The 115,343-nt window shown below is 50.3% G+C and carries 106 protein-coding genes, 1 other RNA gene and 2 pseudogenes (2 of these 109 cut by a window edge); 38 read left to right on the top strand and 71 right to left on the bottom strand.

Translation table 11 applies throughout. From position 1 onward, the window contains the following. The 3 genes in view from sdhA to sdhC are tightly spaced (each overlapping or abutting the next) and all read right to left on the bottom strand, a layout consistent with a single transcriptional unit that may run on beyond the window. Positions 1 to 1,538: the 5' portion of a succinate dehydrogenase flavoprotein subunit gene (gene sdhA / locus EL216_RS00795; RefSeq protein ID WP_085389637.1), read on the bottom strand. It extends 226 nt beyond the left edge of the window; only the first 1,538 of its 1,764 coding nucleotides appear in the window; the start codon lies at positions 1,536 to 1,538; its stop codon lies off the left edge, out of view. Continuing rightward, on the bottom strand, positions 1,535 to 1,882 hold the full coding sequence (gene sdhD, locus EL216_RS00790) for a succinate dehydrogenase, hydrophobic membrane anchor protein (protein ID WP_085389636.1): 348 nt from the start codon (positions 1,880 to 1,882) through the stop codon (positions 1,535 to 1,537). The genes sdhA and sdhD overlap by 4 nt, the downstream gene beginning before the upstream one ends. After that, positions 1,876 to 2,253 carry a succinate dehydrogenase, cytochrome b556 subunit gene (sdhC, locus tag EL216_RS00785; protein WP_085389635.1) on the bottom strand — a complete coding sequence of 126 codons (378 nt, stop codon included), beginning with the start codon at positions 2,251 to 2,253 and terminating at the stop codon, positions 1,876 to 1,878. Before sdhC ends, sdhD begins: the two co-directional genes overlap by 7 nt. A gap of 601 nt (positions 2,254 to 2,854) precedes the next feature. Here sdhC and EL216_RS00780 point away from each other — a divergent pair. The 8 genes and pseudogenes from EL216_RS00780 to EL216_RS00745 all read left to right on the top strand — a co-directional run. Further along, entirely contained in the window at positions 2,855 to 3,832 is a 978-nt protein-coding gene (locus EL216_RS00780) for a malate dehydrogenase (RefSeq protein ID WP_085389633.1), read from the top strand. A gap of 369 nt (positions 3,833 to 4,201) precedes the next feature. Beyond that, positions 4,202 to 4,567 carry a YkvA family protein gene (locus EL216_RS00775; RefSeq protein WP_085389632.1) on the top strand — a complete coding sequence of 122 codons (366 nt, stop codon included), beginning with the start codon at positions 4,202 to 4,204 and terminating at the stop codon, positions 4,565 to 4,567. 104 nt (positions 4,568 to 4,671) lie between these two features. Beyond that, positions 4,672 to 4,834, top strand: a pseudogene (locus EL216_RS11490) (IS5/IS1182 family transposase); the annotation flags it as partial. Between the two features lie 14 nt (positions 4,835 to 4,848). After that, positions 4,849 to 5,007 (top strand): hypothetical protein, encoded by a 159-nt coding sequence (locus EL216_RS00765; protein WP_408633977.1) that lies wholly within the window; start codon positions 4,849 to 4,851, stop codon positions 5,005 to 5,007. Between the two features lie 628 nt (positions 5,008 to 5,635). After that, the gene (locus tag EL216_RS00760) at positions 5,636 to 7,684 is read left to right on the top strand and encodes a transferrin-binding protein-like solute binding protein (protein WP_197720437.1); all 2,049 of its coding nucleotides are present in this window, start codon (positions 5,636 to 5,638) and stop codon (positions 7,682 to 7,684) included. Between the two features lie 125 nt (positions 7,685 to 7,809). After that, positions 7,810 to 10,590, top strand: coding sequence for a lactoferrin/transferrin family TonB-dependent receptor (locus EL216_RS00755; protein ID WP_085389629.1), 2,781 nt, complete (start codon positions 7,810 to 7,812; stop codon positions 10,588 to 10,590). A gap of 132 nt (positions 10,591 to 10,722) precedes the next feature. Next, positions 10,723 to 12,213, top strand: coding sequence for a surface lipoprotein assembly modifier (locus tag EL216_RS00750; protein ID WP_085389628.1), 1,491 nt, complete (start codon positions 10,723 to 10,725; stop codon positions 12,211 to 12,213). A gap of 185 nt (positions 12,214 to 12,398) precedes the next feature. Further along, positions 12,399 to 12,546, top strand: a pseudogene (locus EL216_RS00745) (IS5/IS1182 family transposase); the annotation flags it as partial. Positions 12,547 to 12,828: 282 nt separating this feature from the next. On the opposite strand, the gene EL216_RS00740 reads toward EL216_RS00745, so the two are convergent. The 13 genes from EL216_RS00740 to ffs form a co-directional block, all read right to left on the bottom strand. After that, positions 12,829 to 14,016, bottom strand: coding sequence for an acetylornithine/succinyldiaminopimelate transaminase (locus tag EL216_RS00740; RefSeq protein ID WP_085389627.1), 1,188 nt, complete (start codon positions 14,014 to 14,016; stop codon positions 12,829 to 12,831). Between the two features lie 160 nt (positions 14,017 to 14,176). Then, positions 14,177 to 15,163, bottom strand: a complete 987-nt coding sequence (lepB, locus tag EL216_RS00735) for a signal peptidase I (protein WP_085389626.1) — start codon at positions 15,161 to 15,163, stop codon at positions 14,177 to 14,179. Beyond that, positions 15,163 to 16,956 (bottom strand): translation elongation factor 4, encoded by a 1,794-nt coding sequence (lepA, locus tag EL216_RS00730; RefSeq protein ID WP_085389625.1) that lies wholly within the window; start codon positions 16,954 to 16,956, stop codon positions 15,163 to 15,165. Before lepA ends, lepB begins: the two co-directional genes overlap by 1 nt. 213 nt (positions 16,957 to 17,169) lie before the next feature. Next, positions 17,170 to 17,688 (bottom strand): PqiC family protein, encoded by a 519-nt coding sequence (locus EL216_RS00725; RefSeq protein WP_085389624.1) that lies wholly within the window; start codon positions 17,686 to 17,688, stop codon positions 17,170 to 17,172. Further along, positions 17,688 to 19,334: an intermembrane transport protein PqiB gene (gene pqiB, locus EL216_RS00720; protein ID WP_085389623.1), complete on the bottom strand. Its 1,647-nt coding sequence runs from the start codon at positions 19,332 to 19,334 to the stop codon at positions 17,688 to 17,690. Before pqiB ends, EL216_RS00725 begins: the two co-directional genes overlap by 1 nt. Then, on the bottom strand, positions 19,327 to 20,658 hold the full coding sequence (locus EL216_RS00715) for a paraquat-inducible protein A (RefSeq protein WP_085389622.1): 1,332 nt from the start codon (positions 20,656 to 20,658) through the stop codon (positions 19,327 to 19,329). Before EL216_RS00715 ends, pqiB begins: the two co-directional genes overlap by 8 nt. A gap of 154 nt (positions 20,659 to 20,812) precedes the next feature. After that, positions 20,813 to 21,553, bottom strand: a complete 741-nt coding sequence (locus EL216_RS00710) for a toxin-antitoxin system YwqK family antitoxin (protein ID WP_085389621.1) — start codon at positions 21,551 to 21,553, stop codon at positions 20,813 to 20,815. 7 nt (positions 21,554 to 21,560) lie between these two features. Beyond that, on the bottom strand, positions 21,561 to 22,916 hold the full coding sequence (locus tag EL216_RS00705) for an aldehyde dehydrogenase family protein (protein WP_408633976.1): 1,356 nt from the start codon (positions 22,914 to 22,916) through the stop codon (positions 21,561 to 21,563). Positions 22,917 to 23,166: 250 nt separating this feature from the next. Then, complete coding sequence (htpX, locus tag EL216_RS00700; protein ID WP_085389620.1) at positions 23,167 to 24,009, bottom strand: protease HtpX; 843 nt, start codon at positions 24,007 to 24,009, stop codon at positions 23,167 to 23,169. A gap of 385 nt (positions 24,010 to 24,394) precedes the next feature. Beyond that, complete coding sequence (locus EL216_RS00695; RefSeq protein ID WP_085389619.1) at positions 24,395 to 25,654, bottom strand: glutamate-5-semialdehyde dehydrogenase; 1,260 nt, start codon at positions 25,652 to 25,654, stop codon at positions 24,395 to 24,397. A gap of 133 nt (positions 25,655 to 25,787) precedes the next feature. Continuing rightward, entirely contained in the window at positions 25,788 to 26,798 is a 1,011-nt protein-coding gene (gene waaF / locus EL216_RS00690) for a lipopolysaccharide heptosyltransferase II (RefSeq protein ID WP_085389618.1), read from the bottom strand. A gap of 221 nt (positions 26,799 to 27,019) precedes the next feature. Continuing rightward, positions 27,020 to 27,835 carry a squalene synthase HpnC gene (gene hpnC, locus EL216_RS00685; protein ID WP_085389617.1) on the bottom strand — a complete coding sequence of 272 codons (816 nt, stop codon included), beginning with the start codon at positions 27,833 to 27,835 and terminating at the stop codon, positions 27,020 to 27,022. A gap of 146 nt (positions 27,836 to 27,981) precedes the next feature. After that, an RNA gene (ffs, locus tag EL216_RS00680) (signal recognition particle sRNA small type) lies at positions 27,982 to 28,078 on the bottom strand. A 492-nt stretch (positions 28,079 to 28,570) separates the two neighbouring features. Between ffs and EL216_RS00675 the strand changes: the two genes are divergently transcribed. After that, entirely contained in the window at positions 28,571 to 32,401 is a 3,831-nt protein-coding gene (locus EL216_RS00675; protein WP_085389616.1) for a DUF3683 domain-containing protein, read from the top strand. Positions 32,402 to 32,474: 73 nt separating this feature from the next. Here EL216_RS00675 and lpdA read toward each other — a convergent pair whose 3' ends face one another. The 5 genes from lpdA to EL216_RS00650 all read right to left on the bottom strand — a co-directional run bounded on the left by lpdA (position 32,475) and on the right by EL216_RS00650 (position 40,851). Beyond that, positions 32,475 to 34,256 carry a dihydrolipoyl dehydrogenase gene (lpdA, locus tag EL216_RS00670; RefSeq protein WP_085389615.1) on the bottom strand — a complete coding sequence of 594 codons (1,782 nt, stop codon included), beginning with the start codon at positions 34,254 to 34,256 and terminating at the stop codon, positions 32,475 to 32,477. A gap of 96 nt (positions 34,257 to 34,352) precedes the next feature. After that, the gene (gene aceF / locus EL216_RS00665) at positions 34,353 to 36,002 is read right to left on the bottom strand and encodes a dihydrolipoyllysine-residue acetyltransferase (protein WP_085389614.1); all 1,650 of its coding nucleotides are present in this window, start codon (positions 36,000 to 36,002) and stop codon (positions 34,353 to 34,355) included. A gap of 133 nt (positions 36,003 to 36,135) precedes the next feature. Further along, positions 36,136 to 38,805, bottom strand: coding sequence for a pyruvate dehydrogenase (acetyl-transferring), homodimeric type (gene aceE / locus EL216_RS00660; RefSeq protein WP_085389613.1), 2,670 nt, complete (start codon positions 38,803 to 38,805; stop codon positions 36,136 to 36,138). Positions 38,806 to 39,478: 673 nt separating this feature from the next. Continuing rightward, positions 39,479 to 40,093 (bottom strand): Smr/MutS family protein, encoded by a 615-nt coding sequence (locus EL216_RS00655; RefSeq protein ID WP_085389612.1) that lies wholly within the window; start codon positions 40,091 to 40,093, stop codon positions 39,479 to 39,481. A 32-nt stretch (positions 40,094 to 40,125) separates the two neighbouring features. After that, entirely contained in the window at positions 40,126 to 40,851 is a 726-nt protein-coding gene (locus EL216_RS00650; RefSeq protein ID WP_085389611.1) for an SDR family NAD(P)-dependent oxidoreductase, read from the bottom strand. A 201-nt stretch (positions 40,852 to 41,052) separates the two neighbouring features. On the opposite strand from EL216_RS00650, the gene EL216_RS00645 reads away from it, so the two are divergent. Then, complete coding sequence (locus EL216_RS00645) at positions 41,053 to 41,457, top strand: hypothetical protein (RefSeq protein WP_085389610.1); 405 nt, start codon at positions 41,053 to 41,055, stop codon at positions 41,455 to 41,457. A 68-nt stretch (positions 41,458 to 41,525) separates the two neighbouring features. On the opposite strand, the gene EL216_RS00640 is transcribed toward EL216_RS00645, so the two are convergent. After that, positions 41,526 to 42,596: an AI-2E family transporter gene (locus tag EL216_RS00640; protein WP_085389909.1), complete on the bottom strand. Its 1,071-nt coding sequence runs from the start codon at positions 42,594 to 42,596 to the stop codon at positions 41,526 to 41,528. A 189-nt stretch (positions 42,597 to 42,785) separates the two neighbouring features. Here EL216_RS00640 and purM point away from each other — a divergent pair, with 189 nt between their 5' ends. Then, entirely contained in the window at positions 42,786 to 43,820 is a 1,035-nt protein-coding gene (purM, locus tag EL216_RS00635) for a phosphoribosylformylglycinamidine cyclo-ligase (protein WP_085389609.1), read from the top strand. A gap of 84 nt (positions 43,821 to 43,904) precedes the next feature. Further along, the gene (locus EL216_RS00630) at positions 43,905 to 44,141 is read left to right on the top strand and encodes a hypothetical protein (RefSeq protein WP_085389608.1); all 237 of its coding nucleotides are present in this window, start codon (positions 43,905 to 43,907) and stop codon (positions 44,139 to 44,141) included. Between the two features lie 86 nt (positions 44,142 to 44,227). Here EL216_RS00630 and EL216_RS00625 read toward each other — a convergent pair whose 3' ends face one another. Then, positions 44,228 to 45,067, bottom strand: coding sequence for a class I SAM-dependent methyltransferase (locus EL216_RS00625; protein WP_085389607.1), 840 nt, complete (start codon positions 45,065 to 45,067; stop codon positions 44,228 to 44,230). Between the two features lie 236 nt (positions 45,068 to 45,303). On the opposite strand from EL216_RS00625, the gene EL216_RS00620 reads away from it, so the two are divergent. Further along, positions 45,304 to 46,857 carry a BCCT family transporter gene (locus EL216_RS00620; RefSeq protein WP_085389606.1) on the top strand — a complete coding sequence of 518 codons (1,554 nt, stop codon included), beginning with the start codon at positions 45,304 to 45,306 and terminating at the stop codon, positions 46,855 to 46,857. A gap of 3 nt (positions 46,858 to 46,860) precedes the next feature. Next, positions 46,861 to 46,989 (top strand): hypothetical protein, encoded by a 129-nt coding sequence (locus EL216_RS11390; RefSeq protein WP_267894247.1) that lies wholly within the window; start codon positions 46,861 to 46,863, stop codon positions 46,987 to 46,989. A gap of 79 nt (positions 46,990 to 47,068) precedes the next feature. Here EL216_RS11390 and EL216_RS11225 read toward each other — a convergent pair whose 3' ends face one another. The 4 genes from EL216_RS11225 to EL216_RS00600 form a co-directional block, all read right to left on the bottom strand. Then, entirely contained in the window at positions 47,069 to 48,397 is a 1,329-nt protein-coding gene (locus EL216_RS11225) for a hypothetical protein (RefSeq protein ID WP_232005252.1), read from the bottom strand. Positions 48,398 to 48,454: 57 nt separating this feature from the next. Next, complete coding sequence (locus EL216_RS00610; RefSeq protein ID WP_085390919.1) at positions 48,455 to 49,330, bottom strand: DMT family transporter; 876 nt, start codon at positions 49,328 to 49,330, stop codon at positions 48,455 to 48,457. 94 nt (positions 49,331 to 49,424) lie between these two features. Beyond that, positions 49,425 to 49,787: a DUF4870 family protein gene (locus EL216_RS00605; RefSeq protein WP_085390918.1), complete on the bottom strand. Its 363-nt coding sequence runs from the start codon at positions 49,785 to 49,787 to the stop codon at positions 49,425 to 49,427. 29 nt (positions 49,788 to 49,816) lie between these two features. Next, the gene (locus EL216_RS00600; protein ID WP_085390917.1) at positions 49,817 to 50,302 is read right to left on the bottom strand and encodes an aminoacyl-tRNA deacylase; all 486 of its coding nucleotides are present in this window, start codon (positions 50,300 to 50,302) and stop codon (positions 49,817 to 49,819) included. Between the two features lie 140 nt (positions 50,303 to 50,442). Here EL216_RS00600 and EL216_RS00595 point away from each other — a divergent pair, with 140 nt between their 5' ends. Together EL216_RS00595 and recN are read left to right on the top strand one after the other, a co-directional pair. After that, positions 50,443 to 50,799 carry a RidA family protein gene (locus EL216_RS00595; RefSeq protein WP_085390916.1) on the top strand — a complete coding sequence of 119 codons (357 nt, stop codon included), beginning with the start codon at positions 50,443 to 50,445 and terminating at the stop codon, positions 50,797 to 50,799. 183 nt (positions 50,800 to 50,982) lie between these two features. After that, a complete protein-coding gene (recN, locus tag EL216_RS00590; RefSeq protein WP_085390915.1) occupies positions 50,983 to 52,647 on the top strand; it encodes a DNA repair protein RecN in 1,665 nt (554 codons plus the stop codon). Positions 52,648 to 52,761: 114 nt separating this feature from the next. Here recN and tpx read toward each other — a convergent pair whose 3' ends face one another. Beyond that, positions 52,762 to 53,256 carry a thiol peroxidase gene (gene tpx / locus EL216_RS00585; protein ID WP_085390914.1) on the bottom strand — a complete coding sequence of 165 codons (495 nt, stop codon included), beginning with the start codon at positions 53,254 to 53,256 and terminating at the stop codon, positions 52,762 to 52,764. Between the two features lie 73 nt (positions 53,257 to 53,329). Next, positions 53,330 to 53,944, bottom strand: a complete 615-nt coding sequence (locus tag EL216_RS00580) for a DUF4230 domain-containing protein (RefSeq protein ID WP_085390913.1) — start codon at positions 53,942 to 53,944, stop codon at positions 53,330 to 53,332. Positions 53,945 to 54,301: 357 nt separating this feature from the next. Here EL216_RS00580 and ribBA point away from each other — a divergent pair, with 357 nt between their 5' ends. From ribBA to nusB, 5 genes are all read left to right on the top strand, one after another. After that, entirely contained in the window at positions 54,302 to 55,663 is a 1,362-nt protein-coding gene (gene ribBA, locus EL216_RS00570) for a bifunctional 3,4-dihydroxy-2-butanone-4-phosphate synthase/GTP cyclohydrolase II (protein ID WP_085390912.1), read from the top strand. A 98-nt stretch (positions 55,664 to 55,761) separates the two neighbouring features. Further along, entirely contained in the window at positions 55,762 to 56,646 is an 885-nt protein-coding gene (locus EL216_RS00565) for a DMT family transporter (RefSeq protein WP_408633988.1), read from the top strand. Positions 56,647 to 56,716: 70 nt separating this feature from the next. Continuing rightward, positions 56,717 to 57,040 (top strand): DUF2185 domain-containing protein, encoded by a 324-nt coding sequence (locus EL216_RS00560; RefSeq protein ID WP_085390910.1) that lies wholly within the window; start codon positions 56,717 to 56,719, stop codon positions 57,038 to 57,040. 95 nt (positions 57,041 to 57,135) lie between these two features. After that, positions 57,136 to 57,621, top strand: coding sequence for a 6,7-dimethyl-8-ribityllumazine synthase (gene ribH / locus EL216_RS00555; RefSeq protein WP_085390909.1), 486 nt, complete (start codon positions 57,136 to 57,138; stop codon positions 57,619 to 57,621). Between the two features lie 67 nt (positions 57,622 to 57,688). Next, the gene (gene nusB, locus EL216_RS00550) at positions 57,689 to 58,114 is read left to right on the top strand and encodes a transcription antitermination factor NusB (RefSeq protein ID WP_085390908.1); all 426 of its coding nucleotides are present in this window, start codon (positions 57,689 to 57,691) and stop codon (positions 58,112 to 58,114) included. Between the two features lie 67 nt (positions 58,115 to 58,181). Here nusB and pyrC read toward each other — a convergent pair whose 3' ends face one another. From pyrC to EL216_RS00535, 3 genes are all read right to left on the bottom strand, one after another. Beyond that, positions 58,182 to 59,219 carry a dihydroorotase gene (pyrC, locus tag EL216_RS00545; RefSeq protein ID WP_085390907.1) on the bottom strand — a complete coding sequence of 346 codons (1,038 nt, stop codon included), beginning with the start codon at positions 59,217 to 59,219 and terminating at the stop codon, positions 58,182 to 58,184. An 87-nt stretch (positions 59,220 to 59,306) separates the two neighbouring features. Next, the gene (locus EL216_RS00540) at positions 59,307 to 59,870 is read right to left on the bottom strand and encodes an NMCC_0638 family (lipo)protein (protein WP_085390906.1); all 564 of its coding nucleotides are present in this window, start codon (positions 59,868 to 59,870) and stop codon (positions 59,307 to 59,309) included. Between the two features lie 12 nt (positions 59,871 to 59,882). After that, positions 59,883 to 60,110: a sulfurtransferase TusA family protein gene (locus tag EL216_RS00535; RefSeq protein WP_085390905.1), complete on the bottom strand. Its 228-nt coding sequence runs from the start codon at positions 60,108 to 60,110 to the stop codon at positions 59,883 to 59,885. Positions 60,111 to 60,307: 197 nt separating this feature from the next. Between EL216_RS00535 and EL216_RS00530 the strand changes: the two genes are divergently transcribed. After that, on the top strand, positions 60,308 to 60,913 hold the full coding sequence (locus tag EL216_RS00530; RefSeq protein ID WP_085390904.1) for a CNP1-like family protein: 606 nt from the start codon (positions 60,308 to 60,310) through the stop codon (positions 60,911 to 60,913). Positions 60,914 to 61,058: 145 nt separating this feature from the next. Next, the gene (locus tag EL216_RS00525; RefSeq protein WP_085390926.1) at positions 61,059 to 61,832 is read left to right on the top strand and encodes a sulfite exporter TauE/SafE family protein; all 774 of its coding nucleotides are present in this window, start codon (positions 61,059 to 61,061) and stop codon (positions 61,830 to 61,832) included. Positions 61,833 to 61,903: 71 nt separating this feature from the next. On the opposite strand, the gene EL216_RS00520 is transcribed toward EL216_RS00525, so the two are convergent. From EL216_RS00520 to EL216_RS00495, 6 genes are all read right to left on the bottom strand, one after another. Continuing rightward, positions 61,904 to 62,185 carry a hypothetical protein gene (locus EL216_RS00520; protein WP_085390903.1) on the bottom strand — a complete coding sequence of 94 codons (282 nt, stop codon included), beginning with the start codon at positions 62,183 to 62,185 and terminating at the stop codon, positions 61,904 to 61,906. Beyond that, the gene (locus EL216_RS00515) at positions 62,169 to 62,585 is read right to left on the bottom strand and encodes a phage holin family protein (RefSeq protein WP_085390902.1); all 417 of its coding nucleotides are present in this window, start codon (positions 62,583 to 62,585) and stop codon (positions 62,169 to 62,171) included. Before EL216_RS00515 ends, EL216_RS00520 begins: the two co-directional genes overlap by 17 nt. A gap of 128 nt (positions 62,586 to 62,713) precedes the next feature. Next, the gene (locus EL216_RS00510; RefSeq protein ID WP_085390901.1) at positions 62,714 to 63,025 is read right to left on the bottom strand and encodes a DUF883 family protein; all 312 of its coding nucleotides are present in this window, start codon (positions 63,023 to 63,025) and stop codon (positions 62,714 to 62,716) included. Positions 63,026 to 63,220: 195 nt separating this feature from the next. Further along, a complete protein-coding gene (locus EL216_RS00505) occupies positions 63,221 to 63,415 on the bottom strand; it encodes a hypothetical protein (RefSeq protein ID WP_085390900.1) in 195 nt (64 codons plus the stop codon). Positions 63,416 to 63,688: 273 nt separating this feature from the next. Further along, positions 63,689 to 64,597, bottom strand: a complete 909-nt coding sequence (locus EL216_RS00500; protein WP_085390899.1) for a c-type cytochrome — start codon at positions 64,595 to 64,597, stop codon at positions 63,689 to 63,691. Continuing rightward, positions 64,590 to 65,942: a cytochrome c gene (locus tag EL216_RS00495; protein ID WP_085390898.1), complete on the bottom strand. Its 1,353-nt coding sequence runs from the start codon at positions 65,940 to 65,942 to the stop codon at positions 64,590 to 64,592. The genes EL216_RS00500 and EL216_RS00495 overlap by 8 nt, the downstream gene beginning before the upstream one ends. Before the next feature lie 313 nt (positions 65,943 to 66,255). Between EL216_RS00495 and EL216_RS00490 the strand changes: the two genes are divergently transcribed. The 3 genes from EL216_RS00490 (at position 66,256) to EL216_RS00480 (ending at position 68,278) form a co-directional block, all read left to right on the top strand. Next, complete coding sequence (locus tag EL216_RS00490; RefSeq protein ID WP_232005251.1) at positions 66,256 to 66,756, top strand: thioredoxin family protein; 501 nt, start codon at positions 66,256 to 66,258, stop codon at positions 66,754 to 66,756. A gap of 9 nt (positions 66,757 to 66,765) precedes the next feature. Next, positions 66,766 to 67,494, top strand: coding sequence for a cytochrome c biogenesis CcdA family protein (locus EL216_RS00485; RefSeq protein WP_085390897.1), 729 nt, complete (start codon positions 66,766 to 66,768; stop codon positions 67,492 to 67,494). Positions 67,495 to 67,711: 217 nt separating this feature from the next. Further along, a complete protein-coding gene (locus EL216_RS00480; protein ID WP_085390896.1) occupies positions 67,712 to 68,278 on the top strand; it encodes a peptidylprolyl isomerase in 567 nt (188 codons plus the stop codon). A gap of 69 nt (positions 68,279 to 68,347) precedes the next feature. On the opposite strand, the gene pth is transcribed toward EL216_RS00480, so the two are convergent. The 7 genes from pth to EL216_RS00445 form a co-directional block, all read right to left on the bottom strand. Then, positions 68,348 to 68,926 (bottom strand): aminoacyl-tRNA hydrolase, encoded by a 579-nt coding sequence (gene pth, locus EL216_RS00475; protein ID WP_085390895.1) that lies wholly within the window; start codon positions 68,924 to 68,926, stop codon positions 68,348 to 68,350. A gap of 65 nt (positions 68,927 to 68,991) precedes the next feature. Continuing rightward, positions 68,992 to 69,276: an RnfH family protein gene (locus EL216_RS00470; protein ID WP_085390894.1), complete on the bottom strand. Its 285-nt coding sequence runs from the start codon at positions 69,274 to 69,276 to the stop codon at positions 68,992 to 68,994. Next, positions 69,269 to 69,700, bottom strand: coding sequence for a type II toxin-antitoxin system RatA family toxin (locus EL216_RS00465; RefSeq protein WP_085390924.1), 432 nt, complete (start codon positions 69,698 to 69,700; stop codon positions 69,269 to 69,271). The genes EL216_RS00470 and EL216_RS00465 overlap by 8 nt, the downstream gene beginning before the upstream one ends. Positions 69,701 to 69,883: 183 nt before the next feature. Continuing rightward, positions 69,884 to 70,303, bottom strand: a complete 420-nt coding sequence (locus EL216_RS00460; RefSeq protein WP_085390893.1) for a LapA family protein — start codon at positions 70,301 to 70,303, stop codon at positions 69,884 to 69,886. A 164-nt stretch (positions 70,304 to 70,467) separates the two neighbouring features. Beyond that, positions 70,468 to 71,469, bottom strand: coding sequence for a DNA polymerase III subunit delta (holA, locus tag EL216_RS00455; RefSeq protein ID WP_085390892.1), 1,002 nt, complete (start codon positions 71,467 to 71,469; stop codon positions 70,468 to 70,470). Continuing rightward, a complete protein-coding gene (locus EL216_RS00450; RefSeq protein ID WP_085390891.1) occupies positions 71,469 to 71,939 on the bottom strand; it encodes an LPS-assembly lipoprotein LptE in 471 nt (156 codons plus the stop codon). The genes holA and EL216_RS00450 overlap by 1 nt, the downstream gene beginning before the upstream one ends. A gap of 175 nt (positions 71,940 to 72,114) precedes the next feature. Continuing rightward, complete coding sequence (locus EL216_RS00445) at positions 72,115 to 73,572, bottom strand: efflux transporter outer membrane subunit (protein ID WP_085390890.1); 1,458 nt, start codon at positions 73,570 to 73,572, stop codon at positions 72,115 to 72,117. 270 nt (positions 73,573 to 73,842) lie between these two features. Here EL216_RS00445 and EL216_RS00440 point away from each other — a divergent pair, with 270 nt between their 5' ends. Continuing rightward, entirely contained in the window at positions 73,843 to 74,406 is a 564-nt protein-coding gene (locus EL216_RS00440) for a YagU family protein (RefSeq protein ID WP_085355448.1), read from the top strand. An 89-nt stretch (positions 74,407 to 74,495) separates the two neighbouring features. On the opposite strand, the gene EL216_RS00435 is transcribed toward EL216_RS00440, so the two are convergent. From EL216_RS00435 to EL216_RS00415, 5 genes are all read right to left on the bottom strand, one after another. After that, positions 74,496 to 74,840, bottom strand: a complete 345-nt coding sequence (locus EL216_RS00435; RefSeq protein WP_085390889.1) for a VOC family protein — start codon at positions 74,838 to 74,840, stop codon at positions 74,496 to 74,498. A gap of 37 nt (positions 74,841 to 74,877) precedes the next feature. After that, the gene (locus tag EL216_RS11385) at positions 74,878 to 75,630 is read right to left on the bottom strand and encodes a methylated-DNA--[protein]-cysteine S-methyltransferase (RefSeq protein WP_085390888.1); all 753 of its coding nucleotides are present in this window, start codon (positions 75,628 to 75,630) and stop codon (positions 74,878 to 74,880) included. 36 nt (positions 75,631 to 75,666) lie between these two features. After that, positions 75,667 to 76,788, bottom strand: coding sequence for an ABC-2 transporter permease (locus EL216_RS00425; protein ID WP_085390887.1), 1,122 nt, complete (start codon positions 76,786 to 76,788; stop codon positions 75,667 to 75,669). Between the two features lie 29 nt (positions 76,789 to 76,817). Beyond that, the gene (locus EL216_RS00420; RefSeq protein WP_085390886.1) at positions 76,818 to 79,952 is read right to left on the bottom strand and encodes an ATP-binding cassette domain-containing protein; all 3,135 of its coding nucleotides are present in this window, start codon (positions 79,950 to 79,952) and stop codon (positions 76,818 to 76,820) included. Positions 79,953 to 80,014: 62 nt separating this feature from the next. Next, positions 80,015 to 80,563, bottom strand: coding sequence for a TetR/AcrR family transcriptional regulator (locus tag EL216_RS00415; protein ID WP_085390885.1), 549 nt, complete (start codon positions 80,561 to 80,563; stop codon positions 80,015 to 80,017). A gap of 85 nt (positions 80,564 to 80,648) precedes the next feature. Here EL216_RS00415 and EL216_RS00410 point away from each other — a divergent pair, with 85 nt between their 5' ends. Next, a complete protein-coding gene (locus EL216_RS00410) occupies positions 80,649 to 81,155 on the top strand; it encodes an HPP family protein (RefSeq protein ID WP_085390884.1) in 507 nt (168 codons plus the stop codon). 73 nt (positions 81,156 to 81,228) lie between these two features. Here the strand turns inward: EL216_RS00410 and EL216_RS00405 are convergent, their stop codons facing one another. After that, positions 81,229 to 82,074 (bottom strand): CPBP family intramembrane glutamic endopeptidase, encoded by an 846-nt coding sequence (locus EL216_RS00405; RefSeq protein ID WP_085390883.1) that lies wholly within the window; start codon positions 82,072 to 82,074, stop codon positions 81,229 to 81,231. Positions 82,075 to 82,354: 280 nt separating this feature from the next. On the opposite strand from EL216_RS00405, the gene EL216_RS00400 reads away from it, so the two are divergent. Continuing rightward, complete coding sequence (locus EL216_RS00400) at positions 82,355 to 82,606, top strand: hypothetical protein (RefSeq protein WP_085358990.1); 252 nt, start codon at positions 82,355 to 82,357, stop codon at positions 82,604 to 82,606. 96 nt (positions 82,607 to 82,702) lie between these two features. Here the strand turns inward: EL216_RS00400 and EL216_RS00395 are convergent, their stop codons facing one another. After that, positions 82,703 to 83,845 (bottom strand): NADH-dependent flavin oxidoreductase, encoded by a 1,143-nt coding sequence (locus EL216_RS00395; RefSeq protein WP_085390882.1) that lies wholly within the window; start codon positions 83,843 to 83,845, stop codon positions 82,703 to 82,705. 231 nt (positions 83,846 to 84,076) lie between these two features. Beyond that, a complete protein-coding gene (gene hchA / locus EL216_RS00390) occupies positions 84,077 to 84,943 on the bottom strand; it encodes a glyoxalase III HchA (RefSeq protein WP_085390881.1) in 867 nt (288 codons plus the stop codon). A gap of 162 nt (positions 84,944 to 85,105) precedes the next feature. On the opposite strand from hchA, the gene EL216_RS00385 reads away from it, so the two are divergent. Further along, positions 85,106 to 85,534 carry a MerR family transcriptional regulator gene (locus EL216_RS00385; RefSeq protein WP_085390880.1) on the top strand — a complete coding sequence of 143 codons (429 nt, stop codon included), beginning with the start codon at positions 85,106 to 85,108 and terminating at the stop codon, positions 85,532 to 85,534. Between the two features lie 73 nt (positions 85,535 to 85,607). Continuing rightward, positions 85,608 to 85,964 carry a DUF4377 domain-containing protein gene (locus EL216_RS00380; protein WP_085390879.1) on the top strand — a complete coding sequence of 119 codons (357 nt, stop codon included), beginning with the start codon at positions 85,608 to 85,610 and terminating at the stop codon, positions 85,962 to 85,964. A 228-nt stretch (positions 85,965 to 86,192) separates the two neighbouring features. On the opposite strand, the gene EL216_RS00375 is transcribed toward EL216_RS00380, so the two are convergent. The 3 genes from EL216_RS00375 to EL216_RS00365 all read right to left on the bottom strand — a co-directional run bounded on the left by EL216_RS00375 (position 86,193) and on the right by EL216_RS00365 (position 88,255). Then, positions 86,193 to 86,858 (bottom strand): glutathione S-transferase, encoded by a 666-nt coding sequence (locus EL216_RS00375; protein WP_085390878.1) that lies wholly within the window; start codon positions 86,856 to 86,858, stop codon positions 86,193 to 86,195. A 32-nt stretch (positions 86,859 to 86,890) separates the two neighbouring features. After that, on the bottom strand, positions 86,891 to 87,208 hold the full coding sequence (locus EL216_RS00370; RefSeq protein ID WP_085390877.1) for a TfoX/Sxy family protein: 318 nt from the start codon (positions 87,206 to 87,208) through the stop codon (positions 86,891 to 86,893). Positions 87,209 to 87,361: 153 nt separating this feature from the next. Then, positions 87,362 to 88,255: a LysR family transcriptional regulator gene (locus tag EL216_RS00365; RefSeq protein WP_197720435.1), complete on the bottom strand. Its 894-nt coding sequence runs from the start codon at positions 88,253 to 88,255 to the stop codon at positions 87,362 to 87,364. A 114-nt stretch (positions 88,256 to 88,369) separates the two neighbouring features. Here EL216_RS00365 and EL216_RS00360 point away from each other — a divergent pair, with 114 nt between their 5' ends. After that, the gene (locus tag EL216_RS00360; protein WP_085390875.1) at positions 88,370 to 89,230 is read left to right on the top strand and encodes an MBL fold metallo-hydrolase; all 861 of its coding nucleotides are present in this window, start codon (positions 88,370 to 88,372) and stop codon (positions 89,228 to 89,230) included. A gap of 134 nt (positions 89,231 to 89,364) precedes the next feature. Here EL216_RS00360 and EL216_RS00355 read toward each other — a convergent pair whose 3' ends face one another. The 9 genes from EL216_RS00355 to EL216_RS00320 all read right to left on the bottom strand — a co-directional run bounded on the left by EL216_RS00355 (position 89,365) and on the right by EL216_RS00320 (position 100,097). Beyond that, entirely contained in the window at positions 89,365 to 90,231 is an 867-nt protein-coding gene (locus EL216_RS00355; protein WP_085390874.1) for an ABC transporter six-transmembrane domain-containing protein, read from the bottom strand. Positions 90,232 to 90,347: 116 nt separating this feature from the next. Continuing rightward, positions 90,348 to 92,114 carry an ABC transporter ATP-binding protein/permease gene (locus EL216_RS00350; protein WP_085390873.1) on the bottom strand — a complete coding sequence of 589 codons (1,767 nt, stop codon included), beginning with the start codon at positions 92,112 to 92,114 and terminating at the stop codon, positions 90,348 to 90,350. 150 nt (positions 92,115 to 92,264) lie between these two features. Then, positions 92,265 to 94,484 (bottom strand): TonB-dependent siderophore receptor, encoded by a 2,220-nt coding sequence (locus tag EL216_RS00345; protein WP_085390872.1) that lies wholly within the window; start codon positions 94,482 to 94,484, stop codon positions 92,265 to 92,267. A 180-nt stretch (positions 94,485 to 94,664) separates the two neighbouring features. Beyond that, positions 94,665 to 95,009: a DUF4298 domain-containing protein gene (locus EL216_RS00340; protein ID WP_085390871.1), complete on the bottom strand. Its 345-nt coding sequence runs from the start codon at positions 95,007 to 95,009 to the stop codon at positions 94,665 to 94,667. Between the two features lie 68 nt (positions 95,010 to 95,077). After that, on the bottom strand, positions 95,078 to 96,049 hold the full coding sequence (locus EL216_RS00335; RefSeq protein WP_085390870.1) for an HlyD family secretion protein: 972 nt from the start codon (positions 96,047 to 96,049) through the stop codon (positions 95,078 to 95,080). Positions 96,050 to 96,096: 47 nt separating this feature from the next. Next, the gene (locus EL216_RS11020) at positions 96,097 to 96,243 is read right to left on the bottom strand and encodes a hypothetical protein (RefSeq protein ID WP_158087733.1); all 147 of its coding nucleotides are present in this window, start codon (positions 96,241 to 96,243) and stop codon (positions 96,097 to 96,099) included. A gap of 553 nt (positions 96,244 to 96,796) precedes the next feature. Further along, on the bottom strand, positions 96,797 to 98,626 hold the full coding sequence (locus EL216_RS00330; RefSeq protein WP_085390868.1) for a M48 family metalloprotease: 1,830 nt from the start codon (positions 98,624 to 98,626) through the stop codon (positions 96,797 to 96,799). A gap of 12 nt (positions 98,627 to 98,638) precedes the next feature. Next, positions 98,639 to 99,226 carry a LemA family protein gene (locus EL216_RS00325; protein WP_085390867.1) on the bottom strand — a complete coding sequence of 196 codons (588 nt, stop codon included), beginning with the start codon at positions 99,224 to 99,226 and terminating at the stop codon, positions 98,639 to 98,641. A gap of 220 nt (positions 99,227 to 99,446) precedes the next feature. After that, positions 99,447 to 100,097, bottom strand: a complete 651-nt coding sequence (locus tag EL216_RS00320) for a fumarylacetoacetate hydrolase family protein (RefSeq protein WP_085390866.1) — start codon at positions 100,095 to 100,097, stop codon at positions 99,447 to 99,449. A gap of 533 nt (positions 100,098 to 100,630) precedes the next feature. Between EL216_RS00320 and EL216_RS00315 the strand changes: the two genes are divergently transcribed. Further along, positions 100,631 to 101,284: a YceI family protein gene (locus EL216_RS00315; protein ID WP_085390865.1), complete on the top strand. Its 654-nt coding sequence runs from the start codon at positions 100,631 to 100,633 to the stop codon at positions 101,282 to 101,284. Between the two features lie 521 nt (positions 101,285 to 101,805). On the opposite strand, the gene EL216_RS00310 is transcribed toward EL216_RS00315, so the two are convergent. Next, positions 101,806 to 103,518 (bottom strand): proline--tRNA ligase, encoded by a 1,713-nt coding sequence (locus EL216_RS00310; protein ID WP_085390923.1) that lies wholly within the window; start codon positions 103,516 to 103,518, stop codon positions 101,806 to 101,808. Positions 103,519 to 103,989: 471 nt separating this feature from the next. Here EL216_RS00310 and fghA point away from each other — a divergent pair, with 471 nt between their 5' ends. The 4 genes from fghA to coaBC all read left to right on the top strand — a co-directional run bounded on the left by fghA (position 103,990) and on the right by coaBC (position 109,162). Continuing rightward, a complete protein-coding gene (gene fghA / locus EL216_RS00305) occupies positions 103,990 to 104,832 on the top strand; it encodes an S-formylglutathione hydrolase (protein ID WP_085390864.1) in 843 nt (280 codons plus the stop codon). Positions 104,833 to 104,936: 104 nt separating this feature from the next. After that, the gene (locus tag EL216_RS00300; protein WP_085390863.1) at positions 104,937 to 106,319 is read left to right on the top strand and encodes a phosphomannomutase/phosphoglucomutase; all 1,383 of its coding nucleotides are present in this window, start codon (positions 104,937 to 104,939) and stop codon (positions 106,317 to 106,319) included. Positions 106,320 to 106,533: 214 nt separating this feature from the next. Beyond that, on the top strand, positions 106,534 to 107,886 hold the full coding sequence (locus EL216_RS00295) for an MFS transporter (RefSeq protein ID WP_085390922.1): 1,353 nt from the start codon (positions 106,534 to 106,536) through the stop codon (positions 107,884 to 107,886). Positions 107,887 to 107,980: 94 nt separating this feature from the next. Next, positions 107,981 to 109,162: a bifunctional phosphopantothenoylcysteine decarboxylase/phosphopantothenate--cysteine ligase CoaBC gene (gene coaBC, locus EL216_RS00290; protein WP_085390862.1), complete on the top strand. Its 1,182-nt coding sequence runs from the start codon at positions 107,981 to 107,983 to the stop codon at positions 109,160 to 109,162. Positions 109,163 to 109,235: 73 nt separating this feature from the next. Here the strand turns inward: coaBC and aspS are convergent, their stop codons facing one another. The 4 genes from aspS to rpsT all read right to left on the bottom strand — a co-directional run bounded on the left by aspS (position 109,236) and on the right by rpsT (position 113,477). Next, complete coding sequence (aspS, locus tag EL216_RS00285; protein WP_085390861.1) at positions 109,236 to 111,044, bottom strand: aspartate--tRNA ligase; 1,809 nt, start codon at positions 111,042 to 111,044, stop codon at positions 109,236 to 109,238. A 14-nt stretch (positions 111,045 to 111,058) separates the two neighbouring features. After that, complete coding sequence (locus tag EL216_RS00280; protein WP_085390921.1) at positions 111,059 to 111,790, bottom strand: DUF502 domain-containing protein; 732 nt, start codon at positions 111,788 to 111,790, stop codon at positions 111,059 to 111,061. Between the two features lie 78 nt (positions 111,791 to 111,868). After that, entirely contained in the window at positions 111,869 to 113,008 is a 1,140-nt protein-coding gene (locus EL216_RS00275) for a phospholipase A (protein WP_085390860.1), read from the bottom strand. 205 nt (positions 113,009 to 113,213) lie between these two features. Next, complete coding sequence (gene rpsT, locus EL216_RS00270; protein ID WP_085390859.1) at positions 113,214 to 113,477, bottom strand: 30S ribosomal protein S20; 264 nt, start codon at positions 113,475 to 113,477, stop codon at positions 113,214 to 113,216. Between the two features lie 311 nt (positions 113,478 to 113,788). Between rpsT and EL216_RS00265 the strand changes: the two genes are divergently transcribed. Then, complete coding sequence (locus tag EL216_RS00265) at positions 113,789 to 114,943, top strand: extracellular solute-binding protein (RefSeq protein ID WP_085390858.1); 1,155 nt, start codon at positions 113,789 to 113,791, stop codon at positions 114,941 to 114,943. 114 nt (positions 114,944 to 115,057) lie between these two features. Here EL216_RS00265 and EL216_RS00260 read toward each other — a convergent pair whose 3' ends face one another. Beyond that, positions 115,058 to 115,343: the 3' portion of an AraC family transcriptional regulator gene (locus tag EL216_RS00260; RefSeq protein WP_085390857.1), read on the bottom strand. The gene runs 641 nt beyond the window's last position; the window shows 286 of its 927 coding nt (coding positions 642–927); its start codon lies beyond the right edge, outside the window — the gene reads right to left on this strand; it ends in the stop codon at positions 115,058 to 115,060.

Here is a 115,343-nt window from a genome sequence, read left to right as displayed (position 1 = left end):
AAAGCCTCAATACGCGCAGTATTCCATACTTGGCTCTTATCTTTGATTTCGGTGTATTTAACACGCTCGGCAAGTTTCAATACTTTTTCCACACCTTCTTTTAAGATGGCATCGGTACGGAACACACCGGCATGCAGTTGAACCGTGCGTTGTAACTCGCGACGCAATTCATCCACATTCTCTCCACCGGTTTGGTTATTCAAACGATCCAAACGCCGTTTGGTAAGCTCGCCTGCATTACCGGGCAACTCTTTCCAGCCGTCTTGCTTGTTAATATACTCAATCATACTGTCGCCGGCAGATTTACCGAATACAACCAAGTCTAACAGGGAGTTGGTACCCAAACGATTGGCACCATGCACGGAAGCACAAGCACATTCTCCGGCTGCATATAAACCGTTCACTACGGCTTCAGGATCATCGCCTTGCGGCACAACCACTTCACCCAAATAATTGGTAGGAATACCGCCCATCATATAGTGGGTGGTCGGCACAACCGGAATCGGATCTTTAATCGGGTCGATACCGGCGAACTGGATGGAAATCTCGCGGATACCCGGCAGCTTCTCCATAATCTTTTCTGCACCGATATGGTCGATTTTCAGCAATACATGGTCTTTGTTTTTGCCGCAGCCACGGCCTTCATAAATTTCCATTGCCATTGCACGGGAAACCACATCGCGTGAAGCCAAATCTTTTACGGTAGGTGCATAACGTTCCATGAAACGTTCACCGTCACAATTCAGCAGAATACCGCCTTCACCGCGCACACCTTCTGTGATCAATACGCCGGCTCCGGCAACACCGGTCGGGTGGAATTGCCAGAATTCCATGTCTTCGAGCGGAATACCCGCACGGGCACAAATACCCAGGCCGTCGCCGGTATTCATAAAAGCATTGGTTGACGAAGCATAAATACGGCCGGCACCACCAGTCGCAAATAAGACGGCTTTTGCGTGGAAAATGTAAACATCACCGGTTTCCATTTCCATAGCGGTTACGCCGACAACATCGCCGTTTTCATTATGGATCAGATCCAAAGCAGTCCATTCCACAAAAAACTGAGTGTTGGCGCGTACATTTTGCTGATACAGCGTATGCAACATGGCATGGCCGGTACGGTCGGCCACTGCGCAAGCACGCTCAACGGCACGCTTACCGTGTTCAGCCGTATGGCCGCCAAACGGGCGCTGATAAATCTTACCGCTCTCTACGCGGTCGAAAGGCATGCCCATGTGCTCCAATTCAATTACGGCTTCGGGAGCGCGACGGCACATAAACTCGATTGCGTCTTGGTCTCCTAACCAATCCGAACCTTTTACAGTGTCATACATGTGCCAATCCCAACGGTCTTCCTGTACGTTACCCAACGAAGCGGAAATACCGCCTTGAGCAGCTACGGTGTGAGAGCGGGTAGGGAAAACTTTAGACAATACGGCTGTATTCAAACCGGACTTAGACAATTGCAGGGCAGCACGCAAACCGGCACCACCTCCGCCAACGATAACAGCATCAAAACGACGAACAGGAAAACTCATACGATACCCCAAATTACTTTAACCGAATACACTAAACAGCACACCAGCCAAACGATAGTGGCCACTTGCAAAAACAAGCGCAGTCCGAACGGCTTGATATAGTCCATCCACAAATCGCGGATACCTACCCAAGCATGCAGGAGCACGGCAATAAAAGTAACCTGGGTAAATACTTTCACCCAAATTTGGGAGAAAAATACTTGCCAAGACTCATAATTGTTGGGCAATGACAAAAGAAAGATAACAAATGCAACGGTATAAATCAGCATAATCACGGCTGTTGCTCGCTGCATCGCCCAATCACGCAAGCCGTAATGGGCACCGGCCAATTTGCGGTCTACCATAACCATGCTCCTATCGCGACAGTTAAAATCAAAGCTGCAACAAATACCAATTTCGCAGTTGTACGTGCAGTTTGCAGTTCCAAACCTTTATGTGTGTCTAAAAATAAAAAACGGATGCCGGCCAACAAATGGTGCAAATAGGCCCAAAGCAATCCGATTAAAGCAAGTTTGACAAAAGGGTTGGAAACAGCTGCACGATACGTTTCAAATGCAGCTTCACGACTTAACGTGCCACTAAGAAAGCACAGCAATAACGGCAGGCTCACAAACAAAATGACCCCGCTGATGCGGTGCAGAATGGAAACAATCCCGGGTATCGGCAACCTGATATTGGGGAGTTCAAGGAATACAGGGCGCTGTTTCGTCTGCATTTCAATATCCTCTTTCGACAGTATTTTTCTCAAATTCTCAAAACCGAGAAGTGTTTTGCCTAAACTTTATTAAAAATCAAGCTACACAAAACTACTTCAGTACATAATTTACATGGTTTGCCAAATATTGAATAGCCCCTTTAGCGGTTTTTTTAATGAAATTTAACACCAAACTTACAAATCAAGAGCCTTTCATCGGCTTCCTTGCCAGGTTATTTTCCAAAAAACAGGCGATATTCATTTTTCCAATACCTTCAAATACAGGTAAAAGAAACAGCTTTTTCCGATATAATATAGTTATATCCGATACTTACTTATTGATATGGACTTATTGCATTTGAAAAGTTTCAAGCGACTACAAAATAATATTGCCCCTATCAATAAATTTGGTATGATTACAAATGCCGTAGCATGGTTTCCCACGCTTGGTTTCTACGCGGAAGCCGGTTTTACTGCACATACAACCAAATATTTCGTACAGCATACTTATCCGTTCAATGTTTTATGAAGACTGCTCTTGCTAACTAAGGTCGTCTGAAAATATGCTTCCCAACAGAACACCGTTTCTTTACACAAACAACTAATTCAGGAGAATTTTGGTATGAAAACACCCGTTCGCGTTGCCGTTACCGGTGCAGCAGGTCAAATTGGTTATGCTTTATTGTTCCGTATCGCTAGCGGTGAAATGCTGGGTAAAGACCAACCCGTTATTTTGCAGTTGCTGGATTTGCCCCAAGCTCAGAATGCCGTAAAAGGTGTAATGATGGAATTGCAGGATTGTGCTTTTCCGCTTCTGGCCGGCATGTTCACTACCGATAATCCTGAAGAAGCGTTTAAAGATGCCCAAATCGCCATTTTGGTAGGTTCGCGTCCGCGTAGTAAAGGCATGGAACGTGCCGACTTATTGCAAGCCAACGGAGAAATCTTTACCGTGCAAGGGGCAGCGCTGAACAAGGTTGCTGACCGTAACGTAAAAGTGCTGGTTGTCGGCAATCCCGCGAACACTAATGCCTACATCGCCATGAAATCGGCTCCCGATTTGCCTGCCAAAAACTTTACCGCCATGCTGCGCCTCGACCACAACCGTGCATTAAGCCAAATCGCCGAGAAAACCGGCAAACCTGTGGCCGAAATTGAAAAACTGTGCGTATGGGGCAACCACTCTCCCACCATGTATGCCGATTACCGCTTCGCCACCATTAACGGCGAAAGTGTAAAAGATATGATTGGCGACCAAGAATGGAACGCCGATGTATTCCTGCCTACCGTAGGCAAACGCGGCGCGGCTATTATCGAAGCACGCGGCCTGTCTTCCGCCGCATCAGCTGCCAATGCCGCCATCGACCATATTCGCGATTGGGTGTTGGGCACCAACGGCAAATGGGTAACGATGGGCATTCCGTCTGACGGTTCTTACGGCATTCCCGAAGGCACCATGTTCGGTTTCCCCGTTACTTGCGAAAATGGCGAATACAAACTGGTTCAAGGTTTGGAAATCGACGAATTCAGCCAAGAGCGCATCAATATTACGTTGAAAGAACTGGAAGAAGAAAAAGCAGGCGTTGCCCACCTGCTGTAATCTTTTTAAAACCCGAAAAGGCCGTCTGAAAACAAGCCCAAGGCATTTATCGCACTGTCCGCTTTTTCAGACGGCCTTTCTACATCTGTTTCTTGTGCACCAAAGCCCATCCGATGTATATGCGGTTGCAGCCTTCATTATGTAAAGCATACCGTCTTGCGCTTTTTCTTTCTTTAACTGACTGTCAAATATACTTTCACTTGCAATTACGGCAACCTTTCCCCATGTACGGAACGAAACCTTTGCAAAATTCCTCGAGGCGGAAGTAGTTTAAGGTATAGCAACCGCTGACAACACTTCAATGCGCTACAAGAAAAGTTTTGCGACGTTTCAAACGTATTACATATTACACACCACGAGGGTTTTAATATGCACAGACCATCTCCTGAAGAGTTCATCCCCAAATTCCGTCGCCGAAAATTAGACGATCCCGGTTTTCTGCGCAAACTCGGTCGTTTTGCCGGTAAGCTCGGCGCACCGGTAGTCCGTCAACTGTATGCGCTGTATTTTCTGTTTAAAGCACCCACTACACCCAAACGTGCCAAAGTCATTATCCTCGGAGCTTTGGTTTACTTCCTCAGCCCGATAGACAGTATTCCCGATTTGCTCGGGCCTTTGGGATTCAGCGACGACATCGCAGTCATTACTTTGGTTTACACCCAGGTTAAAAGTTATTTAACTGAAGAAATCCGCGAAAAAGCACGTATTGCCACCGAGAAACTGTTCAACAGATAAGGCTTGGTAGCAAAGGCCGTATGAAAAGTTTTCAGACGGCCTGAGACCTTCCAACATTCCCCTAATCCCCTAAATTCCTTACCAAGATATTTAGGGGATTTTCCATGAGCACCTTCTTTCAGCAAACCGCTCAAACCATGATTGCCAAACACATCGACCTATCCCCCTTTATTGAAACTGGAGCAAATGATCAACCGGCAACCAATGGAACATTATCTGAACCGTCAGAGAACCCGCTACCGCCCACTGACAAAGCCCGAACCAGCCGCAACGAACACCTGTTGAAAACCCGTTATGTGGTGGAAAAAAACTTCGGTACGCTCCACCGTAAATTCCGCTATGCCCAGGCAGCTTATTTTGTCCGGAGCAAAGTGATGGCACAAAGTAAAAGCGATTTGTTTAAACCTGTTGTAAGCAGCCAACAGGCTACGTGCGTCTGAGGCCGTCTGAAAAGCGGTAGGGATACCCTGTGATTGGGTATCTGAGAAAGGATAAAGGGGATAATTGGAGTAAAAACAGCCGAAATCCTGTGTTTGAATTTCAGCTGTTGAGTAAAGAGCTATTTTACAAAGGTCTCAGTCAATCTGTTCAGACGGCCTCTTTCAAGCAATATATTCCTTCGGCAAAACTCAGTCCTCACAAATTCCGGTTTCAGGAAACCTCAACCAGTTTGGCATTCTCACTTTACGCTTTAATAAAAATAATAATGATTATTATTTACATAAATTACATATTGGTTTAATATTTTAAAAAACGAAATAAATTGTAATGATTTACTTTCGTTTCATTAAACGTAAATTTTTCACATAACAAGTGCTTTTTAACGCACCGGCCAAACCACCCATGGGTATTACCCCTCCCCGTTTTACTGATTCTTTAAGAGAAGCATTCTCTTTGATAAAAAACTGTTTTGCATAAAATAAAAATATTATCAAATACATAACAAAACATCCTGATGCTTTAACAGATGTTGTGCGTAAGGAATCAGCATGCCTGTTCAGCCTTAAGAACATATTCAAAAAGCTATTCTTACAGAACACTATTGATACGATAAAAGGAAACAATAAAATGCAGCAGCTCAAAACATTCTCACTTTGCAGTCTTACCGTCATGCTTACCGCTTGTGCAGGCGGCAGCTTCGATACCTTACGCGTCAATCCCGAACCGCCTCCCCTGCCCGAACCGCCCAAAGTAGAAAAAGCACCTGAACCCCGCCAAAGCCCGGAAGAGCAGGAAGCCTTAAAACAACCTGCAGCAGGTTTTGTGATGAAAGGTCTGCGCCGCAATCAAGCCAAATACGATAAAACCGGTAAACCGCTGCTGGATGCTTCAGGCAAGCCCACCGAAGCGGAAATCTATATTCCGCTTGATCCCAACCAGATCGAAGCTATCAACGATGCAGACTTGACTATTCCCAAGCTGATGGAGATGCAAAACGATCCAGACAACGGCGGCGCGAATAAGGTTTACCATACAGGCAAACAGCAAGAAGGCAAATATCAATACATACGTTTCGGCCACCTTACCGTGGACTACCCCAAAATCATAGAAGAAAAAGTTAGAGATCAAGCCGGCGAACTGAGATCGCACACCTTCAAGGAAGGTTGGAACGTTTACACCTTTTATCATGGTACCTCTGCCTCAGCCGCCCTTCCTGTCGATAACAATGTGAATTATCGGGGCGAATGGTATTTCATGAGCGATGTAAAAAAAGGTAAAGGAAAAGGCTTTGGCACCGGCAATGGTTTTAACAGCCAAAAAGGCGACGGCGATATTGCCAGTGCCACCAGCCAATCAAGTGGGGCCACCGACGCAAAATATACGTCTAACTTTACTGTCGATTTCGCCAATAAGCGCATGACCGGTGCACTTCATTATCAATCACGTACCGAACCCAAAAAGAAAATGTACGATATCGAAGCGCAACTTAACGGCAACCGCTTCACCGGCAAAGCTCTGTCTAACGTCAACAACAACTCTTCAACCTTGGACAAAGCGTTTTTCGGTGCCAACTCCAACCTGCTCGAAGGAGGTTTCTACGGCCCTCAAGCCCAAGAACTTGCCGGTAAATTTTTAGCCAACGACAACTCTTTGTTTGTCGTGTTCGGTGCTAAACGCAACGGCGACAATCCGAAGCAACCCAAAAAAACCAATGCATTATTAGATGCTTTCTATCTTACCGTTCCCAAACGGATTGAGGTGGAATACGAAAACGACGAAGACAAAGAAAGCAACGATGCCGACACAGCCAATTCGGATAAGAAGACTTTGCCGAATGAGCTTGCAGAAGAAGAAAAAAAGCCTGAAGTCCGCCAACACCTTACCCAAGCCGAGCGCAAACCTTTGCCCAATTTCGGCTATGCCATGAAACTGCGCTTCGGCAACAAAATTTTCGACTTGGAAAAAGCCGAGCTTGACAAAATGCTGAAAAACGCTAAAGCCGAAATAAGCACCGATAAAGCAGGCAAAACCCACACCATCACCCTATCGAAGAACAGCGAAGGCAAAGCCCGCGAATTCGTACAAGTGTGTTGCAGCAATCTGAGCTATCTGCGCTTCGGCCAATTCGTGTTACAGGAAAAAGCAGGGCAAGACCCCGTACATGCCCTCTATCTGCAAGGCGAAAGAACCCCCATAGCCGATCTACCCCAGTCAGGAAAAGTCAAATACTTAGGCAGCTGGACCGGTTTCATCAAAGTAGAACCGCCCAAACGCAACGCATTCGGTAACCCCGATTACGGCCATAATGCCACCATGATGAACATAGGTTCGAACAACAGCGCCGGCATTTCATCATTCGATGTGGACTTCGGTAGCAAAAAGTTAAGCGGTGCATTAATCGGCTCAGACAGCCGCAAAGTATTCAATATCGAGGCTGATATCAACGGCAGCGGCTTTAAAGGACGCGGCTATACCGACGGCAATTTCCCCTTCGATCCCGGCAATCAAAACGGCGGTTATTCCGTCAACATTCAGGATGCCAAAGTGGAAGGCGGTTTCTATGGCCCCGGCGCACGCGAACTAGGTGGTACGCTGATCTACAATACCCCGGGTAAAGACAAAAACGGTACAGACGTGCGTGCAGGTGCAGTATTCGGCGCACAAAAACAGCAATAAACCATAGGTTAAGCGCAGCAGGAGAGGCGGTTTATCCGCCACCTGCCGTTTACCTGCCCGAGTTTTCAGACGGCCTCATCCACCGTTACCGACAACAATCATAAATCAATCTGCAAAAAAACATCATGTTTACTACTCATTCCTCATCACAGCAAAAAATCATCGTAACCGCATTATCCCTATGTTTTACCGCATTTTCCGGCAACCTGTATGCTGCCGATCAAGCTCAAGCCGAAAGCACGGTAGACCTCGACACCGTGTATGTAACCGCCCCCAAAAAAATCAACCGCAAAACCCAAGAAGTTACCGGCTTGGGCAAAGTGGTTAAAAACGCCGAACAGCTCGAAAAAGAACAAGTACTGAATATCCGCGACTTGGTACGCTACGACCCGGGTATCTCCGTGGTCGAACAAGGCCGGGGCGGTAGCAGCGGATTTTCCATCCGCGGGGTGGACAAAAACCGCGTACAGGTATCGGTAGACGGCATCCCTCAACTGCAATCGTATGCCGATACCACTTCATCCAGCGGCGGCAGCGGTTCCATGAACGAAATCGAATATGAAAACGTATCTGCCGTAGAAATCAGCAAAGGCAGCAACAGCGTTGAATCCGGTAGCGGCAGCTTGGGCGGTTCGGTAAACTACCGCACCAAAAACGTCGGCGATTTTCTTCAAGACGGCGAAAAATGGGGGCTGACGAGCAAATCCGTTTACAGCAGCAAAGACAAACGATTCGCCCAAACCCTCGGCGGTGCATTCAGCTATCAAGGTTTTGAAGGTTTGCTGCAATACACCCACCGCAAAGGCAACGAAATTGACATCCACAAAGATGCGGGCAACGCCAACCAATCGTTTTACAAACAAGATGTTTACGAAGACAAATACGACCTGCGCGGAGCACCGGGTCTTTTGAGCGACAATATGTTCCGTTTTGAAGACGAGCCGGATGTTATCCGCCACAAATCCGCCCCCACCCGCCCCGACTTATGGCAACCCCAAAGCCGCACAGAGCCTTTCACGCCCGAAGAAGAAGCCCAGCGCCGCCACGCCATGCGGCATAAAAAAGAAACCGTGTCGGCTAAAGAATACACCGGTGCCAACCGCATCCGCCCCAATCCGATGGAATACCGCAGCGGTTCGTGGCTGGCTCGTTTGGGCTACCATATTTCTCCGCAGCATCATATCGGCTGGCTGACGGAACACACCAAACAGAACTACGACAGTCGCGACATGCGCTACCCTTCCTACTACCCGCCTTCATCCAAACCCCTCTTCGAGCTGAACGATAACGGCGTTTGGCGCAACGACCTCCGCGAAGGCTACTCCAAGCTGCTGTGGTCGCGCGCCCGTTTCTTGCAAGAGCGGCACAGCAAAATGCGTAACGGCATCGCCTACCGTTACAAACCTCAAGAAGGCGGAACTTGGGCCGACGCTTTAGAGCTGAGCATCGACCGCCAAAACATTAAAACCGACACCGGAACCGTTCACGCCCACTGTTCCCGCTATCCGGATTACAGCACAACGCTCAACTGCGCCCCCAGCAAAGACAAACCCGGTTCTTTTTTAAGTGAAGAGCAAATCGACTACACCGAAAACCATACGTTGTTCAACACCAAATGGAACAAAAAATGGCAGTGGGGGCGCAGCAAACACGACGTTCAAATTGCAGCCGGCTATGACCATTTCGATTCGAGCTTTGCCAAAGCTTTCCGCGAAACCTCTGCACAGAAAAACCAAGTCAGAATAGGTACGGAAACCCGCGTTATCAACGGGCAAAAGCGCGTCATCGACATTTATAAAGACTTAGGTACCGTTATAACTGATGTATATCCCTGTATCGATTGGAAGATCGAAACCTGCTCGCGCAAACCGATTAAGGGCAACAGCTATTATCTCGCCCTGCGCGACAACATGGCCTTGGGCAAATATATCGATCTCGGCCTCGGCTTACGCTTAGACAACCACAGTTTCCGTTCCGAAGATGTCGCCATCAAAGACAAAAACTACACCAACCGCTCATGGAATGCGGGCCTCGTTCTCAAACCCAACAGCAGGTGGGCGGTTTCCTATCGCGTTTCCAACGGCTTCCGTGTACCCAGCTTCCAAGAGCTTTACGGTTACAACGTGCCGGGCATCCCGCGCGACAGCAAAGTCCACTACGTTGCCGATTTGGAGCCGGAAAAATCGTTCAACCAAGAATTTGGCCTGACATTCAAAGGCAACTTCGGCAATATCGAACTGAGCATGTTCAACAGCCGCTACCGCGACCTGATTGCCTATGCCATCACCAAAACCGACAAAAACAACTACCAAAATATCGGTAACTTCAACCTTCAAAACGCCGATCTGAACGGTATCAATATCCGTTCGTCGATAGACTTGAACGGCATGTGGAGCAAACTGCCCGAAGGCTTGTCGTTAAACATGGCCTACAACCGCATCAAGGCCAAACGCCTGTTTAACAACCACCCCGAACGCTACACTTGGCTGGCCGACTATCCGCTCGAAACCATCCAGCCGTCGCGCTATGTGCTCGGGCTGAATTACGACGCCCCTTCCGAAAAATGGGGAATGTCGATGAACTGGATACATTCGCGCGGCAAAAACCCGCAGGAACTCATCAGCAAAGCCTATTCGGATACCGGCCCTACCATCAACCGCGCCGTTACCAAAGCAGCAACCAAACCGTGGACAACCGTCGATTTGATCGGCTACTACCGCCCGTGGAAAAAAGCCACCCTGCGTGCCGGCATCTATAACGCCATGAACTACCGTTATCTGACTTGGGAAACCGTACGCCAAAGCTCCATCAACTCGCTGTCGCAGCAAAAAGTACCCGGTTCCGACTACAAGCAGTTTGCCGCACCCGGCCGCAACATTACCGTAGGTTTTGAAATGAAGTTCTAACTAACCGGCTTCAAACACATGAAGGCCGTCTGAAAAACATTCAGACGGCCAGAGCCGTGCAACAGCACACACTATATCGAACCGACCTGCGGTTTATTACGCCATTTATCTTATTTCACGACATCACATACCATGCAAACCAACACACACCGTTCAGGCCGTCTGAAAGCGAGCTTTGCGAGTTTCGCCAAAACGAGCCTCACCGCTGCCTTGTTGCTGTTCACATACGCCACAACGGCACAAACGCTCACCCCTGAACAAAAACCCGAACCCATCCAACCCGAGCTGCCCGAACTGGTATCCGAACAGCCCGTATGGCAAACCTCCGAAGCAGCGTCCGCTACCATACAGGATATCGACGAAGCCACTTTGCTCGCCCGGCCGCAACTGCTCAACCTGCTGCTGGATAAAAGCGTATTGCGCAACGACTTTGACGGCATCGGTGTATTACTGCCCGTTTACCGCAAACTGCCCTCAAGCAACCGCGACCCTATCCTTTTGCAATTGGCCGAAAGCAAACTTGCCATGCACCAAGGCCGCTTTGGTGAAGCCGTAGCCGGACTCCGCAACCTGATTGCCGAAAAACCCGAGTTAGACGTGATCCGCATGTATCTGGCAATCGCCCTGTTCTACAACCGCCAAAACCTCGCCGCCAAAGACCAATTTACCAAACTTCTCGCCCAATCCAATCTACCCGAACCCGAAAAACAAGCCATTAACCGCTTTCTCGACGAACTCAGACAACACCACCGCTGGCAATTCAGCGGCGGAGCCAACTACGCCTACGAACCCAATATCAACAACGCCCCTATCGTCAAACAGCAAGGCAACCTCGACACCCAATCGCAACCCGAAAGTGCCCATGGCATCAGCTATCATCTCGGCGCAGAAAAAGACTGGGCACTGCCGCACGGCTTCACCGCCAAATTCAGCACCGACATCCACGGCAAACACTACCCCGCCCACAAACAATACAACGACCTGCTGGTCAATACCGCCGCAGGTATCGGCTACCGCAACGCACGTTTTGATGCCGAAATCATGCCATTCGTTTCCAAACGCTGGTGGCAGGGTCATAAAGAAGAAAGCGGCCTGAAGCCTTTTTCGGAGAGCTTCGGTACTACCCTCAGCCTAAATTCCCGCCTCAATCGCCGCTGGCGACTGAACCAATACGCCCGCATCGAAAAAATCAATCACGAACACCGCTTCCGCTTCGACGGCATCCGCCGCCAAATCGGCCACACATTGATTTACCAATCCAGCCCGCGCCAAGCATGGTTCGGAGGTTTCGATTTACAGCGCGAAACCCTGTACGACCCCGACAACAGCAACCACCAATGGACGGCATCGCTGGGCTGGATACAGGAATGGCCCAAAGGCTTCAGCACCCGCACCCGCGCCGCATGGAGCAAACAAACTTACCATGCTCCCATGCCTTGGCCGATTCTAAAAATCCGAAAAGACCGTACCTTACAGCTACACCTTTCCGTCTGGCACCGCAACATCCATTTCTGGGGCATTACCCCGCGGATTACCTGGCAGCATACCCGCAACAAAAGTAATGTGTTTCTCTATGATTACCGCAAACAGAATATGTTTATAGAATTTTCCAAAACATTTTAACAGCTGCTAAACGGCCAAACTGATTGATAACCAATAGCACGAATAAAGGCCGCGGCCTTGAAAACTTGCCGAATGCGGGTGCCGTTCAAGGCATAGCAGCTCAACAGGCGCAGATATATCACATAGATAGAGACCGTTGCAAAACTCTCCTGAATTCGCTACTTAAGATATTTAGGGGAGTTTCCATGAGCATCTTCTTTCAGCAAACCATACAGGCCATGATTGCCAAACACATCGACCGCTCCCCCCCTTTATTGAAACTGGAGCAAGTGATCGATTGAAAACCCCGTCGAACATTACTTGAACCGTCAGAGAATCCGCTCCATTAGCGACTAGCTCAACCGTCCACTGATCATTTTGATCTGAGCAAAATGACGGCACAAAGTAAAAGCGATTTATTTGAACCTACTGAAAGCAGCCAACAGGCTACGTGCGCCTGAGGCCGTCTGAAAAGCGGTAGGGATACCCTATGATTGGGTATCTGAGAAAGGATAAAGGGGATAATTGGAGTAAAAACAGCCGAAATCCCGTGTTTGAATTTCAGCTGTTGGGTAAAGAGCTATTTTGCAAAGGTCTCAACATCTTAATTATTTACATATCAAGGCAATAAACCGACTACTGCTTCCCCAGCCACGACGATACCGCCAAACGCAGGCGGCGTATTCCTTCTTCCCTATCTTCGTCATTCAACAACAAGCTGGGAGCCAAGCGGATAACATTTCCGCCGGCCACTAAAATCATCAAGCCATGTTTCAACGCTTCTTGTATCAACTCTCCGGCACGGCCTGCATATTCGTCCGCCAAAACACAGCCTACCAGCAACCCCATACCGCGAACTTCTTTAAACACGCCTGTTTCATCACCCAAATCTTTTAAGACGGCCTTTAGCTTTTCTCCTTGCTGATGAACGTTTTCCAACGTATCCGCCGCATTAATCACATCAAAAGCGCTTCCGGCAACGGCACATGCCAGTGGGTTTCCGCCAAAAGTGGTGCCGTGCGTTCCCGGAGTAAAAGCCGCAGCGATTTTATCGGTCGTCAGCATCGCACCAATCGGAAAGCCGCTGCCGAGTGCTTTGGCGCTGGTAAGAATATCGGGCGTAACGCCGTAATGTTCATAAGTAAATAATTTGCCCGTGCGCCCCATGCCTGTTTGCACTTCATCCAAAATCAACAAAGCATGGTTTTCATCACATAATCGGCGCGCAGTGTGCAAAAATTCGGCATCAACCGGCAAAACACCGCTTTCGCCTTGTATCGGTTCGAGGATAACTGCGCAAGTTCGCTCGCTGACCGCTTCGGACAATGCTTTGACATCGTTAAACGGCACATGGGAAATGGCAGGCGGCAAAGGAGCGAAATCTTGGCTGTATTTCGGCTGGCCGCCTACGGAAACCGTGAACAATGTGCGCCCGTGAAAACCGTTAATGCAGGCGATGATTTCGTTTTTACCTTCGCCGAAATGATCGCGGGCATATTTGCGTGCCAGTTTTAACGCCGCTTCATTGGCTTCCGCACCGGAATTGCAAAAAAACACTTTCTCGGCAAAAGTATGCTCAGTCAGCTTTTTTGCCAGTTTTTGTGCGGGTTCGGTAGTGTAGATATTGGAGATATGCCACAATTTTCCCGCCTGCTCGGTTAATGCCCTAACCAATACGGGGTGGCAGTGCCCCAACGCATTTACCGCAATACCACCTGCCAAATCAATGTATTCCCTCCCTTCACTATCCCACACCCGACTGCCGGAGGCGTGATCGGGAATAACGGGAGCGAAAGCAAAATTGGGAGTCAGATAGTTTTGCATGGGTATTCCTTTTTCAAAAAATGAGAGTCATTATGCGCTGATTATTGTTTATTTTCAATGGATAACGGATAAACCGGCGCTTTTCGCAGCCATATCCCCCTACCCATAAAAAAGGCCGTCTGAAAACCTTTTTCAGACGGCCTCATCAAGACAGATCCAACTATCGGATTTTCATACCGATACGGCTCATATCACCGAAATTCATCCAAATAAAGAAAGCCTTGCCGACAATCAGCTTATCGCTGACAAAACCCCAATAACGCGAGTCTTCACTATTATCGCGGTTATCGCCCATCATAAAATAATGGCCTTCGGGCACAACACATCTGAACCACGATCCGTCCTGCGCATACTCGCAATTCTGGCGGTGGGCGAACTCAGGACGCACGCCTTGCGGCAGGAAGCTGGGCTGTTCCGGAATTTTCAACACTTCAAACTGGTGTGAACCGAGTGTTTCCTTAAATGCTTCGGCATGAACGGTGAGGGAACCGTACTGGCGGGTATTTTCCGTATAGCTTTGCTCGCCGACGGAGTGATCCTCTACTACTTTCCCGTTAACACTCAACACCTTATCTTTATATTCCACCAAATCGCCCGGCAAACCGACGGCACGCTTGATGTAATTGATGGATGTATCTTCAGGATAATTGAACACCACAACATTGCCCCGTTCCACGCTGCCCACCGGAATCAAAACGTTATTGATAATCGGCGTGCGGATGCCGTAGGCAAACTTATTTACCAAAATAAAATCGCCGACTACCAAACCGGGGCGCATCGAACTGGAAGGAATCTGGAACGGTTCGCCGATAAAAGTACGCAATACGAATACCACCAGAATAATCGGGAAAAACCCGCCCATATAATCGGTAAAATGATTACTTTCCACACTTCCCGCCTGCTTTTTCAGACGGCCTTTATGGATAATCCAAACCACACCGGTAAACAGCACGAAAATCAGCAAAACGGCAGTGAAACTCATGAATGCCGACAATATGCCGAACGCACCTATCATCATCAGCAGATAGCCCCATTGCAGCGAATTACTCCACTCACCGTTTTCTTCGCGCTGCTTATTACTTCCGGCAAACAGCACCAAACCGATAATCAGAGCGGCAACTGCGCCCAGTATCAATGTTTTACTCATTATTTATCCCCAACCTGCAAAATAGCCAAGAACGCGCTCTGCGGAATTTCCACATTGCCGACCTGCTTCATACGGCGTTTACCGGCTTTCTGTTTTTCAAGAAGTTTTTTCTTACGCGTAATATCGCCGCCGTAACATTTGGCCAATACGTTTTTACGCAGGGCTTTCACGGTTTCGCGGGCGATAATCTGGCTGCCTATTGCCGCTTGCACGGCAATATCGAACATCTGGCGCGGAATCAGTTCGCGCATTTTCGCCGCCAGTTCGCGGCCGCGGAACACGGCATTGGAGCGGTGGACAATCAGGCTCAAGGCATCGACTTTTTCGCCGTTGACCATGATATCCAGCTTAATCAGATCGGCTGCTTGGAATTCTTTGAATTCGTAGTCTAACGAAGCATAACCGCGCGAAGTGGATTTCAACTTATCAAAAAAGTCCATCACTACTTCGTTCATGGGCAGATCATAAGTCAGCATCACTTGCCGACCCATGTATTGCATGTTTCTCTGCACACCGCGTTTTTGGTTACACAAAGTCATCACAGCACCCACATATTCTTGCGGCACCAAAATAGTAGCGGTAATAATCGGCTCGAAAATGGTATCAATCAAACCGACATCCGGCAGTTTGGACGGGTTTTCCACTTCGATTTTTTCGCCGTTTTTCAGCAATACTTCATATACCACCGTCGGCGCAGTGGTAATCAAGTCCATATCGAATTCGCGCTCCAAGCGCTCCTGCACGATTTCCAAATGCAACAGCCCCAAGAAGCCGCAGCGGAAGCCGAAACCCAAGGCTTGGGAAACTTCCGGCTCGAATTTCAGCGAAGCGTCGTTTAATTGCAGTTTTTCCAAAGCGTCGCGCAAGGCTTCGTAATCGTGGCTTTCCACCGGATACAAACCGGCAAATACCTGCGATTGAACCTCTTGGAAACCAGGCAGAGCTTTTTCGGCAGGATTGGCTGCCAAGGTAATGGTGTCGCCAACTTTGGCAGCATTCAATTCTTTGATGCCGGTAATCAGGAAGCCTACTTCGCCGGCTTTTAATTCTTGTTTCTGCACCGATTTAGGCGTGAATACGCCCAGTTGCTCGACTTGGGTTTCCGCTTTGGTGCTCATAAACTGAACTTTGTCTTTCAGTTTCAGACGGCCGTCTTTAATGCGGATAAGCATCACCACGCCGACATAATTATCAAACCAAGAGTCGATAATCATGGCTTTTAAAGATGCTTCTTCATCACCTTCGGGAGCAGGAATTTTGGCTACGATTTCTTCCAACACGTCTTCCACGCCCAAGCCGCTTTTGGCGGAGCAGGTTACCGCGCCGACGGCATCGATGCCGATGATGTCTTCGATTTCCTGCGCCACGCGGTCGGGGTCGGCGGCAGGCAAATCGATTTTGTTCAGCACGGGTACCACTTCCACGCCCAAATCAATCGCAGTGTAGCAGTTGGCCACGGTTTGTGCTTCCACACCTTGCGAAGCGTCCACCACCAAAAGTGCGCCTTCGCAAGCAGATAACGAGCGGGAAACTTCGTAGGAAAAGTCGACGTGTCCGGGCGTGTCGATCAGGTTGAGCTGATAGGTTTGCCCGTCGCGCGCTTTATAGTTCAGGGCGGCGGTTTGCGCTTTGATGGTAATGCCGCGCTCTTTTTCAATATCCATCGAGTCCAGCACCTGCGTGCTCATTTCTCGCATTTCCAAGCCGCCGCAATATTGAATAAAGCGGTCGGCCAGTGTGGATTTGCCGTGGTCGATGTGGGCGATAATGGAAAAGTTTCTAATATTTTTCATTGAGTTAGACATACTACTCTTTTGTGCTGTGTAGGCCGTCTGAAACAGTGTCCGGCTTTTTCAGACGGCCTGATAAAATTGGAATTAAATAGCTGCATATTTTAGCCGAAAAACAACATTTCCGCTAATGCGGGTGAGAGATATCCGGCAGACAAACAGCAAAGGCCGTCTGAAAAAGCTTTTTCAGGCGGCCTTTTAAGACTGAAAGCCGAATTAATAGACAATCGCTTGTGCGGCATCTTCCAAACCTTTGTTAAGCGATTCGACCATTGCGGTATAGCCGTCGCCCTGCTGTGGCGTTTCGATATGGAACGGCCTGCTCTCTCCGTTCGGCCACAAGGCATAGCCGCTTACCAAAGTCTTGCCCTGATAACTGCCCTGAAACGCTTCCACATAAATTTTTAATGTCTGCGTGCTACCGCTCCGCGCGGCAGGCACAAACATATAGCGGGTATCCGAGCGATTGAGTTTGTTACTGAAACCGGCGGTCAATGCGTTATCCAGCGCAGCTGCCCAAAGATGGTTGCGGGCAAAATTCACATGGTAGGCATCGGTTTGATACACAAGGCCGCCGTTGTTTAACGGCTCCGCCAAATAAACGCGTACGGCGATTTCACTGCCTCTGCGTGCAGGCTGGCTGTATTGGCTGTCGGGCAATGTGAAATACTGCGGTGCAGGCGTGCTGCATGCGCTTAACGCGGCAAAGGCGGCAATAAAAAATATTTTACGCATCAGCGGCTTCCTTTCGGTATCGGGTCTTTAACATTGCTGTTGAAAATCAGCGCATTGGGTTTTTCTTTCAAGGTATTGATAACCGGCTGCGCTTCTTTCAGGGTTTTATCTATGCTTTGCAGCGTGGCCTGAACATCGCCATACAGCGGCGACTGCGGTGATACGCCTTGCAGAGTTTGGCGTAATTCTTTCAGCGTCCGGTTCAATTCTTGCGGAATATTCTGCGTTTGCGGTTTGCCGAGAAGCGCATTGGCAGATTTCAACGTGGCTTTTAATTCGCGTAGCGAGCCGTTTAATTCGCCGACGGTTTTGTCTAGTGGCAACTTGTTGAATTTTTCCAGCAAATCGCCCAACTGAGCCTGCAAATTGTCCAAGCCGCCGTTTTGGGTGGCAATCACGACATTGCCGGCATAATCTGCATACGGTTTGAGTTTCGCGCTTGATGAAGGCTGGTCGTTCAATTCAATCATTTTGCTGCCGGTTAGCAGATTGTTGCTTGAAATGGTTGCGGTCAAACCTTTCTTTAAGGCCGTCTGAAACTGGTTTTGCCAGTATTCGCGGCTTTGCTCGCCCGTATTGATTTCCATACGGGCGGGTTCTATGCGGATACGTACGGGAATCCAACCGTTTTGCAGAAGTTTCAGGCTGTCGCTGCCGGCAAAATATGGCACGTCGGCCACGGCCCCGATATTGATGCCTTTGTATTCCACCGGCGCACCCGGGTTCAAACCGCGCACACTTTGTTTAAAAAAAGCAATGTAATACAACGCCCGCGAGCTTGGCAGGTTGTCGATTTGGCTGCGGTCGTCATACAGTTCGAAAGTATCGTCATTGACCGCGGGTTTACCTTTGTCGCCATCCAACGGCGTACCGAACGAAATTGCGCCGGAAAGCAATGCGGAAAGCGGGGCGGAATCTACGCGGACTCCACCGTTGGTGGTTTCGATATTGATGCCGCTTTGCAACCAAAACTGGCTGTGTTCGCCTACTAGTTTGTCGTTCGGGCTTTGAATGAAAACGGTGTAATTAACGGTTTGATCTTTCGGGTCGAACTGGGCGCTTTCCACCTGCCCCACCATAAAGTCTTCGTAAAGCACGGGGCTGCCGACGGCAATCATTTTATTGTTGGCACCAATCAGTTTCAGGCGCAAACCGCTTTGACCGATGGCGGCAATCGGCGGAATATCCAACACTTCAAAAACATCTTCGGTTTCTTCGCTGTTGCCCGGCGTGAATGCGATATAAGAGCCTGAAACCAAAGTATTCAGGCCGGTAATGCCGCTTTGGTCGATGCGCGGTTTCACTACCCAAAATTGGGTGTCTTTGCGCATCATATCTTTGGCATCCGCCGTAAGGCGGGCGGTTACTTCCACACCTTTGCGGTCGCTGCGCAGCCGGATGCGTGAAACACGCCCTACTTCCACACTCAGCACTTTTACCACGGTATTGTTCACTTCGATACCGTCGGCACTTTCCATCAACAGGGTTACTTCAGGCCCCCGGTTGCGGATGTCTTTCATCAGCAGCCAGCCGCCTACGATCAAAGCGATTAGCGGAATCAGCCACACCACCGAGGTGAATACATTGGTTTTGCGTACACGGGCCGGTACGGGTTGGTTATCGTTTTTTGGATTTTCGTTATTCATATTCGGGTTGGTTTGCTGGCACGTTTTCAGACGGCCTTTCGGTTAAAGCAGTATCGTTGCGGGTTTTGTCCCACAATAGGCGCGGATCGAAAAAATAAGCGGAAAGCATGGTAAGCAGCACCACCAAACAAAAGTATATGGCCGCAGCACCCGGCACTACCCGCGCCAGGTTGGAGTGGAAGGCGCTCATTAAAATAATGATGACAAAAATATCAATCATCGACCATTTGCCTACCGCCTCGGTGAAACGATAGAGCAGCGACATTTTATGTATACCTATCGGCAGCCCGAAACGCGCACTGCCGATTAAAAACAACAGCGATACGATTTTTGCCACCGGCACCAAAATACTCGCGCTGAAAATAATCACCGCAATCAGCTTGTCGCCGTCGTTCCACATATACACGATGCCGTTGAAAATCGTATTAATCTGCACTGTTGTCGGGTTTGAGGAAATCATGATCGGCAATACATTGGCAGGAACATACAGTACGATGGCCGCAACCAAAAACGCCATCGATACGCTCAAACTCTGCGGGCGACGGCGGTATAAATCGGCTCCGCACACACCGCAAGTGCTTTCGGTTTTATCACGGAAATACAGGCAGCGGCTGCAACAGACATGCTCTTCGGAGGCCGTCTGAACAGCATTTCTGCCGAGCATGTGGTGGATTTTATAATAAACCCAATGTTGCGGAATCGCCACCGAAGTACGTATCAGCATCACGGCCAACCCGAACATCAGATAAAACGCCGCGCCGAATTCCACCCGTGCCACCGAAGAAAGTTTGATGTACGACACCAGCGTCGAAATAAAAAACACATCCACCATAATCCAATGGCGCAGCCGCACCAACGTGCGGGTAGCGTAAAACAGCCCTGGATAAATTTTGTCGCGTATCAGAGAGGTATACACGTATATACAAAGCAGCAGAAACAGCAGCGGCGTGCCAAAGGTAAGCACGAACATCACTTCCGCCAGAAAACCGAAGTCCGACAAAATCAACTGTTTCATCATCGAAGGCAGCGACAGAATTGATGTTACTCCGGCTATCGTTACGGTAACAAACATCATGTTATACACAAATACCATCAGCACCAAAGATGCAACGGCGTACGCCAAAGGAGCGATATAGGGATTTTTTTCGATTTCAACCACTTCATATCCGCATCGCGGGCAGTGTGCTTCTTGCCCCTGCCGCAAACGCGGCAGTTTCATACGCAAGCCGCATTCGGGGCAATCCAACGAATGCGCCGGCAAAGTCGCATCGCTGCAGTATGTACGGTAACGCCACCAACGGCGGTAGGCTCGGGCAAATTTCATGGGTGTTCAGACGGCCTGAATATGTTTTGGAAACAACGGTTAAGAAAGTGAGCATTATAACGGAAAACATTTGCCTGTCGGAAAGACGAATGTAAAGGCCGTCTGAAATATGTTTTTCAGACGGCCTCGAAGAATGCTGTTCCGGCTTTATGTTTTACTCTTCCAACAGATAACCTTCTTCATCCCAAACGGTCTTTTTTATCAGTTCGCCATCCTGATAAACCGCCTCCGATTTTTTGGCACCGTTGTCATGCCAATCGAGCACGATGCCGTTTCTCTTTCCGTCAGTCATGGTGATTTCCGAAAGCAGCAGCCCGTCTTCATTCCAACTGATGATGCTCACCGGCTTGTCGTTTACCATTACCATCTCGGTTTTAGGCTCGCCGCTTTGATACCATTGCTTCCAATAACCGTTGGCCTGATTGTTTTTAAATTGAATCTCGCTCTCTTTGTTGCCGTTACGGTAAAAACGCGCCCCCGTGCCTTCGCTTTTTCCTTCAGCGTAAGGCATTACGGCAGACTTTTTACCGTTTGGATACCAGTTTATCCACTCGCCGTCCGGTTTGCCGTTTTTATACTGGCCGGTCATCTTTTTCTGGCCGTTAAAATGCCACAGTGTAATGGTGCCGTTCGCCAAAGCAGGCACAAATTCTTTAATCTGGTTTGCCGTTATCTGATACGGGTCGGAATATTTTTTCAACGACGGGTAATAGAAATCCTGCACTTGCGCAATGCCGTCTTTTACCTCGTATTTACGCACATACGATACCGCCGACATGCTTGCAGTAACCTGCCCCTGCTGGTTGAAATAAACTTCCATGGTTTCCGCTGCTGCGGGCAACGCAACGCCAACGAGCACTGCCGCCGTGAAACCTGCCTGCAATAATCTGTTCATTGTTCTTTTATCTCTGCCAATAAGCTTTTACATTTACAAATTCATACAATCCGAATTCCGATAGCTCCCTTCCGTAACCCGAATCTTTCACCCCACCGAACGGCAGGCGCAAATCACTGCTGGTGTGACGGTTGATAAACACCGCGCCCGTGTGCAGTTTTTCCGCATATTGCCACGCTTTGGTAACATTTTCACTATAAATACTCGCGCCCAACCCGAAAGGATTGTCATTTGCCAGCCGCACGGCATGTTCTTCGTCCTGCGCCCTCAAAAGCACGGCCACGGGGCCGAACACTTCTTCATGATACACTCGGCAACTACGGGTCACGCCGTCTAAAACGGTAGCAGGGTAAAACCAACCTTTACCCTCCGGCAAAAAACCGCCACACAAAGCCTTTGCACCGTTTGCCAACGCATCCTGCACCTGACTATGAACCCGTTCGCGCAAATCGCTTCGATGCAGCGGGGCCAATGTTGTTTCTTCATCCATCGGATGACCGGTTTTCAACTTGGCACATTCTGCAAGGAACAGCGGCAGGAACTTATCAGCCACCGCTTCGGTAACGATAATCCGCTTCGCTGCATTACACGACTGACCCGCGTCGCGAAAACGGGAATAACATGCGTCTTTTGCCGCTTGAGCCACATCCGCATCAGGCATCACTATAAAAGCATTGCTGCCTCCCAGTTCAAGCACCGTTTTCTTCAGATTCATGCCCGCATGTGCCGCCAACCGGCGGCCGGTATCTGCCGAACCTGTAAACGCCATCGCATCGGTTTGCTCAATCGCACGCAGCACATCGGCATCATCCAACCAAGCGGGAATTAACGGCAATGTGCCGCCAACCAATTCAAACAACGCTTTCGTTACCCTTGCCACAGTGGGTGCCGGCTTTACCGCGCAAGCATTACCGGCACATAAAGCGGGAACGGCAAAACGCAAAACCTGCCACACCGGGTAGTTCCACGGCATAACGGCCAACACGACTCCCAAAGGTTCAAAGCGCACTTGGCTTAGACTGGCCTGTGTTGCAATAGTTTTATGAGCCAATAATTCGGGAGCCAAACGTGCATAATAACGAATCAGCTCTACCGACTTATCCAACTCCGCCTCGCACTCGCGCAAACAGCGCCCCACTTCTTCGCACACCATTTCTGCCAGCCGGTCGCGGTCGGCTGCCAATTTTTCGGCAAAATCCAGCAATAATGCGGTTCTTACCGTTACAGGCAATGCGGCAAAGTCACGCTGTTTGCAACGTAAATCCTGCAAGTTTTCCTCAAATTCAGCCCATTGCTGTGCCGGACGCTCAAATAATATTTTTCCGCTGATAATGTGGGTACTGCGGTACACGCTTTGCTCCATCAGATAGTTTATTTATTTTATACAATATCTTATTCAATTATCTGAAATACTTTCAGACGGCCTTACTGCTCTCCAACCGGTTAATAAATACCTAAAGAAATAGTACCATTAAAAATTATTTAAATGGCACTTACATTTTTAAATAAAACTTTTACTGTAATTATTCTACTGTTAAAACCGAATATATGCAGGATATATAATAAAAGGCCGTCTGAAAACTTTATTTCAGACGGCCTAATCTTTCATTTCCTTACAATTGTTTCAAACGTGCAATACGGTTATCCAAGGTCGGATGTGTACTCAAAAGCGAATCACGTTCTTCACTGGCAATACCCATCGCCGTCATTTCTTTAGGAAGATCGCTCGGGTTTCCTTTCAAACGTTGCAGCGCAGCAATCATTTTCGGAGCACCCACCAGTTTGGCGGCACCCGCATCGGCACGGTATTCGCGTTGGCGGCTGAACCACATAACGATAAAGCTCGCCAGAAAACCAAATACAACCTGTAATACCATACTCACAATGAAATAAGTGCCTTGCGAAACTTCGCCGTTGTCATTTCGAGCCACCAAGCCCGAAACCACGCGCGCCAAGAATACGACAAATGTATTGACTACGCCTTGAATCAAAGTGAGCGTAACCATATCGCCGTTACCGACGTGGGCCATTTCATGCGCAAGGACGGCTTCCACTTCGTCACGGGACATGTGATCGAGCAAACCGGTGCTGACGGCAACCAGCGAATTGTTTTTACTGGCACCGGTGGCAAAAGCGTTGGGTTCGTGTGAATGGTAAATCGCAACTTCAGGGGTTTTCAGGTTCCATTGGCGGGCCTGATTCTCAACCGTCTGCAAAAGCCATGCTTCGGTTTCGTTGTGCGGCTGAGTAATCACCTCGGCACCGACCGAGCGTTTCGCCATAGTTTTTGACATCAACAACGAAATAATCGAGCCGGTAAAACCGATAACGGCGGAATACACCAGCAAACTGCCCATTTCATTGGGGTTGCTGCTCACGCCGAGAACGCTGAGGATAACGCTGATAACAACGAGAACGGCAATGTTGGTTGCTAAAAACAAAAAGATACGTTTCACGAGTTTTCCTTTGGGAGTGCAATTTGTGTATTGTTTTCGATATGGATTTTTAAATCGCCAGGAGAATGCGTTCTGTGTCCTAAAGAACGGTGATATTGTCGCAAAAAGGCTGATAACCGCAAAGATGCCGTTAAGAAAAGGTATGCAAATTTGTGAATGTTTCAAACGGCTTATTTAACAGGCAAACGGCCGCCGGAAGATATCTTAATGTATTTTTCAGACGGCCTTTTTTTTCAAAAAATCGGCATAATCAGCTTTTAAAATACCTTTTCGGCATAATATAGAGCAGTAAATCTACACTAGCATCTATTTATTGAAAAAATCGACCGCTTCATTCGACCGCCCATTTGCCGATTGATAACATCTGACACGTTTACAAAACGGATTACATTCGTACCTGGCCATTGCCCAACACTACCCATTTTTGGCTTGTCAAACCGTGCAATCCGACAGGACCACGCACATGGATTTTATCAGTAGAAATGCCGATTTCCGCCCCCAACCCGTATTCAAACCCGTCTGCGAAACGTGTGCTGGCATTTACCATTACGCTGGCGCTGTCGACCATACGCAGGAAAATCTGCGCATCGGTATAAGATTCGGTAACGATGCTGTCGGTATGGTGGCTGCCGTACATGTTAATGTGGGCAATCGCTTCGGCCATACTTTCGACTGTTTTTACAGCCAAAACGGGAGCCAGATATTCGGTGCGCCAATCTTCTTCAGTTGCCGCCTTGATGTTCTTTAAGACGGCCAACGTACGTTCGCAACCACGCAACTCCACGCCTTTCTCTGCATATTTTTTCTCCAGCAACGGCAGAATTTCGGCGGCTCGGCTCTCGTGTACCAGCAGCGTTTCCATGGTATTGCAAGTGCCATAGCGCGAAGTTTTGGCATTGAAAGCAATATCCACGGCCTTCTGCGTATCGGCGGCTCGGTCAATATAAACATGGCAGATACCGTCGAGATGCTTAATCACCGGCACACGTGCTTCGGCGGCGATGCGAGCAACCAGCGATTTGCCGCCGCGCGGAATGATTACATCAATCAAATCGGGGCTTTGCAGCATTGCGCCGACACTTTCGCGACTGGTGTTTTCGATCAGGCGCACGGCATCCGCGGGCAAACCGTTTTCAGCCAACGCCTGAGTAATCAGCTTGGCCACTGCCATATTGCTGTTGAATGCTTCACTGCCGCCCCGCAGCACGCAGGCATTGCCGGATTTCAAACACAAAGCGGCTGCATCAACAGTTACGTTCGGGCGCGATTCGTAAATAACGCCGATAACACCCAGTGGCACGCGCATTTTGCCGATTTGCAAACCGTTCGGGCGGATGCGGAATTCGTCCATTTCCCCTACGGGGTCGGGCAAAGCGGCAATTTGCCGCAACCCTTCGCACATACTCTCTATGGTGTTCTCAGTCAGTTTCAGTCGGTCGAGTAAAGCGGCATCCAATCCTTTTGCCGCCGCCTGCTCCATATCTTGGGCGTTGGCGGCAAGCACGGCGGACTGATGGTGTTTGAGGAGCTCAGACATCCGTAGCAAAGCGGCATTTTTCTGTGCGGTGGAGCTTGCCGCCAATGCATAAAAAGCCTGCTTGGCGGCGGCGGCGGTTTGACGGACGTATTCTTGGATATTCTGCATAATGTGCGGCCCGATGAAAAATGGAAAAGTAATGGATTTGAAGGCAGCCTTAAAACATAGGACTTCGCGGCTATGGTAAACGCAGCAAACGGATTAAGCAACATTTGAGGCCGTCTGAAAAAGCGGGCCTGCTTCAGCACAATTCCTGTGCCGCCTTTTCTACCATATCGGGGCCGAGTTTGTTTAAACAATCGGTATGCCCGAACGGGCATTCGCGTTTGAAACAAGGCGAGCAATCAAGGTTTAAGCTGACGATTCGGGCCTTATCGCTCAACGGCGGCGTGTGGTCGGCACTCGACGAACCGTATACGGCCACCAGTTTCCTGCCCAACGCGGCGGCGAGGTGCATCAGGCCGCTGTCGTTGCAGACCACCGTATCGGCACAGGCCAACAGGTCGATGGCTTCGGAAAGACTGGTTTTGCCGCATAAATTGACACAGAGGCCGTCTGAAAGCATGTTGATGTTTTCAGCGATATCGAAATCTTTTTGCGAGCCGAAGAGCCAAATCTGCCACCCTTTGGCTGCGTAACGTCGCGCAAGTTCGGCAAAATGATGGGCCGGCCAGCGTTTGGCAGGGCCGTATTCCGCGCCGGGGCAGAAAGCCAAAACCGGTTTGGCCGTGTTTAAACCGTGCGTCTCCAGCGCGGCCTGCTGGCTTGCGGGGTCGATTTGAAAAGCGGGATAACTCGAACGACCGTTAAAATCGGCTTGGGAAGGATGCGCCAGCGCAGTGTAACGGTCCACCATCAGCGGCAAAGCGGCTTTATCGAGCTTGCGTATGTCATTCAGCAGCAGATAGCGGGTTTCGCCTACATAACCGGTACGCTGTTTGATGCCGGTTGCAGCCGCAATCAAACCTGATTTGAGCGAACCGGGCAACACGATTACTTGATCATAGCCCCGTTTTCCCAACGCCCTGCCTGTTTGGATACGCTTTTTCAATTCCAACGCACCATGCCCGAACGGGTTTTCAAAAATTTCATTGATTTCGGGCATGCGCTCGAACACGGCCATCGACCACTTAGGGGAAAATACGTCAATCGTGCAATCGGGATAAAGCTCTTGCAAACGACGGTAGAGCGGCTGCGTCATCACGCAATCTCCGATCCAGCTCGGGGAAATAATCAGAATTTTTTTAGCCATGATGATTTAACGGTTTATGCAGGCAGCCATTTTATCGCCATTTCACGCGCTTATGTTGAGACAACGGCTTTTTCCGCTTTCAGGCCGTCTGAAAAGAAAAATGACACATTAACGAAGAACTTATCATCACAATGATACCGGCCGCTTGGCCGCCTTTAAACAACCCGCTTCCACACTTAACCGAACAGGCCGTCTGAAAAATTTTCAGACGGCCTGTTCGGTTATTTCTTCAATGCCGCACGTTTCACGATTACCCACCAATCTTTCGCTTCCAATTTGGGGCGTTTTTGAAAAACATCATAACGGTTGGCTTCCAGTTTGCTCAAAATCTGCTGCGCACCGATCACTATCATCCTTAATTCAAAACCGATGCGCCCTTTCAACGTTTTACCCAGCGGCGACCCCGCTTTCAACATATTATGCGCACGGGTACACTCATACGCCATCAACCGTTGGAAAGCAAAGTCGGCACGGTCTTCGGCGATTTGGGTTTCGCTTACGCCGAATTTTTCCAAATCGTCCTGCGGAATATAAACCCGCCCTTTTTCCCAATCGACCGCTACATCCTGCCAGAAGTTAACCAACTGCAAAGCCGTGCAAATGCCGTCGCTTTGGGCGATACTGCGCGCATCGGTTTCACCATAAAGATGCAGCATGATGCGCCCCACCGGGTTGGCGGAGCGGCGGCAATAATCCACCAATTCGGCAAAATTCTGATAACGCTTTTTCACCACATCCTGACGGAACGCGGAAAGCAAATCGTAAAACGGCTGCAAAGGCATTTCAAACGGGCGCACCGCTTCGCGTTGCAAGCGGCACATCATTTCGGTTTGCGGCGTTTCACCGCGCGAAATCGTATCCAACTCTTGCTGCAAAGCATCCAGCCTCAGCAAACGCTCTTCATCGCTGACACAACCTTCATCGGCAATATCGTCGGCAGTACGGGCGAAAACATAAACCGCATGCGTCGGCACACGCAGGCGGCGCGGCAGCATGATCGAACCGACGGGGAAATTTTCGTAATGGTTGACAGACATAATCGGTTTTCCGTTAATTGGCCGGTTTCAAGAGGCCGTCTGAATTCAGCCTGCATTCTTTTCAGACGGCCTCAAAGACTTTACGGTCGGTAAAACAGCCATAAAAAAACACCGACGGTTCATTTGTCGGTGCTTTCAAATGTTAGGGTGGCGAGCCCGACCCCCGGCACTGGCGCATCAGAGTGGGCTGCTGGCTTCCGCCCCTGACCCGTTGTTCCAAATTACCATGCGGGGAGACCCGCCATAGGAAAGATGCGTATTATATAGTCAAAAAAATGAATAAGCAAGGCAAAGCGGCTGTTGTCAGCCACCATAATACCTCTTTCGGAAAGCACGCTCTGTTCCGAAATCGGCAGAAACGGAAGGTTGGGCATAAACGGCAGGCACAGCCAACACCGATATACCAACGGCAACAATACTTTTTGCGTTATCAATCGTTTCCCAACGAATACGAATCTACAACATCTATCGATATATTACATTTGCCGCTCTTCCACAGGCAGTTAACCGCCTTCGGAATACAGCACAATACATTGTTCAACAACAAAATTGTCAACAAAATTCCTGCTTCTCTATGAAATACCTGCATACCGATATCTATATTTTTCCATTGAAAAACAATGGAAATTACACTACATTACACAACTATTTCTGTACATTTTTTTCAGACGGCCTCAAAAAATTAACAACAGAGCCTGCCGAGAATTTTAAAAACACACGGAGCAGCACGCCACCATGACCACAGACACAACACAACGCATCCGGGAAATTCCCTACAATTACACATCCTATTCCGACCGCGAAATTGTGATCCGCCTGCTCGGAGAAGAAGCTTGGAACATACTGCAAGAGCTGCGTAACCAGCGCAGAACAGGTCGTTCGGCACGGATGCTGTTTGAAGTGTTGGGTGATATTTGGGTGGTGGTACGCAACCCCTATTTGATAGACGATTTGCTTGAGCAGAAGCAGCGCCAAGCCGCACTGGTTCGGGAAATGCATCATCGTCTCAACGAAATCCAAAAACGCCGCGACAATAACATCCAGGTTGCACATTTACTTCAAGCCACCGAAGCGGCGGTGCACCGCTTCGATGAAAGTTTTGAAGCCACCCGCAACAAACGCGCCGCAATCCAAAAACGCCTCTCCAAAATCACCAAAAAACACAACATCATGTTCGACGGCCTCGCCCGCGTGGTACACGTTACCGATGCGACCGACTGGCGCGTGGAATATCCGTTTGTGGTCATCAACCCCGACACCGAAGACGAAATCGCACCTTTGGTAAAAGCCTTAATCGAACTCGATTTAACCATCATTCCACGGGGCGGCGGCACGGGCTATACCGGCGGCGCGGTGCCGCTGGATGCCATGAGCGCGGTCATCAACACCGAAAAACTCGACAAACACAACGGCGTGGAATATGTGGAACTGCCCGGATTGGAAGGCAAGCACCCGATTATCCATTGCGGCGCGGGCGTGGTAACGCGGCGGGTGGAGGAAACCGCCACCGCCTCCAAACTGGTATTCGCGGTTGACCCTACCTCCGCCGACGCTTCCTGTGTGGGCGGCAACGTGGCCATGAACGCGGGCGGCAAAAAAGCCGTGCTATGGGGCACGGCGTTGGACAATCTTGCCTACTGGAAAATGGTCAACCCGCAAGGCGAATGGCTGAAAATCGAGCGTGTGCGCCACAACTTCGGCAAAATCCACGACGAAGAAACCGCCGTTTTCGACGTACATACTTTGGATTCAGACGGCCTCAACATCGTTAAAACCGAACGCTTGGAAATCGACGGCCACAAATTCCGCAAAGTCGGCCTCGGCAAAGACGTTACCGACAAATTCCTCAGCGGCCTGCCCGGCGTGCAAAAAGAAGGCACCGACGGCATCATCACCAGCGTGGCCTTCGTGCTGCACACCATGCCGAAATACATCCGCACCGTATGTTTGGAATTTTTCGGCACGGTTGCCAACGCCACACCGTCTATCGTGGAAATCCGCGACTACATGCTCGGCCATGGCAGTGTGAAGCTGGCCGGTTTGGAACATCTCGACTGGCGCTATGTGCGCGCGGTCGGCTATGCCACCAAAGCGGCGGGTAAAGGCCGCCCGAAAATGGTGCTGATTGCCGATATTGTGAGCGACGACGAAGCCGCCGTCGCCGATGCCGCCGAGCATATCGTCAAACTGGCGCAAGCCCGCGACGGCGAAGGCTTTATCGCCGTTACCCCCGAAGCGCGCAAAACCTTCTGGCTCGACCGCAGCCGCACCGCCGCCATCGCCAAGCACACCAATGCCTTTAAAATCAATGAAGACGTGGTGATTCCGCTGGAGCGTTTGGGCGAGTATTCAGACGGCATCGAGCGTATCAATATCGAGTTGTCGATCAAAAACAAACTGGCCTTGTGCGAAGCCTTAATCCAATATCTGCAAGGCAGCCTGCCCGTCGATAAAATGGGCACCGACCTGCCCAGCAGCGAATTGCTGGGCGAACGCGCCAAACACGCGCTCCAACACGTTTCCGCCGTGAAAGAGCGTTGGGAATGGCTGCTTAGCAACCTCGACGCGCCTTTGGGCGAATACAAACAACGCTACGGCCATGCCGTTCACGCCGCACCCGAAGCCAAAGACGAAGAAAGCTGCTTCATCGCCTTCCGCGATTTCCGCCTGCGCGTGTCGATTAAAGCCGACGTGATGAAACCCCTGTCTGAAATCTTCAGCGGCAAGGCCGACACCAAAATCATGGAAGGTTTGGCCAAGATTCACAGCCGCGTGGTACGCGGGCGCGTGTTCGTCGCCCTGCACATGCACGCGGGCGACGGCAACGTCCATACCAATATTCCTGTGAATTCAGACGATTACGACATGCTGCAAACCGCTCATAAAGCGGTGGAACGCATCATGAGAATCGCCCGCAGCCTCAACGGCGTGATTTCCGGCGAACACGGCATCGGCATTACCAAACTCGAATTCCTTACCGACGAAGAAATGCAGCCCTTCTGGGACTACAAAGCCAAAGTCGATCCGCAAGGCCGCTTCAACCGCCACAAACTGATGCGCGGTTCGGATTTACGCAACGCCTACACGCCTTCGTTTGAGCTGCTTGGCGTGGAATCGCTGATTATGGAACAGTCCGACCTCGGCACCATCGCCGAATCGGTGAAAGACTGCCTGCGCTGCGGCAAGTGCAAACCCGTGTGCAGCACCCATGTGCCGCGCGCCAATCTTCTTTACAGCCCGCGCAACAAAATCCTCGGTGTCGGCTTGCTAACCGAAGCGTTTTTATACGAAGAACAAACCCGCCGCGGCGTATCGCTGCGCCACTTCGACGAATTAAACGACCTCGGCGACCACTGCACCGTGTGCCACCGCTGCGTGAAGCCCTGCCCCGTCAACATCGACTTCGGCGACGTAACCGTGGCCATCCGCAACTATCTGCGCAAAGCCGGCAAACGCAAGTTCAACCCCGCCGTGGCCGCCGGCATGGCTTTTCTCAATGCCAAAGACCCGCGCACCATCCAAGTGTTGCGCAAAGGCGTAGTGGAAGCCGGTTTCAAATTTCAGAATATGGCATACAACTGGGGCAAGAAAGCCCATATCGGTGCAGGCCGTCTGAAAAAAGCTCCCAAAGCCACCACGGGCGGTTCGCCGATTAAAGAGCAGGTAGTGCATTTCATCAACCGCCCGCTGCCGCGCCATGTGCCGATAAAAACCGCCCGCGCTTGGTTGAACATCGAAGACAACAAAACCGTGCCGATTATCCGTAACCCGCAGCTTTCCGAAGACAGCGAAGCCGTGTTCTACTTCCCCGGCTGCGGCTCCGAGCGGCTGTTCAGCCAAGTCGGACTGGCTACGCAAGCCATGCTCTGGCATGCCGGCGTACAAACCGTGCTGCCGCCGGGTTACCTCTGCTGCGGCTATCCGCAAGACGCAGGCGGCAACAAAGACAAAGCCGAACAGATGACCACCGAAAACCGCGTGCTCTTCCACCGTTTGGCCAATACCTTAAACTACCTCGACATCAAAACCGTAGTGGTAAGCTGCGGCACCTGCTACGACCAGCTGGAAAAATACCGTTTCGAAGACATTTTCCCCGGCTGCCGCATCATTGATATTCATGAGTTTTTATTGGAAAAAGGCATCAAGCTCGACGGCATCACGGGTCAGCAGTATCTCTACCACGACCCCTGCCACAGCCCGATCAAAACCATGAATGCTACTAAAATGACCAGCGAACTGATGGGCAAAGAAGTGGTGTTGAGTGACCGCTGCTGCGGCGAATCGGGCATGTTTGCCGTCAAACGGCCCGATATCGCCACACAAGTGAAATTCCGCAAACAGGAAGAAATCGAGAAAAACCTCAAGCAGCTGCCGCAGGGCGAGCCGGTCAAAATGCTCACCTCCTGCCCCGCCTGCCTACAAGGTTTGAGCCGCTACACCGACGACAACGCCATGCCCGCCGACTACATCGTGGTGGAAATGGCGAAACACATCCTCGGCGACAACTGGCAAAACGAGTTTGTCGAAAAAGCCAATAACGGCGGTATTGAGAAAGTGTTGCTGTAGACCGTATGACACGAGGAGGCCGTCTGAAAATTTTTTCAGACGGCCTCTTTCTCAACAGTTAAATCAAACTGCTTTATTTTTTACGTTGCGGCGGCAAATCGGTACAAGTACCCAATGCTACTTCCGCAGCCATACCGATACTTTCGCCCAAAGTCGGATGCGGATGAATGGTTTTGCCGATATCGACAGCATCACAACCCATTTCGATAGCCAAACAGATTTCACCGATCATATCGCCGCCATTGGGGCCGACAATACCGCCGCCGATGATTTTGCCGCTTTCGGCATCAAAAATCAGCTTGGTAAAGCCTTGATCGCAACCGTTGGCAATCGCACGGCCTGAAGCAGCCCATGGGAAATTGGCTTTGGTAATCTTAATGCCTTGCTCTTTGGCAGCGGTTTCAGTTACACCTACCCAAGCCACTTCGGGAGCGGTATAGGCCACGCCCGGAATCACACGTGCATCAAAATAGGCTTTGTGGCCGGCGCAGTTTTCCGCCGCTACATGGCCTTCGTGCACAGCTTTGTGCGCCAACATAGGCTGACCGACAATATCACCGATGGCGTAAATATGCGGCACATTGGTACGCTGCTGTTTGTCCACTTCGATAAAACCGCGATCGGTAACAATCACGCCGGCTTTTTCGGCACCAATCAGCTTACCGTTGGGCGCACGACCCGCTGCAACCAGCACCACATCGTAACGCTGCGGCTCTTTCGGAGCATTCGCGCCTTCAAAACTTACATAAATACCGTCTTCTTTCGGCTCTACGGCAACGGTTTTGGTGTTGACCATAATGTTATCGAAGCGGTATTCGTTCAGCTTCTGCCAAACTTTAACCAAGTCGCGGTCGGCACCCTGCATCAGGCCGTCCATCATTTCAACTACATCCAAACGGGTGCCCAGCGTGCTGTATACCGTACCCATTTCCAAACCGATGATACCGCCGCCGATAATCAGCATTTTGCCCGGCACTTCTTTCAAGGCCAGCGCGCCGGTAGAGTCGATAATACGGGGATCTTCGGGAATAAACGGCAGGTTTACCACACGGCTGCCTGCAGCGATGATGGCGTTTTTGAAAGCAACGGTTTTCTTCTCGCCGGTTTCTTCCTTGCCTTCACCTGAAGTCAGAGCCACTTCCATGTGGTTCGGGCCGACAAATTGGCCGTTACCGCGAATTACATCCACTTTGCGGGCTTTAGCCATACCGGCCAAACCGGTAGTCAGTTTTCCGATCACTTTTTCTTTATAGCCGCGCAACATATCGATATTTAATTCCGGTTCGGGGTATTTGATACCGTTCGCAGCCAAATGGCGTACTTCGTCAATCACAGCAGCATTGTGCAGCAAGGCTTTGGAAGGAATACAGCCTACATTCAGGCACACGCCGCCCAAAGTGGCGTAACGCTCTACAATCGCGGTTTTCAAACCTTGGTCGGCTGCGGCAAATGCAGCGGAATAACCGCCCGGGCCGCCACCCAACACCACTACGTCGTATTCGGCATCGGCAGAACCGCTGAATTGGGCGGCTTGCGATGCGAGTGCAGCCGCTTTGGGTGCTTCTTCTTTCACGGGCGCAGGGGCTGCTTCGGCTTTTGGCGCTTCGGCTGCGGCACCGGCGGCTTCAATCACGGCAATCACGCCGCCTTCGGAAATTTTGTCGCCTACTTTGACTTTCACTTCTTTCACTACGCCGGCAGCTTCGGCAGGCACATCCATAGTAGCTTTGTCGGTTTCCAGAGTAACCAGCGTATCTTCAACCGCCACAGTATCGCCTGCTTTGATTTCTACGGCGATGATGTCCACATTTTCGTGGCCGCCGATATCAGGAACCTTGAGTTCAATCAAGCTCATTGTTAAACCTTTCAGTAAAGCAGTTTATATACTGCTTTCATTAAAATCTTGTTTTCAGACGGCCTCGTAAGATTCCTAAAGGCCGTCTGAAAAGCCTTACAGCACTACGCGGCGGAAGTCTTTTAACAGGTTCGCCAAATACACGGTAAAGCGCATGCCGGCCGCACCATCAATCACGCGGTGGTCGAACGACAGGCTCAACGGGCACATCAGGCGCGGTTCAAAGGCCGAGCCGTTCCATACCGGTTTCATTTGTGATTTGCACACGCCCAAAATGGCCACTTCGGGAGCGTTCACAATCGGCGTAAAGCCGGTACCGCCGATACCGCCCAAGCTGGAAATGGTGAAGCAAGCACCTTGCATCTCGTTGGGCTTGAGCTTGCCTTCGCGGGCTTTTTTGCTCAACTCGGTTAGCTCTTGGGAAATTTCTTTCAAGCCTTTTTTTTCCACGTCTTTAATTACCGGCACAACCAAGCCGTTGGGTGTGTCGGCGGCAAAGCCGATGTTGTAGTATTTCTTCAGAATCAGGTTTTCGCCGTCAAGAGAAGAATTAAACTCGGGGAAAGCTTTCAATGCGGTTACGGAAGCTTTGATAATGAACGCCAACGGCGACAGTTTCACACCTTCGCGCTCCCACTCTTTGTTCAGAGTTTTGCGGAATTCTTCCAGCTCGGTCATATCGGCATCTTCGTTCACGGTAACGTGAGGAATCATCACCCAGTTTCGTGAAAGATTTTGACCGGAAATTTTCTTAATGCGGGAAAGTTCTTTCACTTCGATTTCACCGAACTTGCTGAAATCTACTTTCGGCCACGGCAGCAAGTCCAAACCGCCGCCCAATGAAGCGGTTGCAGCAGCAGGCGCAGCTTTGCCCGCACCACCTTGCATAGCGGCTTTAACGAAGGCTTTGATGTCTTCGCCGACGATACGGCCTTTCAAACCCGTACCTTTTACCAAGCTCAAATCCACGCCCAATTCGCGTGCCAGTTTGCGTGCAGACGGGCCGGCATGTGCTTTGGCAAATGCGGCTTCATTTACCGGCGTATTGCCGAATGCAGCAACAGGTGCGGCATCGGCCTTAGGTGCGGCAGGAGCCGGAGCGGCTTGTGGCGCAGGAGCTGCAGCTTTAGGTGCTTCTTGTGCGGGAGCTGCGACAGGAACGGCAGTGACACCGCCTCCGGTTTCCACTTCGATAATTTGAGTGCCTTGGGAAACTTTGTCGCCCACTTTCACATACACGGCTTTCACTACGCCGGCAGCAGTGCTCGGCACGTCCATAGTGGCTTTGTCGGTTTCCAAAGTAATCAATGTATCGTCTTCGGACACAGTGTCGCCCACTTTGATTTCAACGGCAATCACATCCACATTTTCGTGGCCGCCGATGTCGGGTACTTCCACTTTTACAGTTGCACCGCCCGCAGCAGGAGCAGCTTGTGCAGGTGCGGCGGCAGGTGCAGGCTCGGCTGCTTTTTCGGCGGCAGGTGCAGCAGCTTCCGCGGCAGCACCGGCGGCCTCAACCAAGACAATCACGCTGCCTTCGGAAACTTTGTCGCCTACGTTGACTTTAACTTCTTTTACCACACCTGCGGCATCGGCGGGTACGTCCATGGTGGCTTTGTCGGTTTCCAGCGTAATCAGGGTATCGTCGACAGCGATGGTGTCGCCCGCTTTCACTTCAACGGCAATCACGTCTACATTTTCATGGCCGCCGATGTCGGGTACTTTGATTTCTACGATTTGACTCATCGTGCTTTCCTTTAACAACCGCAGCAGCAGTGTGCTGCGGCACGTTGTTTTGTTGTAAGACTTAAAAACGGTTTCAAGCGGATATTCTTTTCAGACGGCCTCTTTCACTTTCAGAGGCCGTCTGAAAATATCATTACCGCTTCCAGCTCGGTGCAGTATCGGTTTTGATGCCGTATTTCTCGATGGCTTGTTGCACAATCGCTTTCTCAATCTTGCCTTGGTCGGCCAGTGCGCTCAGTGCGGCAACGGCAACATGGCGGCTATCCACCTCGAAGAAGTCGCGCAGGTTGGCGCGTGAATCACTGCGGCCGAAACCGTCGGTACCCAAAACGTGGTAATCGTTGGGGATGTGGGCGCGGATGCGGTCGGCAAAGCTGCGGATGTAATCGGTAGAAGCAATTACCGGGCCTTCATGTCCTTGCAGCTGCTGGGCAACAAACGGCAATTTGTTTTCTTCCATCGGGTGCAGGCGGTTGTAACGCTCAACTTCGATGGCATCGCGGTGCAGCAGGTTGAATGAAGGTACGGACCAAACATCGGCTTCTACGCCGAAATCAGCTTTCAGCATATCAGCAGCTTTGATGACTTCGTTCAGAATCACACCCGAACCCATCAACTGAACTTTCTTGTCGCTCTTCGCGCCTTCGCGGAACAAATACATACCCTTCAGAATTTCTTCTTCGATGCCTTTGCGTTGCGGCATGGCGGGGTGGGCATAGTTTTCGTTCATCACGGTCAAGTAGTAGAACACGTCTTCTTGTTCCACATACATGCGGCGCAAACCGTCTTGGATAATCACTGCCAATTCGTATTGGAAAGTCGGATCGTAAGACAAGCAGTTCGGAATCAAATCGGCTTGAATGTGGCTGTGGCCGTCTTCGTGCTGCAAACCTTCGCCGTTCAGCGTGGTGCGGCCTGCGGTACCGCCTACCAAGAAGCCGCGTGCGTGCATGTCGCCTGCCGCCCAAGCCAAATCGCCTACGCGTTGGAAGCCGAACATTGAGTAGTAAATGTAGAACGGAATCATAGCGTAACGGTTGTTGGCATAGCTGGTTGCAGCGGCAATCCAGTCGGCCATCGCGCCCGGCTCGTTAATACCTTCCTGCAGAATTTGACCATCAGTAGATTCTTTATAGAACATTAATTGGTCTTTATCTTGAGGAGTATATTGTTGGCCTTTAGGGTTCCAAATACCGTATTGGCGGAACATGCCTTCCATACCGAAAGTGCGGCTTTCATCAGGTACGATAGGCACAATACGTTTACCGATTTGCTTGTCTTTCAGCAAAGTGGAAAGAATACGCACGAACGCCATAGTGGTGGAGAACTCGCGGTCACCACTAGTTTGCAGTTGTGCATCAAATGCACTCAGTTCAGGCACGGATAATGCTTCGTTGTTGGGGTTGCGTTGGGGTAGGTAACCGCCCAAAGCATTGCGGCGTTCGCGCAGATATTTCATTTCTTCGCTGTCTTCGGGGAAGCGGTAGTAAGGCAAATCGCCGCTTTCTATTTGCTCGTCGCTTACCGGAATACCGAAACGGGTACGGAATTTTTTGAGTGATTCCACGTCCATTTTTTTGGCTTGGTGGGCGACGTTTTGACCTTCGCCGGCAGATCCCATGCCGTAACCTTTAATGGTTTTGGCCAAAATCACGGTCGGACGGCCACCGGCATTGTTTACCGCTTCGTAATACGCAGCATAAACTTTGTGCGGGTCATGACCACCGCGGTTCAGCGCCCAGATTTCGTCGTCCGACATGCTGGCCACCATGGCTTTCAGCTCAGGCGTATTGAAGAAATGCTCGCGCACATAGGCACCGTCTTTAGATTTATAAGTTTGGTAATCGCCGTCCAAACATTCGTTCATGCGTTGTTTCAAGGCATTATTGGTATCGGCAGCCAGCAGATTGTCCCAACGGCGGCCCCAAATTACTTTCAACACGTTCCAACCTGCGCCGCGGAAGTTACCTTCCAACTCTTGAATGATTTTGCCGTTTCCGCGCACTGGGCCGTCCAAGCGTTGCAAGTTACAGTTAATCACGAAAATCAGGTTGTCCAAACCTTCGCGGGCGGCCAGTGAAATTGCGCCTTGGCTTTCCGGTTCGTCCATTTCGCCGTCGCCACAGAACACCCATACTTTGCGGCCTTTGGTTTTGCTCAAGCCGCGTGATTCCAGATACTTCAGGAAACGGGCTTGGTAAATGGCCATCAACGGGCCCAAGCCCATAGATACAGTGGGGAACTGCCAGAAATCAGGCATCAAGTGGGGATGCGGGTAAGAAGACAGACCTTCGCCTTCCACTTCTTGGCGGAAATTGTCGAGTTGAGCTTCGGTCAGACGGCCTTCTACGAAAGCGCGGGCGTAAATACCCGGTGAAACGTGGCCTTGAATGAAGATCATATCGCCCTCTTCGCCGTCGCCTTTGGCTTTCCAGAAATGGTTGAAGCCGACATCATACAAAGTGGCGGAAGATTGGAAAGAAGCAATATGGCCGCCCAATTCCAAATCTTTTTTACCTGCACGCAATACCATAGCTGCGGCATTCCAACGGATAGCAGCACGGATACGGTGCTCCAAATCGTGATTGCCGGGTGATTTTTGTTCTTTACCAACGGGAATGGTATTCAAATAAGCCGTGGTAGCATCGAACGGCATGTGTACGCCGCGGCGGCGGGTATATTTAACCAATTGTTCCAGCAGGTAATGGGCACGTTCGGTACCTTCGCTTTCCAAAACCGAGCTTAAAGCATCCAGCCATTCCTGGGTTTCAATCGGATCAACATCTTGAATTTGAGCGGACATGATTATCCCTTCTGTTGAGTGTTATGAAATCAGCCTGATTTGCAGGCTTTCTCTTTTTCGTTTGCGAAACCGTTTGCGTAAATAAACAGTTTGCGCATCAAACAAAACGCTTGCGGCAACACGAAAACGCCCTGTCTGCTCCGCAATTATTGCGATAAAACCGTACGGTTTTGGACGGGACACAAGTATGCCGCAATATACATTGCTTAACTTGGAATGCTATCAGTAAACAGATGTTCTGGCAAATTGAAAACGACCGTTTTTAAACGGCGATTATTGGATTTCGAAACAACTTTATATAAATATCTTCGAAATAGAAAATATTATGCAAAAATATCAAAAATTATTTTCTATTCAGAAAATAAAAAATCAAAAAAGAAAATAGAATTTACTTAACCTGCGATTTACGTAACTATTTTTCACTTACATCAATAACGATAAAAATAAATTGCCGCCACACGGGATACAAATGCATAAAAAAACACATAAGCATAATCCATATAACTACAAAATTTAAAATATTGAACCCCTTACCTCTCAAAATACCAATGTGGCTTAAAGCACAGAAACCAAAAATCTCGATAAGATTTCGATATCGCAAAAAGGCCGTCTGAAAGCACTAATTTAGCTTTCAGACGGCCTTGCCTTATATAAAAATTATAAAAATCGGAATTTAGTCTTCGTGCGTGCGGTTGCGTTTGAGCAGAATCCTCACCGCTCCGTCGTTGCCTTTATGCGGTTCCACATAGGCCAGCACGTCGGGATGCGCCATCAGCCAACGCCTTACCAAAGTTTTCAGCACGGGTTCGTAGCCCGACGACCCGAGGCCGCTGCCGTGTATGATTTCACCGCACACGCCGCGTTTTTTGGTGAACTCGATAAACTCGCTCAACACTTCCTGTGCCTGCTCTTGCGTATAACCGTGCAAATCCACATCAGCCACTACCGGCCAATGACCGCTTTGCAGGCGGCGGATGTCATTTTTACCTTGTCCGTTTTTACTGAACGATGCGGGCGGCTCGTTGAAACCGCCGTCGCTGACATAAAAATAATCGCTGGCCTCCAAGCCTGCTTCGTCATTCTTGCGCGGCTTGATCGGCGCAGTATCCTGCGGCGGAGTATAACGATTGGTGTTCTTCAACGGTGTTACGCCACCCATTTCTTTGGCGAAATCTACTTCTTGAGCAGCCTGTTTGCGTTCCTCCGCTTCGGCTTCCGCACGTGCCTGCGCTTCTTTTTTAGCCTGTTTGCCCAAAGCCTTTAAAGTGGACTGGAAATCGTGGGTCATGTGTTGCTACCTTTTATATTTTCAGACGGCCTTCAATGCCGCCGTATGTCATCCAATGTTTCGCTGCCGAAATCCTCACCGGCAATCATCGCGGCGATGCGGGCGGCAGTATCGGCCGCGCTGCTCAAGCCGCCTTGTGTTTTTAAGTCTTGAAACTGCCGCAACATCGGGAAAACCCCTGCTTCGGCAGCACGGATTTCCGCCTGCATATCGGTATCCACCACGCCCGGAGCGATGCAGACGGTTTTTATATCGGCGTGTTGTTCGGCAGCAATACAGCGGGCATGATGGTCTAAGGCCGCTTTGGTTGCGCCGTAAACACTCCAACCCGCATAGGCGTTCCGTCCGGCTCCGCTGCCGATGTGCACGATCTTCAAAAAGCTGTGTGCGGGTTTTCTTGCTATCAAGTGATTGGAGAGCAACAGCGGTGCGGTAACGTTTAACGATACGGCGGCGGCGATTTCCACCGGGTTTTGCATACCTGCCACGGCATTCGGAGCAACTACGGCGGCATTATTGATTAAAATGATTTCATCCGCACCGTCGATAAAGTTATCCAACAGGCCGTCTGAAAGCAAGTGGATTATTGCTTTACTGTCGCCCAAATCAATAGCATGCTGCAACAGCTTTTCAGACGGCCTCAAATCGACCTGTCGCCGTGCCAAACCTAAAACAGCGCAACCTTTCTTCAAATAATGCTCTGCCAGTGCACGCCCCAAGCCGCCGCTGTGTCCGCTGATGATGATTTTGGTATTCATAAAACAATCCTATCTGTGCCGTCGACAATACCGCTTAACCAAGCTGGTTCATACCCGGCATTTTAATCAATTTTCAGACGGCCTGAAACATACGGGCATATCCAGCAAACTGATTTTGATGTATATTAAGCAACCCTTTATATGCCCGTTTCAGACGGCCTTTGAATATCATATATCTTTGTAATACAAAGGAATTACAATATGTTTAAACGCCCCGAAGAATTAATTGTCGCCATACTCGCCGCTCTGTGGGTAATATTGACTTATCTGATCGCCAATTATTTCGGCGCACCTTCTCAAACCAAATTACTGATTACCGCGCTTACGCTGATTTGGGCGGCGGTATGTTTCGTATTGTGGCAACGCAACCTCAGCCGCACCATCTGGCCTTTCTTCCTCGGCTTGCTCGCTGCCTGCTGGTGGCCGTATCTCGACTGGATTGCCGTGCGCAACATCGTGGTTTCCGGCACGGTAACGGACACGATTCTGATTGCCAAACCATGGTATGCCACATGGACGTTTAAATGTATTTTAGCCGTTATCCCCGTGATTCTCGGCTACGCTCTCAAATGGAAAATGAGCAGCGCACACAAAACCGTCGACTGATAAACAGCAGCACATTGCAAGAGGCCGTCTGAAAACTTTTCAGACGGCCTCTTCCCTTTACCTGCATCCTATTTATGCTTATAAAATCGGCTCTTGAAATACATATCTGCACCCTCGCGCAGCAATACCAGAGTTACGGCAGCCAACGGCAAACCCACCAGCATGCCGACAAATCCCATCAACTGCCCGAACGCCATCAATGAAAAAATCACCCAGAAAGGCGAAAGGCCGATACGGTCGCCGACGATTTTCGGCGTGATGAAAAAACTTTCCAAAAACTGCCCTACACCGAATACCGCCCACACCATCAGCAACCCTTGCCACGAGCCGAATTGCAGCAACGCCGCCAGCGTAGCCAACAGCAGGCCGGTAAACGCGCCCAGATACGGTACAAACACCAAAATTCCGGCAATCATACCGATGGCAAAACCTGAATCCAAACCGGTAAACATCAGCCCTATACCGTAAATCAAACCCATAATCAGCATTACCATCAACTGCCCGCGCAAAAACTCGCTCAACACCTTATCCATATTGCCGCTGACGCGCATATAGGTATCGATAAAACGACGGGGCATCAAAGCACGGATGCCGTGCGACCAGCGTTGCCAGTCGAGCAAAAAGTAATACAGCAGAAAGGGCAGCAACATCAAATTGGTAACACCCATCACCACATTGCCGCTTTGCCGCATCAAAGTCGGTGCCAGCTTCTGAAAAGTATTGTTCAATTGTCCGGTATGCGCCTGAAGCCACGCCACCATCGTTTGCGTGTCGATTTTAATATGCTCGCCCGCAATATCATTCAACCACGGCAGCAGTTTGTTTTGCACAAAATAAATCATTTGCGGCAACCGCATCACAATATTGTTGAACTGGTTAATCAGCATCGGTACGATAATCAACACCAAAGCCAACAGCACCAGCAGCGAGAAAATCATTACCAGCATCGAAGCCAGCCCGCGCTTCACACCCTTATGACGCAGCTTCTCCACCAGCGGGTTCAGAATATAAGCCAACACCGCCGCCACAATAAAAGGCGTGAGGATGTCGCCGAGCGCATACAGCAGCCATACCAGCAATGCCAACACCAAACCCATAATAATCCACGGTTTGGCTCCGCGTTTTTTCTTTTGATACATAAATTTCCTATTTTCAAACTTATCGGACGCCTCTTTCAGACGGCTACGAAGCATATCAGTTTCACGGCTGTTTTGCATCCGGCCGTTCTTGAGCGGAGGCCGTCTGAAATTATTCGCCTGCCGCAAACCATGATTCTGCAAATTCAGGTAAAATAGCGGCGATTTTTACCCTTACAGAAAGCCCGAAACATGAGCGATTCATTGAGCTACCGCGACGCAGGCGTAGACATCGACGCAGGCGACCAACTCGTTGAAAACATCAAACCTTTTGCCAAACGCACCATGCGCCCCGAAGTATTGGGCGGTTTGGGCGGCTTCGGCGCACTGGTGGAAATCGGCAAAAAATACCAAAATCCCGTGCTCGTTTCCGGCACCGACGGCGTAGGCACCAAACTGAAACTGGCTTTCGACTGGGACAAACACGACACCGTCGGCATCGACCTCGTGGCCATGAGCGTGAACGACATTCTGGTGCAAGGCGCAGAGCCGCTGTTTTTCCTCGACTACTTCGCCTGCGGCAAACTCGATGTTGCCCGCGCCACCGACGTGATTAAAGGTATCGCCCAAGGCTGTGAAGAATCCGGCTGCGCCCTCATCGGCGGCGAAACCGCCGAAATGCCCGGCATGTATCCCGAAGGCGAATACGACTTGGCCGGTTTCGCCGTGGGCGTAGTGGAAAAAGACCAAGTTATCAACGGCCGCAGCATCGTACCCGGCGACATCGTGCTGGGCTTGGCTTCCAACGGCGCACATTCCAACGGCTATTCGCTGGTACGCAAAATCATCGAACACGACCAACCCGATTTGGACGCACCGTTTGACGGCAGCAAAACCCTGCGCCAAGCCATCATCGCGCCTACCCGCCTGTATGTAAAACCGATTCTCGCCGCGCTGAAACAGTTCACCATCAAAGGCATGGCGCACATCACCGGCGGCGGCATCACCGAAAACATACCGCGCGTGCTGCCCGAAAACACCGTTGCCCAAATCGACGCCAAAGCATGGGAAATGCCCAAGCTGTTCCAATGGCTGCAACAAGCGGGCAACGTGGCACAACAGGAAATGTACCGCACCTTCAACTGCGGCATCGGCATGGTGGTCATCGTCGCCAAAGAAGATGCCGACGCAGTGCAGAAATTCTTGGCCGATCAAGGCGAAACCGTTTACCGCTTGGGCGAAATCCGAGCGCGCAACGGCGACGAACATCAAACCCAAGTGGCCTAACATCAGGCTCACTTCACTAAACGGAGGCCGTCTGAAAACAGATTTTCAGACGGCCTTGCCTTCAAATCAAAGCCATTAAACCCCATGAACATTATCGAAAAACAAGCCTTAAAATTTATCCTCAAACACACGCAGGAAACGCATCAGAAGGAAATGTCCGACTACGTACAAACCCATTGGGCACGCTACCGCGCAGGCGAAATCAATCTGCAAGAAGCCAAAACACTGGCCAAACAGGCCCGCCCGATGCTGAAGCCCGAAAGCGTGGCTGAGCTGACCGAGTTTGTGAAAACTTGGTCTAAACGTTTGAATTTCAAATAATCTCTATCTGATGCCGTCTGAAAGCGGGCTTTGCGAGCTTCGCTAAAGCAAGCCATGCAAGTTTCGCCCAACCCCGCATCAGCTGTTCAGACGGCCTCTCCCAACGCAATACGCACAATCCGTTGGTCTAAGTTCCGCTTGCCCCAGCGGGTGCGGTAAAGTAAACGGGCGATCCACGGATAGCGGTGGCCGCAGCAATCGCTTAAATAAGCCACATGCTCGACACGCAGGCCGGGCAGCCACTTCTCCATCTCGCCAGCATCAACCACCGACCATTTGAATTCGGGGCGTTCGCCGACTTGATTCATTTTCCCCAACGCATCATGGTGCTTCGCCTTGCCGACCGCAAACACCGGCACGATATCGAATACCGCAACCACGCCCGGCAGCTTGTGCGACAGTTTGGCAAAAAGTGCCTGCACTTCCGCCAAGTCGAAATACATCAGCACCCCTTCCAACACCAGCAAAACGGGCTTGCCGTGCGCCGCTACCGTGTCCATCCAGCTTTCATCAAACATCGACTCAGCCAGATAATGATTGCCGTCTTCCGGCAGCAGTTGTCGGCGCAGTTCAATCACTTCGGGTAAATCCAAATCATACCAAGCGGTAACGGCGGGTTTACCCAAACGCTCAAAACGCGCATCCAGCCCCGCGCCGAGCTGCACGACCACGGCATCGGGGTGTTTCGCCAAAAAGCCTTTGATTTCATTATCCATCAAAGCGGCACGCCCGCAGCAGCCGGGCTGCGACATCTTCGCTCCGGCAAACGCGCTGAAATCGTAGTCGATCTGCTTCATCATGCGCGCGGCCGCCTCGTCCCGCAGCAGCGCATCGGCGCGGTCGTTTTCTACCGCTTTGGCCCACAGTGTAATCAGCATGGTTTCTGACAATACGCTGATTTCGTTGGCGGAAATTTTTTTGTCCATTGCACTTCTCCATAAACAAAAATGATTATCATGTTAACACAAACCTGCGGATTAAACCGCGCACCTGTTTTTCAGACGGCCTGCTCAAGCTAAAAACCGCATTTGCCGGATAAAAACCTACCTATTCTTTTACATGCCCTTGCAATAGTGCTAGTATTCATATAACAATTTTTAAAAAACAAACTTTTACATCAACGTCTTACTCGTTCCCGCTCAACAACTGAGAGAGGTCGAGTATGTCTTCCGAAAAAGAAACCCCGCCCGTCAAGCGCCCCGCTTATTTTGTGTGGACTTCCATATTGGTAGGCTGCCTTGCTGTTATGGCCGTCGTAAACCCTGCTCTACTCACCAATTCCATCGCCGATATCAGCAAATTTTTCTACCTGAAATTCGACTGGATCGTGATGTGGCTGCCGCTTTTGGCTTTTACCGTGGGGATGGCGGTGGCTCTGTCTCCCCGTTTCGGCAAAATAAGGCTGGGCGGCAAAGATGCCCAACCGGAATATTCGTTCATGTCGTGGATGAATATGCTGTTTACCGCCGGCATCGGTGTCGGCATCGTATTTTTCGGCCCCATCGAAGCGTTATGGCACTACTACCATTCCCCCATCGGCATACAGGCCGCCAATCTGCCTGAATATCAGAAAGTGGAAAACGCCATGAGCCTCGCGCTGCACGTATGGGGCATTCCGGCATGGTCGCTTTACACCATCGGCGGTTTGGTGATGGCCTATTTTATGTACCAGCATAAAACTGAATGCACACCTGCCGCCCCTTTGCAATATGCGTTCAAAAATAAAAAATGGGCCAAACCGCTGGGCATTACCGTTACCGCCGTTGCCATCATTTCCATTGCCATGTCGGTTTCGTCTTCCATCGCCATGGCTTCTACGCAAATCTCGTCAGGGTTGCAAATCATTACCGGCATGGGCTTCGATACCCTCGGTTGGAAATTGATCGTACTCACCTCCATTGCCGCACTCTATACCGCAGGCGCTGTCTTACCGATTCACAAAGGGATGAAACTGCTGGGCGATGTCACCGTTTTCCTGTCGATATTGATGCTGGTGTTTGTTTTCATTACCGGCCCCACCCATTATTTTCTCAGCACCTTAGTGGTATCCATCGGTAACATCCTCACCCAAACCGTGCACCACTCTTTCGAGCTTTACCTTTTCCAAAACCGCGATTGGATGGTGTGGTATCCGATGGCTTACTGGGTTTGGTGGGTTACTTGGGCACCGTTTGTAGGCGTGTTCCTCGCTAAAATTTCCAAAGGCCGGACGCTGCGCGAGTTTATATTCGCCTCCATACTCGTGCCGGTGGGCTTTCTTGTGATTTGGTTCTCGGTATTCTCAGGCTTCAGCTTGCTGGATACGGTGGAAGGCACGGGGCGTTTGGCCGAAATCGCCAACAAAGGCGACTATGAAGGCACGTTTTACTACCTGCTCAATATGTTGCCGCTCTCAGGCTTCACTAAACCGCTTACCGTGGTACTGTTTCTCGGCTTCGTCGTAACCACCGTAACCAGCGCCGCCATTTCATTGGGCATCATGACCAGCAGCGACGGCCGCCGTGAAAACAAATTCCGTGCCGTGGTATGGAGCGTATTGATGACGCTCATCGGCTACGCAGTGATTTTTACCGGCAAAATGGAAGGGATTAAGGCTGTCGGCTCGTTCTCAGGCTTTCCGTTTGTATTCATTATGTATCTGTGGTTCGCCGCATTGTGGCGGCAGCTCAACCGCGACGTACCCCGCCCCGCAGAAACCGCACCGAAGGAGGAATAAACCATGCAAAAAGAGTTGCTTTATTGGAACCAAAGCATTCAGGAAAACATTCTCGAAACTTCAATGATGCTGCTGACTTTGCTGTTTCTGTTTTATGTGATCAAACTGGCTTTCTTCGAAAAAGACGATTGAATTGAAAACTACAACCAAAGAGGCCGTCTGAAAATGTTTTCAGACGGCCTTTTTTTTTTAAAATTTTTAATATTATTAATTACATATTATCAGGCAAAGGCTGTAAAAATTCACTTTTAATGTATAAGCATTTTTTATTAACATCTTCATTATTTTGAATGGTTTGCGGACAGAAAATTTTAATATTACCTAAATTCCATGCTATATAACCATAAAAAGCATTAGAATATTTATATCCATTTATATTTATACGAGGAGGCAAAGGTTGAAAAACTTTTTTCCACGTTTCCATATGATCAACTGATATTGAATTTTCAATATTTTCTTTACTTCTCAAAGCATTCCATTCCACAAAACGAGTATCGATTAAATACCAACGAGCTTGTCGATAATTTTCAATGTAGCCTAGTGACATTAACAAGCCACTTCTAACTTGAGAACCTGGGAGTAGCACCATAAATGCACCTAATAAAATAATAAACATGATAGGGAAACACCATAATATAGTATGGTTATTTCCCTTCCCTACTCCTAAAAATCCAAATGAAGGTAAAATATTAATCAAGTAGCACATGATGACTGTAATAAGAAAAGAAGATTTATCACTATCAAACCAAATTTCGCTTATTAAAAAAACAAATAAAATCAACAAAAGATTAGATAAAGCAAATACTACCCCAAAAGAAAAAAAATCTAAAACAAAATCCCAACTTCTATAAACTTTTATTTTTATATTTTTCATAAATTTATTTTTCATGAAAAACATAAGAAGAATACAAGTTAATGGAATGGCTAATATCCAAAATAATCTTATATTCTCATAATCTTCAAAATGTAAAACAAGTCCTCTTCCTAAAATGAATATCACAATCGAAAATAAGAATAAATTAAAATAATTATTTGATTTTATAAATAAAAAAGTAAAAAGCGGGAACAAAAAATAATATAGTGTAAGAAAAAATATAAATATTAGTTCATTTTTCTTAACAGCTGCCCATCCTATAAAATATATTCCAATAAAATCTTTTAATATCAAAAATATCAATATAATCAAATAAAATTTAATATTTTTTTTCTCATACTTATTAACAAGTTTAGCTAAATTATAGGGAGCGAAAAAAGGGAGTCCAAAAATATAAATAACTAAAAAAGAAAATAATATTAAAATTGAAAAAAATACTGAAGGAGTTGCTATTACCTCTGAAAACAAGCCAACGCTATTTAAAGTAAAAAGATGAGCATAAATTAGCGTAGCTCCTAAAAGTAATGCTATTGGAGAAACTGCTGCAATAATCTTTATCCAATGTTCCAACCAAATCCATATACTAAATTTTTCTTTTAAATCATGTTTTCTTATTGGCTTAAGAGTACTTCTCAATCTTTTTTTAGATACTAACAATTTCCGCATATAAATTTTCTCCCTTAAGATTATTTAAATTTTATCAACAATATTTAAAACTGCTTACTAAACTCCCAACCACCCGGCAATCACGTTCCAATAAAACAAACAGCCAATGGCACACACCGCCACCACAATCCCCGCCGCATTCACCGCACTGATTTTCTCTTTAAACGCCAACGCACCCACCAGCGTGCCCAGCACAATCACGCCGATATTCATGCCGGCAAATACCAACGTAGGGTTGCTGCTCATTTCCTGATGGGCACGCACATACGTAAAAATATTGGCGAAATTCAAACAACCCAAAACCAAGCCGCCGAGTATGCCTGCGGCCGTCCATTTGGTAGCTTTGGCAAACAGATAACCGAACATCAACACGGCAGCCAAGCCGAATGCCACCAGCAGGTTGCCTGCAAACGCCGTGCCGCTTTTGGCGACTTGTTTGAACAGAATATCAATCACCCCGTAACCCGCCCATACGCCGAGCAACAAAGCGGCGGTGGCAAAAAAGCCGCCCGATTTTTTACCGCCGTCCGATTTCCACAGCAAGCAAAATAGTGCGGTAAACGCCAACGCAATGCCGATAACGCGGCCTTGCGAAAGCCGTTCGCCGAAAATCAGAAACGAAGCGGCAATCGGCAAAAACAGCGACAGCCGCTGCGCCGCATCGGATTTCACAATGCCCGCATGCTGCACCGCCTTGCCCATAATCACAAACACGCCGGGCAGCAGCACACCGAGCGCGGCAAACAGCCACCATGTCGGCAGATAAGATTTCCATGAATAAAGATCGGGTTGCAGTAAAAACACGGTTAAGGCAATCGCCGCGATATAGTTCACCGCTACGGCTTGTTCGATATCGATTTTTTTGGAACGGGCGATTTTCAGCAATACGGATACGAATACGCTGAAGAAGATGCTGGAAAGGAGATAAATCATATTTTCACTAAAAATAATCTTTTCAGACGGCCTCTTGAATTCCAAGAGGCCGTCTGAAAAAAGTTGGGGGAAAATTCAAAAAACAGTCAAATGTTTACAGCCAACCGTCCGGCGACACAGGCTTGTTATCGTAGAGCTTGATAAATCCGGCGACCAAACGGTAAATAAACCAAACGCTGACCACAATCCACACCAATCCGCCGATAAGCAGGGCGAGCGTTACCCAGCCAACCAAAACCCCCAGCAAACTCCACCAGAAAGTTTTAATCAAATACTGCATGTGCTCGTAATAAATCGTTCCCAGCATTTCATCACGCTTCACATACGCCATAATCACGCCTACCAGCGCAGTAATCCCGTTGATCAGCGATAATGCATACAGAGCATACACAATGATGGTGTAGGTACGCAGATTATCAGGGGCGGGTTTATTGTGTTCGATAACCTCATGGTTCATAAATACTCCTCCTTTGCTCGATTTATCTTCTAAGTATCTGTGGCGACACTAACATCTTGAGGGTTCAATGTTTTCAGGGCTTGCGGCGATACGGCTACCAAAAAGCCCCGTTTGCCCCCGTTGATGTAAATCACATCCAAATCCCAAATCGTGCGCTCCACATATACAGGCAGCGCCGTTTTGATACCGAACGGGCTGGTGCCGCCCACCAAAAAGCCTGTCCATTTATTCGCCTGTTTCGGGTCGGCCGGTTCGATATGCTTCATACCCAACTCGCGGGCCAAATTGCGGGTGGAAATGTGTTTGTCGCCGTGCATCAGCACAATCATGCCTTTTTTCTGCTCGTTTTGCAGCACGATGGTTTTAACCACCTTATGCTCGGGCACACCCAAACACTGCGCCGAATGCGCCGTACCGCCATGTTCGACATAAGGATAAAGACACGGTTCAAAATCCACCTTGCGGTCGCGTAAAAAACGGATGGCCGGCGTAACGGGATAATCAGGTTTGCTCATAATTAAAAGAGGCCGTCTGAAAAAATTGGAGAAAGAAAATTGAAGAACAGGCAGCGTAAAGCCCGTACATTCTTAAAAACAAAGTGGCCCTATGTTACCATAATTGCTTTCATTTACCCGCTCATCACAAAGGAAACGACATGACTGTGCAATACTTCGGCCAAACGCCCCGCCTCTCCGAAGCCACCGTTGCCAACGGCTTTGTATTTCTCTCCGGCATGGTACCGGAACGCACCGACGTAAGCGTTGCCGACCAAACCCGCGACGTGCTGGCACAAATCGACAAATGGCTGGCCGAATGCGGTTCCGACAAAAAACACATTCTGGAAGCCACCATATTCCTGCCCGATTTAGCCAACTACGCCGCCATGAACGAAGCATGGGACGCATGGGTCGCCCCCGGGCACACACCCGCCCGCGCCTGCGTGGAAGCAAAGCTGGCCAATCCCGACTGGGCGGTAGAAATCAAAGTCTCCGCCGTGCAGATCAAAAAATAATGTCCGAAAGGCCGTATAAAACAAACGTTTCAGACGGCCTTGCATAATGCCGGATTGTAAAAATCAACAGAGAATCAAATCATTAAAATAAAATCACACAAACACTACGAAAAAACTTAGTTATAATAAACTTAATCTGAACAACCCGTTTTCAGACGGACTCCAACCATTCAAGGAACCCCGATGCTGCTGGCACTTTCATTGCGCGACTTTGTGATTGTCGAAAAGCTCAACCTCAACTTCCAAAGCGGTTTTACCGTGCTCACCGGCGAAACCGGTGCCGGTAAATCCATCACGCTTGATGCCATCGGCCTCTTGCTGGGCGACAAAGCCGATTACGGCCAAATCCGCACCGGAGCCAAAGAAGCCCAACTCTCCGCCCTGTTCGATATAAGCGCCCTGCCCGATTTGCAAAACCAACTGCGCGAACAAGGCCTGCTCGAAGAAGGCTCGGAAGAACTCAGCATCCGCCGTATCATCGATGCCAAAGGCAAAAGCCGCAGCTTCATCAACAATCAGGCCGCCACGCTCGCACAACTGAAAGCCGTCGGCGAGCAACTCATCGACATCCACGGCCAAAACGCCCACCACTCGCTCAACCAAGAAATCGCCCAACGCAACCTGCTCGATGCCTTCGCAGGCAGCCTACCGCAAGCCGAGGCGGTAAAACAGCATTATCAACGCTGGAACAATGCCCGCAAAGCCCTGAACGAAGCTCAAAACCAAGTCGAAAATATCGCCATCGAACGCGAAAGGCTGGAATGGCAATTCAACGAACTCAACCGCCTCGAACCCAAATCGGGCGAATGGGAAAATCTCAGCCAAACCCACGGCAGCCTCGCCCATGCCGCCGATCTGTTACAGGCCGCCGAACAAACCGGCGAATACATAGACGGCGACAACGGCATGCAGCGGCAACTTTACCGGTGCCGAAAGCTGCTGGAAAACCTACAAAATATCGAGCCGCGCTTTGCCGAAAGCCTCAACATGCTCGCCAGCATCGAAGCGGAACTCAGCGAAATCAGCACCAACATGCGCGATGTTGCCAACCGCGTGGAAATCGATCCCGAGGAGCTGGCCGAACAAGAACGGCGCATGGGCGAACTGATGGGAATGGCACGCAAATACCGCGTCGAGCCGGAAGAGCTGCCCGCCAAACTGCGAGAATTAAACGAACAACTGCAAACTCTGCATGACGCAGCCGACATCACCGCGCTGGAAGCCGCCGTTGCCCAAAGCGAAGCCGAATACATGGAAGCTGCACAAAAACTTTCCGAACAGCGCCGCCAAGCGGCTGCCAAGCTCGGCCGCGAAACCACCGAACACATGCAGCATCTGGCCATGAAAGGCGCACAATTCCATATCGAGCTGCTGCCGTCCGCACCTGCGGCACACGGTTTGGAACACGTGCAATATCAGGTTTCTGCCAACAAAGGCAGCCTGCTGCGGCCGCTCAACAAAGTTGCTTCCGGCGGCGAACTGGCACGCATCAGCCTTTCCATCCAAGTCGTTACCAGCCAATATACCCACGTGCCGACTTTGATTTTCGACGAAGTGGATACCGGCATCGGCGGCAGTGTAGCCGAAACCGTAGGCCGTGCCTTGCACTCGTTGGGCAAACAGCACCAAGTGCTCGCCGTTACCCACCTGCCTCAAGTCGCCGCCTGCGGCGAAAACCACTGGCAGGTACGCAAACACAGCGAAGGCGAGCAAACCGTCAGTGAAATCAATGTATTGGACGATACTCTCCGCATCGAAGAAATTGCCCGCATGCTTGGCGGAGAAACCATTACCGACACCACGCGCAACCACGCAGCCGAGCTATTGGAAATGGCGGCAAGCAAATAAACCTACCGCCCGCCGTTATCATGCTGAAATATGTAACTTAAACGACCTCAAAAAGTTGAAGGCCGTCTGAAAACTTTTCAGACGGCCTTTCCGAAAAACTCTTTGCCCAACGGCTTACAGCACACCTAAAGCAGCATCATAATTCGGCTCTTGGGCGATTTCACTTACCAATTCGCTGTGCAGTACTTGATTGTTTTCATCCAAAACCACCACTGCACGTGTAGTCAACCCTTTCAGCACGCTGCTTTCAATTGCCACACCGTAGTCTTTTGCAAAACTGCTGCGGAAAGTAGAAAGCGCTACAACATTCTCAATTCCTTCTGCACCGCAAAAACGGCCTTGGGCAAACGGCAAATCGGCCGAAATACACAATACCACTGCATTATTCAGAGCGGCCGCTTTTTCATTGAACGTACGCACCGATTGAGCGCACACGCCGGTATCCACACTGGGGAAGATATTCAGGATTTTACGTTTACCAGCAAAATCAGCCAATGTTTTTTCAGACAAATCACCAGCAGTCAATTGGAAATCAGGCGCTTTTTGGCCTTTTTGCGGGAATACGCCGCCCACTTCAACAGAATTGCCTTGCAGGGTTACTTGAGACATGTTTATCCTTTCATTTCGTCGGTTAAGCAATCAAACGACCGTTTTGTGTTATTTTCGGCCGTTTGAGTTTTCATTATTTCGGAAATTTACATGGAGGCAGGGCGGCAGGATAAATCGAAACCTGTGTTTGGGTCAGTGCAAATAATGTTTCCAACTGCCGCTGGGTTTGATTTTGCGCATGTCCTAAAATATCCGCTTTACAGGCACTCGCCAATACTTGTTTTTTCGCCTGCTCCTGTACAACTTTCAACACGCTTTTATCAATCGGATGCAGGCCGAACGAGCCGGTTTTGATATCGTAAATTTCCAGATTTTCGAGATTTACACTCAGAATTTCCACCGGCGGCAAACTGATAATTACTTTGTTATTGACCACATTTACATTTTCGGCCTTCAGTTTGTTTAAATCCAATCCCGCCAGCACCTTGCCTTGCGCTACAAACAAACCGGTTTGCGAATCCTGCCAAAGCGCATACCAGTTGCCTTTCTTTTCGGTTTTAATAATGGTATCGATATGGAAAGCCGTACTCTCCAAACGATTCAAATGTTGAATCTGTGTCAGCACACTTTCACTCGTCAACACCTTGTGGGTGTCGTTCTTTGGCTTATTACTGCTGAAAAACCATGCGGCGGCAATAGCGATAATCAATAAAATCAACACCGGAGCAATACGTAGAAAGGTTTTCATAGTAAGCGTGCTTCGTTTTATTTAAACAATTGCAATATAGTATTTTCAAATAAAAGTTTCAATATCAAGACCACCTGAAAATATCAAGAAATCTTTATAAACCTTCTTCCACAACGTATCTTTACATTACACATCACTTGGTGGATTTCCTATCTACATGATATGTCTGAATTACCTGTATTGTTACGCCATAAATTGCATCCTTATCTAAAGATTTTGCAAAGATCTAATAAATGGTTTTCATACTGTCTTTACCTAAATTACCAAATAGTAATAAATAAAAAATAATACTTAAATTTGCTTTTTAGTAAAACCGGACATATAATCCACTGTAACCCGCACAGGCAAGGAATTCTTATGGATACCGTAGAACTGCGCCGCCACAATCTGCGTCAATGGATAATACGGCTTTACGGCGGACAGCAGGCACAATTCGTCGCTGCTACCGCCATCAATCAAGGTGAATTGTCCGCCCTTTTGAAAAACAAATCATTCGGAGAAAAAAAAGCCCGAAAAATTGAGCAAACCGCCGGGATGCCCGCCATGTGGCTGGACACCGACCACGGCGACACTCCCTCCGAAAATACCACGCACACATCTGAAACGAGTAAAAAAATGAGCAACATTTCTCCTATTTCCGAAATTCTCGCCGACATCAAAGCCGGTAAAATGGTGATCATCACCGATGCCGAAGACCGCGAAAATGAAGGCGACCTCTTAATGGCCGCCCAATTCGTTACGCCCGAGGCGATTAATTTTATGATTAAACACGCCCGCGGCTTGGTATGCCTGCCGATGGATGAAACCATGGTTGAAAAACTCGGACTGCCGATGATGACCCAGAAAAACGGTGCCCAATACGGCACCAATTTTACCGTATCCATTGAGGCGGCCCACGGCATTTCCACCGGCATTTCCGCAGCCGACCGCGCCCTTACCATCCAAACCGCCGTTTCCCCCAATGCCAAACCCGAAGATATCGTGCAGCCCGGCCACATCTTCCCGTTGCGTGCCCAAAAAGGCGGCGTACTCGTGCGTGCGGGTCATACCGAAGCAGGCGTGGATTTGGCACAAATGTGCGGTCTGATTCCCGCCGCCGTCATCTGTGAAATCATCAACGACGACGGTACCATGGCACGCATGCCCGAATTGCTGAAGTTTGCAGAAGAACACAACCTCAAAATCGGTACCATTACCGATTTGATCGAATACCGCAGCCGCACCGAAAGCCTGCTTGAAGAAATGGGCGATATGCCCGTGCAAACGCCGTGGGGCGACTTCCAGCAGCATGTTTATGTAGACAAACTTTCCGGCGAAACCCATCTGGCACTGGTTAAAGGTACGCCCGAAGCAGGCAAAGAAACCCTCGTGCGCGTGCACGAGCCTTTCAGTGTAATGGATTTTCTGCAAACCAACCCCCGCCACTCATGGTCGCTGCCCGCCTCGCTCGAACGCATTCAGCAAGCCGAAAGCGGTGTAATTATTCTGTTGCACCGCACCGAAACCGGCGCAACCCTACTCGACCGTACCCTGCCCAAAGGCATGAGTCAAGCACGCAAATGGGACAGCAAAACCTATGGCATCGGTGCACAAATCCTCGCCAACCTCAACGTAAAAAAAATGCGTGTGATGGGCAAACCTTCATCGTTCACCGGCTTAACCGGCTTTGGTTTGGAAGTGGTCGGGTTTGAAGAAGCGGACGGTAACTCGGATATTTAAACGCTCGAAACCCGCAACCCGACCGCCAACGGTTTTTCAGACGGCCTGTTAAGATACAAGGCCGTCTGAAAACATCATCAAAAGATAAAGCCATGCACATGCAATCTGCCAAACAATACGCCGCTCCGACCTTGGTAGTCGGCTGTGTCATCTTCGGATTAGGCAGCCTGATTGTTAAATTCGTGCCGGTCGGCGCGTATGCGATTGCATTTTGGCGGCTGGCAGTTGCGGCAGTTATTTTTTGGCTGCTCACCCGTTTTTTCGGACAAGCGTTCCCCAAACGGAAACGCACTATCTGCTTCGCACTGCTTTCCGGCGCATTTCTCGGCTTCGACCTTGCTTTGTGGCACGAAAGTATCCACGCCGTCGGCCCCGGTATTTCCACTCTGCTCAACAGTTTGCAGATTTTCTTTCTTTCCGCCATCGGCTTTTTCTTTTTCGGCGAACGTTTGGGCAGGCTGCAAATATTCAGCCTGCTTCTGGCCGTTACCGGTGTTGCCCTGATAGGCAGCCCCGAGCTCGGTCGCAACAGTCATGCCGTTTGGGGATTGGTAAGCGGTATCGTGTCGGGCGCAATGTTGGCATTATCAATGGTATTTATCCGCAAAACCCATCAGGAAGAAAAAGCGGCACTGTTTCCGATGATGTTCCTGCTCAGTATCGGCGGCATGGCGGCTGTTTTTCTGCCCGCGTTGGTGTGGGATGCCGACAAGTTCTACCCCGAAACCCTGCGCGACATCGGCCTGATTCTGATATACGGCGCAGTAATGCAATGCTTTGCATGGGGGCTGATTGCTTATGCGATTCCGCTGCTTTCCCTTTCCCTCACCGGCCTGTTGCTGCTCAGCGAACCGGTGGCCGCTTTGATTATCGACTACTTCTGGCTGCATAAACCGATTAACGCATTGCAATGGAGCGGTACGGCATTAACTTTGCTGGCAATCTATCTAGGTTCGCTGAAACCCAAAACCCGCGCTGTCTGAAGCCGTGCGAAAGCCTGCCGAATCGTGTAAAATCCGCGTCTAATTAATATCAATCAGGCCGTCTGAAAACATGAATAAATTCGCCAATGCCCTTTCCACTGCGCTCGGCCGCTGCATCGCCTCCAAAACCATTACCGAAAACGGCGAACCGGTCGGCTTCATGTACCGTGAATCGGCAGTATTCGACAACGACAGCGGCTGGCGTTTTTTCAGCGGCAACGAAACCGACGAATACACGCAAGACCCCGATAATTTTACCGTGTGCAACCTCAACGACATTACCCGCCACCATCCCGTTACCGGTGATTTTATCGGGCAGACGGAAGGCACGGCATGGGAAGCAGACGGCAAAGGTAGTTTTCGCGCAGTTGAAGACTGGCAGCCGGAAGACTGATTTTTACCGCCCTATCGAACACGCAGGCCGTCTGAAACCATTTTTCAGACGGCCTCAAACGCCCCTTTTCAAAACCTTGTACCGAGAGTGACATTATGAATATCATCGAACCCAACCTCAACGGCACCCACCTTCGCATCGGCATTGTTCAGGCGCGCTTCAGCAACGAAATCGGCAGCGCCATGCTGAAAGTCTGCATCGGCAAACTGAAAGAGCTGGGCGTAGATGCCGACAACATTACCGTTGCCACCGTACCGGGTGCGCTGGAAGTGCCGATTGTGCTGCAAAATCTGGCTTCTTCCGACAAATTCGATGCATTAATCGCCATCGGTGCCATTATCCGCGGCGAAACCTACCATTTCGAGCTGGTGGCAAACGAATCCGGTGCGGGTGTTTCGCGCGTTGCCATGAGCTACAACATTCCTATCGCCAACGCCATCTTGACTACCGAAAACGATGAGCAGGCACACGCCCGCATCGAAGAAAAAGCTGCCGATGCCGCTGTGGTTGCCGTAGAGTGCGGCAACTTGGTCAACCTGCTGCTGTCGGAACAGTTTGAAGAAGAAGATGACGACGAATAAAACGGTTTCAGACGGCCTCAAACGCTTAAAGAGGCCGTCTGAACACCCAACCTTAAAAGGAATATCCATGAAAACACCCCGCCGCCGTGCCCGTGAGTTTACCGTGCAGGCACTGTATCAAGCCGCCATCACGCAGGCCTCGGAGCATGAAGTTTCCAAAAACATCCGCGAGAGCAGCGAATTTAAGAAAGCCGACGGAGAGCTGTTTACCAAACTGTTTTTCGGCGCATATGCCAACACACGCGAATACATGCGCATCATCCGCCCGTTGCTCGACCGTGATGAAAACGACCTCAGCCCCATCGAACGCTCCGTGCTGCTGATGGCCTGCCATGAGCTGGCCGCCATGCCTGAAACACCGTATCCGGTAATCATCAATGAAGCCATCGAAGTAACCAAAACTTTCGGCGGCACCGACGGGCATAAATTTGTGAACGGCATTCTCGACAAACTCGCCGCGCAACTGCGCCCAAACGATCCGAAACGCAACTGAAACTTCCAATGTGATAAAAGGCCGTCTGAAAACTTTTCAGACGGCCTTTGTTTATGGTTTGCGGCAATCAATACTGCACGGTCCAGTCCACGCTTTCACCGCCGCGCATCGGCACCAGCACTTCGTTTTCTCCGAACGGCACTTTCGGCGCAACCAACTGGGTTTGCTTCACCAGCGTGATTTTGCGCGGATTTTCCGGCAGGCCGTAGAAACGTGCGCCGTTTTGCGAGGCAAACGCTTCCAACTTATCCAATGCCCCCGCATTTTCAAACACTTCGGCATATAGCTCAATGGCAGTCGCCGCGCTGAACATGCCCGCACAACCACAGGCGGTTTCTTTGGCGGAACGGGCGTGCGGCGCGCTGTCGGTGCCTAAAAAGAATTTATGTGATTTCTCGCCGGTAATCGCCTCCACCAGAGCTTTGCGGTGGCTCTCGCGTTTCAGCACCGGCAAGCAATAATGATGCGGGCGCACGCCGCCTACCAGCAAATCGTTGCGGTTCATCAGCAAATGCTGCGGAGTAACGCTGGCGGCTACGTTGTCGCCCGCTTCCATTACCAAACGAGCGGCATCAGCAGTGGTGATGTGTTCAAATACCACTTTCAAATCAGGTACTTTTGCCAATACGGGCTTCATCACGCGCTCGATAAACACGGCTTCACGGTCAAAAATGTCGATTTCGGGATCGGTTACTTCGCCGTGCACCAAAAATAATACGCCTTGTTTGGCCATTTCTTCGAGCACGGGAATCAGCTTGAACAAATCGGTTACGCCTGAATCGGAATTAGTGGTTGCTCCTGCAGGATACAATTTGAACGCCACAATGCCCGCTGCTTTGGCTTCGCGCACCAATTCCGGTGTCGACTTGTCGGTGAGATAGAGTGTCATCAGCGGTTCGAACATGCTGCCTGCGGGCAAAGCCGCCATAATCCGTTCTTTATAAGCCTGCGCGTCGGCCACGCTGACCACCGGCGGTTTCAAGTTCGGCATAATCACAGCGCGCCCCATCTGGCGGGCGGTGAACGGCAGTACAGCTTTCAGGGCTTCGCCGTCGCGCAAATGCAAGTGCATATCGTCGGGCTGGGTAATGGTCAGGGTTTGCATGGTTTTCCTTTATTTCAACATCATTTACCGGAGGCCGTCTGAAAAACGGCCTGCATGGCATAATCTTTTTCAGACGGCCTGAACGGGCTAATTTTCCGCCGGTTGCCGTGCAAAAAACAGCGCGGCTTGCACAGGCACATAGTCCGACGGAGAAGTGTTGGCGGTTAACAAAGCACGTTTTCCGTCTTCAAACTGCCAAGCATACGTTAAGCGGCGGAACGGGAAAATCGAAGTGGCGGTTTCATCGCTGTGAAAGCGGGCTTTTACTTTCGCACCGGCTTGTTCCGCCACAGCCGCGAGCTGCTTGCGCACAGCGGTTTCGTCTACAACAACGGTTTTCACGCTGCAACCTTCGGCATTCGTATTCAAGTAAAACACCGTGCCGTTGCGTTCTGTCTGCCACACGGTTTGTACGTTCTGCTCCATCATGCCGTGCGGCAGTCTTTTCACGGCTTCGGCATTCAATCGGGTAAATTGCTGCCGCTCCGCCCATTCCACCACCTGCGTCGCATCACCGCGCCATGCCGCACAACCTTGCGCGAACAACTGCACAATTTCGGCGGCCGCCGCTTCTTTTTGCGCCTGCGGCATGTTGCCGCCGCACGCCGTTAAAGCAAACGCAACGGAAAGGCTGACGACAATCGGATGCATATTCAGACGGCCTTATTTGTGCTTCACAACCAATTGAAATACGCCGTCTTCGCGCACGGAAGATTCCAGCAATACATGCCCGGTTTGGCGGCAGAAAGCGGCGAAATCGTCGGGCGCGCCGTGGTCGGTAGCCAGCACGGTAAGCACTTCGTCAGCCTGCATTCGGGCCAATGCTTTTTTCGCCCGTAAGATCGGCAGCGGGCATTTCAACCCGATTACGTCTAAAGTTTGTGTGGTCATACAAATACCTGTTTTCGATTATTCCGTATTATATAGCGAAAAGCCTGCTCTTTTTCATTATCCTCTTTATAACAAAACGGTTTTTTCCATACCATAGCTAAACTTGATTATGATGCGGGCTGTAAAACCGATAGGTTGCACCTTGACCCCCTTACACCCTACAATGACAGACCGATTTGATACTACGGAGAAGCCTAATGCGCCGTTTTTTTCTGTTTATACCGCTGCTAGCCGCCATCCAGGCTTTCGCTGTGCCGCGCAGCGATAAAAACACTTTAACCAACACCCGTTATCAGGAAAGTGAGGCCGAGAGGGCGGCCAGGGAATTTAAAGAAGCAGACCTCCCACTGCCGGCTTTTCCCGATACCGGCAGTAGCGGCTGGTTTGATATTTACGTCGGCAACACTTACAGCAAAAAGCCGAAAATTCTGCTCGACAGCATTACCCCCGCACCTGACGGCACCGTACGCTATATATTGAATACCCAATCGAACCGGGGTTATGACAATCTGAGCAGCGAAGGTATATTCTGTGCCGGCACTTCGTTTTCTTTAAAAGAAAGCCAACGTTCGTCGTTCAAAGTATTCGGCTACGGCGATACTGTAAACAAACGCTGGATTACTCCGCGTAACGGCGAATGGAAGCCTATCGGTGCCATCCTGAATACCGCCGACCCGGTACGCGGCGTGCTTTACCGCGCTTTCTGCGAAGACGGCAAACCTGAAAGCGCAGAAGCATTGCGTGAACGGATTGTCCGTCGTGCAGGCAAACGTCCGCTTTCCGCAAGCAATCCTGACAAATAAAACCTGTTGCCGACAGGCCGTCTGAAATATTTTTCAGACGGCCTGAACCCTTTTGCGAAACAAACCGATTGACTTGTTGCCCGACATACTACAATACCCGACCGCTGACACATCACAATAAAATCCACTTAATTATTTGAATTTTATGGACTCCCATCTTATTCTTCTACTTGTTTTCGGCTTTCTTGCCGGCTTGATGGATGCTGCCGTCGGCGGCGGCGGATTATTGCAGATTCCCGCGTTGTTCAATACTCTGCCTGCTTCCGTACCGGTAACTTCGGTCATGGGTATCAATAAATTCGCCTCGTTCAGCGGCACATTCATGGCCTCCGTACAGTTCATCCGCAAAATCCCCGTGCCGTGGAAAATGCTGCTGCCTGCCGCTGTTTTAGCTTTTATCGCATCATACGGCGGAGCGAAACTGGTTGCTTATCTACCCGTACAATACCTCAAACCTGCCATGCTGGTGATTATGGCGGTGATGTTTGTTTACACGTTTTTCAAAAAAGACTTGGGCCAGGTCGTGCGCACCACCGCACTTACCCGCAAAGAAACCGCACTGGGCTTGCTCTTCGGCGTATTAATCGGTTTTTACGACGGCCTCTTCGGGCCGGGTACCGGCAGCCTGCTGGCTTTTGTGTTCGTGCGTTTTTTCGCTTACGATTTTCTTACCGCCACCGCATCGGCGAAAATCATCAATCTCACCACCAATCTGGCCGCCCTTTCCTTTTTTATTCCCAACAACCATATCGTCTGGGCATGGGCGTTACCGCTCGCGCTGGCCAATTTGAGCGGCGGCATAGTGGGTACGCATCTGGCCATACGCGGCGGCAGCAAATTCCTGCGCTATGCCTTCATGGCGTTACTGTGTGTACTGATCGGCAAGTTCGGCTGGGATTTGCTACATGCCGCATATTAAACAGAGGCCGTCTGAAAATATGTTCCAGACGGCCTCTGTCATTATTTATACGCCTTATCCTCCACCGTACATCAACGACGTTTGCGCCCTTCCGTATTCCACAAACGCCACAATACCAAACCCGCACCCAACATAAAACGGTGTTTCCAACGCAACGGAAGGAATGCGCTTTTCCACAATAAGTCGCTGGAAGGCAAGCCGTCGGCAAGAGAAACAAATTGGTTAAACTTTGAATCAATGTGCTTTTGCTGTGCACGTGCTTTACGCAATTTCAACTGCTCGGCAGTAATTTTCAGCCGGGCAAGGTTTGCTTTTAGTTCCAACAATTCACGTTCTTCAGACCTTCTGCTCATTGTTTTTTCCTTCCTTCGGTGCTGATCCGGCTTTTCCGCGCAAATAGGCGATATCTTGGCTTAAGTTATTCAGCGTGGTAGTAACTTGTGCATTTTTACTGTTCCATGTGTTGATAATCCACATCGTCAAACCGGCAATCACCAACAGACAACCGCCGGAAATACCGAAAAACACCCATATTTTGGCAGTATCACTCAATACATGATCCAAACCGAACAGCAAACTGATGATACTCAAAGAAAACAGAGCGCCGATAAACATAATAGCGGCCAATATCCGCAACAAACTGCCCGCCTGCTCGGTAAGGTCTAAGTGCAGAATCTGCATGCGCAACAACAACAGGTCTGCTCCCTGATTGAGCAAAATTTTAAAATGGCTGATATTTTGTTTTAAACTCATAGCGTTCCCTTTTAAGGCCGTCTGAAAAAATTGCTTTTATTCTTTTATTTTAAATAAAAGCAAGGCTGTCAGACGGTGTTTTGATAAAACAAGGCCGTCTGAATATTCAGACGGCCTTCTGCCATGAATCAGCGGCGGTTCAGCAAAATACCCACTACCAATCCGGCCAACGCAGCAAAACCCATTGCATAATAAGGTTTTTCCTGTACCAACTCATCGGCTTGCTTGGCAGTGTGTTTCACTTTTTCGGTTGCCTGTTCTTCAAAATCACGCAGTTTTGATTTGGCAACGTCCAGTTTGTCTTGCAATTTCACTTTCAATGCCTTGGCTTCTTCCGAACCGGCTTCCACTCCGCTGCTATATAACTCTTCTACATCGCTTAAAACGGAACGGATATCTTTCATCAACGCGTCTCTTTGTGCTTCAAATTCTTTTTTCATTAAGGTCTCCTATCATATGCGTCTGGAAATGGTTGGGAAAAGTCGGCGGCAAAAATATCTACCGCTAACGTTTTTACAGATTAGCCTATTACCACCATATTTCAAGTTGGCAACAAAATATTTACAAATCATTTCTTAATTTTAAAAAGGCCGCCTGAAAATCATTTTTCAGACGGCCTCCCGATTTAAACGGCTTTAACCGTTATCCGCACGTTTTGCAGATAACCCGCTTTCTTCCGCCGACTCAGCAGCATTTTCCTCAAAATGTTCCGATTGCGTATCGACAATAATCTCAGCCGAGGGGTTGCTGCCCTTCGGCTGCGTTTCATCCACCCTTATACACTCGTAAGCCCATCCGACCAATGCGGTTTGCGGCGGATGCAGCAGCAAGTCTTACCGCCAGCCATGGCCCTTGCCAATAGTGTGTGGGCTGACGCAGGAACACCGATCGACTATCGCAACCCGGCGTCTAGGCCGTCTGAATTCGGGTGGTTGTTCATAACTCAAAAAACGATATAAAAACACAAAGCCCCTTTTCTCAACAAAGGGGAAATTTTTCCGGAGACAATCAAAATTTTACCCCAGAGGTAAAACAAACTGCGATGGGCGAAACGCTCGTTCGGAAACATCAGGTTCAAAACCTGCCGTTTCTGACAAACTGTTTTAATAACGGGCATCTTTAGGCTTATCGCCTTTCGGCCAGTCGTTTACTTTACCGGCAAAATCCGGCCGCGGTTGATGGGTGAAGTATTCAGCGATGTCTACCGCATCCTGCTCGCTGAGCAAATTGCCTTCGCCCCACACACCGTGGGTTTGGACCCCCATCGGCATGGCGGCTTTGAGGAAGGCCGCCGCTTTGTAGGTACGTGCCATCCCCGCTCCGATATTGAAAGATTCTTCGCCCCATAACGGCGGGAACGCATAATAACCGCTGCTGTCGCGCTTGCCCTCACCGTTGCTGCCGTGGCAGGAAGCGCAATACTGCCCGTACAGCACCTTGCCGCGCTCGGGGTTGGGCACAAGGTCGGTATTGATCGGCACCGCGTTCACAATATCCACCCGCTGTCCTTTAGGAACGTCCTGCCCCAGCCATTTGATATAGGCAATCATGGCCTGCATCTCCTCGCTGTCTTTGGGCAGGGGTTTGCCGTTCATCGAACGCCGGAAGCAGCCGTTGATGCGGCCGGTCAAATCGATTTCTTTGCCGGGGCGCGGCATCACGCGCGGATAACGGTTGTAAGTATTGATATAAGGATTGCCGCCCGGCACCTTGCCTTGCGCGATATGGCAACTGCTGCAATTGAGGTGGCTGCCCACATGGTCGGGCAACAGGCGTTTGGTTTCGTTCATCAACCGCTGGCCGTAGCGGATTTGCTCCGCATTGGGTTGTTTGTCAATATCGCTGTCGGATGGCAACGTATATTCGCCCACAACCTTTTTCTGATCGCCCTTACCGGTTACGATCGGATAACGGATGGTCTGCTCTTCGGCGGTTTCCGGTTGGTCTTGGCATGCGGTTAATCCGAATAAAAACAGGCAGGCTGCTCCCAATAAAGAAAGTGTTTTATTCATGATGCTCTCCCGATGCTGCCTGCGGCACGATATTGGGTGTCTTATTTCTGATAAAACGGCGGATTTCGGCTACATCGGCCTTGCTGATTTCCGGCGCTTGGTTCTGCCAACCGTTGCGGACAAAGTTCGCTACGTCGGCAATATCCTGATCACTCAAATACCTGAACCCGGGCATGCTGAAAGCCATGAGATCATGCTTGCTCTGCGGCATACGCCCGCCTTCAAGGGTTATTTGGATGACCGATTGGGCATTATTCGCATACACGGCGCTGTTGTTATTCAATGCCGGGAAAACACGCGGCACGCCGTTGCCGTCGGCGCGGTGGCAGACGATACAGTGCTCGGCATAAAGCAAGGCACCACGGCTGCTGTATTTACCACTTCTCAACATGGCCGTAGTAACATCTTCGCGTTTCGGTAGCTCCACTTCTTTACCCGGTGCGGGCGACAAGGTTTTCAGATAGCCCGACAAGGCTTTGAGGTCTCCATCGGTCCAATATTGCGTACTGTGTTCCACCACATCGGCCATTGCACCGAATGCCGCACTGATGTCAGTGCGCCCGCTTGCAAAGAAATCCACTAATTCGTCTTCGGACCAAGAAGCCAACCCGCGCGCCTCGCCTCGCAAACTCTTGGCCCGCCAGCCGTCGATAACCGCGCCGCTCAAAAAATAACTGCCGTCGTCGCTGAGGGCTTTTTCCTGATAAGCAATACCGCGCGGTGTATGGCAGGCTCCGCAATGGCCGGGGCCTTCAACCAAGTATTTGCCTCGGTTGATATGTTCGTCGTAGCGGCTGTCGGCCTGAAACCGACGCTGCGGTGCAAATAAAGCCTGCCAATAAGCCAACGGCCAGCGCCAGTTTAAAACCGGCGGTAAGGTGCTGCGGGCATTCTGCTGGGAAACAGGTTTCACGCCGTGCATAAAATAGGCATACATTGCCTGTATATCGGCTTCAGGCATAATCACATATGAGGGATAAGGCATGGCCGGATACAGCGGCGTGCCGTCTGAACGTATGCCGTGCTGAACGGCATTTTTAAATTGCTGATAGCTGTATGAACCGATACCCGTTGCTTTATCGGGCGTGATATTGGTGCTGTAAACCGCACCCAGAGGCGTTTGCATGGCCAATCCGCCCGCATAGGGTTTGCCCTTGGGTACGGTATGGCAGGCAAAACAGTCGGAAAGCCGCGCAACATATTCGCCGCGCTTGATGAGGGTTTGATCCGCGCTTACGGCGGCTTGTGCCGGAACGGCACGGCTATGGGTAAGCCATTCGGCTCCTCCGTATGCCATGCCGAACAACACCGCCACCGCCAAAGCCGTTTTGGTGAAGGGTTTCATTAAGTGCTCCTTTTCGGCGTTCCTTTGTAGAGCCGCGGTTTCCTTTTGGAGCTATCCTAAAAAAAAGAAACTTGGCTGTGCCGTTATTGTTTTTTTAATGTGCGCGTTCTGCTTCATTTTTCTATTTATTATTATATTAACATATAATAATAATGCGATGTTAAACGACTTTCATATTATTAAATCTTTTTTTGTAATAACAATATCTTAATTTAAAATATTTTTTTCATTTTCCAAATCTTACCTCTTTTTAATTCCCTTAAATATTCAAATATTACCGACTATCATTCTTTACTAAACTTTAGGAAAAACAATGTCAGAAACCCATTCCCGCTGCGTCTATTCAATTAAATTTTTCGCAATGATGGCATTACCGGTAAAACGGTGGGATATGTTTTCAACTGTTGGTGCCATCCCTAACATAAGGATGAGAATCATGAAAAAAGTCATACCGATGTTCTTCGCAGCACTGTTGGCCGGGCAAGCATTGGCGGCCGATTTCCAACCGTTCCAGCAGGCAAAATTCGATGCTTTGCAAAAAGACGGTAAGCCGGTTTTGGTGCATATTCATGCCGACTGGTGTCCGGTATGCCGCCGCCAGGTCGAAGTGTTGAAACCGATGCTACAAGAACCCAAGTTTAAAAATTTAACTGTACTCAAAGTGGATTTTGACTCCCAAAAAAAACAGGTTCAGGCATTTAAAGCCAATCACCAAAGCACGCTGATCCTGTTTAATGACGGTAAAGAAGTACGCCGCAGCACCGGCGAAACTGATCCGCAACGCCTGCGTCAGTTTATAACTCTGCCGCACTAAGGAGCAAAGATGGACATCAGCATTACCGTATTGGCTTTGAGCCTGCTGGCAGGCATACTTACCACCCTGTCTCCTTGCGTGCTGCCGATTTTGCCGATTGTGGCTACTTCAGCTATGGCCAAGCAAAAAATCGGTTTGTTTGCATTGGCTTTCGGCATGGCCGTTTCATTTACTCTGGTCGGCACAGTAGTGGCTTCGGTGGGCTTGGCATTGGGTTTGGACAGCCAATATTTGCGCTACGGAGCGGCGGTGTTGATGTTGCTGGTGGCAATCTGGTTGCTCAATACACGCTTGCAAGGCTGGCTGGGGCGTTATACGTCGGCACTTAGCGGCCGTGGTGAAGCGTGGTTGAGCAATTTCAATCCCGAATCTGGGCTTGGACAACTGGGCGTAGGTTTGCTGCTCGGCATGGTTTGGGCACCCTGTATCGGTCCGACCTTGGGTGCGGCCATCGCTCTGGCTAGCCAAGGCGAGGCTCTGGCTAGTGTAGCGGTAGTGATGATGGTGTTCAGCTTAGGTGCAGTGGTTCCTTTGATTATTATCGGCTTGCTGTCGCGCCAAGTATTCCGCCAAAAACGTGAAAAATTGGCAGCCATCAGCAATACCGGTAGGAAAGTAATGGGGTGGAGTTTATTGGCGGTCGGTTTGCTGGTTCTTTCCGGTTTTGATAAACAATTGGAAATCTTGCTGGTTCAGCTTAGCCCCGAATGGCTGACAAACTTAACCACCCGTTTTTAAACTTTAATTGTATATATTGTTAATGAAAGGCCGTCTGAAAGCATACTTTCGGGCGGCCTGAAACCTTTTACATTCCTTTTACATCATACTACATCGAAAACCACGATAATAACGCTCAATAAACCGAATCGGCTGCAACACCGTTTCACAACCCGCACATACGAACACCATGATTCGCGTTTAATCGCCAATATTTTTAAAACATATCGGAAAACTTATGAAACACTTACCCAAACTGATTTTAGGCGGCATTATCGCTGCCGCTGCGCTCTCCGCCCACGCCGAAACCCGCGCCGTGATCGATACCAATATGGGGAAAATCGAGCTTTCTTTAGATGAAAAAAAAGCTCCGAAAACTGTAGCTAATTTCGTCAGCTATGCCCAAAAAGGCTTTTACAACGGCACGATTTTCCACCGTGTTATCGACGGCTTCATGATTCAAGGCGGCGGTTTTACACCGGATCTGACCCAAAAGGCTACTGACAAAGCCATCAGCAACGAAGCCGACAACGGTTTAAAAAACACCGTCGGCACAATTGCCATGGCTCGCACTGCCAATCCGAATTCTGCCACCAGCCAATTTTTCATTAATGTGGCCGACAACGATTTCCTGAACTTCAAAAGCAAAACCATCCAAGGTTACGGTTATGCTGTATTCGGCAAAGTAACCGGAGGCATGGATGTGGTGAATCAAATTGCCAAAGTAAAAACCACCGATCAGGCTTACTACCAAAATGTTCCGGTTAGTCCGATCGTGATCAATAAAGTAACCATTGTTAAGTAACGATGCTTAAGAGGCCGTCTGAAAAGTTTTCAGACGGCCTCTTAACTTAATATATCTGTTTACCGGATTCTATTTGCTGCTGTGCAGCACCCTTACCGCTTCTTCAAATTCGCCTGCCAGAATCAACGGCAGGTTTTTTAACGACTTCGCCACTGCTTCGTCTATCAACGCACGGTCGTCCGCACTCGGCTTGTTCAACACATACGACACCACCAGATTGCGGTCGCCCGGATGGTCGATACCCAAACGCAAGCGGTAGAAATTCGGTGTACCGAGCCGAGCCTGAATGTCTTTCAGACCGTTGTGCCCGCCGTTTCCGCCGCCGAGTTTGAAACGGATGCGCCCGCACGGGATATCCAGTTCGTCATGCACCACTAAAATTTCTTCGGGCTTGATTTTGTAAAACTGGGCAAGCGCAGCCACGGCTTGACCGGAACGGTTCATGAAGGTATTCGGTTTCAACAGCCACACCTCGCCTTCGGGTCGGGCAACACGGGCGACTTCACCGTAGAATTTCTTTTCTTCCTTGAAATGGGCTTTCCATTCCCAAGCCAGTTCGTCTAAAAACCAAAAGCCTGCATTATGGCGGGTGTGAACGTATTCATTTCCGGGATTGCCGAGGCCGGCGATGAGTTTGATTTGCGGCATGATGTATTCTTAAAATGTATTCTATCGGTTAAAGCCGTCTGAAAACGGTTTTTCAGACGGCATGTTTACGCTTTTTCGTTTTTCGGCTGCACCCGCAGGCGGCGGGCTTCTTTCGGGTCTATCAGCAGCGGGCGGTATACTTCGACACGGTCTTTATCTCGCAATACGGTATCGTCTTTAACCGCTTTGCCGAAAATGCCCAACGGTGCTTTTTCAACATGGGCATCGGGAAATTCGGCAGCAATACGGCTTTGCAGCACCGCCTGCCGCGCCGTGGTACCCTCTTCCACCTGCATGGTTTCGAGCAGTTGTTTCTCCGACGTACCGTATGCAATTTCTATTTCAACCATAGCGGCGGTCGGCCTCTTTGATAAATGCATCCACCAAAGTGCCCGAAAGATGGCTGAATACGGGTGAAATCAGTGCGGAAAGCAGACTGCTGGAAAAATCGTATTGCAGCCTGAATTCGATTTTGCAGCAATCGTCGCCCAACGGAATGAATGTCCAAGCACCTTGCAGGCTTTTAAACGGGCCTTCAAGCAAATCCATACGGATTTCGCGCCCGGGCACGTTGTGGTTATGCGTGGCGAAAGACTGCTGCACTTTCATGTAGTCCATAAAAAGACGGGCTTTCAATTCGTTGCCGTTGCGCTCGATGATTTCGGTTTTGCTGTACCACGGCAGGAACTTGGGATAGTCCTCGACTTTATCGACCAACTCGAACATCTGCTCGGCGCTGTGCAGCACCAATACGTTTTTCTCTACGGTTTTCATGATTTTTGGGGCAGGCGGAAAAGCCAGCATTATAAACGAAACGCCTGCGGCTTGCAGGCGGGTTTGCCGTGCCGCCTGCATTTTCAGACGGCATAGGATTCCGGTTTTCCTTTATATCGAAATGAAACAGGCCGTCTGAAAACTGTTTTTCAGACGGCCTGCCGGCATTCCTGCTCCGACCCGTTAACGGTGCGGCCTGCGCTGGCCTTTCATCTGTTGTTGCGCCATTTGGTTCATTTGCTGGCGGGTCGGGCGTTTTTTCATCATCTCATGGGCTTCTTCCACCGAACAGTTTTGCGACATGCAGATGATGGTAATCACGTCTTTCTGGGCTTGGCCGCCGCTGTGATACATACGGCGCAGGTTGGCTTCGTTGACGCGGCCTTTTTCGGGGTCGATATCGAATTTTTTCAGGCGTTCGAGAAACTGGCGCTGTTGGCGGCGCGAGGACCAAATCAATCCGCCGATGACTCCCGACGTGATGCTGATGGCCAACAAGATGGCAACCGGCCATGAGTCGGTAAACAACACGAGTATCAGGCTTAACACAGCGGTAGCCAGCAATGCAAGTCCGCCTAAGCGGAGTTTGGTTTTATTATCCATATGTTTGTGTTTCCTTGAAAAACTTGATTTTTCAGGCCGTCTGAAAGCAGGCTTTGTGAGCTTTGCCAAAACCTGCTTTAAGCAGGTTTCATTAAAACGGGCTTGCCGGTTTCGCTAAAAGTTTTCAGACGGCCTGTTGTATAGATAGGTGCACATTATATCTGTTACAAGGCCAAACCCGTAACCAAATGTTTAAATTCCGCCCACGCATTGCCGTCTTCCGCGCCCTTAATGATGCGGTCGATGCGGGCGCAATCCTGCAAGGCGGCAAGCAAACGGCTGATGCTGATGCGCTTTACCGCTATCGGTGCGAGGGTTTGTTTGTCGCCCCACAAACGCAGGCTGTTGCGCACGGCCTGTATGCTCTGGCCTTGCTTCAGCGCGGCGGTCAGGCGGATGAGAGTGCGGATGTCTTCTGCCACCGCCCAAAGCAGCAACACCGGCTCTTCGCCTTCGGCTTCCAACCCTTCGAGCAGACGGGCAACGCGGGGGCCGTCGCCGCTCATCCACGCACCTGCAAGTTGAAACACATCAAAACGGGCGACATTGGCGACGGCGGCTTCGGCATCCGCCATATTCACGAGGTGGCCGGCAGGATGCAGCAGCGCGAGCTTGTCGATTTCCTGCTTGGCGGCCAAGAGATTGCCCTCCACGCGCTCGGCAAACAAAGCCAGCGCATCGGGTTCGATATTGAGGTTTAAGGCGTTCAGACGGCCTCTTATCCATTGCGGCAAGGCTGCGCCGCTAACGGCTTTGGCTTCCAACACCACGCCGTGCGCCGCCAACGCACCGAACCATTTGGCCTGCGTTTGGGCGCGTTCGAGTTTGGGGAGCATTACAATGATCACGGTGTCTTCCGGCAGATTTTCCGCCAGCGATTGCAACGCATCGCCGCCGTTTTTGCCGGGTTTGCCGTTGGGGATATGGATTTCCAGCAGCTTCAGGTCGGCAAACAAGCCCATGCTGCCTGCGGACTGCAATAATTCGTTCCAATCGAACGCATTATCGGCGGTATAGACTTCGCGGTTGAGATAGCCCTGTTTTTTGGCGGCTGCGCGTAAAGTGTCCAGTGCTTCCACGCGCAGTAAATCTTCTTCGCCGTGAATCACATACAGCGGTTTCAACGGCAAATCGGGCGACAGCTGTTCGATACTGATCACCTGCATCAGTCAGCCTTCAAAAAGGTTAGGCGGCGCACGATTTGGTCGGCGGCATCGGCGCGCATTTCCGCCCAAACGGTGGCTTCTTCTTCCTGCTTGCCCAGTACTTCGCTGTCGGCGTAATCCATTTTACGCTGCACCAGCACCACCATCGGCTCCCCCCACGGTTGACCGTTTTTGGCGGCTTGGGCTTCTACGCGCAGAATCAACAGAAATTCGTTGATGTCCGCCGCACGCGTGATGGTGTAAATGTCGCGGCGGGTTTCGATATTGGTTACGGTAACCGATACCGGAGCTTGGGTTGCGGGCTTGCCGTCGGCGCGGCGCAGGGCATTTTCCAGAGGTTGCTGCATTTGACCGCCCGCAACATGCCATTCCTGATACGGCAGCGAACCGGATATGCCACCCATGCCTTTAAGATGAAAACCGCAGGCAGCAAGGAGTAGCGCAGCGGCGGGCAGTAGGATTTTGTTCATATACGGCTTTCGTCTGAGAATAAACAGGCTTGGATTATAGCCCAGCGGCAACGGATTTGTCAGGCCGTCTGAAAGCCTGTTCAGACGGCCTGACATTTTTATCGGCACCACAAAAAGTGTAGAAATGCAGCAGGGTAAAAAATATCGTAAAAACAGCAACCTTCCCTACCCTGTTTTACCCGCCGACCCAACCGCCGCCCAAGGCCTTATATAAACCGATCAGCATCCGCGCGCGTGCCAGTTGCGATTGAATCAGGTTTTCCCGCACCGCTTCTTCGTTCAGGCGTGCGGTGAGAGCGTTATCGAGCGTTTTCTGGCCGTATTGAAACAGTTTTTCGGCATCGCCCGCCTGTTTTGCCGCCTGTTTATGTGCGGTAATCAGCAAAGCGTTTTGGCGGGTGAGCGCGTTGTGTGCCTGATATGCACTGTCGACTTCGTCGAGGGCTTTGAGAATGTTTTGGTCGTATTGCAATAAGGCCGTCTGAAGCCGTGCATCGGCAGCAGCGATATTGGCTTTGATGCGCCCGTTGGTAAAAATCGGCACTTGGATGCCTGCTTTGATTAAGCTGCCCCAGCCTTTTAAACCGCTGTCGCTGTCGATGCTGATGGTGCCTCTGCCCAAAAACTCGATGGAAAACCGCGGCAGCAAATCGGCTTTGGCGCTGGCGAGCTTAGCGGCATAAGCGTTCACTTGCGCGGCATGGGCGCGGATGTCGGGGCGGCGTTCGAGCAACCCTTGCGGGGTTTGTCCGCTCGGGGCGGTGGGTTGCGTGATTAAGATGTTGACGCTGCTTTCAGGCAGGGCAAATGTTTGCGGGGTTTGGCCGGTAAGCACGGCGATACTGCGCACATGGGCGGCGTATTCCGATTCGATGGTGCTTTGTTTGGCGCGTAAAGCAGTGAGTCGGGTGGCGACTTCGTCCACTTCATAAGCGGTAGCGTGGCCTGCTTTGAAACGGCCTTGCACATATTTCGCCAGCCGCTCCATGGTGGCGATACTGCGGTTGACTGATTTCAAACGCGCTTGGGCGGCACAGGCTTGCAGGTAATGTTCGGCTATTTCGCCGCCGATCAGCACTTGCGTACCGTACACTTCTTCCTGCCTGCCGAGCGCGGCATAAGCGGCGGCATCGGCATCGCTGCGTTTCTGCCCGAAAATATCCGGCTCCCACGACGCGGAAAAACCGCCCGTTAGGCTGTTGCCTTTCAAGGTGAAACGCTCGCCCGCCAAATCGGCAGCCTGCGGAATCCTGCCCAGCACGGAGCGGGTTTCGTTGCTTAACGGATTGCCGATGCGGGCGTTGAGACGCGATACTTCCGCGCCCGCGCCGACCGTCGAGCCTTTATCGGCATCGGCCAAGCGCTCAATGGCGCGCGCTTCGTTCAAACGGCTGCGGGCAATGCGGATATCGTGGTTTTGCTGCAAGCCTTGTTCGATTAAGCGGCTGAGTACGGGGTCGTTCCAATGCTGCCACCAACGGCCGATTTCCGCGCTGCCGCGCGCCGCTTCCGCTTGGCTGAAGGCTTGCGGAATGTCGATTTTGCTGTCGAGCGGCACGACGGTGCTTTTGCAGGCGGCGAGCATCAAAGCCGCTGCCATACCGATGTAAAAATGTTTCAGGCTGGTATTCATAAAGGCTTTCTTTAAAGGTTTCGGCAGGCATGCTATATCGAGGCCGTCTGAAAATCCGGCTGCCTGCGTGTTTCCATCCAATCTTCGTTGAAAGAATATTTCAATCAATCGTTTAGTGATATTGATATAAAACAAATATCATCAGCTTACCGCTTCTTCATAGAAACTAAATAACAGTTTTTGCCGTCTTTTTGAGCAGACGGCTGCATTTTGCATGTTGCCGCTTTCGTGCTGTTTTACGTCTAACCTACTCAAGGAAAGGAAGAAAACATGGCCCGCACACTCTGCTCTTCTGAGGTCAACCGTAAAGTGATTCTGTGGACTACCCTCATCGGCGGTTTTTTCAGCTCGTTGGTGAAATGGGGTTCCGAAGTAAATATGCCGCCGCGTATGCCGGGAGAAATTTCTCCGCCGGGTGCCAATATCGACGCATGGCTGGGTTGGCTCGGCTTCAACCAGCATTCTCTTGATTATATGTATCAAGGCAACAGCGTGTTGGGGGCGGTAACGCTTTACCACTGGCTGTTTAGTTTTGTGTTTGCTTTTGTGTATGTGTGGGTTTCGGCTTATTGGCCGAAAATCCGCCTGTGGTATGGCGCGTTTTACGGCATCATCATTACCGTTGTCATGCACTGGCTGCTGATTCCCATGTTCGGTTTCCGTAATCCCGCCTATGCCGACGGCGCAACGGGTTGGGCGTGGAACCTCAATGCGGCGGAACACATCAGCGAAATTCTCGGCCATGTGTATTGGTCGGTGTCTATCGAAGTGTGCATGATTGCCGTGCTTGCTTATTATGCACGCCCGATTAAAGGCGATTGGGTTGAACGCTGATTCACCTGTTTCAAATGATCAGGCAGATATTCCAATCTGCCTGATTTTTTGTTTGAGATGATTTTTATCAGTTATGTTCAGACGGCATCTTAGCCCACAGCTTGCGCAAAAAAGATTTTATGGTTGTCGGGGTCGGTAATGCCGCAAGTCAGCACCACTTCCCAATCGTTAATGTCTCCGGCTTCAATACCGGCACCGAGCAACGCTTTGCGGCAGGCGGCGATATCGTCCACGCCGATAATCACTTCTGCCGCAGCAGTAGCGCCGGAGTCTGTTAGCTGCAGCCACGCGTTATCGGCAATACGCCATTCCGCCATATTTTCCATCGACACCTCATCCGGCTCGCCCAACCATGTTTGATACCACGCCAATGAGGTTTGAAAGTCAGATGCATTGATTACGGAAACCAAACTGCTGGTTTTGAAAAGTTTCATGCTTTGTTCCTGTGTTGTAGAAGATTGCAATTGTTTTTCAGACAGGCATTGCGCCTTCCAATTCCAACAGCGCCTTTTTCCGTGCAAGGCCGCCGCCGTAGCCGGTTAAATCGCCGTTGCTGCCAATCACGCGGTGGCACGGTATCAGGATGGAAATCTTGTTCTGTCCGTTGGCCGCGGCTACGGCACGCACGGCCTGCGGTTTGCCGATGCGTTCCGCCTGTTGTTTGTAGCTGCGGGTTTCTCCGTAAGGAATGCTTTGCAGTTTGCGCCAAACTTGCTGCTGAAACGGCGTACCGACCGGATCAAGCGGCGTGGCGAAGTTTTTCAGACGGCCTTCAAAATACAGATTCAACTCTTGCTGTAAAGTTTGGCTGTGCGCCGTGTCGCGCCACACAAAATCCGCTTGAAATGCTTTTTGCACCGCCAAAAGTTCGCTCTCCAGCATTTTGCGCTCGGGAAACTCCAGCAGGCACAAGCCTTGTGTGCTGAATACGGCCAGCATCTGCCCCAACGGCGTGGCAGATACAGAGACCATCAGCTCGTTGCCGTGTTTGTTGTTGCGTTGTGCCAGCAAGTGCATGATGCGTTTCAGGCGGATGTACTGACCGAGCGACATGCCGACGTACCGTTCGAAATCTTTTTTCAGAGCCGCCAGTTCGTCCGGCGATTCAAACGGGTGGTCGCGGTAGGATTTGGACGGATTTCCCCGTGCAGCCAACCATGCAGCATAAACCTGCCATCGTGCGGGAAGCTGTGTTTGCGGATCGGGCAAATGGCGGATATCCATTATGTTTCCTTTCTCTAAGATGGCCGTCTGAAAACCTTAGCCCTGTTGCTCCAGCATTTTTCTAAACCGCATCAACGCAAATACCAAAAACAGCAAGCCGGTTAAAGCCATTGCCAACAGTTGCGGCCACACGATGCTGAAGCCGGCATCGCGGAACAGCACGCTCTGTGCAAACCGGATAAACTGCGTGCTCGGCCAATATTCGCTAATCCATTGTGCCGCCTCGGGCATATTGTTGCGCGGCGAGGCCACGCCGGAAAACAGCAGCAGCACCATATACAGCGGAATCATCAACAGGCCGAACTGTGCCATACTCGGCGCAATCGTAGCGAGCATCACCGCCAGCGCAGCAATGGAAAACAGATACACGGCCACACCGAAGCCATAGAGCATAATAGAACCGTGAATAGGCACGCCGAGTATGCCTTTTACCACCACCCACATCGCCAATATCGACACCAGCAAAATCATCGCGCTGTTGGCCAATACTTTGGCCAGCATGATTTCGGCGGCGTTCACCGGCATCACCAGCAAATGCTCGATGGTGCCGTGTTCGCGCTCGCGAATGACTGCCGCGCCCACCAGAATCAGTGCCAGCACCAACACCATATTGCCCAACTCCATCGGCGGCCCGTAATAGCTGCCTTCGGCATTGGCGTTGAAATGCGAACGGATTACCGGCTTCACGGGCAGCCATTTTTCCGCCGGCTGCTGCCGCGCAAACTCTGCCGTTTCGCGCTCCAGAATGCGGGTCAGATAAGCCGCGCCCAAACCTGCCTGCGACATGGCGGTGGCATCTACTTGCAGCAACAATTCAGGGCTGCGCCCCATCAGCACATCGCGCTCGAAGTTCGGCGGAATCTCCAATGCAAAAATATACTCGCCCTTGTCCATGGCCTGATTTACCACCTCCGCTTCCACTTCCTGAGGCGGCTGGAAGAACGGCTCGCGCACGGCATCACGCAGGCGGTAGGAAAGCGCCGAACGGTCGCCGTCCACCACCGCCACGGCAGCGTTTTTCACGCCCGGGTCGATTTGGGCGGCGGAAAAAATCGTAACCGTAAACATAAACACAATCAGCACCATCAGCACCAAGTCGGAAAACAGGCTGCGGAGTTCTTTTTGCGCTAAGTAGAAAATGTTTTTAATGCTGCGCATGGGAGTGCCTTTGAGGTTTCATACAGGCATTACTTTTCCTGCTTCTTCAAAATCCAGCAGGCCGAGGTGAAATACACCACGTAAAACGCCAGCAGCACCAGCATTTCACGGCTCAGGTCGTGCCAGCCCAAGCCTTTGGTGAAGCTGCCGATGCTGATGTTGAGATACCACGACGCGGGCATCAGCTTGCCCATCCAGTACGCCCCGCCTTCCATCGACGAGAGCGGATGCAGAAAGCCGGAATAGTTGAAGGTCGGGATCATAATCACAATCGCGGTGAGGCTGATGGCCGCCACTTGCGAGCGCACGATAGTGGAAGCCAGCAAGCCCAGCGCGGTGGACACGAACAGCAGAATCAACGTGCCCGCCGTCAGCACCAGCAGCGAACCTTTCACCGGCACGCCGAAGCCGAACACCATCATCGCCGTGAGCACCACATAATTCACCATGCCCACCGCAATATACGGCAGCTGCTTGCCGAGCAGAAACTGCGGCACGGTGGCGGGCGAGGTGTAGAAATTGGAAATCGAACCGATTTCGCGTTCGCGCACCACCCCGACCACCGACATCATCGCCGGAATCAGCATCAGCACCAGCATCAACACGCCCGGCGCGATGGCGAAAATGCTTTCAAAATCCTGATTATACATAAACCGCTGCTCGATTTTGGCCGCGGGCGGCGGCAGCGTCAGCCCCGTTTCGCGCGCCAAATCCTGCCCGTACAGCGCAAAAATGCCGCCGATATAGCCTTGGATGTTGCTGGCGTTGAACGGCATCGCACCGTCGACATAAAACGCCGCCTCCGGCCGCCTGCCCGCCAGCATATCGCGCCCGAAGCCTTCGGGAATCTCAATCACCAAGCGCGTTTGCGCCGACTGCAAGGCAGTGTCGATATCGCTTGGCGACGAGAGCGGCGGCTGTTGCTGAAAATAGCGCGAACCGGAAAAATATTCGGTAAGGCGGCGGCTTTCGGTGGTTTGGTCGCGGTCGAGCACGGTAAACGTAAGGTCTTTCACGTCGAACGACACGCTCCACGACAAAGCCACCATCAAAATCACCGGCCCCGCCAAAGCGAAAAACAGCCGCACCTTGTCGCGCAGCAATTCTTTGGTTTCACGCAAAGCAAACGTGCGCACGCTTGCCAGCCAGTATTTCAAGGTGTCGGTCGGCGGTGTGTTTTCAGACGGCCTGTTGCCTGCTTGCGCATCTGAATCCTGATTTTCCTGCACGCTCCTTGCTGCAGCTTGAACCACGCTTTCGGTTTCAGGTAGCTTGTCTGAAACATCGGCGGCTTGTTCCCTTTCTGTAATCTTGCCGGTTTCCGAATACGATTCGGCTGGGGTGGAAGAAATTGGGGCTTCCGGTGAGACAACCGTTTGCTCCTCCTCCGCTTGCGAGGAAGCAAGGCCACTGTCGGAGCGGACATTTTCAGACGGCCTTATCCCTGCCCGCACATCCAAATCCTGATCCGCCCAAACAATCCTCGCCGCCAGTTGGGCCACGCTTGCGGTTTCAGACGGCCTCTCCGAATCGTCGGCAGTTTGTTGCGGCGGCACGGCGGCATTATTTGTTTGCGCGTTTGCTTGCACAGAAACCGCCGTTTCAGACGGCCTTTCAGACAGGCCTTCCCGCGCTTCGTCATCCAACAGATAGCGCACAAACGCCTCTTCCAGATTCGGTGCGGCTTGCCGTGCGGTCAGCTCCGCCGGCGTACCCACCGCCAGCACGCGGCCTTTGTGCATGAAGGAAATGCGGTCGCAGCGTTCGGCCTCGTTCATAAAGTGGGTGGAAACGAAAATGGTAATTTTGTCTTCGCGCGAGAGTTTGAGCAGATAACGCCAGAACATATCGCGGGCAGCGGGGTCAACGCCGGAGGTCGGCTCGTCGAGAATCAGCACTTCGGGTTTGTGCAGACAGGCCGCAGCCAGTTGCAAACGCTGGCGGATGCCCAGCGGCAAGGCGGCGGGTTTCATGTCGGCCGCTTCCGCCAGCTCGAACTGTATCAACGCATCGGCCACCGCCTGTTTGCCCGCCGCACCCATTTGGTACAGCCGCGCATGCAGCATCAAGTTGTCGCGCACGCTCAATTCTTCATACAGCGAGAACGCCTGCGACATATAGCCGACGCGCATCCGCGTTCGGATATTGCCCGCCTCGACCGGCTGGCCCAGCAATTCGGCCTTGCCTTCGCTGGCTTCCAGCAGGCCGGTGAGCATTTTCATGGTGGTGGATTTGCCGCAGCCGTTGGAGCCGAGAAAGCCGAAGATTTCGCCTTTCTGAATCGTAAAACTCACATGATCCACCGCGGTAAAGCTGCCGAACCGTTTGGTTAAACCGTGTGCCTCGATTGCAGGCGGAGATGCGGGGTCGGGCGCAAACGGCATCATCTCCAACCCGCCCGAACCCTGCTGCTTTTCAGACGGCAGCATCTGCACATAAGCGGCTTCCAGCGTAGCGGCCCCGCTGTCTCGCATCACCTCGCGGGTAGGTTTGTTGACCAGCAGTTTGCCGTCGTCCATCGCCAGCAGATGGCCGAAGCGTTCCGCCTCTTCGATGTAGGCGGTGGCCACGATTACCGTCATGCCCGCACTTTCGGCCTGCAATTCGTCCACCAAAGCCCAAAACTGGCGGCGCGACAGCGGATCGACACCGGTGGTCGGCTCGTCGAGAATCAGCAGATCGGGCGAATGCACCAGTGCGCAGCATAAACTCAGCTTCTGCTTCATCCCGCCCGAGAGCTTGCCCGCCGCGCGATCGGGGAACGGTGCCAAACCGGTGGCTTCCAGCAGCCGGCTGATGCGCGCTTGGCGTTCGGCGGCATTCAACCCGAACAGCCGCGCATGGAAGTCGACGTTTTCATACACGCTCAAAGTGGGATACAGATTGCGCCCCAAACCCTGCGGCATAAAGGCAATACGGTGCGACAACGCCTGCCGCGCCGCTTTGGCGGCCATGTCGTACCCGAACACCTCCACCGTGCCGCTCTGAATGATTTTAACGCCGGCAATCAGCGACAACAGCGTCGATTTGCCCACTCCGTCGGGACCGATTAAGCCCACAGTTACCCCGCGCGGGATGGTCAGCGACACATCGTCCAGCGCCGTTACGGTTTTGCCGTAGCGGTGGGAAACGGAGCGGAGGGAGACGGCGGGGTTGTTTATCATGGGTTACTCTGTTTTCAGACAGGTATTGTGGGTTTCAGACGGCCTCGGAGGTTAGGTCGGACTCAGGAATCCGACCTACACCCATCAAACAAATTAGCCATTTCTTCTATGGTACAGGTCAAATCCTGTCCGCTTTGTGCGGCAACAATCAATCCTTCCCCAATCATAAACAACATATCGGCTTTTTTGTCCGACTCAGGCACGCCGCAGTTTTGCAAACGTTGACGCAGAATCTGCCTGACTTCGGACTTATGTTGGCTTGATTTTTGATGCGGCATGCTCGCCTTATCGGAATACTCGGCACATGCGTTGATAAACATGCAGCCGTGAAAATCGGCAGATTGTGTCCAATTGATAATGAAATCGAGATAAGCATAAGCCGTTTGCTGCTCCGTATAACACGCTAGTGCGTCGATCATATTTTGGATAAATTGCTCGTGCCGGTATTGCAAAACTGCTTCAATCAGACCTTCTTTGCTGCCGAAATGCGCATAAAGTGTCCGTTTGGTCGTATTGGCCTGCGCTGCCAACAACTCTACACCGCAGGCATGAAAGCCTCGACGATAAAACGTTTGATAAGCAGTTTCTAAGATTTTCTGACGGATATCCATGTGAACCCTTGTTCCAATATACTGAACGGTATATTATTGGTATACCAATCGGTGTATTTAGATTTTAATTGATACGGAGAATCATATGGTCGATAAACCACGCTTTCAAGCAACAGAAAACTGCCCGCCCCGCTTGCCTTGGAAAACCATTGGGTTTGCTTGGCTTGGTGCCGTCTTGGCCACAGCAGCCTTCGCGGGTTTGGGAAACACTCTGGTGTTGCCTTTGGTGTTAGGTTCTTTCGGAGCAAGTTGTTTATTGGTATTTGCCTACCCGCAAAGCCCGTTTGCACAGCCTCGAAATGTAATAGGCGGGCATTTTGTCGCCACCTTGACGGGTTTGATACTTATGGGCATTTTCGGTTCCGGCTGGTGGAGTATGGCGCTTGCGGTCGGAACAGCTATTGCCTTGATGCTTATTTTACGCGTTCCGCATCCTCCTGCCGGTTCAAATCCATTGATTGTTATGTTGGGTGGGGTAGGCTGGGATTTTTTATTGACACCTACATTGTTAGGTTCCCTGATTTTGGTAGCGGTTGCTTTGTTCTATAACAATTGGGGTGAAGGTAGACGCTATCCGACTTATTGGTTTTAGTTTTCACAGCTTGATTTTAATGATGCCTGTCTGAAAAGTATTTTCATACAGGCATGGTTTTTCAGACGGCCTTTCAGCCAGCCTGTTTAAACTTAGGCCGTCTGAAAAACAAAGTTTGCTCTTTCCACAGCACCCATGCAGTCAACAACAGCAGAATGCCTGTCTGAATCACTTTGCTGTCGGGGTGGGTTTGGAATATCTCGTTGCCGAGATTGGCGGCCAAATGGAACAGCAGTGCTACCACAATGCTGCGCCCGCTTTTCAGATACAGCCAGTTCATCAGCAGCACAAACACCACCATGCTGGCAACAAAATTGGCGGTGTAAAGCCAGCCTTGTGCCACCAGTTCGCTGTGGTAATAGCCTTTCACCAAGCCCAGCGGCACATGCCACAGCGCCCAGTACACGGTAAAAATCAGCGACGCGGCAAACAGGCTGAAGCGCGACAGCAGCGCATCCGTGCCGTAGGAGTGCCACGCCAGCTCTTCCAGCATCGCCCCAAGCACCAAAGCCAGCCACGGCGAAATCAGCGCCGAAGTAAACGAAGGGCTACCTGAAATATGGAACTGCCCGGCGGAATAGCCAAACAACATCGACACGCCCTGCGCCAACACCAGCGACAACGGCGGCAACAGCACCGCCGCCAGCAAATACCGTTTGGGCGCACCGGACAAACGCAAACGCGACAAGGCATCTGCCCGCAGCGAGGGCTGCCGCCACAACAAACCCGCCGCCAAACCCACCGGCGCGAACAAACCGGCCAACAGCAAGGCCGTGAGTAAACCTTTGTGCCTGCCGTCGGGCTGGTGGCTGAGATAAGCCGCCGCCAACCAAGCCGCCCACGGCAGCAGCAGCGACCAAGCGAAGAAGAACACGGGTCGGTAAACTGCGGGATTGGCAGTGTGTTGGAGTGGGTTCATCGGTAGTTCCTTGTTGTTCGAGCGAGCATGTTTTTTCAGACGGCATCGTTTGATAATGCAACTGTAAGGTTGGTATCCTTGCCCGCCGTATGACTCAAACGTGCGAGACCGAGTGGCGGGCAGGGATGCCCGCCCTACGCATTGAGTTTTCTGCACCGCAGATTTGCTTTTCTGATTGCTTCCAGAAAAAATGCCGATAGGTATGATGAAAAACAATATGTTAGATTATAGGCAACTGTTTCTGTTCCTTTTTCTCTCTGTCAACGGAAAGGAGCATGCCATGCGCCGTATGCATATCGGTTCTATCATTATCTTAATCTGCGGCCTGTCTGCCGTTATCCCCGGCCTGATGGTGCTGTTCGGCTTGGGCGGTTGGGTGCATGATTTGCTTGACCAGCCTATTGGTGCAATCGCTCTGCTGGTTATCGGCGGCTCGTGCGTGCTGGCGGCATTCTTTCCGCTGGTAGCCACTTACCTTACCCGCAAAGAACAGGGCAAGCCGCCTTTTGAAGACGACGAAGCCGAAGAGTAAGGTTTCCAACAGGCATTTTTCAGACGGCATCACTCAATCATGCAGCAAAAATTAGGGCGGGCATTATTGCCCGCCCTGAACATGATATTTATCAAATCAAATATCTACCGGCTGCCAATCGGCGCGGCCTTTAAGCGGCGGCAGGTAGGCCAACCCCATTTGGCACTGCTGCCATAATCTTTCGGGGATGCGGTAACGGTCGGCTTTATCGGGGTCGAGTTCGCACACGATTTCGGCTTCGCGGCCGTTTTCAATCAGTTCGGCCAAATCGGGATTGAGCAAAACGGTTTTACCCAATGCGATAAATTCCGCCCAGCCGGTTTGGTAGGCCGCCAAAATCTGCTCGGCGGTAAACAGGTTGCCTACGCCGATCAGGGGCAGTTTGCCGCCGATACGTTGGTGTATCTGCTCGATACGCGTCAAATTTGTATCGGCACCGCGACGGGCTTTTTTGTAGAAATCCCAAAGCGAAACGTGCAGATATTGCAGCGGTTTTTGCACCAACGCATCAATCAGCGCGAAAGTATCCTGCATGGTCAGGCCGTTGTCGCCGCCTTCTTCGGGTGAAAAACGGTAGCCGACGATAAAATCGGGGCGGTTGTGTTTGCGGCGCACGGCATCGACGGCTTCGACGATGGCCAGCGGGAAGCGCAGGCGGTTTGCCAAGCTGCCGCCCCATTCGTCTGAACGGCAGTTGCTTTGGGCGGAAACAAACTGCTGAATCAGATACCCGTTGGCGCCGTGGATTTCCACGCCGTCGAAGCCTGCTTCGAGTGCCAACTCGGCGGCGCGGGCAAAGGCTTCAATCAGCGCGCGGACTTCCGAGTCGGTGAGTGCGCGCGAACCGCTGGCTTCGTCGCTTGACGGAGCCACTTTGTCGGCACCGTTCAATAAATCGGCAGAGGCTTGAATACCGCCGTGATGAAGCTGCAAAACCGCTTTCGCGCCTTGTTGGTGGGCAATCTGCGCCACTTCTTTCAAGCTCGGCAAATGTTCGGTGCCGACGGCTTCAGGCTGTCCGGCAAAAGCTTTGCCTTCGGGCGATACCAGCGTGGCGGCGGAAATAAACAGGCCGAAACCTTTGAAGCGGTTGCTCAAAAACAGGCGTTCCTCCGGGCTGATGTTGCCGTCGGGCAGAGAAGCCCAATGCGTCATCGGCGCAACGGCCAAGCGATTTTTAATGACCGTACCGTTGTTGAGCGTGTAAGGTTGGAAAAGCGGGGTGTATTTGGGATTCATAACATTTACTCCGGTTGTGTATTTTCAGATGGCGTTTTCAGACAGGTATAGCATTACAGTATTCCAGCTTTCCGATGTACTTTTACGCTAGGTCGCTTCAGGTTGGATGGTGAATAGCTGATCCGACGACAATAATTAAAAAGCCCGATTTAAATACAACATGCGCCATATCCGGTTTGAGCCGGATATGGCGGGTATTTTTCTGAAGTCGGTCAACCGATACAAGCACAATCAGTCCAAATTTTTCACTGCATCCAGCAGTACGTCGGCGGCCAAAATGCCGAGGTTATTGGCAGCCAAAGGGCTGTCGCCGGTAAGCAGTTGGCGGTCACGGCATACTTCGCCGCTGATACCCTGATTAACCACGATCATACCTAATTGCTCGAGTCGTTCGGCCACCAGCCACGGCAAGCGGCCGGGCATGTAGCCGATGTCGATGTTGGCACCTTCGTCCAATACATCGGGAAAAACGGCGAGCTTGTATCCGGCAAACGGGAATGTGCCGTGTTCGGCAGCGGCATTCAAGGCGGCGGGACCGTGGCAAAGGGTTACGATAAAGCGGTTTTGTCCGACCGCCCAATTGAGCAGCCGCGCAACTTCTTCGCTATGGGGTATGGCGGTAAACGCGCCGTGCCCGCCCGGAATCAATACGGCGATATAAGGGGAATCGGGGACGGTTGCCCGGTCGATAATATCAGCCAGTTTCAACGGTTTTTGCAGCTTGGGCAGATAGGTTTCAAAAATGCTTTTTACTGCTTCGTCTTCTTTGGGCATGGCCCACATTTCAAATTTGGCCGCATTGCCCGAAAGCGTGGCCACATCGATTTCAAAACCCGCTTCGTGAATATGCAGCATCGGCAACAGCGTTTCCACCGGATGGTTGCCTGTAGAGAAAAGTTTGCCGTTTTGCATTTGCAGATAGCGTTCGTCTGTGGCAATCATCAGTACCCTGTATTTGCCGCCGGTATAAGGTTCATTGAATTTCACGCCGGAAAAATCCGTTTTCGGCGCAGTGTATCGGCTCAAAGAATATTCCGACGGAAAAAAAGCATTGTATTCGGCATGGTCGGGAACGGGGGTTTTGCTTAAATCACTCATGTTATGCTCCTGATGAACATTGTTTGAAACGCCGATAAGCGGATGTTTACCGGAATTGCGCCATTGTATTGCTTAGAGTATGCTCTAAGTCAAACCATTGAACGTTAAGGTTTGGTAAAAAATTTTACTTCATAAAAAACAAAATATTAGCAGGGAATACACATGAAAGATTATTTAACTATCGGTGAAGCAGCATCAAAATACGGTATCAGCCCGCACACTTTACGCTATTACGACAAAGCCGGTTTATTGCCGCCGCAAATACGCAGCAGCGGCAACCGCCTTTTCGGCACAGCGGATTTGGAGTGGCTGGAATTGATACTCGGTTTGAAACAGACGGGCATGAGCTTGAAAGACATTCAGGCATTCGTCGCTACTATGCACGAATCCGACGGCATAGCCAGACGGTTGGCCATATTGAGGCAGCAACGGAAAAAGGTTGATGAACAAATTGCTGCACTAAAACGGGCAGACAAGCTGCTGGAGCAAAAATGCGCCATATATGAAACGGCATTGAAAACAGGCGAAATTCCGGCAAATAGCGTATGCCGTGCGTTTTTACGGGATAAAGAACCCAAACAGGCTACCTGAAAAGCCGCCTGACCAACCGTTTCTACTCAAATAACAAGCCACCATTTAATCAATACCGATAAAAGGAATCGCCATGAATATTTTCCACAAACTCACCTGCCTGCTGACTGTTGCTGCCGGTGCCTGCACCATTTCCCCTGCATCATCCGATATTTACTGGGTCAGCGGCACAAAAGCCGAATGCAGCGCAGGTGCAGGCAAGATGATGTGTTTGCGGGTATCGAAACACCCCGATTTACAGCAAGCCGACTGGCAGTATTTTTACGCGCCGATAAAAGGCTTTGTGTTTGAAGAAGGCATATTGAAGAAAATAGAAGTACGCAAAACCGAACTTGTACCTGAAACCTTACCTGCCGACGCATCTTCCATCCGCTATACGCTGGTGCGTGAACTTGAAAAGAGACCCGACAATCCGGAGCTTTACCGCTGAATACGGTCAATACACCAACCCATTCCGGCCAACAAGCTGATTGTTCCGCCCATATAGTCAATCCACTTAACTTTTCTGCGCCTTCGCGTACTGTCTACGGCTTGCTGTCTTGTATTAAAAATGTGTTGATTGACTATATCTGCTCAATGCACGTCAAATTTATGTTAGCTGCTCCACAGCAAGCGAGATGCCCGCCCTACGCACAAAAGTTTTCAGACAGGCACGGCATCACAGCAATTCCAGCTTCCCGATGCGCTCTTGCGCCCGTTGGTAGGCGGGGTCGTTTTCAATGCGGCGCACATAGGCGGCGATATTCGGCAGGTTCAGCGATGTGCGCGACACGGCGGCCTGCAAGGGAAAACCCATCATGATGTCGGCACCGCTGATTTCTCCGCCCAGCAGCCAAGTGCGGCCGTCCAGCTTGCTTTCGACAAATTCCAAATGCAGTTTGAGTTGCGGATTCAAAAACGATGCGCGCACGCCGTCGGTAATCTTGCGGGCAACGGGTTTGGCGAAAAACGGCATTTTGCGCGTTTCGATTTTGCGGAACACCAGCGACATCACCAGCAGCGGCATCAGCGAACCTTCTGCATAATGCAGCCAAAACAGATATTCGGGATAAACCGCGCTGTTTTCAGACGGCCTCAATCCCGTTTCCTGCCCGTAGCGTGTGATTAGGTATTCGACAATCGCACCGCTTTCGGCCAGCACCAAGCCGTTGTCGTCTATCAGGGGCGATTTGCCCAACGGGTGGACACGGCGCAGGCTGTCGGGCGCAAGCGAGGTTTCGGCATCGCGTGCGATCACTTCCGCGCGGTACTCCAAGCCGAGCAGTTCGAGCAGCCATGCGATGCGGTAGGCTCGCGATTGTTTGAGTGCGTATAGGGTAATCATGGCGGACTTCCTTTCATCGCTGATTTTGCGGTTTACTTTTTCTTGGGCTTGGCTTGGAGCAATTCATCATACATGGCCTCAAACAGCCCTGTTGAAAACGCCTTGTCATCCACTTCGCTCACAAGCAGCATTGCTTTTGCGCCTTCGTAAGGCAACTCATAGGCCGCATTCCGCATGTAGTCGATTGCCGACTGAACGGGTTTAACCGGCAACCGGTCATCGTAGATGCCTCCGACGATTTTCTGCTTGTAGTAGAGAATATACTCGCCCATCATGGCTCGATATGTGATGTCGTCCAAGTCGGATAATTGTTCCAAAATAAAATCCAAATATGCTTTGCCGGATGCCATATGCGCCTCTTTTTTCCATGTGTAACCAAATAACTTCAGTAGTAACCGTACCGTCATACTCGGGTCAAGCCCGAGTATGAAGGACGTGCTGTTTTTTAAAATGCTTTTTCAGACAGGCATTTTTTCAGACGGCCTCACTTCATCATACAACTTTTACCAATCCCTATCCGCACAATAATCCACCAAAAAATCCAAAAACAGGCGCACGGGGCGGGAAAGTTGGCGGCGTGAGGGATAAAGCGCGTAAATGGTCATTTCGGGCAAAGTCCATTGCGGCAGCACGGCCTGCAAGGTACCTTGCTCCAAATGTTTGCCCAACATATAACGCGGAAGCATGGCGATGCCTGCCCCGTTAAGGGAGGTTTGCAGCAGCACCGATGCGTCATTGCCGGCAACGGTGTTGTTGAGCGTAAGGGAATGCCGTTCGCCGCCGTTGCTGAAATGCCATTCGCTGCGGTTGAAGTTGGTGTGTGCCAAACAGCGGTGTTGGTGCAGGTCGTCGGGATGCTGCGGTATGCCGTATGCCGCCAAATAATCCGGCGAGGCAACCAGCAGCGAGCGGCAGGGGGAAAGCGGGCGGGCGATCAGCGAGGAATCGGGGCTGCTGCTGATGCGTACCGCCAAATCTATGCCGGATTCCACCAGATTCACGGTTTCGTCGCCCACATGCAGATGAATGCTGAGTTTGGGGTGTTGCCTGCCGAACCCGGCAACCGCTTGAGCCAAATGGCAGATGCCGAACGATGTGCTGGCGGTGAGCCGCAAAACGCCGCGCAATTCGCCGTCGGCCGGAGCGATTTCCCATACGGCATCCTCTGCCAATTCATTGATTTGCCTGCAATAGCGCAATGCCTGCTCGCCTGCCGCCGTTAAACCGACATGGCGGGTGGTGCGTTGCAGCAGCCGCGCATTCAGCCATTGCTCCATCAGGGCGATATGCCTTGAAACCATGGCTTTGGACATCTCCAATTTCTCGGCGGCGGCGGTAAAACTGCCGCTTTCGGCCACGGCCAAAAACACTTTCACTGCGGTTAGTTTGTCCATCATTACGCCTAATTGTTGCAAAATAAGAAACAGTATAACTCAATCCAAGCGGTTTTTTGTTTATATTGTTTCATATATTATGCGCGGCATCTTAACCGATTGTAAAAAGGATATTCCGTGAACAAACATTCTTTGGCCGTTTTGGCTTCCGCCCTGATTTCTCAAGCCGCACTGGCCGACCAATTGACCTTCCACACTTTCAATCCGCAGGAAGGCAGCATTTTCCCCGTTTCTTCCGTGATTGTGGAAGGCGACAAAGAAGTGTTGCTGGTGGATGCCCAGTTCCAGCGCAATGACGCGCAAAAACTGGTTCAACAAATCAAAGCCATCGGCAAACCTCTGAAAACCGTTTATATCAGCCATTACGACCCCGATTTTTATTTCGGGCTGGACGTAGTCGGCCAAGCCTTTCCGCAAGCGGAAATCGTTGCCACGCCCGAAACTTTGGCGCATATCGAACAAAGCATCATCGGCAAATACAAATACTGGTCGCCCATTTTAAAAAACAACGCACCGAAAATGCTGGTGCTGCCCAAAGCCACCGACGCGGCTTATTTGAAAGTGGGCAGCAGCCGTTTGGAAATCCGCGGCAAACACATCAACCCCGCGCTGACTTACTTGTGGGATTCCGGCAGCAAAACCGTGTTGGGCGGCGTGCCGCTTTATGAAGGCACGCATTTGTGGCTGGCCGATTCGCAAACCAAACAGGCACGCAGCAAATGGGCGCGCACTTTGGACGACATCGCCGCGCTGAAACCGCGCCGGGTCATTCCCGGGCATTTTATCGGCACGCCTTCCGTCAAAACCATCGAATTCAACCGGCGTTATCTGGCCGAAGTCGAAAAAGCCGTCTCTTCGGCCAAAAACAGCCGCGATGTTGTCAACCGCCTCAAAACCGCCTTCCCCAACTTAAAAGGCGGGGATGATTTGGAACTGGGTGCGAAAGTGGTGATGGGCGAAGAAAAATGGCCTAAATAAGCCGCACGGTTTGCAGGCTTGTCATGCCTGCCTGAAAAGCTTTGGAAAACATCGAGGCCGTCTGAAATATTTTCAGACGGCCTCGAACTACCTCAGGCGTGCTATTTTTTAAAATGCTTTTTTCAGACAGGCATTCAGACGGCCTGCTTGGAATGAATACTTTCCACTTCCACGCGACGGGCAATGTCCTTCAGATTGGAATAGCTTTCTACCAGCCTCGGCACATCGTCCAAACTCATGGCAAACATCCATAAATAAGTGGTGAGCGAATAGATATGTCCTGCGCTGCCGTAGCCGTTTAAGGTTATCCACACGAAAGTAAAGCCGAACAATACCGCCATCGCGGCACCGACACACAGATAGCCCAATGCTTCGCGGTTGGAAATCAGAATGCGTAAACGGGCAACCAAACCGAAATGTCTATGCAGCATGATTTCGGGAGCAGACTGAATCATATCCACATCGCGCTCCAAGCGGTTGTTGAGTTTGAAATACAGTTTTTCGCTCACGCGCGAAAAACCCGGCAGCAATATCAAAAATACCGCCAAAATCATCAGGCTCAACACGCCGGCCCAAAACTCCAGCACCAAAAGCATAATGGCCGCGCCGAACACAGACACCAGCGAAGTAACCGCCGTCGGTAAATGCATTTCAAAAAAATCGACAAATTCCCGCGACAATGCCACCCGCGCCGCAATTTCAGACGGCGTCTGCCCCTGTATGCGCTGCTTCACAATCACAGGCACGGCGATTTCGCTGTAAATACGGGCAAACACGCGCGTATCGACGCTGCGCCGTGCCGCGCCCACCAACCACATCAACAATACCAAAAGCGCGTAAGTCAGCGCCTGCCATACCTTTCCCTGCATGACCGCGTTGACGGCAAAACCGCCGAACACGGGGTAAATCAGAAACAGCAGGTTTTCCAAAGCCACGATGCTGAACGTGAGCAGCAGCTTTTTGCGGTGTGCGGTGCCGATATTTTTTAAAGTATTCCACATGGTTAAACTTCATTTCCCATCATCGGTGCAGTCATACCGTTTATAAAAAATTCAACTGCATTGCCGTTATAGTGTATTTGCCGCATCTGCGGCATCCCGCCAAGAGATTTTACTTTTCAAACGGCCATCGATCCGCTTATCTGCATGGTTTTGTTATGGAATGCACAGAGCGTATTGCGGTGGCCGATACTGACGATGATGCTGTCGGGCAGCTTTTGGCGGATAAGTATGTAAAGTGCTGCTTCGGTGCTTTCGTCTAGTGCGGAGGTGGCTTCGTCAAGCAAAATCAATTTGGGCCGTGCCAGCAGAATACGGGTGAAAGCGATACGTTGCAGCTCTCCCGGAGAAAGGCGGTGCTGCCAGTCGTCGGTTTTGTCTAAACATCCGGCGAGATAATGCAAGCGGCAGTCTGCCAATACCAGCCGCAGCTCTTCGGGTGAAGGGTTGAGATCAGGATAACATATGGCTTCGTACAGCGTACCTTGCGGCACATAAGGGCGCTGCGGTACAAACAAGGTTTCGTGATGAGGCAGCCTTCTTACCGTACCGCTGCTGCCGAAAGGCCACAGTCCGGCCAAAACACGCATCAATGTAGTCTTGCCACAGCCGCTCGGGCCTTGAATCAGCAAAGCGTCTCCACATTCCGCTTTTAAAGCGACATGGTTGAGCAATACCGTGCCATCGGTGCGGTAAACGGCAACATTCTCCAATTCAAGCCTGTCTGAAACAACGTCAATGCCGTTTGAGCCGCAGTCGGAGGTTTCCAAGTTGGAAAGAAAACCGCTTAAACGCTCCAAGCGGGCGCGGTAGGCGGTGAAAGATTCATAAAAATTACGGAAAAACGACAAGGCGCGTTGCAGGCGGTTGAATGCCTGCACGGTTTGATGCATATCGCCGATTTTGATTTGCCCTGCAAAAAAGCGCGGGGCTTGCAGCATCAAAGGCAGCAATTGGACGCTTTGGGTCAAGAGGTCGTTGAATCCGCCCAAGACTACGCTTTGCCGCGTGATTTTCCAGCGGTTGCGGATGACGGCGCGGAAACGGTCGCCCAGTTGCTGTTGTTCTTTCCACTCGCCCCGGTAAAAGGCAATGCTTTCGGCGTGATCCCGGATGCGGATAAGAGAATAACGGTAGTCGCCGTTGAGCTTTTCATTGTCGTAATGGTAACGGATGAGCGGCTTACCTATCCACATCGCTGCAGCGGTAGAGAGCAGCACAAAAATAAACACGAAAAACACAATGCCGCGCGGAATGTTCAGGCCGAATAAGGATAAAACGCCGGACAACCCCCATAGCACGACGGTAAATTCAATGGCCGACAAAACGGAATTGAGCATCCCGCGTATAAATTCGATGGTATTGGCGATAAATTCCTGCGCATCTTGCTGGATGCGTTGGTCTATATTATCCGGTTCATGGCGCAGCATATGCAGCCGGTAATAATTTTTATCGGCAAACCAGCGTGAAACCAGCACGCCGTTCAGTTTTTCAGACCATTTAATTGCAAGAGACTGGTCTAAAAAGTCGTTAACAATGCCGTTGAGCGTGCGCATAATCACCACGCCGGCATTGATTAAAGCGAAAAACCAGAAAGCCGCTGCTTTTTTGTCTTGCAATGCGCTGTATAAGCCGTTGTAAAAAAATGTGTTCAAAACATTCAGGCGGATTTCGGTCAGCAGCAGCATTACCATAGCCGCCAGCAACAGCAGAATTTTCAGACGGCCTGCTTTATCCAAGCACGGTGAAAGAATTTGCCGGAACTGTCTGCCGAAACGGGTTTTGCCGATAATATAAACTATTGCAACAAGAGAAACAGATACGCCTATAAAAGTCTGTAAAAACCAGAGCGGCGTGGCATTTAATTCGATTTGCCATTTTTCCATAATGAACAGTAATAGGATGCCTGTCTGAAAAAATTCAGACAGGCATAGGGTAAATAAAATGAACAATAATGATATTGCCGCTTAAAACGGGCAAACCCAAATAGGGGGATGCCTTCTTTAAAAACCAGATGCAAAGGCAGCGGCAAGGTATCAGAAGCTTAACTTGGCGCCCAAAGCTACCGTGCGCGGCTCACCGATAGACAAATGCTCCATGGTGGCGGTAGTGTGCGACACAAAGTATTGCTTGTTGCCCAGATTTTTACCGGTCAGACGCACATTCAACGGTTTGCCGCCGACTTTTGTGTCATAAGAAACAAACGCGCTGTATGTGGTTGCCGAAGGCAGTTTGAACCATTGGGCTTGGTTGTTCCGCACATAATTAAAGCCCCATGTGCCGCGGTAGTCCAAACCCGCCCCTGCGCGCCAGTTGCCGCCCGCCGCCCGGCCGAAGTCGTAAAACAGCGTCAGGCCGGCGGTGTGTTTGGGAATGCTGCCGAATTGCGTGCCTTCGTTGAGCGGCTCGTTTTTATCTTCAACCACTTTTGTGTCTGTGAAAGTGTAATTGGCGGAAATACCCAATTTGTCGGTAATTTTGCCGTTGACATCCACTTCCATACCCTGCGAGCGGTTTTTTTCGATAACGCGCGTTTCCACTTCACCGTTGTCCAAAGTTACGGGGCGTGCAACATTGCTTTTTTTGATATGGAATAAAGCCAGATTCGCGCTAAGGTTTTCTCCGTTGTATTTGCTGCCGACCTCAAACTGGCGGCTTTTTTCCAGCGGGATTTTTTTGCCGCCGTAGTCGATGTTGCGCGAAGCATTAGGTTTGGCCGATGTGCCGAAATTGCCGTAAACCGACCATCTCGGGTTAATCAGGTAAACCGCGCCGATTTGCGGCAGCAGGTCGAAACCGCTACTGTGGTTGCGGAAGCGTGCCGGGCGGCCTTGCCCGGATTCTATTTTGTGCCACTGCCCGCGCACACCGCCGGAAACAATCCAACGGTTGCCGATATAGGCGGAATCTTGCAGCAGCAGGGCGGCGGTTTTGTAATGCTCGAGCGTATCGCTGGTACGCGCGTCTGCCGTCGGATTGGTCGATTCAATCCAGTTTTGCCCGTAAATGGGATTGTCCACACTCATGGTGTGACGGGTGGCGCTGCGGCGCAAATCGCCCAATTTCAATTTGTAGTCTTGCAATTGCAAAGATGCACGCAATTTGTGCGTAATGTTTTCACCTTGGTCAACGAGGCCGTTGGCAGAAAGGTTCAGGCTGTGCGTAACTGCATCGGAAGGCCTTGTGCCGTCGATACGGCGGCTAACTTCCCGCTTGGCGGCGTTATAGCTCATCACGCGTGCCTGCCAATCGTTGTAATGATTTTTGCTGAACCCGTACTCTGCCTGCAACCGCCAATCGGCATTCAGCTTGTGTTCGCCGCTTAATTGGAAAGTGTGCGAATAACCTTTGGTCACGTTAATCGGATCGTCCAAACGGCGTTTTAAAGGGATGTCCAACGCCTTGCCATAATTGGGATTATTTGCGGCCGTGCCACTAACGTCTAAAAAAGTACCCCGGTCGAACACGCCTTCGTAATTCTGATATTCGTAGCCCGCCGAAACCTTAGTTTTATCGTTTTTCCAAGATAAAGAAGGGGCGATGACATATTCGGTGTTGCTACCGAAACTCCGCCAGTAATTTTTGGTTTGATAGTCGGCAACCAAACGGTAAGCAAAGCCGCTGTTGCCGATAGGCCCGGTTGTATCAATACCGAGATTTCTTGCTGCATAATTGCCGTAGCCGACGTTTACTGCGGTGCTGTTTTTCGTATAGTCCGGCTTTTTGGTTACAACATTAATCACACCGCCGGGATTCTGCATACCGTACAGCGTTGAAGCCGGGCCTTTCAATACTTCGACCCGCTCGACATTAGCCGTGAAATTTCGTGCCATCGAGCTTCCCAAGCCGTTACGCATAATCGAACCGTCGCGGTTCCCTCCGTAACCCCTACGCATAACCGTATCCAAGGTGCCCGCCAGATTATTGCCTTGCGTTAGGCCGCTGATGCCTTTTACCGCTTCCTCCAAAGTTTGCGGCTGTTTATCCTGCAACTGCTCTTGAGTGACCACATCAATGCTGTAAGGCGTGTCAAGAATGGATGTGTTGACACCGGTAATGTCGCTGCGTTCGGCTTTATAGCCTTTTTCCATGGTAATGCGTTTACCGCGCACCGTTACCGTATCGACTTCAACCGCTTGCGGCAACGGGGATTGCTGTGCCGAATCCGACAAAGGAGGCTGATTTTTCGCCCATGCCGGCGCTCCGGCTCCCATTGCCGTTACGGTTAGAACCACTGAAGTGAAATATGTTTTCATCTCAAAATATCCTGTTACCTATAAAAATAATATCGGTTCAAGAATTTTATTATGTTAATACATTTAAAAATTATTATCATTTATATTTCAAAATATTTTTATATTGTCTATATGATGGTTCACAGCATAAAAATACCTGCCTGAAAACAGCTTTCAGACAGGCATGGTTTTCAGACGGCCTCAATCACCGCCATTCCTATCCAACACCGCCACAGCCGAGCGCAGCCGCTGCCAAGCTAGGTTTTGCTGTTCGGCAAAGGCGTTCCACAGTGCATCTTCGCTCATGATGCTGTATTCTCCCTGCGTGTGCAGGTTCACGTCCAGCCCGTCTTCAAGCGCTTGAACGTAGCGCATGTATTCGCCTTCAAAGTAAAACTGCGCCAGCTCGCGCATGATGGCTTCGCCGCGCAGCCAGTCTTGATGGGCGGCTTCGAGTTTGGGAAGCAGCTGGGTCCATTCGCGGTAGAGTTTCTGAATATGGTCGATGCGTGCCTGTGCTTCGGCTTGATTTGGCAAGTCGGTCATGGGGTATCCTTTCTGTTCTGTGTTCGTGTGGAGTCGCTTTGTTGCGGTATTTGGGCATTGGGGCGGCGTTATTGCGGCAGCTTAACCGCCAATTCAGACGGCCATTGGGCCGCATCGTCGGTACGCACATAGCCGTTGCCCGTCATGCCGCCTTTGAGCAGGCGGTTGTAGCGGGAAGCGGTTTCGGGCGCGAGTTTCAGTTTGACTTTAAATACCAGCTTTTCGCGCTCGTTGGCGGTTTCCACCGATTTGGGCGTGAACTGGGCTTCGGTGGCGATAAAGCTGATTTTGGCGGGGAACACGGCCTTCACGCTGTCGAGCACAATCCGCGCCTCGTCGCCCACTTTCAGACGGCCTGCCTGAGCGTTGGGCAGAAAAATGTTCATCGACACATCGGCCGGATCAAGCAGGCTCACTACTTTGCTGCCCGCCGCAATCACGCTGCCCGTTTCGGCGATTTTGTATTCCACCCTGCCCGCTTTGGGGCTGCGGATGGTCATGTCGTCATTGGCCGAAGCCGCTTGGTTAATCTGCGCCTGAGCCGCCGCCACCGCCGCCACCGCTTCGGCACGGGCGGCACGCGCCGCTTTCACCGAAGCCGCCGCACCATCGCGCGCGGCCAGCCGTTTGCTTACTTCTGCCGACGACACCAATTCGTCGCGCTTCAAACTTTGGGCATTACCCAATTCCATTTGCGCCACTTTCTGCTGCTGCTCGTATGCCTTGATTTCGGCATCCGCCCGCGTCACTGCTTCCTGCGCGCGCTGTTTCTGGGCTTTGGCGGCTTCAAGCTGACTGCTGCTGGTTACGGAAGAAAGCTCGGCCAATACGTCGCCCTCTTTTACTTCGCTGCCCTCGTCCACCAACACCGCCTGCACCCGCCCCGGATACAGGCTGGCAATGTCAAAGCGGTTCAGCTCCAAACGGCCGTTGGATTGGGCGAAGCCTTTGGGAAGTTCGTTCCGGCTGTTTTGCCGGTAAACGTACCAACCGCCTGCGGCAAGTAAAGCGATTACAACGACAATTGTCATTTTTTTCATAAACTTGTCCTATGTTTTGTCTCATAAGGGAGCAACACGGAAAAAGACTATTCGATATATTGTTTGATGGCGGCGTTTTCCAGCACTTCGGAAGTTTTGCCGCTTACCGATTCGGGTAGTACGCCTATATTGTTCAAGCGGATGCCGATAATCATCGGTACGAATACCGAACCGTTTAAATAAGTAAGCCGCAATCTGCTCGGAAAGCATTAACCGGCTGCCGCTTTCATTTAACAAAGACAGCAGGCCGTCTGAAAATCTGCTGAAACGGGCACGCCGAAATTCATCTACCGCTTCCGCTTCATCAACACTGTCAGCCCGTACGCTGTGTACTCATTCCAAATTCTTACATAGCCATACCGCCAACTGCCAAACGCTTGCACTTAGCCGTTTAACTGCCGGAATGTCCGCATACGAATCAAATGCCATCAACCCGAACGAACGTACTCAATCCGGCTCCGGCAGCCAGCAACCGCACCGAAAGTTTGCGGTAGCCGTATTGCGGACAAAGCCGCAAACCGGCTTGAATAAATTGGAAACGGGAAAGATTTGCTGCATAAAGTGCTTGATTTTTATAGCGGACATATATTTTATTCAATATAGCCCAGCAATACCCACATTACAATAGCCGGACACACGGGAAAGGCCGTCTGAACAAACTTTTCAGACGGCTTCAGATTTTGATGGAACGGATAGGAATGGTTTAAGAAATGTGTTCAGCCTTAACCAACTGATTTAAATAAAATATTAATCACCAATTCCGACGATATTCAATGATACGCCCAGCGTATAACGCAATATTTCGGCGACAGCCCGATTGTGCCATTGCCCGAGCACGACTTCACAGTCGGCAAGAATCCGCTGCCGCTCGCTTTCGGGCAATTCGGCGACTTGATTTAAGGCCATCTGAAATTGCCGAAACAAAGCCGTTTTAATCTTACCGCCGTTTTTTTCGGAGGCCGTCTGAAAACTAATGAGGGTATTGATAATGGAATCTGCCGTATCAGGATTACCGGCATGGTCTTTTTCAGACGGCCTGCCGAGATACACATTCAACAAATGCCAAACGCAATGTTGCGCCAAAGCAGCTTCATCATTGGCGCAGTAGGCTCGTTCGGCTTCTGCCAACAGTTTTTCTTCCAACCTCAACGAAGCAGCGTAAGGCAACATATGCTCGAGCAAATCGATATAATGAACGGAGTAAAGCGGCTGTTCACACAAACGCTGGTATAACACTTCCCCTAAAGCATCACTGTGCACTAAGGCCGTCTGAAAACCGGCAGGAGCAAGCATGGCATGCAACAACAACGGTGCCCGTTTGCCGTTCGATGCCAGAGAAAACCAAACATTTGGTGCATTCCGTGCCAACAATGCCTGCCGTGCGGCATAGTCGGGATTGGTGACGATGATTTTTCGGCGCATGGCATCGGCCAGCTTCTGCTGTTCGTTAAATTGGGCTTCTGCTTCGGCTGCCGCCCATGCATCTTCCTTGCGTGCGTTCACCAACGCGAAAACGCCTTCGTAAGGCTGTTTTTCCCCCAACCATTCTGCGGCGGCTACCTCTTCGGCAAGCTGGCGGGCACGGTAGGGGCTGAGACGGCGGATCCGATCGATAATTTTCGGGTGGGTTGCGGCCAGTTTGTCGAAAATATCCGGCTCATAAATACTGCCGAACATAAAATGGGCATACTCCGCCGCATGCCAAGAATGCAAACGGTGACGCGGTGCAATGGCTACTTTGTGCAAGGCTCCAACCATGCCTTCCGTCTGACGAGTGAATTGGACTGCTGAAGCATCAGCCAGATATTCCCGCTGACGGCAAATGGCCGCCTGAATCCAGCCGGCAAGTAATGCCCCCAAGCCGCCTATGATTCTGAACATAAGCCCCAGCAAGGTAAACGGCATGCTGACCAAACAGCCGGCCACAGCGGTATTCGCTTCTTCCTCTATGGTTTTTTTATTTCCCGAGATTTGAAAGTGCGTGCCGAACATCAAATATTTACCCAACACTTCAATCATCTGCAAACCGAACAGCCAACCGGTCAGCCGCATATTCAAACGCGTATCACCGTTAAGGATATGGCTGAATTCATGAGCGATTACTGCTTGCAATTCCGCACGGTTCAGATTGTTTACCGCGCCTTGCGTGATACCGATTACAGCGTCTTTACCGCCCATGCCGGCGGCAAATGCGTTAATACTGCTGTCGGGCAAGAGGTAAACTTTAGGAAGCCTCATCATGGAAGCCAACGCCATTTCTTCCACCACGTTCAATACCCGCCTTTCCGCCGGTGTTGTGGCCTTGCGCGGGTAAATACGTTCGCCGCCCAACGCCTTAGCCACAACGTGCCCGCCTTCCGAAAGGCTACGCAAACGGTACCAGCTCGCAGCCAGCATCACGCCGGCAAACGATGCGGCGATTATCAAATAATTTTTCAGGGTATGGAATTCTTCGGGCATAAACCAACCGGACGCCCATGTGAGCAACGAAACAGTTAACGACATGGCGGTAACATACAGTACAACCAATTTAACCGTATATCGGCGGGCTTTCGCCTGCTGCTCGAAGAAACGCATTTAAACTCTGCCTTATTGCAGAATACGCGGGCTGATTTGAATTACGGCATTATCTTCAAACTTCAACAAAGCCGCATCTTGCTTGTGGCCGAAAAAACCGGCGAGCATATTGGTGGGAAACGACTGACGCAGATTATTGTAAAACATCACCGAGTCGTTATATGCCTGCCGTGCGAAAGCCACGCGATTTTCAGCCGTATCAAGCGCTTCGGTAAGCTGGGAAATGTTTTGGTCGGCTTTCAATTCAGGGTATGCCTCAATCGTTACCTGTAAATTCCGCAATGCACCGTTGAGTTCAGTTTCCACCGCTCCGAGCGAAGTTAACGAATTGACATTCGGATTGGCCGCTGCCGCCTGCAACAACGACTCCGCACGACTTCGTGCCGCCGTAACCGCCTCCAAAGTGGCACGCTCGTGATTCAAATAGATTTTAGCAGCTTCAATCAGATTGGGAATCAAATCATGACGGCGTTTCAGCTGCACTTGGATTTGCGCAAACGCATTGAGATATTGGTTTCTTCCGGCAACCAGCCTGTTGTAAAGCACGGCAGGAAAAATCACACAAGCGATAACAAAAAGTAAAGCGAGAAACGGTCCCATCGTTACATCCTTTTTATCTTAATTTTTTCAGACGGCCCCCATATGATGAAACCGACATGCAATACCTAGATGATTATAACGGATAAACATTACTGTAATGTAGGGTTAGACGAGGTAAATTTACCCATTTATTTGAAAATATTTGGCTTTTATTCACAAAATATTTACACTTTTCTTACTTTTCAGACGGCCTGAAGTCTCCGAAAATCCTATTTTCAAGTCAACCCACATCAAAAAACGCCTGTACCGTTTCGGCCAAATCCAATTCTAGCTTATCCCCCGTGTGCAATTCGCCCACTCCCGCCGGCGTACCGGTGAAAACCACATCGCCCTTACACAAACCATAAGTTTCGGCAAGTTCTTTCAAAATCGCCGGCAACGGATAAATCATGTGTGAAGTTTCACCGCATTGGCGTATTTTACCGTTTACTTTAAAAGTAAATTTACAATTGTTCGGGTTACGTAACTTGTCCGGCCCGATAAACTCCGACACACATGCCGCACCCCGGAAGCCTTTGGCCTTAGTCCACGGCAAACCTTTTTCTTTCAAACGGCTTTGTACATCGCGTGCGGTTAAGTCCAAGCCCACACCGTAGCCGGCAATGATTCCAGTCAAATCATCGTAATCGAGGCCATCTGAATCTTTGCCGATCAATAACACCAATTCGCTTTCATAATGCACCGAATGACTGTACACCGGCAGGCGGATGGTGCCGCCTGAGTGCAAAATACTGTTGTTCGGCTTCATAAACACCACCGGTTCGGCAGGCATTCCATTTTTCAATTCGGCAATATGATCTACATAATTTCGGCCGATACAATAGATATTGTTGACATCTACCCTCTGCTTTTCCAATATGACTTCCGTCACAACTCCCTCCTTTCAGTAATATTTCAACACATGCTATTACCACGTTGTTTATGCCAAAAATGAAAACGATGTTCCGGCATACTTCATTTCCAACTGTTTTCAAAAAATTCAAACTATCCCGTATTACCGAATTCTCATGTATTGCATGTGCATAAAAAATAACAGGAACAACTTGTTTTTTAATGTAAATAATGATAAAAATTTCTATATTTAAAACAATATGCTATAAAAATATTCATCATTTTTGTCAAAATAATTTAATAAAAATCCGATTTAGTTGTAAGAAATACCTTATAGCGTCGTCTAGTTTTATGTAAAATTTGCATTTGGAGCTCCCAAAGCAAATCCGTATGGCACCAAATAGCTGTGAAACCTAATGATTCTACAGTATTTTCCGGTTTTCCCATACCGATTCCGATATTTGCAAACCTTAGCCTTGTATAATTATTAGTTTTTATAGCAATACCATTCGGCAATTTTTATTTTATATTTCACATACGTTTTCGAAGAAAAGATAAGAAAGGAATTATATTATGTTTAAAAAAGCACTTATTGTATCGGCTTCTTTACTGGCTCTTGCTGCCTGCTCACCCAGCGAAACTGCACAATCTGCACAACCTGCTGCAGAAGCCGTACAAGCCGTGCCGCAAACCCCTGCCGATTGGGAAGTATCTAACGCCGGTATTACCTTCCTGAGCAGCAAAATCAACAAACAATTGGGCAGTGTAACTGAGCAATCACGCTTCAAAGCCAGCCAAGCCGTATTAGGCAAAGACGGTGAATTCAAAATGGAAGTGGATTTGAGCAGTGTAAGCACCGGTATTGAAATCCGCGACCAGCGCTTGAAAGATTGGGTATTTGAAACTGCCAAATTCGCTAAAGCCAATGTTACTGGCAAAGTAGATGTAGATGCCGTGAACAAACTGGCTATCGGTGAAACTGTGAATTTGAAACAGCCTTTGGTTTTGGACATTCACGGCAAACAAATCAATCTTGAAGCCGACCTATCTGCACAACGCATCAGCGCAGACAAAATCATGGTTAGCACTCTAAGCCCTGTTCTCTTGGATGTTAAAGCAATGGACATGGTCGGCGGTGTAGCTCAACTGGTTGAAGTAATGGGCTTAAGCTCTATCGTTCAACAAATTCCGGTTTCTTTTAACGCTGAATTTACCCGTAAAGAGTAATCAAGTTGTTTGAAATTTGATTTCATTCCATATTCCCTTTTCTAGATCGCAGGCCGTCTGAAATCATTTCAGACGGCCTGCGATCTTTATGTTTTGGAAAACAATAGGTTCTGATCAAATACAGCATAGCAAATATACTTATTTTTGATACAAGGCAGCAAGCCGCAGACAGTACAGGTAGTACGGAACCGATTCTGTTGCCGCTTTGCGGCTTACAAAATTGTTCTCTTCGAGCTAAGACGCAATAAGATCATAGTATGTTAAGTTCGTTTGCTATATGTTTATGGTACCGTCGTTTTTTGTAGAATTTAAGAATCTCCTCCTATACAAAGAGACAAGTCGTTTATGCGACCAGTAAGGCAAGAATCTTTGCCCACCGTTACCGTTTATTTACCCATGGTAAGCAAGGAGCTTTATAGAAATTCAAAATCCAATTTATACGGCTTATACGGCTTGTATCTATAAAAAGGCCGTCTGAAAAAACTTTTCAGACGGCCTCGTTTCATCATGCGCGATTGGTTTTATTTACCCAAAGCCTCCAGCACTTTGGCGGCTACTTCACCAACAGCCACACTTTGAGCTTCGCTGTCGGTACGCTTAGCGTATTCGACGTTGCCTTCTTTCAACGCGCGGTCGCCGATAACGATGCGGTGCGGAATGCCCAACAGTTCGGAGTCGTTCAGCAACACGCCTGCGCGTTCGTCGCGGTCGTCCAGCAACACATCCACTCCTTTGGCCAACAATTCAGCATAGAGTTTGTCGGCAGCTTCGCGCACGCTATCGGATTTTTTGTAGTTCATCGGCACGATCACCACTTCAAACGGTGCCATCGCATCTGTCCAAATGATGCCGCGTTCGTCGTTGTTCTGCTCGATGGCGGCGGCTACGATGCGGGTGATGCCGATGCCGTAACAGCCCATTTCCATGATTTGCGCTTTGCCGTTGCTATCGAGGAAGGTAGTGTTCAAGGCTTTTGAATATTTGTCGCGCAGTTGGAAAACATGGCCGACTTCGATACCGCGTGCCAGTTTCAGACGGCCTTTTCCGTCGGGGCTGGGGTCGCCTTCAACCACATTGCGCAAATCGACAAATTCAGGTTCGGGGCAGTCGCGGCCGAAGTTGAAGCCGGTGTAGTGGTAGTCGTTTTCATTGGCACCGATCACGGTATCGGCCAGTTTTTCAACGGCAAAATCGGCATATACTTTGCCGGTGAAACCGACAGGCCCGAGCGAACCGCCGTTGGCGCCGAAGGCCGTCTGAATGGCGGCAGGCGTAGCCATGACCAAAGGTGATTTCACGCCGGCGAGTTTTTCGGCTTTGATGTCGTTGAACTCGTGATCGCCGCGTAACAGCAGCAACACCAATTTACCTTCTTCTTCGCCTTCCACCACGATGGATTTGAGCGTTTTTTCAATCGGCACATTCAAAAACGCCACCAAGTCGGCAATAGTTTTTACATTAGGCGTGTGGACTTTGGTTAAGGTTTTGGTGGCGGCGGCGCGTTCGCCTTGTTGCGGCAGGGTCGGTGCCAGCTCGACGTTGGCGGCGAAATCGGATTCGTCGCTGTATGCAATCACGTCTTCTCCGCTTTCGGCCAGCACTTGAAATTCGTGCGAACCGGTGCCGCCGATGCTGCCGGTGTCGGCGGCTACGGGGCGGTAGTTCAAGCCCAAGCGGTTGAAAATACGGCAATAAGCGTCGTACATGGCGTTGTAGCCTTCCACCAGCGATTCGTAATCGGTGTGGAAGGAATAAGCGTCTTTCATCACAAACTCGCGTGCACGCATCACGCCGAAACGGGGGCGGACTTCGTCACGGAATTTGGTTTGAATGTGGTAGAAATTTTTCGGCAGCTGTTTATAGCTGGTGATTTCTTTGCGCACGATGTCGGTAATCACTTCTTCGCAGGTGGGGCCCATACAGAAATCGCGGTCATGGCGGTCTTTCAGGCGCAACAGCTCTTTGCCGTAAAATTCCCAGCGGCCGCTTTCCTGCCACAATTCGGCGGGTTGCACCACCGGCATCAGCAGCTCCACCGCGCCGGCACGGTTCATCTCTTCACGCACGATATTCTCGACTTTGCGCAACACGCGCAAACCCATCGGCATCCATGTATACAAACCCGAAGCATTGGCTTTGATCAGGCCGGCACGCAGCATCAGTTTATGGCTGGCGAGGGCGGCTTCGGTAGGGGCTTCCTTTAAGGTGGAAATGAAAAATTGACTGGCTTTCATGTTGATATCGGCAGGAAAAATCAAAGATGTGCATTGTACCGCAAAGCGGCTTTTTTCGGCAGGCATTTACCCGGGATTTCTTGCTTTTCGGGTAATGTCAATCTAATTTTGTACACAATTTTCAAACGGCCTTGTTTTATTTAAAGAATTTGTTTTTAGGTCGTCTGAAAAGCTATTATAAAATACAAGATATTGATTTATATAATATTTTTAATTGACTATTTTTAAGGCAGTTTAACGCGTCGATTGTCGGCAAAGGTTTTTTTCGAGTTACTCCAAATTTATACACAAAGTTATCCACAAAGTTTGTGAATAGAATTCTGAAAATAGTAAACATCATGATTATGTTAAATAAGATTTTCACAACACATAATTGATGTATTTGCATATACGGTATTTAGCATACTATTATTTCAGACGGCCCGTTTCTGATATATTCGCATTACCCTTCCAACTATCGAAAGCACCATCATGACCGCACCGACACTGACTTCCCGTAACAAAATGTTCAACGGCTATCACGAACGTTACAGCCACCGTTCAGATGCCACCGGTACCGACATGACTTTTACCATCTACCTGCCGCCGCAAGCCCTGCAAGGCTATCGCGTGCCCGTGCTTTACTGGCTCTCCGGTTTGACCTGCACCGATGAAAACTTTGCCACCAAAGCGGGGGCGCAACGATTTGCCGCGCAATGGGGCATTGCGTTGGTAATGCCCGACACTTCCCCCCGCGGGAAAGACGTGCCCGATGCCGACAGCTACGATCTGGGTCAGGGAGCCGGTTTCTATGTCAACGCCACAGAACAACCGTGGGCGAAACATTATCAAATGTACGACTATATCGTCGGCGAACTGCCCGACCTGATAGAAAAACATTTCTCTGTTACCGATCAACGCAGCATTTTCGGCCACAGCATGGGCGGCCACGGCGCGTTGCAGATTGCCCTAAAGAATCCCAAACGTTATGCTGCCGTCTCTGCCTTCGCCCCGATTGTGAACCCGAGTGAAACACCGTGGGGACAAAAGGCTTTTGCCGCATACCTAGGCCAAAATCCGCAAATATGGGCGCAATATGACAGCACCGAATTGGTTAAAAGCGCCGCACGCAAATTGCCGATATTGATAGACCAAGGCGATGCCGACGACTTTTATCCCCAAGAACTGCAACCCGAAAAATTTGTTGCGGCCGCACGAGGCAACGGATTTAACGTCGAATTCAACTTGCGCCCCGGATACGATCACAGCTATTACTTCATCGCCAGCTTCATCGACACGCATATCGAATTTCACGCCGATGCATTCGGGTTATAAAAATACTAAGGCCGTCTGAAACCTTTCAGACGGCCTTTTCCCACTATGTTACAATTTCAAATCAAAACTTCTGTTCATTCATTTACTTAATATAAGGAATGCTCATGACAACCATCGCCCATGATATTTTCAAAGCCTACGACATCCGCGGCATCGTCAGCAAAACCCTAACCAATGAAGCAGCCTACTTAATCGGTAAAGCCATTGCCGCCAAAGCCGCCGAGAAAGGCATCAAAAAAATCGCACTGGGGCGCGACGGTCGTTTGAGCGGCCCCGAGCTGATGGAAAATATTTCAAAAGGCTTAACCGAAAGCGGCATAGACGTACTGAACGTCGGCATGGTAGCCACGCCTATGCTCTATTTTGCCGCCATCCGCGAATGCGAAGGCAGCGGCGTAATGATTACCGGCAGCCACAACCCGCCCGACTATAACGGCTTTAAAATGATGCTCGGCGGCGATACGCTGGCAGGCGAAGCCATTCAAGAGCTGCTGGCCATCATTGAAAACAAGCGTTTTGTTTCAGACGGCCTCGCAGGAAACGTTACCGAAAAAGACATCTCTTCCGAATACCAAAACCACATCGTCGGCCACATCAAACTCAAACGCCCGATGAAAATCGTTGCCGATGCGGGTAACGGTGTAGCAGGCGCGTTTGCAGGCAACTTATACCGTGCGCTCGGCTGCGAAGTAACCGAACTCTTCTGCGATGTAGACGGCAATTTCCCCAACCACCATCCCGATCCCGCCAAGCCGAAAAATCTGCAAGATGTGGTTAACGAGCTGAAAACCGGCGATGCGGAAATCGGCATTGCCTTCGACGGCGACGGCGACCGTTTGGGCGTAGTTACCAAAGAAGGCAACATCATTTATCCCGACCGCCAACTGATGCTGTTTGCCCAAGACGTATTGAGCCGCAACCCCGGTGCCAAAGTAATTTTCGACGTAAAATCCACCCGCCTGCTCACCCCATGGGTAAAAGAACACGGCGGCGAACCGATTATGGAAAAAACCGGCCACAGCTTCATTAAATCTTCCATGAAGAAAAACGGCGCACTTCTTGCGGGAGAAATGAGCGGACACACTTTCTTTAAAGAACGCTGGTTCGGCTTTGACGACGGCCTGTACGCCGGTTGCCGCCTGCTGGAAATCCTTTCTGCAAGCGACAATCCTTCCGCCGTACTGAACGTTTTGCCGCAAAGCATTTCCACACCCGAACTGAATATCGATTTACCTGAAGGCAGCAACGGCCACAAAGTGATTGAAGAACTGGCGCAAAATGCCCGATTCGACGGCGCAGCCGAAATCATTACCATCGACGGCCTGCGCGTAGAGTTCGCCGACGGCTTCGGCTTGATGCGTGCCTCTAACACCACGCCGGTATTGGTGTTGCGATTTGAAGCCGACAGCGAAGAAGCCATCGCACGGATTCAAAACCAGTTTAAAACGGTGATTGAAAGCAATCCCGCGCTGCATTGGCCGTTATAAAACCAGTCAATTCACTGTTTATAAAATCAAAGGCCGTCTGAAAACACCGGTGTTTTCAGACGGCCTTTAACAACTCTGCAAAATCTTTCAACACAAAATGACTCACATCAAACAACCCGTATTAACAAAAATATTTAACAACCATCATCTATATAATTTTATTTTTCAACGTACCCGCCCAATTACCATATCGGCAGACAAACTAGGAGTCAAAATGTTATCTTTTTTAGCATCCAAACCGGGCAATCCCGTACCCGAAGCAGAAGTCAGAGAACGGTATAACCGCCTCAGATGGCATGCCTTATTCGGTATCTTTATCGGTTATGCCGCCTACTATATTCTGCGAAACAACTTTCTGCTTTCGTCTCCCGAGCTGATTGCCGAATTCGGCTTTACCAAAAAAGACATCGGTTTTATTTCCGGCACGATGCTGATTGTGTACGGTATCAGTAAAGGCGTGATGTCGGCACTGGCCGATAAGTCGAACCCGAAACATTTTATGATTTTTGGTTTGATGATGTCCGCCCTCGTCAACCTCATGATGGGCTTTAGTGCATCTTTCTGGATTTTCTTATTGCTGTGTATTCTGAACGGTATTTTTCAGGGTATGGGTGCGGGGCCTGCTTATGTGGTGCTGGCAAGCTGGTTCCCGCGTAAATCACGCGGCGTAACGACGGCTGTTTTCAATATCTCGCATAACGTCGGCGGCGGCCTGATCGCCCCGATTGCCGGTGCAGCCATTGCGTGGCTGGGTACAGAGCACTGGCAGGCCGCACATTTCATTGTGCCCACAGTACTGGCATCCATCGTTGCCGTTATCGTTTATGTGTTCGGTGCGGGCCGTACTTACAACGAAGGCCTGCCTCCCATGAACCAAATTCTGCAAAATGAAAATGAAGAATTGGTCGCAACCAAAACAGAAGACATCGACCTGACCACATGGCAGATTTTCAAACAATATATCCTGAAAGACATCAATGTATGGTTCGTATCGTTTATCGACGTATTCACCTATATGATCCGTTTCGGCGTGCTGACTTGGCTGCCACTGTATCTGCTTGAAACCAAAGGTTTCACCAAAGGCCAAATGGCAACCGCTTTTGCGATTTTCGAATGGGCGGCCATTCCGTCCACCCTGCTTGCCGGCTATGTAACCGACACCTATTTCAAAGGCAGACGCATGCCGCTGGCCATGATCGCTTTGGTCGGTGTGGGCATCGCCATCTTTGCTTACTGGGGCGGACAAGACCTACTCACCGTTACCATCGGTGCCGGTATCGTAGGCTGTTTGATTTATGTGCCGATGTTTTTGTCTTCACTGCAAGCCATTGAGTTGGTGCCTTCTTTTGCTGCCGGTTCTGCTACCGGTTTGCGCGGCCTGCTCAGTTATGTGCTGGGCAGCTTCTCCGGCACCGCCCTCTTCGGTATTTTGGCCGAACGTTACGGCTGGGATGCCGGTTTCTATCTTCTGCTGTTTGCCGTAGCCGCCTGTATTTTCTGCTGTTTCATGACCCATCGCGGCGTATTGCGTTTGGAAAAACGACGCACCGTTGTCGACAGCCAGTAATCCGACCCGATTCATGCTATATTAAAGGCCGTCTGAAATCTTTTTCAGACGGCCTTTAACTTTTGCTTTCCATATCATCCGAATCCGAACATTCATGAGCAAACATATCCTTCTCGGCATCAGCGGCGGCATTGCTGCATACAAATCCTGCGAACTGGTACGACTGTTGAAAAAACAGGGTCATGACGTTACCGTTGCCATGAGCCGCGCAGCAGCCGAATTTGTTTCGCCACTTACTTTTCAAGCACTCAGCGGCAATCCCATTTTATCCGAAACCCACGGCGGATACAGCGGCAACGGCATGGCACACATCAATCTCACACGCCAAGCCGATGTCTTTCTGATTGCCCCTGCCACAGCCAACACCATCGCAAAAATAGCCAACGGCATCGCCGATAATCTGCTTACCAACCTTGCAGCCGCACGCAAATGCCCGCTTGCGGTTGCTCCTGCCATGAATGTCGAAATGTGGTTCAATCCTGCCAACCGCCGCAACATCGCCCAACTGATTTCAGACGGCATCACCGTATTCCAACCCGTCTACGGCGAGCAGGCTTGCGGCGAAACCGGCATAGGCCGTATGCCCGAAGCGGTCGAATTGGCGGAGCTATTGCCCGACTTATGGACGGAAAAAACTCTACAAGGCAAAAAAGTATTGATTACCGCGGGTGCCACCTTTGAAGCCATTGACCCTGTTCGCGGCATTACCAATCTCTCCAGTGGCCAAATGGGAACCGCCCTCGCCCGCGCCTGCCGCGCAGCCGGAGCCGAGGTTACCCTGATATACGGCCAACTTCAAACCCCACTGCCTTTCGGCTTGGCCCATACCGAGCAAGCCGTCAGCGCCCAAGCCATGTATGAAATGGTGCATAAACATATCGGCAGGCAAGACGTATTTATTTCCGTAGCCGCCGTAGCTGATTACAAAGTGAAAAACAGCAGCCCGCAAAAACTGAAAAAAGACGGCAGCGGCATTCCTCCCGTCATCAAATTGGCGGAAAACCCCGATATTCTTGCTTCCGTGGCTTCACTCGCTAACCCGCCGTTTTGCATCGGATTTGCCGCCGAAAGCGAAAACGTACTCGAAAACGCCCGCGCCAAACGTTTGCGTAAAAACATTCCGATGCTGGTGGCTAACGATGTGTCCATCTCCATGGGTAAGACAACCAATCAAATTACCATTATTGATGAAAAGCAGGAAATTTCACTGCCGGAAACTGATAAAAACCAAGCCGCAGCCGCAATCGTGGCGCGCTTGGCAGAATGGGTAAAATAAAACAAATCCGATATATACGAAAAAGGCCGTCTGAAAATATTTCAGACGGCCTCACTTATCTCAAAACAACCAATTACGCTTCTTTGTTTTCAGTCGCTTTCGCACGCAAGCGCAGGCTTAACTCGCGCAGTTGTTTCTCGTCAACCGCATTCGGCGCATTGGTCAGCAAGCATTGGGCGCGCTGGGTTTTCGGGAAAGCAATCACGTCGCGGATAGATTCGGCACCGGTCATCAACGTAACCAAACGGTCTAAACCGAAGGCCAAACCGCCGTGCGGAGGCGCGCCGAATTTCAGGTTGTCCAGCAGGAAGCCGAATTTTTCCTGTTGCTCTTCAGGGCTGATTTTCAGGGCGGCAAACACTTTTTCCTGAACGTCGGCACGGTGGATACGGATAGAACCGCCGCCGATTTCCCAGCCGTTCAATACCATATCGTAGGCGCGCGCCAAGCAGTTTTCGGGATCGCTTTCCATCAGGTCTTCATGACCGGGCTTGGGCGAAGTAAACGGATGGTGCATGGCGGCATAGCGGTCGTTTTCTTCGTCGTATTCGAACATCGGGAAATCAACCACCCACAACGGTTTCCACTCATCCGCGAAGTAACCGTTTTCCGCGCCGTGTTCGTGGCCGATTTTGATACGCAGCGCACCGATGGCTTCGTTCACAATCTTGGCTTTGTCGGCACCGAAGAAAATAATGTCGCCGTTTTGGGCTTCGGTTTTGGCAATGATTTCTTTCAGGCAGTTTTCAGACAAGAATTTCACAATCGGAGATTGCAGGCCGCTGTCTTCGCCGTTGGTGATGTTGCTCACGTCGTTGACTTTGATGTAAGCCAAGCCTTTCGCGCCGTAGATGCCGACAAATTTGGTGTATTCGTCGATGTCTTTACGGCTTAATTTCGCACCGTTGGGCACGCGCAAAGCCACCACGCGGCCGCCTTTCATATCGGCTGCGGCACGAAATACTTTGAATTCTTCGGTTTTCATCAACTCGGTCAGCTCGGTAAATTTGAGCGACACGCGCATATCGGGTTTGTCGGAACCGTAGTAAAACATGGCTTCGGAGAACGGCATGCGCGGAAAATCGCCCAATTCCACGCCCAATGCATCTTTGAACACTTGTTTGGCCATGCCTTCGGTAATATCCATGATTTCATCTTCGTTCAAGAACGAAGTTTCGATATCGATTTGGGTAAATTCGGGCTGGCGGTCTGCGCGCAAATCTTCATCGCGGAAACATTTGGTGATTTGGTAATAACGGTCGAAACCGGCCACCATCAGCAGTTGTTTGAACAGCTGCGGCGATTGCGGCAAAGCGAAAAACTCACCCGGATGCACGCGGCTGGGCACGAGATAATCGCGCGCGCCTTCGGGAGTAGAACGGGTCAGCATCGGCGTTTCGATGTCGATAAAGCCTTGTTCGTCGAGATAGCGGCGTACGCCCATAGCCACTTGGTAGCGCAGGCGCAGGTTGCGCTGCATCTGCGGACGGCGCAGGTCGATCACACGGTTGGTTAAGCGCACGTTTTCGCTGATGTTTTCGTCGTCGATTTGGAACGGAGGCGTAGCGGCGGTGTTTAAAATCTCGATTTCTTTAGCCAAAATTTCGATTTTGCCGGAAATCATTTTATCGTTAGCCGTGCCTTCGGGGCGGTTGCGCACTTTACCGGTAATGCTTAAAACGTATTCGTTACGGGCTGAATCGGCGGTTTTGAAGGCTTCCGGCGTGTCGGGGTCGATAACCACCTGCACGATGCCTTCACGGTCGCGCAAGTCAATAAAAATGACTCCGCCGTGATCGCGGCGGCGGTGTACCCAGCCTTTCACGGTAACGGTTTGATCTAAATATTGCTCGTCAATCAAGCCACAATAATTGGTACGCATAAAAATGAATCCCTTTATTTATTTTCGGATTTTGATGTTGATTGGAGACCGTCTGAAACAGTTTCGTTGTTTTCAGACGGCATAGCTGTCAGCAAGGCGGAAGCTTCGGCAGAATCCGGCAGCACCATGCCTAAAGAAATAACATATTTCAATGCTTCGTCCACACTCATATCCAGCTCGCGCACATCACTGCGTTTTACCATAATGTAATAACCGCCGGTAGGATTGGGTGTAGTCGGCACATAAACCGAAATATATTCCTCTCCTTGCGGTAAGCTTTGCAGCGCAGGAACCGGAATGCTGCCTGACACGAAAGCCAATGTCCAAATACCAGGTTGAGGAAACGGCACCAACACCGGCGTTTTAAACGATTGCCGGGAATCGGAAAGCAATGATTCCGATACTTTCTTAACGCTGGAATAAATGGATTTTACAACCGGTATGCGGCCGAGCAGATTATCCCAAGCGGCAATCATACGTTTGCCTAATACATTCGCACCCAGCAAACCGGTAACGAACAATACCAACACCGCTACGATGAAGCCCAAACCGGGAATATTGAATCCTAAAAAGTACTTCGGCTGCCAATGCAGAGGAAGCAGATTAATCAATTGGTCGGACGCGGAAACGATATAGGTAATCACCCAAACCGTAACGGCAATAGGCAGCCATACCAAAACGCCCGTAATCAGGTATTTTTTCAATGCTTTAGCGAAACTGCTGCTATCTGCCGTGTATTTTGCCATAGTGTCAATCTTAAAGTTGCTGCCCAAGCGCGGCATTATACGCGCTTGGGCAGCAATAAACGAGTGTTTTTGAACGTTCTAAAAACCGTCCCAATCATTTAACATAAAACCAAAACCGACACTGTTATGTTTGTGGTTATAGTCGAGCAAACTTTCGCCGTAGCCGTGAAAACCCTGTACATAACCTTTCAGCTTGCCTTTAATCGGGAAAGTATAATCGGTTTGCACACCTCCCCTGCCGGTTTTCGGGTTATAACGCATGGTGGTGGCAACGGTTTGCTGGTTGTTAAATAAGTATTGCAGTTTTAAATCGCCGTAACCCATATAACGGGAAATATCGGGGTTATCGTCTCTTTCGCCTTTCTGGTCAAACGCCCTTACCCATAAACGCGGAATAACCGTTAACTTACCCCATTCCATACCTGCCATACCGTAGATGCGGTTCCAAGAACGTGATAGAGGACGGCTTTGACCATTCGACTGGTGCACCAAACCCAAACCAAGCATGCGCAACTTACCTCCGCCCGGCAAATCGGCCTTCACAGGCTGGGTAATAAAAAACTCCGGCTGGTAATCGTTGTTACGGAACGGTGCCGATTTTTCGCCTTGATTCCATACCTGCCAATGCGAGGTTTGAGTATAACCAAACCAAATATCGGCACGGGTTTTGAATACATCCTCCATCAACTTGGTTTTAAAAGAAGCCTGCATTTTGGCTTCCAAGCGCTTCTGCTCTTTGGAAATCCGGTTTTCAGACACCCCTCGTGTAGATGATTGCGGCATTCTGTTCGGATTGCTGTTGTACCATGCAGGAATCAGATACATAGGATTATGCTCGCGCACCGATAAAATTCCGCTTGTATGATTCTGATCCAAATCATACATCTGGCTCAACGGTGTATAAGCGTCCGCCGCATCAAGCAGAGTTTCCGTAGGAGCGGCCAACGGCTGCCCTTGGTCTGTACTAAAAACAATAGTAGCTTCTTTTCTGTGTAAACTTTCATCCACCGTTCTAACCAAATCTACAGCTTTAGGTTTGCTTTTTGGCGGTGTTGGTGCTTTTTGCAGCGGAAATTGTGCCGAATACACTTTATCAAAACAGGCCAGACGCAATGAGTTGTCCCGTACCAAGGTACATTGCAATGCAGCATCCTCTGCCGCAGCCGAAGGTACTGCTGCCGATAAACAGGCACCGATAATCAAATAACGTTTCAACATTATATTTACCAACCACTTTCCGAAGGCCACCTGAAAACTTCAGACGGCCTCCAAATGCTTGCCTTACCGTTTCAATTTATCAAAATCTTCAAATCAAAAAAGTAAATGCTCCTGAACACGAACTTCCGTCTGTTCAGGAGCATTTACATGATAGCAGTGCGGAGCTCAACAGCATTACCGCGTCGCACCTACCGGCCTGCTCAAATTAAGCCAAAGCTTTAATCCTGGCAGACAAACGGCTTTTATGACGAGCTGCTTTGTTTTTGTGATAAACGCCTTTGTCGGCAATACGGTCGATCACTTTCACAGACTCTTGATAAACTGCTTGGGCGGCAGCTTTATCGCCGGCTTCAACCGCTTTCAGTACTTTTTTCACCGCTGTGCGGAAAGCAGTACGCAGGCTGGCGTTGTGGGCACGTTGTTTAACCGCTTGGCGGGCGCGTTTGCGGGCTTGTGCGCTGTTTGCCATATTGAATATCTCCTGATAAAAATCAAATTTTCGTAAACGCGTAATTTTAAATACTTAACTGTATATACGCAAGTGTTTTAATCAAAAAACCCGACACCCGCCTGCAAGCCCTCCCGAAAGCGACAACCTTCAAACAAAAATGCTGCTTTCAGACGGCCTTTCTGCCTTATGTCTCACCTCCTCAAAACACCCCCTATCATTTTGATTTTTATTAGGCACTCCATTACAATACCGCTCCATGCCGCCGCCGGGGTTTACTATGGGGCAGCGGCTTCTTTCATTTCAACCATTTCATCAGGAAAACAACCCGTATGAAAAAATCAGTATTAGCCGTAATCGCAGCCCTTTCTTTGGCTGCGTGCGGCGGACAAAGCGAGCAAAAAACCGCCCAACCTCAAGCAGATGCAGGTTCTGCCGCTGCTGCCAATACAGACGGCCTGCCCGCAACCAATAATCTCAACATATACAACTGGTCGAACTACGTTGACGAAAGCACTGTTGCGGACTTCAAAAAAGCCAACAACCTGAAACTTACTTACGACCTGTATGAAAATAATGAAACGCTGGAAGCCAAAGTATTAACCGGCAGGTCGGGTTACGACCTTGTTGTGCCCGGTATCGCTTTCCTGCCGCGCCAAATCAAAGCAGGCGCATATCAGAAAATCAATAAAGATTTGATTCCTAACTATAAAAATATCGATCCCGAGCTGTTGAAAATGCTCGAAACGGCCGACCCCGGCAACGAATACGCCGTACCCTACTTCTCAGGGGTGAACACTTTGGCCATCACAGCTAAGGGTAAAGAAATACTGGGCGGCCAACTGCCTGAAAACGGCTGGGATTTGCTGTTCAAACCCGAATACACCAAAAAATTGAAATCTTGCGGCATCGCTTTATGGGATACCCCCAGCGAAATGTTCCCGATTGTGCTGAATTATCTGGGTAAAGACCCAAAAGGAACCAACGCCGACGACATCAAAGCAGCAGCGGCCACTCTGCAAGCCATCCGTCCCGACGTGAAACGTTTCAGCCCGTCGGTTATTGACGAGTTAGCCCGTGGCGACGTGTGTTTGGCAGCAGGTAACGGCGGTGATTTGAACATGGCGAAAGCGCGTTCGGAAGAAGTGAAAAACAATGTGGGTATCGAAGTGCTCACACCGAAAGGTATGGGTTTCTGGATCGAATCTTGGTTGATTCCCGCCGATGCCAAAAACGTGGCTAATGCCCACAAGTACATCAACCATACACTTGACCCCGAAGTGGCTGCGAAAAACGGCAATGCCGTTACTTTCGCCCCCGCCAGCCTGCCGGCCCGTGAAAAAATGGATCCTACGCTGGTTGCTACCCGATCCATTTTCCCGAATACCGATGATGTAAAAGACGGTTTCGTTATGCCGCAAATGGCAGATGATGCGAAAAAACTGACTGTGAATCTGTGGCAGAAAATCAAAGTTGGCTCCCGTTAAACCTGTGTTCATAAAAAACGACGGCTGTATGATGCAGCCGTCGTTTTTTATGATTGGCAAACCGAACATACAATGCAGCCTAGCTCGGGTAGGAAGCAAATGACCTGTGCTGCTCTACTCGGGTGCGCTGGCTAAATCCGCTTTGCCGTTTTTTCTGTATTGTCCCGGAGACATGCCGTATTGCTTTTTAAAGGCTTTACCGAAATGCGTTTCTGAACGGAAACCTACCGACAACCCCACCGACAATACCGAATCTGCCGTATTTTTAAGCAGCAAAGCAGCCTGCTGCAAACGGATGCGGCTTACAAAAACGTGAGGGCTAACGCCTATTTGCTGCTTAAACAAACGCATCAACTGGGCTCTCGACATATTGGCAGCCGCTGCCATATCGCCGACACTC

This window comes from Neisseria animaloris (assembly GCF_900637855.1).
GTDB classification, from domain to species: Bacteria; Pseudomonadota; Gammaproteobacteria; order Burkholderiales; family Neisseriaceae; genus Neisseria; species Neisseria animaloris.
This window is presented reverse-complemented; position numbering and strand designations above follow the sequence as displayed.

Excerpts from the sequence above, each read along its gene's own strand:
- EL216_RS00460 (WP_085390893.1), bottom strand. The coding sequence starts at position 70,303 with ATGGATAATAAAACCAAACTCCGCTTAGGCGGACTTGCATTGCTGGCT.
- EL216_RS00490 (WP_232005251.1), top strand. The coding sequence starts at position 66,256 with ATGTCAGAAACCCATTCCCGCTGCGTCTATTCAATTAAATTTTTCGCA.
- EL216_RS00300 (WP_085390863.1), top strand. The coding sequence starts at position 104,937 with ATGACAACCATCGCCCATGATATTTTCAAAGCCTACGACATCCGCGGC.
- EL216_RS00715 (WP_085389622.1), bottom strand. The coding sequence starts at position 20,658 with ATGAAATTTGCCCGAGCCTACCGCCGTTGGTGGCGTTACCGTACATAC.
- EL216_RS00335 (WP_085390870.1), bottom strand. The coding sequence starts at position 96,049 with ATGAAAAAAATGACAATTGTCGTTGTAATCGCTTTACTTGCCGCAGGC.
- EL216_RS00695 (WP_085389619.1), bottom strand. The coding sequence starts at position 25,654 with ATGCAGAATATCCAAGAATACGTCCGTCAAACCGCCGCCGCCGCCAAG.
- EL216_RS00375 (WP_085390878.1), bottom strand. The coding sequence starts at position 86,858 with ATGATTACCCTATACGCACTCAAACAATCGCGAGCCTACCGCATCGCA.
- EL216_RS00275 (WP_085390860.1), bottom strand. The coding sequence starts at position 113,008 with ATGTTGAAACGTTATTTGATTATCGGTGCCTGTTTATCGGCAGCAGTA.
- ribBA (WP_085390912.1), top strand. The coding sequence starts at position 54,302 with ATGGATACCGTAGAACTGCGCCGCCACAATCTGCGTCAATGGATAATA.
- EL216_RS00565 (WP_408633988.1), top strand. The coding sequence starts at position 55,762 with ATGCAATCTGCCAAACAATACGCCGCTCCGACCTTGGTAGTCGGCTGT.
- EL216_RS00330 (WP_085390868.1), bottom strand. The coding sequence starts at position 98,626 with ATGCGTTTCTTCGAGCAGCAGGCGAAAGCCCGCCGATATACGGTTAAA.
- EL216_RS00450 (WP_085390891.1), bottom strand. The coding sequence starts at position 71,939 with ATGAACAAAATCCTACTGCCCGCCGCTGCGCTACTCCTTGCTGCCTGC.
- EL216_RS00780 (WP_085389633.1), top strand. The coding sequence starts at position 2,855 with ATGAAAACACCCGTTCGCGTTGCCGTTACCGGTGCAGCAGGTCAAATT.
- EL216_RS00760 (WP_197720437.1), top strand. The coding sequence starts at position 5,636 with ATGCAGCAGCTCAAAACATTCTCACTTTGCAGTCTTACCGTCATGCTT.
- EL216_RS00510 (WP_085390901.1), bottom strand. The coding sequence starts at position 63,025 with ATGAAAAAAGAATTTGAAGCACAAAGAGACGCGTTGATGAAAGATATC.
- sdhD (WP_085389636.1), bottom strand. The coding sequence starts at position 1,882 with ATGGTAGACCGCAAATTGGCCGGTGCCCATTACGGCTTGCGTGATTGG.
- EL216_RS00380 (WP_085390879.1), top strand. The coding sequence starts at position 85,608 with ATGAATATTTTCCACAAACTCACCTGCCTGCTGACTGTTGCTGCCGGT.
- coaBC (WP_085390862.1), top strand. The coding sequence starts at position 107,981 with ATGAGCAAACATATCCTTCTCGGCATCAGCGGCGGCATTGCTGCATAC.
- EL216_RS00540 (WP_085390906.1), bottom strand. The coding sequence starts at position 59,870 with ATGCATCCGATTGTCGTCAGCCTTTCCGTTGCGTTTGCTTTAACGGCG.
- EL216_RS00440 (WP_085355448.1), top strand. The coding sequence starts at position 73,843 with ATGGCCCGCACACTCTGCTCTTCTGAGGTCAACCGTAAAGTGATTCTG.
- EL216_RS00750 (WP_085389628.1), top strand. The coding sequence starts at position 10,723 with ATGCAAACCAACACACACCGTTCAGGCCGTCTGAAAGCGAGCTTTGCG.
- EL216_RS00470 (WP_085390894.1), bottom strand. The coding sequence starts at position 69,276 with ATGGTTGAAATAGAAATTGCATACGGTACGTCGGAGAAACAACTGCTC.
- EL216_RS00705 (WP_408633976.1), bottom strand. The coding sequence starts at position 22,916 with ATGGAGCAAAGCGTGTACCGCAGTACCCACATTATCAGCGGAAAAATA.
- EL216_RS00620 (WP_085389606.1), top strand. The coding sequence starts at position 45,304 with ATGTCTTCCGAAAAAGAAACCCCGCCCGTCAAGCGCCCCGCTTATTTT.
- EL216_RS00580 (WP_085390913.1), bottom strand. The coding sequence starts at position 53,944 with ATGAAAACCTTTCTACGTATTGCTCCGGTGTTGATTTTATTGATTATC.
- aspS (WP_085390861.1), bottom strand. The coding sequence starts at position 111,044 with ATGCGTACCAATTATTGTGGCTTGATTGACGAGCAATATTTAGATCAA.
- EL216_RS11390 (WP_267894247.1), top strand. The coding sequence starts at position 46,861 with ATGCAAAAAGAGTTGCTTTATTGGAACCAAAGCATTCAGGAAAACATT.
- EL216_RS00425 (WP_085390887.1), bottom strand. The coding sequence starts at position 76,788 with ATGCGCAGCATTAAAAACATTTTCTACTTAGCGCAAAAAGAACTCCGC.
- EL216_RS00725 (WP_085389624.1), bottom strand. The coding sequence starts at position 17,688 with ATGCGTAAAATATTTTTTATTGCCGCCTTTGCCGCGTTAAGCGCATGC.
- EL216_RS00595 (WP_085390916.1), top strand. The coding sequence starts at position 50,443 with ATGACTGTGCAATACTTCGGCCAAACGCCCCGCCTCTCCGAAGCCACC.
- EL216_RS00385 (WP_085390880.1), top strand. The coding sequence starts at position 85,106 with ATGAAAGATTATTTAACTATCGGTGAAGCAGCATCAAAATACGGTATC.
- EL216_RS11225 (WP_232005252.1), bottom strand. The coding sequence starts at position 48,397 with ATGCGGAAATTGTTAGTATCTAAAAAAAGATTGAGAAGTACTCTTAAG.
- EL216_RS00655 (WP_085389612.1), bottom strand. The coding sequence starts at position 40,093 with ATGACCCACGATTTCCAGTCCACTTTAAAGGCTTTGGGCAAACAGGCT.
- EL216_RS00295 (WP_085390922.1), top strand. The coding sequence starts at position 106,534 with ATGTTATCTTTTTTAGCATCCAAACCGGGCAATCCCGTACCCGAAGCA.
- EL216_RS00410 (WP_085390884.1), top strand. The coding sequence starts at position 80,649 with ATGGTCGATAAACCACGCTTTCAAGCAACAGAAAACTGCCCGCCCCGC.
- EL216_RS00435 (WP_085390889.1), bottom strand. The coding sequence starts at position 74,840 with ATGAAACTTTTCAAAACCAGCAGTTTGGTTTCCGTAATCAATGCATCT.
- EL216_RS00265 (WP_085390858.1), top strand. The coding sequence starts at position 113,789 with ATGAAAAAATCAGTATTAGCCGTAATCGCAGCCCTTTCTTTGGCTGCG.
- pqiB (WP_085389623.1), bottom strand. The coding sequence starts at position 19,334 with ATGAATAACGAAAATCCAAAAAACGATAACCAACCCGTACCGGCCCGT.
- aceF (WP_085389614.1), bottom strand. The coding sequence starts at position 36,002 with ATGAGTCAAATCGTAGAAATCAAAGTACCCGACATCGGCGGCCATGAA.
- EL216_RS00480 (WP_085390896.1), top strand. The coding sequence starts at position 67,712 with ATGAAACACTTACCCAAACTGATTTTAGGCGGCATTATCGCTGCCGCT.
- pyrC (WP_085390907.1), bottom strand. The coding sequence starts at position 59,219 with ATGCAAACCCTGACCATTACCCAGCCCGACGATATGCACTTGCATTTG.
- EL216_RS00500 (WP_085390899.1), bottom strand. The coding sequence starts at position 64,597 with ATGAATAAAACACTTTCTTTATTGGGAGCAGCCTGCCTGTTTTTATTC.
- tpx (WP_085390914.1), bottom strand. The coding sequence starts at position 53,256 with ATGTCTCAAGTAACCCTGCAAGGCAATTCTGTTGAAGTGGGCGGCGTA.
- EL216_RS00645 (WP_085389610.1), top strand. The coding sequence starts at position 41,053 with ATGTTTAAACGCCCCGAAGAATTAATTGTCGCCATACTCGCCGCTCTG.
- EL216_RS00280 (WP_085390921.1), bottom strand. The coding sequence starts at position 111,790 with ATGGCAAAATACACGGCAGATAGCAGCAGTTTCGCTAAAGCATTGAAA.
- EL216_RS11385 (WP_085390888.1), bottom strand. The coding sequence starts at position 75,630 with ATGGATATCCGCCATTTGCCCGATCCGCAAACACAGCTTCCCGCACGA.
- EL216_RS00370 (WP_085390877.1), bottom strand. The coding sequence starts at position 87,208 with ATGGCATCCGGCAAAGCATATTTGGATTTTATTTTGGAACAATTATCC.
- ribH (WP_085390909.1), top strand. The coding sequence starts at position 57,136 with ATGAATATCATCGAACCCAACCTCAACGGCACCCACCTTCGCATCGGC.
- EL216_RS00775 (WP_085389632.1), top strand. The coding sequence starts at position 4,202 with ATGCACAGACCATCTCCTGAAGAGTTCATCCCCAAATTCCGTCGCCGA.
- EL216_RS00420 (WP_085390886.1), bottom strand. The coding sequence starts at position 79,952 with ATGATAAACAACCCCGCCGTCTCCCTCCGCTCCGTTTCCCACCGCTAC.
- EL216_RS00600 (WP_085390917.1), bottom strand. The coding sequence starts at position 50,302 with ATGAGCAAACCTGATTATCCCGTTACGCCGGCCATCCGTTTTTTACGC.
- EL216_RS00325 (WP_085390867.1), bottom strand. The coding sequence starts at position 99,226 with ATGGGACCGTTTCTCGCTTTACTTTTTGTTATCGCTTGTGTGATTTTT.
- EL216_RS00535 (WP_085390905.1), bottom strand. The coding sequence starts at position 60,110 with ATGACCACACAAACTTTAGACGTAATCGGGTTGAAATGCCCGCTGCCG.
- holA (WP_085390892.1), bottom strand. The coding sequence starts at position 71,469 with ATGCAGGTGATCAGTATCGAACAGCTGTCGCCCGATTTGCCGTTGAAA.
- EL216_RS00485 (WP_085390897.1), top strand. The coding sequence starts at position 66,766 with ATGGACATCAGCATTACCGTATTGGCTTTGAGCCTGCTGGCAGGCATA.
- EL216_RS00515 (WP_085390902.1), bottom strand. The coding sequence starts at position 62,585 with ATGAGTTTAAAACAAAATATCAGCCATTTTAAAATTTTGCTCAATCAG.
- sdhC (WP_085389635.1), bottom strand. The coding sequence starts at position 2,253 with ATGCAGACGAAACAGCGCCCTGTATTCCTTGAACTCCCCAATATCAGG.
- waaF (WP_085389618.1), bottom strand. The coding sequence starts at position 26,798 with ATGGCTAAAAAAATTCTGATTATTTCCCCGAGCTGGATCGGAGATTGC.
- EL216_RS00520 (WP_085390903.1), bottom strand. The coding sequence starts at position 62,185 with ATGAGCAGAAGGTCTGAAGAACGTGAATTGTTGGAACTAAAAGCAAAC.
- EL216_RS00350 (WP_085390873.1), bottom strand. The coding sequence starts at position 92,114 with ATGGAAAAATGGCAAATCGAATTAAATGCCACGCCGCTCTGGTTTTTA.
- EL216_RS00445 (WP_085390890.1), bottom strand. The coding sequence starts at position 73,572 with ATGAATACCAGCCTGAAACATTTTTACATCGGTATGGCAGCGGCTTTG.
- EL216_RS00755 (WP_085389629.1), top strand. The coding sequence starts at position 7,810 with ATGTTTACTACTCATTCCTCATCACAGCAAAAAATCATCGTAACCGCA.
- EL216_RS00405 (WP_085390883.1), bottom strand. The coding sequence starts at position 82,074 with ATGAACCCACTCCAACACACTGCCAATCCCGCAGTTTACCGACCCGTG.
- aceE (WP_085389613.1), bottom strand. The coding sequence starts at position 38,805 with ATGTCCGCTCAAATTCAAGATGTTGATCCGATTGAAACCCAGGAATGG.
- rpsT (WP_085390859.1), bottom strand. The coding sequence starts at position 113,477 with ATGGCAAACAGCGCACAAGCCCGCAAACGCGCCCGCCAAGCGGTTAAA.
- EL216_RS00675 (WP_085389616.1), top strand. The coding sequence starts at position 28,571 with ATGACCACAGACACAACACAACGCATCCGGGAAATTCCCTACAATTAC.
- purM (WP_085389609.1), top strand. The coding sequence starts at position 42,786 with ATGAGCGATTCATTGAGCTACCGCGACGCAGGCGTAGACATCGACGCA.
- hpnC (WP_085389617.1), bottom strand. The coding sequence starts at position 27,835 with ATGTCTGTCAACCATTACGAAAATTTCCCCGTCGGTTCGATCATGCTG.
- EL216_RS00625 (WP_085389607.1), bottom strand. The coding sequence starts at position 45,067 with ATGGACAAAAAAATTTCCGCCAACGAAATCAGCGTATTGTCAGAAACC.
- EL216_RS00740 (WP_085389627.1), bottom strand. The coding sequence starts at position 14,016 with ATGCAAAACTATCTGACTCCCAATTTTGCTTTCGCTCCCGTTATTCCC.
- fghA (WP_085390864.1), top strand. The coding sequence starts at position 103,990 with ATGACCGCACCGACACTGACTTCCCGTAACAAAATGTTCAACGGCTAT.
- EL216_RS00530 (WP_085390904.1), top strand. The coding sequence starts at position 60,308 with ATGCGCCGTTTTTTTCTGTTTATACCGCTGCTAGCCGCCATCCAGGCT.
- pth (WP_085390895.1), bottom strand. The coding sequence starts at position 68,926 with ATGCCGCAAATCAAACTCATCGCCGGCCTCGGCAATCCCGGAAATGAA.
- EL216_RS00310 (WP_085390923.1), bottom strand. The coding sequence starts at position 103,518 with ATGAAAGCCAGTCAATTTTTCATTTCCACCTTAAAGGAAGCCCCTACC.
- EL216_RS00355 (WP_085390874.1), bottom strand. The coding sequence starts at position 90,231 with ATGTGGAATACTTTAAAAAATATCGGCACCGCACACCGCAAAAAGCTG.
- nusB (WP_085390908.1), top strand. The coding sequence starts at position 57,689 with ATGAAAACACCCCGCCGCCGTGCCCGTGAGTTTACCGTGCAGGCACTG.
- lepA (WP_085389625.1), bottom strand. The coding sequence starts at position 16,956 with ATGAAAAATATTAGAAACTTTTCCATTATCGCCCACATCGACCACGGC.
- EL216_RS00345 (WP_085390872.1), bottom strand. The coding sequence starts at position 94,484 with ATGAAAACATATTTCACTTCAGTGGTTCTAACCGTAACGGCAATGGGA.
- EL216_RS00415 (WP_085390885.1), bottom strand. The coding sequence starts at position 80,563 with ATGGATATCCGTCAGAAAATCTTAGAAACTGCTTATCAAACGTTTTAT.
- EL216_RS00395 (WP_085390882.1), bottom strand. The coding sequence starts at position 83,845 with ATGAATCCCAAATACACCCCGCTTTTCCAACCTTACACGCTCAACAAC.
- hchA (WP_085390881.1), bottom strand. The coding sequence starts at position 84,943 with ATGAGTGATTTAAGCAAAACCCCCGTTCCCGACCATGCCGAATACAAT.
- EL216_RS00495 (WP_085390898.1), bottom strand. The coding sequence starts at position 65,942 with ATGAAACCCTTCACCAAAACGGCTTTGGCGGTGGCGGTGTTGTTCGGC.
- lpdA (WP_085389615.1), bottom strand. The coding sequence starts at position 34,256 with ATGAGCTTGATTGAACTCAAGGTTCCTGATATCGGCGGCCACGAAAAT.
- EL216_RS00340 (WP_085390871.1), bottom strand. The coding sequence starts at position 95,009 with ATGACCGACTTGCCAAATCAAGCCGAAGCACAGGCACGCATCGACCAT.
- EL216_RS00605 (WP_085390918.1), bottom strand. The coding sequence starts at position 49,787 with ATGAACCATGAGGTTATCGAACACAATAAACCCGCCCCTGATAATCTG.
- EL216_RS00610 (WP_085390919.1), bottom strand. The coding sequence starts at position 49,330 with ATGATTTATCTCCTTTCCAGCATCTTCTTCAGCGTATTCGTATCCGTA.
- EL216_RS00315 (WP_085390865.1), top strand. The coding sequence starts at position 100,631 with ATGTTTAAAAAAGCACTTATTGTATCGGCTTCTTTACTGGCTCTTGCT.
- recN (WP_085390915.1), top strand. The coding sequence starts at position 50,983 with ATGCTGCTGGCACTTTCATTGCGCGACTTTGTGATTGTCGAAAAGCTC.
- EL216_RS00400 (WP_085358990.1), top strand. The coding sequence starts at position 82,355 with ATGCGCCGTATGCATATCGGTTCTATCATTATCTTAATCTGCGGCCTG.
- lepB (WP_085389626.1), bottom strand. The coding sequence starts at position 15,163 with ATGAGTAAAACATTGATACTGGGCGCAGTTGCCGCTCTGATTATCGGT.
- EL216_RS00560 (WP_085390910.1), top strand. The coding sequence starts at position 56,717 with ATGAATAAATTCGCCAATGCCCTTTCCACTGCGCTCGGCCGCTGCATC.
- EL216_RS00465 (WP_085390924.1), bottom strand. The coding sequence starts at position 69,700 with ATGAAAACCGTAGAGAAAAACGTATTGGTGCTGCACAGCGCCGAGCAG.
- EL216_RS00650 (WP_085389611.1), bottom strand. The coding sequence starts at position 40,851 with ATGAATACCAAAATCATCATCAGCGGACACAGCGGCGGCTTGGGGCGT.
- EL216_RS00525 (WP_085390926.1), top strand. The coding sequence starts at position 61,059 with ATGGACTCCCATCTTATTCTTCTACTTGTTTTCGGCTTTCTTGCCGGC.
- EL216_RS00710 (WP_085389621.1), bottom strand. The coding sequence starts at position 21,553 with ATGAACAGATTATTGCAGGCAGGTTTCACGGCGGCAGTGCTCGTTGGC.
- EL216_RS00630 (WP_085389608.1), top strand. The coding sequence starts at position 43,905 with ATGAACATTATCGAAAAACAAGCCTTAAAATTTATCCTCAAACACACG.
- EL216_RS00365 (WP_197720435.1), bottom strand. The coding sequence starts at position 88,255 with ATGATGGACAAACTAACCGCAGTGAAAGTGTTTTTGGCCGTGGCCGAA.
- EL216_RS00640 (WP_085389909.1), bottom strand. The coding sequence starts at position 42,596 with ATGTATCAAAAGAAAAAACGCGGAGCCAAACCGTGGATTATTATGGGT.